Below are 112,052 nucleotides of genomic sequence, written 5' to 3'. Positions count from 1 at the left end.
CCCGTTATAGGTCGAGGTGCCGTTGTTGATGATGTCGATGACGAAGCTGCACACGCCATCGGCGGTGCAGGCTTCCGCGCGGGTACGCTTTTTCAGGATCAGGTCGGCCTTCTTCTCGACCGGCGGCCGGCAGTCGCGATCGCGATCGCCACGCCGGCAGATCGGGATCGAGGCGCAGCCACGGTCGTTGGCCTGGCTGCCGAACAGCGGCTTGCCGCTGGCGGCATAGTTATAGGTGGCACAGTTGCGCAAGCTGCTGCCTTGCCAGCCGCCAGCCGGCTTGAAGCCGAACTCCAGGTCGATGAAAGCCCCCGGATTGAGCGTGGTCACCGGATGGGTGCACGTCATCGGGGTGGCGCCGGGCACACAGGTCCAGGGCGGATTGGGTCCCGAATCGAGCGTCGAGCCCGCCGGCAGCGTCACCTCGTCGAGCACGATCTTGCCGTTGTAGGGCGCGTCGCCGACATTGGTGACCCGGATGCTGAAGTCGCAGCCGCCGCCCATCGTGCAGCGCGTGACATCGGCGCGTTTCTCGACCTTCAGGTCCGGTTCCCTGTCCTTGGGCGGACATCTCTGGTCGCGCGGGATGACGATGTCGTTGGTCTGCGTGCAGCAGAGCCCCCAACCCTCTTTCGGCCCGGCATAGGTCTCGATGCCGGTGACGACGAGGTGGATGACGTCGCCGGGCGAGGCGCCGACGATCTTCCAGTTCAGCACACCGCCGCCGGCCGGCACCTTCTGTGTGTCGGGGACGATGGTGATGCCTGGCGTGGCGGTCGAAAGCTGCACCCACCTGCCGCCCATCTCGGGGCCGACAGGCATATGGTAGATGAACGCGCCGCCGCCGGGCACGCAGTCGACCGTGCCGCGCTCCACCTTGAAGCATTCCTTGCCCGGAGGCGGCGGTGGTGGCGGATTGCACTTGGTCAGGTCGATCCGGATCGAGGTTTTTTCGCCGGTGAGAAAATTGCCGTCGTCCGGCTTGCCCGGATCCTGCGACGGGATGATGGTTCCCGTGCCGGTGCCGACGGTGACTTTGACCAGGCCCTGATTGTCGACCGTCGCCGGCGCGGGGAACGCCGCGTGGTCGATCCTGGCGGTGATACGGAAAGTGATGACGCGTTCGTCCGGTGCGCCCGAGCCGTCGAGGTCGGAAGCGGAAATCCGGAAATCCGAAACCGTTGCCGTGTCGTTGGGGCCGGCCGAATTGCTGATGACGGCGCCAGGCAGAGGTCCGCCGGACGCATCGGTGCCGTCACCGGAGACCTGCATGTTGACGATCTGCAAGCCATGCGGGAGCTGGTCCTTGAAGTCGAGCCGGACCGTCTGCAGCGAAGCCGCAAACCCCGGGCTGGCGAAGCCTTGCGGTGCGCCGCGCAGGCCGAAGCTCAAAGTGTAGAAGACATAGTCGCAGCTTCGCTGGCCGCCGGTCTTGGTGAAGAACGGCACGGCTCGTCCGGGCTCCGGATTGATGATGCGCGGATTGTTGAGCTTGAATTCCTTATCCGGGCTGGCGGCCTGGACGGTCTTGGCCGGAGCCGTGCCTTCGGCAAGTGCCGGCAGCGCCGGCAGCATGGCGACCGCGATACCGGCCGCCACCAGCCAGCGCGCAGCGCGCCTGGCAAAAGACAGGCGCCTCGTGTTCATGACGGTTGATTTGTCGGCGACGCCCAGCGGGGAGAGTGCGAGATTGTTCATCGTCCCCTCCTCAACGGTCGCAGCTGACGGCTGGCGTTCTGAGCGGCAAGGTCATCTTGCAGCAAGGGTAGTAGCCGCCCTTGTCCTTGTCGGACTTCCTGTAGAAGCAGAGTCCGACATCGACCGTGTCGCCCGGATCGTGGCCGGTGATGCCGATCGTGTATGGCTTGCCAGGCACATGCGACATGGGCGAGGTCACCCCGACGCCTGGCGTCCTGGATTGGGCTTTGATCGAATCGCCCCCGAGGCCGGCATGGTCATGGAGATAAAGGTCCGCCTCGAGCCCGCGCGGTGTGCAGAAATACCTGACATCGTCGACATCGAGACAAGGGGGCAGGTTGCCGGGCGGTTGGAAGTCCGGCGGATAGAACGGTGGCAGATAGCCGCCCGGGATTTCCTCATAATAGCCGGCGCGGCCCTCGCAGGGATGCCAGACGGCGACGTCGCCGACATGGCCTTCCACTTCCGGGTCCTCGAAATAGCCGTCGAAGTCGACGAACCGGGAGCCGAAAGGCGGCACATTGGCCGGCTTGACCAGCTCCCTGGGCGTGATCTGCACGCCATGCACGGCGAGCGGCCCGCCAGCGGCGAGCCGCTCGGCAAGAGCCGGATTGTCGCGCAATTTATCGCCGGTGTTGACCAGCGTCCGGGTGCAGGCCGACGTGTCGAGATCGCCCTCGGCGTCGTAGCCATATTGCAGGTCCAGCCCGCCGGCCGACTGCCTGAAACCTTGCGGGAAGCCGACGGCATATTCCTGCGGCGCTTCCACCCAGACCGATTCCGTTGCCGGATCGTCCGGGTTTTCGCTGAAGTAGCGGATGACCTCGCCCTTGCCGGAATCGGCGAGCTGGCTGTAGTCGTAGCGGTTCTCGACCGGGCCGCGCTGGGCCAGGTACATGAAGCCGCTATCGTCGAAGGCGATGTCGGTGACGGCGTAGTCCTTGTCGGCCTTGACCGTCAGCTCCCAACGGGGATCGCCGGCGAAGCGGCCGTCGCGGGCAATGCCCACCGACCAGATCTCGGCCTTCTCGCCGACGGAATAATAGAGCCGGCCGCCATGATAGGCGACGGCCCAGACACGGCGCTCGTCCTGGGTGTAGCCCCAGGTCTCGGGGTCTTCCGTGTCGAAGGCCGCGCCCTGTATGTCCATGACGGCGCCATCGTCGGTGACCGGAGCCAGGCCATGCGCCGGGCGCCCGGCGACGCCATGGTCGAACGTGTCGACCAGCGCGCCATTGGCGTCGATGCGATGGATCAGACCGGTATCGAGGTCGGAGGCGAAGACTTGGCGGTGGATGGGGTCGAAGGTGAGATTGCCGATGCCGGGCCCGCTGTTGGTGTCGATGTCGGCGAATTTGGCGACCTGGCCGGTGATGCCGTCGACCTTCCAGATGGTGCCCGGCCGGCCGCCGTTCTCGGTGCCGAACTGGCCCTCCATGAAGGCAGCGCCTGCCATGCCGCGGTGCTGCCGCTCCGGACGGCCGTCATCGTCGGCGTCAGGCGTGACGATGCGGATGCCGTGCAGCGAGGTGGCGCCGGCATAGAGATTGGGAACGCCTGACGGGGCGCCATCGCGCATGCCGTCATCATAAGTGAGGCCGAACACCTGGCCGATCTGGCCTGATGTCACCTCGAAAGGCGGCGGCGTGTAGACGAGCTGGCCGGAGGCCGGCCCGCCCAGGCTTGAAACGTCGAAAACGCGCAAGGTGGCGCGCGCCGTGTCGATGAAGGTCTCGTCAATCGGATCGACGCCGGGCGGCAGGCCCCCCTTTTCGGAATCTGAAGAGTCGAAATCGGGAATGACGGTGCCGGAAAATCCGGTGACCGCCATCGAGCCGGGATAGATGATCCGGGTTTCCTGCGCCCGCGCGGGGCCGCCAAGCCATAGGCCGGCGGTCAGCGCCAGGACAAGAAAGGCGCTGGCGGCCTTCGCCACGCCGCCCAAACGGCCGGCACGAGAGGGCGCGAACCGGCGGTGATCGCGAGACATGGAACTCCCCCCGAAGTCTAACGGAGAACCAACCGATCCTGCCGCGCAAACCAGCGCAAGGCGCGGCGTTCCAGCACGTTCGTCCCCGATCGAATTGTCTGCTTTCCTCATAATTACGATACGCCTGCTCCTGTGCAGGGTCAACGGAACCAGCGGAAAGCCAAGCGCATCGACCCTGTCGCGAAGACGATGGTCGCGCCGAGCTCCTGTTGGTCGGGGAGGCCATGGCGTCCCTGGGGTGCTGGTCATGGTGGCTCCCTTTCCCGTGGCCGCATCATGCGGCGCCTGAGCGTCAGTCGCACGCGGAGGCGGAAAGGTTCACTGTGGGGCCCGGCTATTCTTTCAGACGCCGCGAAGCGGGCGGACGCGATGCCTCGGGCGCAGGCGTAATCGGGCCGTTTCGCCATCCGCTGTCGAGGATGGTGGAAGCCTTGCGCAGAATGCTTGCGCCCGATGCCGCCTGTTCTTATATACGCGCCAAGCCGTCCAGCGCCGCAACAGCGGTTGCCGAACGGGATTTCTTGTGAACAGGGGCTTTCGTCGGAACGCCTTACGGGTCCTGAGAGCCTGCTTAGCGGAGAGACTAGAAAAATGGCAAAAGTAATCGGTATCGATCTCGGCACCACCAACTCCTGCATCGCCATCATGGACGGCAAGGAGCCGAAGGTGATCGAGAATGCGGAAGGCGCGCGCACGACGCCTTCCATCGTCGCCATCTCGGGCGACGGCGAACGTCTCGTCGGCCAGCCGGCCAAGCGCCAGGCGGTCACCAATCCTGAAAACACCATCTTCGCGGTCAAGCGCCTGATCGGCCGCCGCTATGACGATCCGGTGACGGAAAAGGACAAGAAGCTTGTCCCCTACAAGATCGTCAAGGGCGACAATGGCGATGCCTGGGTCGAGGCCGGCGGCAAGAAGCAGTCGCCCAGCCAGATCTCGGCCATGATCCTGCAGAAGATGAAGGAAACGGCGGAAGCCTATCTCGGCGAGAAGGTCGAGAAGGCGGTCATCACCGTTCCCGCCTATTTCAATGACGCCCAGCGCCAGGCGACCAAGGACGCCGGCAAGATCGCCGGCCTCGAAGTGCTGCGCATCATCAACGAGCCGACCGCGGCTGCCCTCGCCTACGGCCTCGACAAGAAGGACGGCAAGACCATCGCCGTCTATGACCTTGGCGGCGGCACGTTCGACATTTCGGTGCTCGAGATCGGTGACGGCGTGTTCGAGGTGAAGTCGACCAATGGCGACACCTTCCTCGGCGGCGAGGATTTCGACATGCGCCTCGTCGAGTATCTGGCGGCCGAGTTCAAGAAGGAACAGGGCATCGACCTGAAGAACGACAAGCTTGCCTTGCAGCGCCTCAAGGAGGCTGCCGAGAAGGCCAAGATCGAGCTGTCGTCGACGACGCAGACCGAGATCAACCTGCCGTTCATCACCGCCGACGCCACCGGGCCCAAGCACCTGACGCTGAAGCTGACGCGCGCCAAGTTCGAAAGCCTGGTCGAAGACCTCGTCCAGCGCACCATCGATCCGTGCAAGGCGGCGCTCAAGGATGCCGGCCTGAAGGCTGGCGAGATCGACGAAGTGGTGCTGGTCGGCGGCATGACCCGCATGCCCAAGATCCAGGAGATCGTGAAGCAGTTCTTCGGCAAGGAGCCGCACAAGGGCGTCAACCCCGATGAGGTCGTCGCACTCGGCGCCGCCATCCAGGCCGGCGTGCTGCAGGGCGATGTCAAGGACGTGCTGCTGCTCGACGTGACCCCGCTGTCGCTCGGCATCGAGACCCTGGGCGGCGTGTTCACCCGGCTTATCGAGCGCAACACGACGATCCCGACGAAGAAGAGCCAGGTGTTCTCGACGGCTGAGGATTCGCAGTCGGCCGTGACCATCCGGGTCTTCCAGGGCGAGCGCGAAATGGCCGCCGACAACAAGGCGCTCGGCCAGTTCGACCTGGTCGGCATTCCGCCGGCCCCGCGCGGCGTGCCGCAGATCGAGGTCACCTTCGACATCGACGCCAACGGCATCGTCAATGTTTCGGCCAAGGACAAGGGCACCGGCAAGGAGCACCAAATCCGCATCCAGGCCTCGGGTGGCCTTTCGGACGCCGACATCGAGAAGATGGTGAAGGATGCCGAAGCCAATGCCGACGCCGACAAGAAGCGGCGCGCGCTGGTCGAGGCCCGCAACCAGGCCGAGGCGCTGGTGCATTCCTCGGAGAAGTCGCTGAAGGAATATGGCGACAAGGTCTCGGAAGCCGACCGCACGGCGATATCGGACGCGATCGCGGCGCTGAAGACCGCTACCGAGGGTGACGACGCAGCGGAAATCGAAGCCAAGAGCCAAGCGCTCGCGGAGGCTTCGATGAAGCTCGGCCAGGCCATGTACGAGGCCTCGCAGAAGGAAGCGGCGGAAGCCGATGCCAAGGCGGACGCCGCCAAGGACTCGGATGTGGTCGATGCCGATTTCGAGGAAATCGACGAGGACGACGACAAGAAGAAGTCGGCCTGAACCGGCTGACGGCAAGATAAAGCGGAAAGCCCGGCGCAAAGCCGGGCTTTTTTGCAACCCTGGCAGAAAAAGTGCGGAAAAAATCGTCGAAAAGCACGAACAGCTCCGCACCGGCCCTAGCATCCGGGCTGCGCCGATCCTAAATCGTGGCAACGTGCCGGCAAACGACGCAACACTGCATGAAGACGTTGAGCATCCGGACAGCGGGAAAAAATGAAAGCTGATTTCTACGAAACGCTGGGCGTGCACAAGGGTGCCGACGACAAGGAACTGAAGAGCGCTTTCCGCAAGCTCGCCATGCAGTTCCACCCCGACCGCAATCCGGGCGACCATGCCTGCGAGCACAAGTTCAAGGAAATCAACGAAGCCTACGAGACGCTGAAGGATCCGCAGAAGCGCGCGGCCTATGACCGTTTCGGTCACGCGGCCTTCGAGCAGGGCGGCATGAACGGCGGCGCACACGGCTTCGGCGCCGGCGGCTTCGCCGACATTTTCGAGGACATTTTCGGCGACATGATGGGTGGCCGCCAGCGCCGCTCTTCCGGCGGCCGCGAGCGCGGCGCCGACCTGCGCTACAACATGGAAATCTCACTGGAAGAGGCGTTTGCCGGCAAGACCGCGCAGATCCGCGTGCCGGCCTCGATCTCCTGTTCGGAATGCTCGGGAACCGGCGCCAAGCCCGGAACCCAGCCGGTCACGTGCTCGATGTGCAACGGCCACGGCAAGGTGCGCGCCACGCAAGGCTTCTTCTCCATCGAGCGCACCTGCCCGCAATGCCAGGGCCGCGGCCAGACGATCAAGGATCCGTGCCCGAAATGCGCCGGCCAGGGCCGCGTCACCGAGGAGCGGTCGCTGTCGGTCAACATCCCAGCCGGCATCGAGGACGGCACCCGCATCCGGCTTGCCAATGAGGGCGAAGCCGGCTTGCGCGGCGGGCCGTCGGGCGACCTCTACATCTTCCTCGCGGTCAAGCCGCACGAATTCTTCCAGCGCGACGGCGCCGACCTCTACTGCAAGGTGCCGATCTCGATGACGACTGCCGCCCTTGGCGGCTCGTTCGAGGTGACGACGCTGGACGGAACGCAGACCAAGGTGAAGGTGCCGGAAGGCACCCAGAACGGACGCCAGTTCCGCCTCAAGGGCAAGGGCATGCCGGTGCTGCGCCAGCCCAATGTCGGCGACCTCTACATCCAGACGGCGGTCGAGACGCCGCAGAACCTGTCGCGCCGCCAACGCGAGCTGCTGGAGGAATTCGAACAGCTCTCCTCACAGGACAATTCCCCCCAGTCGAGCGGCTTTTTCGCCCGCATGAAGGACTTTTTCGAGTCGTTCGGCGAGCGTTGATCGACGGCCTGTGCGCGTGTGGCTTGCCTTGCCGGTGTCGGCGCTGCGCCTCACCTGCCGGGCGGCCGACACGCGCCGTGAAAACCGCAGTAGGCGCGCATTTTTAGACGCGACGAAAACTATCTTATCCACGACATTGGCATGACCCTGCCTTGCCTTGGGCGGCTTAGGTGTTAAGTAGCTCTCAGGGGAGCGCTGAGGAGAGCTTGCATGACACGTGGTCCGGGACTGCGGAAGGCGCTTGCCGAAAAGTTCGACGACGAGCTGAAGTTCTTCAAGGGCTGGATCGACAAGCCGAAGACGGTCGGCTCGATCGTGCCGACCAGCTCCATCACCGCCCGCAAGATGGCTTCGATCGTCGACCCGAAGTCCGGTCTGCCGGTGCTCGAGGTCGGGCCCGGCACCGGCGTCATCACCCGCGCCATCCTGGCCCAGGGCGTGAGGCCTGAAAACCTTTACGCGGTCGAATATTCCACCGACTTCGTGCGCCATCTGCGCCGGCTCTACCCCGGCGTCAACGTCATCGAGGGCGACGCCTTCAATCTCAACGCCACGCTTGGCGACAAGAGCGGGATGATGTTCGATTCGGTGGTCTCGGGCGTGCCGCTGCTCAACTTCCCGGTCGCCCAGCGCATCGCCTATATCGAAAGCCTGCTTGACCGCATTCCGGCCGGCCGGCCGATCGTGCAGCTGACCTACGGCCCGATGTCGCCGATCCCGCCCGGCCGCGGCGACTATACGGTCAAGCATTTCGACTTCATCATCCGCAACATCCCGCCAACGCAGCTGTGGATCTACCGGCGCGAGGCGCATTAGGGATTGCGAAGCCGACCGCGAATGTCTTCGAAAGTCGTCATCCTGCGGCTTGTCCCGAGGATCTGCCGCATAGCGGTATCAGATGCGGTGGGCATTGGGACGAAAATGTCTGACTTGGATGCGTTGGCAGATTCTCGGGGCAAGCCCGGGGATGACGCTTTGCCTGATCTGCATTGATTTGAGCGGGCTCTGGCTGTACCTGTCCGGGAACAAGGTTGGCCAATGGCAGTGATCCCAAAAATCCTCGTCTTTGCCGGCTCGGTCCGGGCCGGGGCCTTCAGTGGCAGGACCGCCGACGTGGCGCAGAAGGAACTTGCGGTGCAAGGCGCCGAGGTCACTCGCATCTCGCTTGGCGACTATCCCTTGCCGATCATGGATGAGGATCTGGAGAAGGAAAAAGGCGTCCCCGAAAACGCCCTGAAACTTGCCCGGATGATCATTGCCCATGACGGGCTGCTGATCGCCACGCCCGAATATAACGGCTCCATTCCGCCGCTGCTCAAGAACACGATCGACTGGGTGAGCCGGGTGCGCAAGGATGGCGGCCGTGCGGTGAGGCCGTTTGCCGGCAAGGTAGCCGGCCTCAGTTCGTCTTCCAGCAGACACTTCGCCGGGATACGCTGCATCAACCATCTGCGCGCCGTGCTGGTGCGTTGCCAGATGGAGGTGGTGACGCCGGAATGCTCGGTGCCGGAAGGCGGCAACGCCTTCGACGAGGACGGGCGTTTCAAGGACGAACGACTGCACCGAACCATGGAGCACCTATGCCGCACGCTGATCGAAACCTCGCGCATGCTGTCGACCCGGGTCGAGCCGTGATCGCCAACGCCATGCAGACCGACACAATGCGCGAAAGGCTGATCGTCGGCCTCGACGTGCCGAGCCTGAAAGAGGCCGAGAAGGCGGTACGCGAACTCGATGGCGTCGTCTCCTTCTACAAGATCGGCTATCAGCTCGCCTTCGCCGGCGGGCTCGATTTCGCCAGGGAGCTCGCCAGCGCGGGCAAGAAGATCTTTCTCGACATGAAGCTGCTCGACATCGACAACACTGTGGCCAAGGGGGTCGAGAACATCGTCAAGATGGGCATGACCATGCTGACGCTGCATGCCTACCCGAAGACCATGCGGGCGGCGGTCGAGGCGGCGAGAGGCAGCGAGCTTTGCCTGCTTGCCGTCACCGTGCTGACCTCGATGGACGAACAGGACGTGATCGACGCGGGCTACGAATACGACCCGCACACGCTGGTGCTGCGGCGCGCGGAACAGGCGCTGCATGCCGGCATGGGCGGCATCGTCTGCTCGGCCGCGGAAACAGAGGCGGTGCGCCGCATCGTCGGGCCCGACATGGCGGTGGTAACGCCAGGCATACGCCCCGCCGGCAGCGACCATGGCGACCAGAAGCGCGTGATGACGCCGGCGGATGCCATCCGCAGCGGCTCCAGCCATCTGGTCGTCGGGCGCCCGATCGTCGCCGCGGCGGACAGACGCGCGGCGGCTGAAGCCATCCTCGACGAAATGCGCTCGGCATAATTTGCAACGAACGGCTTCGGAGAAGAAGGATGCCCAAGGGATACTGGATCGCCCGCGTCGATGTGCGCGACGCGGAAGGCTACAAGGATTATGTCGCCGCCGCCAAGCCGGCCTTCGAGCGCTTCGGCGCGAAATTCCTGGCGCGCGGCGGCGAGCATGAGAAGGCAGAAGGGGCCGGCCGCGCGCGCAACGTCGTCATCGAGTTCGAGACGCTTGCCGCCGCGCATGACTGCTACCATTCACCTGAATACCAGCGCGCCGCCGCCATTCGCCAGAAGGTCGCCGACGGCGAGATCGTGCTGGTCGAGGGCGTCTGAGGCCTATCCCGGCCGGCATCAGTGCCGGTCGCGGCCTTTGCACGAGTCCTGAGGTTCACATCCCGCAGCCTGGCCCAGCAGGCGGCGCCCCGCCCGGTTGTCTTTGAGCGACAACCGGCACAGTCGTTCGACAACGGCCACGACATGGCTGACGCATAATCCCTTTAGCAATCGCGTCCGAACAGCCCTTACACGGGGGTAATTTTGATGCCGGCCGATCGCGGGTTGACATGCAGGTATTTACCTGCATATTATGGCTTCACATCAGAGTGAACCCGATGGACGCGGACAAGGTTTTCAAGGCGCTGGGCGACCCGACACGCAGAAGGCTGCTTGATCTTCTGTGCGAGAAGAACGGGCAGACGCTGGGCCAGCTTTGCGAACATCTCGATATGGCCAGGCAATCCGCCACCCAACACATCGACCTGCTGGAGGCGGCCAATCTGGTGAGCACGGTCAAACGCGGCCGCGAGAAGCTGCATTTCATCAATCCCGTGCCGCTGCACGAGGTCTACGAGCGCTGGGTGCGCAAATTCGAACGCCAGCGGCTCAGCCTGCTGCATGACCTGAAACAGGAACTCGAAGGAGAAGACAAATGACCGCAGAGACGACCAGCTTTGTCTACGTGACCTACATCCGCTCGACGCCGCAAAAAGTGTTCGAGGCCATAACCAGGCCCGACATCGCACGGCGTTACTGGGGCCATGAGAACGTCTCGGACTGGAAGGCGGGATCGAAATGGGAACATATCCGCGCCAATGACGAGCGCACCGTCGAACTGGTCGGCAAGGTCGTCGAGATCTCGCCGCCGACCCGTCTCGTGATGACCTGGGCAAACGCTTCGCAGGCCGACGATCCGTCGAAATACAGCCGGGTGACGTTCGCCATCGAGGAATACGACACGATGGTGCGGCTGACCGTCAGCCATAACGAACTCGAAGCCGGCAGCGGCATGGCGAAGGGCGTCAGCCAGGGATGGCCGGCGGTGCTGTCCAGCATGAAATCCTTCCTGGAAACCGGCAGCGGCATCGATATTTTCGCCAAGCCGAAATCGGCCTGACCAGCAAATCCGACTGCGGGAAAACGACAATGACCAAACGCTATAGCGGCGGATGCGCATGCGGTGCGATCCGCTATGAAACGAGCAGCGAACCCATCTTTCAAAACCACTGCCAATGCCACGAGTGCCAGAAGCGAAGCGGCACGGGCCACAGCTCCTATCTGACTTTCCCCCGGCGAGCCGATATGACGATCACGGGCGAAGCGAGCACCTGGCGGGTGGCGGGCGACAGCGGCAACGAAAAGATCCACGCCTTCTGCCCGACCTGTGGAACGCCGGTCTACCTGACGCAGGTCGCAAGGCCGGACCTGATAGCGGTTCACGCGACCAGCCTTGACGATCCCGGCCAGTTCAATCCGCAGGTGGTCACATATGCCATCCGCGGCCATGCCTGGGACAGGATAGATCCTTCCTTGCAGGCATTCGAGCGAATGCCTTTGGGATAGCGTACGGCAGGCAATCTTGCCGCGCTTTAACGGGTCATTCGGTTCGCCGCGGTTTCGGCCATGGCGTCGGCAAGCTCCAAGCCCCATTGAGACCGGCAATAGGCGCGGAAATCGAAGCAAGGCAGGCCGGGGCAGACCTCGAATTCTATGAGGTGAACGGTGTCGTCGGGCTCGATCCTGAAATCGATGGAAAACACGTCGCGCAGGCCGAGCCCGCTCATCAGCCGTTCGGCGATGGCGCGGACTTTTGCATCGGCGAGCGGCTGGCTTTCGGCGACCGGAAGCAGAAGCGGCTCGGCGTATTTGCCCGCCGCCTTCGCCGCCTCGCCGGTCTCGCCGTAAAGCGCCAGGCTGTCTTCCATGGTCTGGAAATCGCCGCCGGACTCGACGAAAGCGACGCCGAGCGCTTCGACGCCGGTGTCCGGCCTCAGGCCCAGGAAACTGGCGCGCGCATTGCGGCCGCCGACATAGGGCTGGACGACGACGTCGTCGCGATAGGCGGTGAAAACACGCCGGCTAAGCTCCAGCGCGTGGCCGAGATCGCCGCAGCGCGAATCCGGCCAGATGCCGATCTTGGCGCCGAGCCGGTTCGGCTTGACGAACCAGCCGGCGGCGGAAACCGGCGGCTCGACCAGCCATTGTCCGTTGCGCGCCAGGCCGGCCCGCGGCACAGGCAAGCCGAGCGCGCCGAGCACGGCGCCGGAGCGGAACTTGTCCTGGCAGAGCGCGAACAGCGAATCCTCGGCGCCGATCGCCTTCAGGCCGTTCAGCCTGGCAAGTGCAGGCGCCGCGCCGCCCCGGAAATAGGCGATGCCGTCGGTCAGCGTCCAGACCAGCGTGGCGGCCGGGTCGGCCTTGGCGAGCATATCGGCGGCATCGTCCAGCTCCACCGCCGCGAAGCCGAGATCGCGCCGATTGAAGGCAGAAGCGAGGGCGTCGAATTCATGCGCGAGATCGGTCGATTGCGCCAGGTAAGAAACGATTTCGGCGGCACGCTCCGGCGCGTGGCCATCGGCGAGGAGCCGCTCGAGGCAGGCCTTTTCCGGCTCGTGGACGAGGATCAGCCTGGGGCTGGACATGACATGATTCCCAATGGTGCAATTCCACACCATCGCATGGCGAAGACGCCAGGCTTTCGCGAAACCGACGCGGGCCGGACGCCTGCGTGACAGCCGGCCGAATGATCCCGTCAGACGCGATGCATCAGGGTACCGAAACTTCAAGTCAGGCCGAGTCGAAAAGGCCGGCATCACCTGAATATAGAGGTGCCCTAGGCGATCAGCACTCGCGGCTCGAACCGGCCATTGACCTCGATGTCGAGGAGGAAGGTCATGCCGGCCTGCGGGTCGAGCTGGCGCTGCTTGTCGTCCTTGCCGTGCCAGGCCGAGGTAACCGCCAGCCGGCTGGCGTTCTTGCCGACAAAGGCCGGGCAGGAAGGCTGCGTCACCGGCATGGCGATCGTGCGCACCAGCTTGCCGTCCGGGGCGTAGCCCTTAACCACCTTGCCGCCCCAGACGGCATTCCACAGGATGCCGTCGCGGTCGAGCACGGAGCCGTCGACGAAGCCCTTGGCCGACCGGTGATCAACGAACAGCTTCGGCTCGCCCTCCGGTAGGCCGGTCGCCGGATCGCAGGCAACACGCATCAACAGGCCGGTCGAGGTGTCGGTGTAATAAGCGAGCGCGCCGTCCGCGGAAAAACAGATCGAGTTCGACACGGTGATATCGGAGAACAGCTTGCGCAATTCGCCCTTGAAGAACCAGTAGATCGCGCCGGCGCCCTTCTCCTCGCCCTTGCCCATCGTGCCGGTCCAAAGGGCGCCGCAGGGATGGACGCGGGAATCGTTGGAACGGGTGACCGGATTGTCGGCCTCGACAGGTGTGTGCAGCGTCATCCTGCCGGTGGCGACGTCGCGGACAAAAAGCCCGGTTTCGGTGGCGATCAGCTGGCGCTTGTCGTCGATGATGGCGATAGCGCTGGCCATCCGGCCAAGCTCGTGCACCTGGGCCGCGCCGCCGGACAGGCGCTTTTCCAGGAGATGGCCCTTGACGATGTCGAACCAGTAGAGCGTGTCTGTGGCGGGGTCGTAGCTCGGCCCCTCGCCGAGCTGGCAGACATGGTCGGAAAAAACCGAAACGATCGCTTCGCTCATCCTGCGTCTCCGCCGAACACCGCGTCCCAGGCCGTCACCGCCGCCTGGGCCCGCGCGGCCACGTCTTCGACGCTCATGCCCGGCTTGAACAGGCTGGAGCCAAGCCCGAAAACCGTGACGCCGGCCGCCTTGTAGCCGGCAAAGTCCTTCTCCGAGACGCCGCCGACCGCGCCGACCAATGTCGAAGCCGGCAGCACCGCGCGGATGGCGGAAATACCGGATGCGCCGAGCACGCTTGCCGGGAAGAATTTCAGCGCCGAGGCGCCGAGCCGGATCGCCAGGAAGGCCTCCGTGGGCGTGAACACGCCGGGCATGGTGACCATGCCGTATTGCATGGCGCGTTCCATCACCTCGGCATCGATATTGGGACTGACCAGCAGCCGGCCGCCGGCTTCGTGCAGGCCATCGACATCGGCTGGCGTCAGCACCGTGCCGGCACCGACCAGCGCGGCCGGCGGCAGTGCCTTGAGGATGGCGGCGATGGACGCGAATGGATCGGGTGAATTGAGCGGCACCTCGATCGCCTCGATGCCGGCATCGAAGACCGCCTGGCCGATCGCCACCGCCTCGGCAGGCTTGAGGCCGCGCAGGATGGCGACCAGCCCGCGCTTGAGCTTCGGGAACGCAGCGGTCTGGTTCATCAGGCAACTCCGGTTCTGGCGATCATGCCGTTTTCGCGCGCCGCCTCGACCAGGCCGGCGCGCACCGCCTCATCCGCGTCGACGGTCCGCACGCCAAGCCCGGCAAGGCCGAGCGCCTGCCGATAAAGCGCCGCAAGCGCGCCGGAGGCAATCAGCACCACCGATGTGGCGCCCGCGGCCTGGCGGCGCCTCGCCGAGGCGATCTCGCCGCCGATCAGCAGGCCCGACAGGCAGGCCGCGGCATCGTCGGCCTTCATGTCCTGGAGCAGACCGGCGGCGCGGATCGAGAACAGTTTTGCGGTGACGTCGGCACCTTCGGTCAACGCCGCACCACACCAGCGGCGGAAGAAAGGGTTCTGCGGGTCGACCGGCTTGGGATGCTCGCCGAGCGAATGGCGCAGGATCGAATGCGCGGCCAGCACCGAGAACAGCTCGCCGGTCGGCCATGTGCCGAAGCCGGCAACGGCGCCGTCCTCGACCAGAACCCATTTCGAATGGGTGCCCGGCATGCAGACGATTTCACGCCCCTTTGCCGGCAAACCGGCGCCGGCAAGCTGTGTCTCCTCGCCGCGCATGACGTCTGGCGCATCGGCCAGGCGTTGGGCAAGGCCGGGCACGATACGAATGTCGCGGCTCTCCCCCGGGATGCGGGCCGCGCCGGCCAGGATGGCGCCGATCGGCGCCGGCACGGTGACATAGGGCGCTTCGAGCCAGCCCTGGCGCGAGCCTGCCATGCCGCAGATGATGACGGGCAGCGTTTCCGGCGCGCCCATGGCGGCGAGATGACCCTCGAGAACCCGGGAAAAGCCCTTCTCGCGCGCGGTGATCAGTCCGTCGTCGCCGCGACGCTCGGCAAGCACCTTGCCGCCGCCGTCGATCAGCCAGGCACGAAGCCGGGTCGTGCCCCAATCGAGCGCCGCGACCGCCGGCACATTGCCGACAAATCGGGGGCCGGCAAACCCGGGGCTCACAGGAAACCTCCGTCGACGATCAGCATTTGCGCGGTCAGCATGCGCGAGGCGTCCGAGGCCAGGAACAGCACGGTGCCGACCAAATCGTCCGGCCGCATGACGTCCTTGATGCACTGCTTGGCGACATGAGAGGCAAGCGCCTGCTCCGTCACCCAGCGTTCCTGCTGCCGTTCCGTGATGACCCAGCCGGGCGCGACGGCGTTGACGCGGATACGGTCGGGCCCGAGCTTGCCGGCCAAACCCTTGGTGAGGCCGAGTATGCCCGCCTTGGCGGCGGTGTAGGCCGGCATGTCGGGGTGGTTGATCAGGTAGGAGGTCGAGGTGAAATTGATGATCGAGCCGCCGCCGGCCCGCTTCATGCCCGGCGCCACCGCCTGCGCGGTGAAGAAATGCGGTCTGAGGTTGATCGCCTGGTTGTTGTCCCAAAACTCCACCGTCACGTCTTCGACGGCGTGGCGTTCGTCCCAGGCGGCATTGTTGACCAGCACGGTGACGTCGCCATGCGCTTCGGCCGCCTTCGCGGCAGACGCCCGGAGCGCTTCGATGTCGCGCAGATCGGACTTGAGGTAGAGCGGCCGGCGGCCGAGCTCTTTCTCGATGCGGTCGGCAAGCGCGGTGCTGGGCTTGTCGGCGATGTCGACGAAGGCGACCTTGGCGCCCTGGCGCATGAAACCCTCGGTCAATGCCGCGCCGATGCCGGAGCCGCCGCCGGTGATCAGCACCGAAGCGCTTTCGAGGTCGGCAAAACGTGCCGATGGCATCATGGTTTTCGTCTCCCGGGTTGACCGGCGCGCATCCTAGCCAGACCGGTCCGGCGGGCAAGGGCGAAAAGACGGATTTTCCGGCTTATGTCTGACAAAAAGCCTGGAGGTCGCGCGCAGGCACGGCACGGCCTCGATCGAACGGGCCAATCGCCCGTTCAGATCGCCTTGGCGCGCAGGGCGCCGCGGAAGGAATCGCGGAGATAGCCGAGCGTGGCGTCGGCATCGGCCGGCTTGCCGAACAGATAGCCCTGCCCACCGGCGCAGCCGAACTGGACGAGCCGGTCGGCCTGCGCCTCTTCCTCGATGCCTTCGGCGACGACATCCATGCCGAGCCCTTCGCACATTGCGAGAATGGCGCGGATGATGTGCTCCGACGGGCGGTCATCGAGAATGGAGGAGACGAAGGCGCGGTCGATCTTCAACTTGTCGAAATGGAATTCGCGCAGCCGCCCGAGCGAGGACTGGCCGGTGCCGAAATCGTCGAGCGAGACGCGGATGCCGACGCGGCGCAGGTCCTCGACGATCTGCGCGGCCGAGGCCGGATCGTTCATCAGGCCGGTCTCGGTAATCTCGATCTCCAGCCGGCGCGGATCGAAGCCCGTACGGTCGAGGATCGCCAATATGTGCAGGCCGGTGTTCTGGTCGACGAGCTGCGAGGGCGACAGGTTGAACGACAGGAACAGGTCCTTCGGCCAGCTTCTCGCCGCCTCGGTCGCCTTGCGCAGCACTAGCTGCGACAGCGGGCCGATGATGCCGCGCTCCTCGGCGATCGGAATGAAGACGGTCGGCGGCACCGAGCCGAGATCGCGGTCGGTCCAGCGCGCCAGCGTCTCGAAGCCGATGGTGCGGCGCGTGGTGAGGTCGACGATCGGCTGGAAATGCGGCTCCACCTCGCCGGCCGAGACCGCGCGGCGCAGCGCCTGCTCGATGCGGGTGACGCGCTTGGCCGCCTCTTCCATTTCGCGGGTATAGACGACGACCCGGCCGCGGCCGGATCGCTTGGCATGGTAAAGCGCCGTTTCGGCCTTGTTGATGAGGATCTCGGTGGTCTCGTCGCCGGAATAGAACAGCGAACAGCCGACGGAGGCCGACAGCCTCGCCGTGCGTTCGCCGACATCATACGGGGCCGACAGGATTTCGATCAGCATGCGCGACTTTTCGGCCGCCGCCTCCTCGCTGAACACCAGCGGGTAGAGGAAGGCGAATTCGTCGGCGCCGATGCGGCAGACGGTGGAATGACCGTCCATCGAGGCGCGCAGCCGCATCGCCACCTGGATCAGGATGTCGTCGCCGGCCTTGTGGCCGAACAGATCGTTGATCGGCTTGAAGCCATCAAGGTCGAGAATGCCGACGGTGAAGGGCGCGGGATCGTCGGCACGGTCGCTGATCAGGCGATCGACCTTGTCGAAGAAGCGGCGATGGTTGCCAAGCCCGGTCAACGGATCGGTGAATGCCAGATCCGTGCTCTCCCTGTTTGCCTGACCGGTGCCAAACGAAGTTTGCATCGGTGTCCCTGTTTCTCGAAGTCGGAATTTATTTCCGAGACTGGCAGCAAACCCTTTAGGAAACGTATCGGAAAAATCGATTTTTCGCCGCTGGAGTGCGTTGCCCTCCGCAAAGCCGTCCGGGCTCAACGGCGTCGTCGCTCACGCGGATTCTCAGCCGGCGGGGCGAACGCGATAGAGCTCCAGCGGCGCGCCCTGGGTCTCCGCCACCGGTTCCAGCCAATCCGGCACGCTGCCATGCATCAACCCGGCCAGAAAGCCGTCAGGCGCCTTGGTTGCGAGAAGCCTGGTTTCGGGATTGCCGCGGCAGAGCGCGACAATCCCGACGCGATGGTTTGCCACGACGGCTTTCGCGTCAGTGGCCGAGCCCAGCAAGGCATCGAATACGAGCAGGTTTCCGGCGACGTTGCGGTGGTAGGGCCCAGCGAGCGCGCGATGACCGGTAAAGGCCAGGATCGGCGAGCCGAGATTGGAGATGGCCAGCACCGTGGTGTGAGGCATGCGGGCGAGCGCGGCGAACGAGGCCTTGCTGTTGCAAGGTGCATCGATGCCGGCGTCGGTGACGGCCGCACCGGTCTGGAAGGCGCTCGATGCCGCCTCGGCAGCGCTGGACCAAACCGCATTGACCGAGATCAGCCAGGCTGCGGCCATACGGAGCACGGAGCCACCGGACGGACTGTTTTCGGCGCGCTGCCGCCATTTGGCGATCCAGGCGCAAAGCGGGATCACCGCGAAGGCGATGGAGAAGGTCGAGCCGCGGACCTCCCAGGCACTGACCAGGAAAGCCATCACCAGCAGCGCGCCGACGAGACTGTCTTGCCGCCGCCAGCCGCCCTTGCCGAGGCGCAGCGCCATCAGGACGATCGCCACCAGCGGCGTCGCGAAGCGCGCCACCGCTCTGGCCGGATCGGCCGCGACGAGCTGGAATATCGACTGCGCTTCGTCGATATGACCGAGCCACATCTGCTGGAGGCGCGGGTCGAGGCCGGCATAGGGGGCAGCCAGGCATTGCGGGAACAGAAACATCACGACAAGGACAAGCACGAACGCCAGCAGGCCGAGCGAGGCCAGGCGACGGCCGTACGTCGCATTGGCGGCGCCCCATGAGGCGATGACCGCAAGGCCGGCGCCGGCAAGCGCGGCAACCACGAACTGCACGGTCGAGAAGGTGTCGCACTGGGTCTGCCCCCATGCCGACGCCGGTATGGTGGTGATGAAAACAAGGGCCGAGACGGCGGTAACGCCCAAGCCAAAATCCCTGGCGATCAGCCTTTCGCCGCCACCGCTGACGAGGAACAGCAGGGCGACGATGGCGCCCAGGGTTCCAGCATAGGGGGCGCTTTCCATGCCGATCGCCAATGCCAGCGTGGCGCACGCGCCGGCAAACAGGGCGGCTGTCCGGTGGCGAGGGGCTTCAAGCAGCAAAGCCAAGCCGGCCAAGGTCAGCATCAGCTGGACATTGTGGTGATCGAGCGCGCCGGGCGAGAAGATTCCGAGATAATACAAGGCCGCTCCGCCGACCACCGCGGCGGGCAGGACCGCGTGCTCGCCAGCGAAAGCGCGCGCGGCGCGCATGATGGAGAACAGCGCGAGCCAGAATTGCAGGAGAGGCCAAAGCACCTGCACGACCTGCTCGCCCAAAGCGGCACTGCCCGTCAGGGCCGACAGGGCAAGCATGCCGAGCGCCAGCGGGGCGTCGAGCAGCCGCGACCAGTGCATGACGAAGCCACCCTCCAGCCCCATCCTGTACTGGTGCAGGTCGAACCAGCCCTGGCCGGCCAGGAGGTCGCGAACCTCCACCAGTTGCAGCAGGCTGTCATTGTCGCCGGCCGGGTTGGCCAGTTGCGGGAATCCGGCATAGAGATCGAGCGCCAGCAGCAGCAAGGCGGCAAGCAACGCAAACGCTATGTCGGACTTCCAGGTGGAAGCGCCGTTGCTGGCTGTGCTCATCCCATCGCCCCTGGCAGGAATGCCGGGCTTTTTCGGCCAATCGACACTCGTAAAGTCGGCCTTAAACCTAGCCTTAACGGCTTCAATAAATAGTAAAACCGCCTGAACGCGCCTGACTTTCGGCGCGAACCGCGCGTGGCGGCGAGGCACCCGGAGAGGAAAATGCCGCAAGAGCTTCGCTACGAACCCGCCATCGCCGTGCTGCTGCCTTGCTACAACGAGGAATTGACGATCGCCGAGGTGGTGCGGCGCTTCCGCGAGACGCTGCCTTTGGCGACGGTCTATGTCTACGACAACAATTCGCGCGACCTGACCGCGCTCAGGGCCCGCGCCGCCGGCGCCATCGTGGTGCGCGAACCGCGCCAGGGCAAGGGCAATGTGGTGCGGCGCATGTTCGCCGACATCGACGCCGACATTTACCTGATGGCCGACGGCGACGGCACCTATGCGCCGGAAGACGCGCCGCAATTGATCAACACGCTTCTGACCGAGCGCTCCGACATGGCGGTGGGCACCCGGCGCGGCGTCACCGACGATGCCGGCAGGACTGGCCATGCCTTCGGCAACCGCGTCTTCAACAGCCTCTATAAAGGGCTGTTCGGCAGCGATTTCACCGACATCTTCTCGGGCTACCGCGTCTTCACCCGGCGCTTCGTCAAGAGCTTCCCGGCCGTCTCCGGCGGCTTCGAGATCGAGACCGAAATGTCGGTGCATGCCTCGCAGCTCAAATTGCCCGTCAGCGAGATCGCGCTCGATTACGGCAAGCGGCCGGACGGCTCGTCGTCGAAGCTTTCGACGTTTCGCGACGGCGCCAGGATCCTTTGGATGTTCGCCATGCTGATGAAGGAAACGCAACCGCTGCGTTTCTTCGGCGCCTTCGCCCTGGTCTTCCTGGCGTCGAGCCTGTTCCTGATGGCGCCGGTGCTGGTCGAATTCGCCGAGACCGGGCTGGTGCCGCGCATGCCGACATGGGTGCTGTCGGTCGGCCTGCTCTTGCTCTCGATGCTGGCTGGTGTGACTGGGGTGATCCTCGATTCGGTGTCGCGCGGCCGCGCCGAACAGAAGCGCATCTTCTACCTGTCGATGCCTTCGGGCCGCATAGAGCGGCGCGAGCGCGCCAGCGAGCCGACTGCCGCGAAGGCCGGCCCAGGCAAGACGCCTCGCGCCGCATGAAGCGGTGAGCCGTCTTATCCGCTTCCTCTTTGCCGGCGGCATCGGCTTCGTCGCCGACGCGGCCGCCCTCTGGCTGCTGCTTGCCGTCACGCCGCTCGGCCCTTTCAGCGCCCGCATGCTGTCCATCGGCTTTGCACTCTGCGTCACCTGGCAGATAAACCGGCATCTGACCTTCTCGCCGTCGAGCCGCGGCTTGGTGCGGGAAGGTGCCCGCTATGGCAGCATCGGCATAGCCACCAGCATCGCCAACTATCTGGTCTACTGCGCCATCCTTGTCGTCCTGCCGACAACCCCGCCATTGGCCGCCCTTGCTTTCGCTTCGCTGGCCGCCATGGCGCTGTCCTTTCTCGGCTATTCCAGGCTGGTCTTCGACCGCTAGAGGCGTGGCCCGATTGGCAGAAGGCGCCGGGACCCCTATATCGCTCTCTCATCGACCGTGCTGGGGACCTGCCATGAAGCTGAAAATCGCCGTCCAGATGGACCACATCTCCACCGTGTCGATCGCCGGAGACACTTCTTTCGCGCTGTCGCTGGAGGCGCAGCGGCGCGGCCATCAGCTCTACCACTACACGCCCGACCGGCTGTCGCTGCGCGACGGCAAAGTGTTCGCCCGCACCGAGGAGATGCAGGTACGCGACGAGAAGGGCAGCCACTATTCGCTGGGGGAGAAGGTGCGAACCGACCTGTCGGAGATGGACGTGATCCTGCTGAGACAGGATCCGCCCTTCGACATGAACTACATCACCACCACGCACATACTGGAGCGCATCCACCCCAGGACGCTGGTGGTCAACGACCCGGCCTGGGTGCGCAACAGCCCGGAAAAGATCTTCGTCACCGAGTTTTCCGACCTGATGCCGGAAACGCTGATCACCAAGGATCCCCAGGAGGTCGCCGCCTTCCGCAAGGAATTCGGCGACATCATCGTCAAGCCGCTCTACGGCAATGGCGGCGCGGGTATCTTCCATCTGCTGGAGGCCGACCGCAACCTCGCCTCGCTGCTCGAAATGTTCGGCCAGTTGTTCCGTGAGCCCTACATCGTGCAGCGTTACCTGAAGGATGTGCGCAAGGGCGACAAGCGCATCATCCTGATCGACGGCGAGCCGGTCGGGGCGATCAACCGGGTGCCGGCCGAGCACGATTCCCGCTCCAACATGCATGTCGGCGGCCGCGCCGAGAAGACGGAGCTGACCGAGCGCGAGCGCGAGATCTGCGCCCGCATCGGGCCGGCACTGAGGGAACGCGGCTTCATCCTCGTCGGCATCGACGTCATCGGCGACTATATGACCGAGATCAACGTGACCTCGCCGACCGGCGTGCGCGAAGTCAAACGCTTCGGCGGCGCCGACATCGCCAGCCTGTTCTGGGACGCGGTGGAGGCCAAGCGGAAATAGCCGTTTTCACTTTGTATTAACCATGTTCCGTTTTTTGCAACCGGAGACAATCGCGCCGCAACTTAAGCGATTGCGTGTTCCTGTAATGTTCTTGATTTGGCCGAGGAACTGTGATTGTCTCCGGCCCAGGCCCTTCGCGGCCTGATTGCAAAAAGCTTGGGGCAAGCCCAGATCCGGGGGCAAGACATGGTGGCGCGGGTTCGCACGGTTGCTTTCCAGGGCATCGAGGCCGTGCCGGTCGACGTGCAGGTGATGATCGCGCCCGGCAAGGTCAACATGCACATCGTTGGCCTGGCCGACAAAGCGGTGGCCGAAAGCCGCGAACGGGTGCAGGCGGCACTGCATGCTTCCGGCCTGTCGATGCCGTCCAAGAAGGTCACTGTCAACCTAGCGCCCGCCGACCTGCCCAAGGAGGGCAGCCACTACGATTTGCCGATCGCGCTCGGCCTGATGGCGGCGCTTGGCGCCATTCCGGGCGACATGCTGGCCGGCTATGTCGTGCTTGGCGAACTATCGCTCGACGGCACTATCGCCGCCGTCGCCGGCGCCTTGCCGGCCGCGATTGGGGCCAATTCTGAAGGCAAGGGCCTGATCTGCCCCTTCGCCTGCGGCCCGGAAGCCGCCTGGGCCGGCAAGGACTTTGACATACTCGCGCCGCGCAGCCTGATTGCCATCGCCAATCATTTCCGCGGCACGCAGGTGCTGTCCCGGCCGGAGGCCGGCATCCATGCCGCGGCGCGCGACCTGCCCGATCTTGCCGATATCAAGGGCCAGGAAACCGCCAAACGAGCGCTGGAGGTGGCGGCGGCCGGTGGGCACAACCTGCTGATGGTCGGCCCGCCCGGATCGGGAAAATCGATGCTGGCGCAGCGGCTGCCGTCGATCCTACCGCCGCTGGCGCCGAAGGAATTGCTCGAAGTGTCGATGATCGCCTCCGTCGCCGGCGAGCTCGGCGAAGGCAAGCTGACCGACCGGCGGCCGTTCCGCGCGCCGCACCATTCGGCCTCGATGGCGGCGATGGTCGGCGGCGGCATCCGGGCGCGGCCGGGCGAAGTGTCGCTTGCGCACCACGGCGTGCTGTTCCTCGACGAATTTCCCGAATTCACGCCGCAGACGCTCGACGCGTTGCGCCAGCCATTGGAGACCGGCGACTGCATGATCGCGCGGGCCAATCACCGCGTCACCTATCCGGCGCGCATCCAGCTTGTGGCGGCGATGAACCCGTGCCGATGCGGCATGGCCGGCGAACCGGGCTATCGCTGCTTGCGCGGCGATCGCTGCCGCACCGACTACCAGGCCCGCATCTCGGGCCCGCTGCTCGACCGCATCGATCTCAGAATCGAGGTGCCGGCGGTCTCGGCCAGCGACCTGATCCGGCCCGACCGGGCGGAGAAGAGCGCGGACGTGGCGCTGCGCGTGGCGCGTGCCCGCGCCCTCCAGCGCGAGCGCTTCGAACGGCTCGGCGTCACCAGCGCCGCCACGAATGCGCATTGCGCGCCCGCGGTCATCGAGGAGATCGCCATGCCCGACGCATCGGGCCTGTCGCTGCTCAAGGAGGCCAGCGAAAAGCTCGGCTTCTCGGCGCGGGCCTATCACCGCGTGCTGAAGGTGGCGAGAACACTGGCCGATCTCGACGCCAGCGAGACCGTCGGCCGCATTCATCTCGCCGAAGCGATCTCCTACCGGATGAGTTCGGAGCGGGTGGCACAGGCGGCGTAGTTCGCGCTGCTTCGAGAGGAGGGAAACGGAACGCCTGCCGGCTTCAACTCTCCGGTTCAGGCCGCTCCCTTCGCCTTCAGTTCCAGCCTCCGCGCGTGCAGCACCGGCTCGGTATAGCCGTTGGGCTGGATGCGGCCCTTGAAGACGAGGTCGCAGGCGGCCTGGAAGGCGACGGAGCCGTCGAAATCGGCGGCCATCGGCTGGTAAAGCGGGTCGCCTTGGTTCTGCTGGTCGACGATATCAGCCATGCGCCTCATCGTTTCCATCACCTGGTCGGCCGTGCAGACGCCATGGTGCAGCCAGTTGGCGATGTGCTGCGAGGAGATGCGCAGCGTGGCGCGGTCCTCCATCAGGCCGACATCGTTGATATCTGGCACTTTCGAGCAGCCGACGCCCTGGTCGATCCAGCGCACGACATAGCCCAGAATGCCTTGCGCATTGTTGTCGAGTTCCGCCTGGATGTCGGCCGGAGACCAGTTGGGCCGCACCGCGACCGGCACCGACAGGATGTCGTCGAGCTTGGCCTTCGGCCGGCTCTTCAGCGCCGCCTGGACGGCGTGGACATCGACCTTGTGATAGTGGGTGGCGTGCAGCGTCGCCGCAGTCGGCGAAGGCACCCAGGCGGTGTTGGCGCCGGCCCTGGGGTGGGCGATCTTCTCGGTGAGCATCGCCGCCATCAAATCGGGCATCGCCCACATGCCCTTGCCGATCTGGGCATGGCCGGCAAGCCCGCATTTCAGCCCGGTGTCGACATTCCAGGCCTCGTAGGCGGAAATCCAGGCGGCCTGCTTCATGTCGCCCTTGCGGATCATCGGGCCGGCTTCCATCGAGGTGTGGATCTCGTCGCCGGTGCGGTCGAGGAAGCCGGTGTTGATGAACACGACGCGCTCTTTGGCGGCGCGGATCGCCTCCTTGAGGTTGACGGTGGTGCGCCGCTCCTCGTCCATGATGCCCATCTTGATGGTATTCTGGTCCATACCGAGCAGGGCCTCGACGCGATCGAAGATCTCGACGGCGAAGGCGACTTCCTCGGGTCCATGCATCTTGGGTTTCACGACATACATCGAGCCGGCGCGGGAATTGGCGCGGCGGCCGTTCGGCCCGATATCGTGCAGCGCGATCAGCGCGGTCAGCGCGGTGTCCATGATGCCTTCCGGCACCTCGTTGCCGTCTCGGTCCGTTATCGCCGGATTGGTCATGAGGTGGCCGACATTCCTGACCAGCATCAGCGAGCGGCCGGGCAGCGTCACCGTGCCACCATTGGGCGAGGTATAGGACCGATCGGGGTTGAGCTTGCGGACAAAGGTCCGGCCGCCCTTGGTGATCTCTTCGGCCAGGTCGCCTTTCATCAGGCCGAGCCAGTTGCGGTAGACGACGACCTTGTCCTGCGCATCCACCGCCGCGACCGAATCCTCGCAGTCCTGGATGGTGGTCAGCGCCGATTCCAGGATGATGTCGGCGATGCCGGCCGGATCGGTACGGCCGATCTGGTTATCGCGGTCGATCAGGATCTCGATATGCAGGCCGTTGCTGACCAGCAGCACGGCTTGCGGGTTGGCGGCATCGCCGCGATAGGCGACGAACTGCCTGACATCGGCAAGCGTGGTCGAGCCGGCGCCGGCGCTGAGCCGCAGCGCGCCATTGGCCAGCGAAAGGCCGTTGACGCCGGCCCATTTGCCCGATGTGAGCGGCACCGACTGGTCGAGAAAGTCCTTGGCCCAGGCGACGACTTTCGCACCGCGCGCGGGGTTGAAGCCCTTGCCCTTCCCGGCGCCGTCCGTCTCGGGAATCGCGTCGGTGCCGTAAAGCGCATCATAGAGCGAGCCCCAGCGGGCATTGGCGGCGTTGAGCGCATAGCGCGCATTCATCACCGGCACCACAAGCTGCGGCCCGGCGACGACGGCGATCTCGGGATCGACCTTTTCGGTCGTCACCGAGAAGGACGGGCCTTCGGGGACGAGATAGCCGATCTCCTTCAGGAAGGTTTTGTAGGCTTCCATGTCGACCGGCGCGCCATTGGCGCGATACCAGTCATCGAGCTTTTCCTGGATAGCGTCGCGCTTTGCCAGCAGTGCCCGGTTCTTCGGCGCGAGGTCGTGGACGATGGCCGAAAAGCCGTTCCAGAATTTGTCCGGATCGATGCCGGTGCCCGGAGCGGCCTCGTTGACAACGAAGTCATGAAGTTCGCGGGCGATCCGCAATCCGGCGATTTCGACGCGATCGGTCATCAGGCTGCTCCAGATGAAAGGCTTTCGCGGGCCTTTGGCATGTTGGGAGTGCAGGGTCAATTCAGCTTAGGGTGAAGGCAAGGCAGGTAGGCGCGGTTTTTAGGCTTGGTGCCGGCGGCGACGCTGCCAATCTCCCCCCAAGTGGGGGAGATGCCCGGCAGGGCAGAGGGGGGCGCGAAGGAATGCCGACCTCGGCAAGTTTCGGTATTTCGTGCAGTCGGTCGACGTCGAGTATGAGCGGGCGCTGCTCCGAGACGCTGGCGGGACAGCGCCCCCCTCTGGCCTGCCGGCCATCTCCCCCACAAGGGGGGAGATTACACCCTCCATCACACCGCGATCCGTGGCCTGCCCGAAGCCACCGCCACCACATGTGCCTCGATGAACATACGCTGGGCTTCGACGGTGGAGACGCGGAATTCGGTTGCGACGTCGATCTCGGCGCTGTCAGTGCCGGCATCCCTGGCGCGCTGCGCAGCGATGCTGCGCACATCGGCCTCGGCGGCCGCGATCGCCGCCGCCTCGTCGAGGAAATCGCGCACGGTTTCGCCCGAGGCAAGACGGAACAGACCTTCCTTGGGTTGGCTGACGCGCGCCTCCGCCGATACCCGGACCTGGCCGACAACGGCGCCGAGCGCGTTGGCGACATCGGTGTCATCAGGCACCACGCAGTCATTGCCGACCAATGGCGGCAGTCCGGCATAGTGCAGCGGCGCGGAGGCACCGAGGCCGATCACCGGCCGGTCGAGCGCGACGCTCAGGCGCGCAATGCCGGGATGCGCGTCGACGGCGCGCTGCACCAGCGCATGCGCGACGGTGGACGCACCGTCGAGCCCGTCCTCGGCGAAGGCGGTTTGGAGGATATATTCGGCCGACCAGCGCGTCAGCGCCGCCAGCACGCGCTCCGAAATCGCCTCGGGAGAGGCCGCGATCGCCTGGCCGCGGCCGTCGCGCTTGCGGGCAAACAGCTCTGCGCCGAGGCGAGCGGCGGCAGCATCCCAGTTCGCCTGCTTGCCAAGCACATGCGCCGCATCCGACGGCGTGAAACCTGAAATGTGCACCAGCCCGCGCGACACCAGGCGGTTCAGGGTAGCGTTCTGGGCATTCGAGGTCAAAAGCCTGTCGAGGGGCAAGGGCATTGCGCCGATCGCTTCATAGAGCCTTGCTTCCGGAGCGGTCAGCCCGGCGGCAAGACGGTCGGGCACGCCGGTGCGCACCGCGAAACGGCCGTCCATGCGGCCGGTGTTCGGCGCGCGCAGCTGGCGCTCGAGTTCCGCCAGAACGGCCTCGCGATGCACCATGCCGGCCAGCGCCAGCGGCACCAGCCGGCGCGGTCCGAGCAGGAGCCTGGGGTTGAGAGCGCCGTCTTCCAACGCCACTTCGGAATCGCCGCCGAGGCCGAAGGTGCGCATGGCGACGGCCTCGACCATGGTGCGAAAGCCGCCGACGGTGGCGCCTTCCGGATCGAGCCGCGGCCGTCCCTTGTCGAGCACGGCAACATCGGTGGTGGTGCCGCCGATGTCGGAAACCACCGCGTTTTCCAATCCGGTCATGTGGTGCGCGCCGACCAGGCTGGCGGCCGGGCCGGAGAGAATGGTCTCGATCGGCCGCTGGCGGGCGAACGCCGCCGACACCAGCGCACCGTCGCCGCGCACCACCATCAGGGGCGCCGCGATGCCGCGCGCCTCGAGAAAGCCTTCGGTCGCCGCCACCAGCCGGTCGATCATCGAGATCAGCCGGGCGTTGAGCAGCGTCGTCAGCGCCCGGCGCGGACCGCCTAGCTTGGCCGACAATTCATGGCTAGCGGTGACCGGCAGGCCGGTTTTCTCCCGGATCAGCTCGCGGGCGGCGATCTCGTGCGCCGGGTTGCGGGTGGCGAAATAGGCGCAGACGGCAAAGCCCGAGACCGAGCCGCCGAGTTCGGGCAGCGCCGCCTCGAGGCCGGACAGATCGAGCTTGGCGGTATTGCCGTGCACATCGTGGCCGCCGGGGCAGAACACGACCGGATCGGTGCCCAATGCCGCCTTCAGCCCATCGCGGGCAAGGTCCGCCTCGGAAAAGCCGATCATGATCAGCGCGACGCGGCCGCCCTGGCCCTCGACCAGCGCGTTGGTGGCAAGCGTCGTCGACATGGAGACAAGCTTGATGGCGGCCGGATCGGTGACCGCTTTTTCCAGAACCGCGTCGACGGCGCCGGAAATGCCAACGGCGAGATCGTGCCTGGTGGTCAGAGCCTTGGCCTTGGCCAGCACCTTTCCCTTGTTCGGCCCGCTCTGCGGGCCTTCGGTTTCAGACCACAGCACGGCATCGGTGTAGGTGCCGCCGGTGTCGATGCCGAGGAAAAGAGGTTTTGGCTTGGTCTTGGTCATGTCTGATGATGGCCCGAGCAGATAGGAAAATGCTTCTCGCCCTTAACCTATAGCGGCCGGACGATAAAGCTGAGAGCGCTGGGCCACGGGAGGGGTTCGATCTCCCCCACGAGGGGGGAGATTGGCAGCTTCAATGGCAGGGGCAACCTACCCCACGAACCCAACCTTTTTATGCGACCCATCGCAATACGGCTTGTTCGCCGAATGGCCGCAGCGGCATAGGAAGGCGCGTTGCGTGCGGTCGACCGTGTGGCCGGTGCCGGTGACGATTTCGACATTGCCTTCGAGCTTGAGCGGCCCGTCTTTCGTCGGCGTAACCTTGAGTGGCCCGTCGCGCGCGTCCAGCGCCGGCGTGTCCTTCAGCGCCGGCTCGCCGGTGGCGGCAAACCCTGATTTGTTGTGGCTGCCGTCGCAGAACGGCTTGTTCTGCGACGCGCCGCAGCGGCAGAGCGTGGCGCGGTGTAACGTCTCGCCGTCGAGCATAATCTCGGCGTGGACGGCCAGCGGGCCGTTTTCCCTGATGCGCACGGTGTTGACCACCGGCGGCCTTTCCTGCGGCCCGCCATCCTTCCTGACATAGGTAATGGCGCCTGACGGGCAGCTTTCGGCAATGGCGACGATCTTCTCGACGCTGGCCGCGTCGGGATGGATCCACTCTCCCGGCGCGTTCGGCACGAAGACATGCGGATCGCCCAGCACGCAATTGCGCGAATGGATGCAGCGCCGGCCGGCAAAGCCGACGTCTATCTTCTCGCCCTCGACCGGACCTGCCATCGCCTTGCTCCTGTTGCCTGACGCACGCCGCCTGGATGCGGCGTGCTTTGGGTGCTGTTCTTGCAGGCTATGCCCCAGGCAGGAAAAGCGTCAAGCTGGCAAGCCGGTCAGGGAACCAGTTCGATCTCCTCGGTCTCGCCGCCGCTGCAGGTATAGCAGCAATCGTCGCATTTTTCCTTGTCGCCGGGGCCGACGCCCCAATAGGTGCCTTCGTCGCCGTCGACCCAGGCGCCGTAGCAGATCGATTCGCCCTCGTCGCAGGAGACCGGCAATTGCCTGGTCTCGCCGTCATCGAGGTAGAAATCCTTGCCGTTGCCCGGCCACACATAGTCGCGGTCCTGGCTGTAGAGCTCGAGGCGCATGGCATTGGGATGGCTGTTCTTGATGGCGAAGGTGACGTCGCCGGCATGGGCCGATGGCACCAGCAGCATGGCAAGAGACAGCGCGGCCAGCGAGCGGCGCGCATAGGCGTAGAACATGATATCCCCCAAAAATAAACGGCCCACCCGGCCGCCTTGCGGGCATTGCACGGGGCGAGCGATCGCTAAAGGGGGCGACCGCGACAATCCCGGACTAATTTTGGGGAGATTGGCGCTACTCCACCAGGTCGACGGTCTCGGTCGAATGGTGCACGCAGATGAAACAGCAATCGTCGCAGGGCCGGTCGTTGTCCGGGCCGACGCCGGCCGAGATGGCGTCATTGCCGTTGACCCACGCGCCGTAGCAGATGCGTTCGCCCTCATTGCACGAAATCGGCACCGATTTGCGTGAGCCGGGATCGATCAGGAACACCTTGTCGTCGCCCGGCCAGACCGTTTCGCGGTCGCGGCTGAACAGTTCGACCGCAACGGCCTGCCCGCGCTGGTTCTTGACGAAGAAAGCCATGTCGGCAGCCCCAGCCGAGGTGGTGAAAACCAATGCCGCGAGTGTGGCCGCGCGAAAGAGCGTCACGATTGGACCTTTCGAATCATGCCAGCAGACTCGCATGGCCGCCGCGAACTAGGAAGCCGCCTCCGCCGCGATCTGGCGTCCCAGCCGCAGCGTTTCCCGCACCAGCAGATGAAGATCGTCGCGCCGGGTCCGGTGGTTGGTGATCGCCACGCGCAGGCAATGCTGGCCTTGCACCGTCGTGTCCGACAGTGCCGCAATGCCTTGTTCCTGCAAACGCAGCATGATCTCCGTGTTGAACCGCTTAAGCTCCTCGCCGGACGCCCCGGCAAGCCGATGCCGGAAGCAGACGATGTTGATCGTGGTCGGCGCCATCAGCACCAGCGACGGCTCGTCCTCGATCAGTCCGGCGAGATAGGCCGCTTGCGCGATGTTCTGATCGATCAGGCGGCCGAATTTGTCGACGCCATGCTCCTTCAGCGCCATCCATACTTTGAGCGCGCGAAAGCCGCGCGACGTCTGCAAGCCGTAGTCGTGCAGCCATTCGCCGGAGGCGAGACCACGCGGCGTCGATTCCAGATATTCGGGGGTCACGGCGAAGGTACGGCGATGCGCGAGGGCGTCCCTGACCAGGGCGCAGCCGGCCTCGAACGGCGCGTGCAGCCATTTGTGCGGATCGAGCGCGATCGAATCGGCCCATTCGATGCCGGCGACGCGATGGGCGTTCTGCGGAGCGATGGCGACCAGGGCGCCGATGCAGCCATCGACATGGAACCAGAGCTCTTCCTCATGCGCCAGCTTGGCAAGCGCCCGCAGGTCGTCGATCGCTCCGGTGTTGACGGTGCCGGCATTGCCGATGACGCAGGCCGGTTTGAAGCCCGCCTGACGATCCTCGGCAATTGCCGCCCGCAAGGCGGCGATGTCGATGCGCAGCCCGGAATCGGTCGGTATTCGCCGCAAGGCCCGGTTGCCGAGGCCGAGCGCCTCCATGGCCTTGCGGTGACAGGAATGGAGTTGGTCCGAGCCATAATAGCGCAGGGGCTTCTCGATGGCGGCAACGCCGTGCTCGCGCACGTCGATGCCGGCCTTGACGTTGCGCGCCACCGTCAGCCCGATCATGTTTGCCATCGAACCGCCGCTGACCAGCGTGCCGCTGGCCGAGACGGGAAACCCCAGCATTTGCTTGCACCAGTTGACGACCTGACAGTCCATCAGCCCGGCGGCATGGTTGCCGCCGCCGAGGTTGGAACCCTGGATCGCCGCCAGGAAATCGCCGAGCGCGCCGGTGAAGTTGCTCGAGCCCATGTACCAGGCCCAGAAGCGAGGATGGATGTTGCCCATCGGGTATGACATCACGGTGCGGGAGACCTCGCCATAGACGGCGGCCAGCCGCGCCGGCGTTCGCGGCAGGGGTGCGGCGAAGACCTCCCTCACGTCAGCCGGCACCTCCCGCCAGACCGGGCGGTCGCGCACGGCGCGCAGATAGTCGACGGCATCGTCGATGACCCGGTGCGACAGGGCCTGCACATCGGCCCAGTCCAGGGGGTCAAGCGTCTCCTCGGCCACAGTGCCAAGGGTTTCCTGCGCGACGTCCATGACAGCCTCCCGTCAAGTCGCCGGGAACTGGCAGCCGGGCGTCGAGCGCGACAGCGCCGTCTCGTCGGCGTCCATCTCGGCATCGATGCCATCGAACAGCGGCGTCGTCATGTAGCGTTCTCCGGTGTCGGGCAGCATGCACAGGATCACCGATCCGGCCGGCGCCTCCTCGGCGACCTGCCGCGCGACGGCGAAGGTGGCGCCGCCGGAAATGCCGGTGAAGATGCCTTCCTTCTGCGCCAGCGCCTTGGCCCATTTGATGCCTTCGGGCCCGGCGATCGGCATCACCTCGTCATAGAGGCCGGCATCGACCGCTTCCTGCAGCACGTTGGGGATGAAATCAGGCGTCCAGCCCTGGATCGGATGCGGCTCGAAGGCCGGGTGGCTGGCGGCGGGCGCCCCGTCGGCACCGCGCTGCTGCGCCTTGCGGCTGCCGATGAGCTGGGCGTTGGCCGGCTCGGACAGGATGATACGGACATCCGGCCGCTCACGGCGCAGCACGCGCGCCACGCCGACGACGGTGCCGCCAGTGCCGTAGCCGGTGACGAAGCAATCGAGCCGCGAGCCGGCGAAATCATTGATGATCTCGCGCGCCGTCGTCGTCTCGTGGATGGCGGCGTTGGCCCTGGTTTCGAACTGTCGCGCCAGGAACCAGCCATTGGCCTCGGCCAGCTCCACGGCCTTCTTGTACATGCCGAACCCCTTTTCGGCGCGCGGCGTCAGCACCACCTTGGCACCCAGCATGCGCATCAGCTTGCGGCGCTCGACGGAAAAACTGTCGGCCATGGTGACGACCAGCGGATAGGCTTTCTGCGCGCAGACCATGGCGAGCCCGATGCCGGTGTTGCCGCTGGTGGCCTCGACGATGGTCTGGCCCGGCTTCAACGCGCCGCTGCGCTCGCCCTCCTCGATGATGTTGAGCGCCAGCCGGTCCTTCACCGAGGCAGCCGGGTTGAAGAACTCGGCCTTGACGTAGATCGTCGCGTGGGCCGGGCCAAGATTGTTGATGCGGATGACCGGCGTGTCGCCGACCGTGTCCAAAATGCTGTCGAACAGGCGGCCGCGGCCGGCCGTGGTTCTGATTCTTGCTTGCTGCAACATATCTGTCTCCTCGTCTGTGTTGGTACCTTACGGTCACGGGCCGGTTACAAACCGGCGGCTTGGGCGGCGAGGTTTCGAGACCTTGCCGCGCTAGGGTCGCTCGACGTGCCGGCAATGCGGCTGCCCGCATCCCGGCGCGCAACTCGCAACCGGGTGCGTTCATGCCGTGTTCGGTGATAAACGAGGGCCGACCGGCCAACGTGGGAGGAAGCGTGGGAGCAAGCGTGGAAATGCACGTGGAATCCGCTCGACCGAGCCTGGATCGCGGCAAGCCCGCTCTTGCCGTGCGCCTGCTCGGGCCGTTTGCGGTCGTGCGCGATGGCGTGCGGGCCGAATTGCCGGCATCGCGCAAGCTGCGCGCGCTGCTTGCCTATCTGGCGCTGGCGCCGCATCCGGTGGGACGCGCTCGGCTGTGCGAGCTCTTGTGGGATGTTCCGAACGATCCCAGGGGCGAGTTGCGTTGGTGCCTCAGCAAGCTTCGCGCCGTCCTCGACGAGCCGGGGCACCGTCGAGTCGAGACACAGGACGACACGGTCGAATTGCGCCTCGATGGCTGTTTCGTCGACGCGCTGGAGGTTAGCGCCGCCGCCGCGCAAGGGATCGCCTCGCTCGACGCCGAGCGCCTGCGATCGCTGTCGGAGCTGTTCGCCGGCGACTTTCTCGACGGTCTGGAGCTAGACCGCAGCCCGTTTTTCGAGAGCTGGCTGATCGCGCAGCGCCGCCGCTTCCAGTCGTGTCACGCCGCCCTGCTGGAGCACCTTGTCGCGGCGGCTCCGCCCGGTTCGGAGGCGGCAGCAGCCGGTCTTGACCGGTGGGTGGAGCTGGCGCCGTTCGACGGCCGCGCGCATCTGGCGCTGCTCACGCATCTGGCCGGGCGCGGCGCCATCGGCGCGGCCGAGCAGCACCTGACGGCGACGGCGCAATTGTTCCAATCGGAAGGGTTGGACTTCGGACCGGTGCGCGCGGCCTGGCAGGCGCTGCGCGACAAGCCAGCGGAAGATCGGCCAGCGGAAGATCGGCCGTCGATAGATCGGCCGGCGGTAGATCGGCTTGCGGCGCAGCCCGCCGGCATCGCGGCATCGCCGCCGTCGCCCGCTCCGGCGGGCGTGGAGCCCAGCCACGCCTCGCTGGCGGTGATGCCGTTCGTCGAGACTGCCGGCCCTTGCGGCACGCGCGGCGGGATCGCCGACGGCCTGACCCATGACATCATCACGCGTCTGGCCAAGCTCAGGGATTTCTTCGTCATCGCGCGCGGCTCGGTCTTCGCGCTCGCCGAGAAAAACATCGCGCCGCAGGAAGCGGGGCGGCAGCTGAATGTGGACTATGTCGCCACCGGCACGGTGGGCACCGTGGCCGGCCGCGTCATCATCGCCGTCGAGCTCATCGAGGTTCGCACGGCCAGGATCGTCTGGGCCGAGAGCTTCGAGCGCCGGGCCGACGACCTCTTCGGCGTGCTCGACGATATCGGCAACGCGATCGTCTCGTCTATCTCGGCCGAGATCGAGACGGTCGAGCGCAACCGCGCCATGCTGAAGGCGCCCAACTCGCTCAACGCCTGGGAGGCCTATCACCGCGGCCTCTGGCACATGTATCGCTTCACCCAGCCGGAAAACGAGTTGGCGCAGCATTTCTTCGGCGTGGCGACGGCGCTCGACCCGACCTTCGCCCGCGCCCATGCCGGCCTGTCCTTCACCCATTGGCAAAGCGCTTTCCAGCGCTGGGGCGACCGCGACCACGAAAGCGCGCTAGCCTACGAGACAGCGGGGCACAGTCTCCTGGTTGACGAACAGAACCCTGCCGCGCACTGGGCGATGGGCCGGGCGCTGTGGCTGCGCGGCGAACAGGACGGATCGCTCTTTGAATTGGAACGGGCAGTGGAGCTCAGCCCCAATTTCGCGCTCGGCCACTATGCGCTGTCCTTCGTCCACTCGCAGTCAGGCGATCCGCAGTCGGCGATCGGCTCCTCCGACCATTCGCGCCATCTCAGCCCTTTCGACCCGCTGCTGTTCGGCATGCTGGGCGCGCGCGCCATGTCGCATGTGCGGCTCGGCCAGTTCGAGGAAGCCGCGGAATGGGCGCTGAAGGCGGCGGCGCGGCCCAATGCCCACGCCATCATCCTGGCGATAGCAGCACACTGCCTGGCGCTGGCCGGGCGGCTCGACGAGGCACGCAATTTCGCCGCCGCCCTCCGCAAGGCGCTGCCGGACTACCGCGCCGACGATTTCATCGGCACGTTCCGTTTCGAGGCGGACGCGGAGGCATTGTTCCGGCAAGGCGCAAAGCGGATCGGATTGAACTGAACCCGCGCAATTCCCGCCGATTAACGATTTCGGAAGGGGTTGTTTAACCGTTCGTCGCTATGTCAGCGCCCGGGAGGGGCATGACAGAGAGTGTATGATGAGCGACAGCCCTGACAAGCGCAATGAATGGCGCGCCATTCTTTACGTGCAAGCCCGCGTGGCGGTCCTGTTCGTCCCGGTCGTCGCCAGCCTGCTGATCATCGCCGCACTTGCCGGCAACGACCGCAAATCCGTTCCCGCCGTCGACCGGACGGTGACAGGCTCCGTGCGATAAGGGCTCGGTCATCGACAGCGCACGTTTCCCGGCAGGCGTGCGCATGATGTCGGGCAAATCCCTGCGGCTTTCTGTTGGCGGGAATGACGATGCGATCGGTCGCACAGGCAACAAAAAAGCCCGGACGAGCCGGGCTTTTTCTGCGAGTCTCTGAACCGTCGAACGGTTCAGAGACGGGAATTTGGTGCCCAGAAGAGGACTCGAACCTCCACTCCTTGCGGAACACGGACCTGAACCGTGCGCGTCTACCAATTCCGCCATCTGGGCTGGTGCGGGCTCAATAAGCGGGCGAGCGGTGTGTGTCAACGCGGTTTTTTTTTCGAGGGCTGCCGCGCGCCGGCTCAGTTTCGGGCGTTGGCGCCGCCCCTCACCTGCCTGCCGGCATCCTCTCCCCGTATAGTGACGGGGAGAGGGGCGCTTTCATCAACGGTTTCGCCAATCACCAGCGTTGCGGCCAGCCCTTTCTCCCCGTCACTATACGGGGAGAAATGTCCGGCAGGACAATGAGGGGCGGCGCCGACTTTGACAATTTGGTGACCAGGACGCTTGCCGGTCAGCCCTCCAACACTTCCTTCGACGCCACGGTGGAATCGGCGTTGAGCGTGTAGATGACCGGCACGCCGGTGCCGAGCTCCAGCTTGACGATCTCCTCGCCCGACTTGCCGTCCAGCGCCATGATCAGCGCACGCAGCGAATTTCCGTGGGCGGCGACCAGGACCGTGCCGCCGCGCAACACATGCGGCTGGAGGTCGTGCAGGTAATAAGGCCAGACGCGGGCGCCGGTGTCCTTCAGGCTTTCGCCACCGGGGGGCGGCACGTCGTAGGAGCGGCGCCAGACATGCACCTGCTCCTCGCCCCATTTCTTGCGCGCGTCGTCCTTGTTGAGGCCGGAGAGGTCGCCATAGTCGCGCTCGTTCAGCGCCTGGTCGCGGACGGTTTTCAGGTCGCTCTGGCCGACGGCGTCAAGAATGTGCTGGCAGGTTTTTTGCGCCCGGACCAGCGCCGAGGTGAAGGCGATGTCGAACTTCAGGCCGCGTACCTTGAGCTTCTGCCCGGCTGCCTTGGCCTCGGCGTGGCCCTGTTCGGTCAGGTCGACGTCGCGCCAGCCGGTGAACAGGTTCTTCAAATTCCATTCGCTCTGGCCATGGCGCACGAGCACGAGGGTTCTCGACATTTTTGCTCCTCTGGGATCTGAGCAATTCCAGCAGAAGTGGGAAGCGGTTTTCTGTCCGGAATTGCATGGGGATGAAAACGGTCCAGGATCGTTTCAGGCAAGCCCGAGCACGTCCCGCATCGAGTAAAGGCCGGGCTTCCTGCCATGCGCCCACAGGGCTGCCTTGACGGCGCCGCGGGCGAAGATGGTGCGGTCCTCGGCATGATGGGCGAGCGTGATGCGTTCGCCGGTGCCGGCCAGGATGACGCTGTGGTCGCCGACCACCGAGCCGCCGCGCAGGGTTGCGAAGCCGATCGAGCCCGGCTTGCGCACGCCGGTGTGGCCGTCGCGGACGCGCACATCGTTGCCGGCAAGCGCAATACCGCGCCCCGCGGCGGCGGCTTCGCCCAGCAGCAGAGCGGTGCCGGACGGCGCGTCGACCTTGTGCCTGTGATGCATTTCGAGGACCTCGATGTCGAAATCCCCGGCGTCGAGGGCGCGCGCGGCCTGTTCGACCAGCACCGCCAGGAGATTGACGCCGAGGCTCATATTGCCCGACTTGACGATCGTCGCATGGCGCGCCGCGGCGGCGATCCTGGCATCGTCGTCGGCCGAGCAGCCGGTCGTGCCGATGACATGGACGATGCGCGCCTGCGCGGCATAGCCGGCGAATTCGACGGTCGCAGCCGGGGCGGTGAAATCGAGCACGCCGTCCGCCCCGGCAAAGGCCGGCAGCGGATCGTCCGATATCGGCACATTGATGATGCCGATGCCGGCAAGCTCGCCTGCATCCTTGCCGAGATAGGGCGATCCCTGCCGCTCGATCGCGCCGGCGACGCGTGCGCCCGGCATTGTGTGGATGGCGCGGATCAGCGTCTGGCCCATGCGGCCGGCGGCGCCCACCACTACCAGGCCCATATCGCCCGCGGGTCTGTCGGCTGTCGGCGTTTCACTCATCTCGCGCTCCCGGCGATGCCCTGCGTCTCGATAGGTTGCGTCGGCCCTGGCGCCGGAGTTTGGATCGGCGCGCCGTCATCGACAAGCCCCAGGCCCTTCCTGCCCTGCACCCGGTGGAAGCGGGAATAGACGCTGTGCGGGTCGGCCATCAGCGAGGCATGGGTGCCCTGTTCGACCAGATGACCCTGTTCCAGCACGATGATGTGGTCGGCATTGACCACCGTCGACAGCCGGTGGGCGATGACGATGGTGGTGCGCCCCTCCATGACGTGGGTCAGCGCTTCCTGGACCTTGGCTTCCGCCTCATTGTCGAGCGCCGAGGTCGCCTCGTCGAGCAGCAGGATCGGCGCCTGGCGGACGATGGCGCGGGCGATCGATACACGCTGGCGCTGGCCGCCCGACAGCGACGCGCCGTTTTCGCCGACGGGCGTGTCGTAGCCCAGCGGCTGCTGGCGGATGAAGCCATCGGCCTGGGCCAGTCGCGCGGCCTGCTCGATCTCGGCGTCTGTGGCGGAGAGCCGGCCATAGCGGATGTTGTCGCGTATGGTGCCTTCGAACAGGTAGGGCTGCTGCGAAACATAGGCGATGGAGCTGCGCAGCGACTGCTTGGTGATCTTCGAAATGTCCTGGCCGTCGATCTCGATCGTGCCCGCCTCGACGTCGTAGAAGCGCTGCAGCAGCGCCACCAGCGTCGTCTTGCCGGCGCCTGAGGCGCCGACGATGGCGGTCATCTTGCCGGCGGCGGCGACGAAGCTGAGGTCCTGCAGGACCGGTGCCTCCTCGACATAGCGGAAGCTCACATTGTTGAAGCGCACTTCGCCCGTGGTGAAATTCGCCTCGGCGGCTTCCGGCGCGTCGCCCTGCTGCGGTTCGAGATCGAGGATTTCGTAGATCATGCGCGCATTGACCAACGCGCGCTCCATGCCGACCTGCATGCGCGCCAGCCGCCTTGCCGGGTCGTAGGCCAGCATCAGCGCGGTGATGAAGGAGAAGACGGCGCCCGGCGGCTGCCCGAGGACGAGCGCACGATAGCCGGAATAGGCGATGACGCCGGTGACGGCGAGACCGGCCAGCATGTCGGAAATCGGCGACAGCCGTTCCGAAACCCGGGCGATCTTGTTGCCGCGGTGCTCGGCGCTGTTGGCGAGCTGGCCGATGCGCCGCGACAGCTCGTCCTCCATGGTGAAGGCCTTGACGATGGCGATGCCTTGCGTGGCTTCCTGCATGGCGCCGATCAGCCGCGAGTTGATCTGCACCGATTCGCGGGTGATGCGGCGCACCCGGCGCATCAGATAGACAACGGTGTAGATGAGCGGCGGCCCGATCACCAGCGAGCTGAGCGACAGGACCGGATCCTGGTAGATCATGACGCCGAGCAGCCCGAACAGCGTCACCCCGTCGCGCGCGATCGACGTCAGCGTCATCGACAGCAGGTCGCGAATGCCGTTGACGTTCTCGTTGACCTGCGCCGCCAGCCGGCCCGATCTCGTGTCGTTGAAGAACCCGACGCCGAGCTTCATCAGGTGATCGAAGATGCGGCGCTGGTAGCGCGCAACCAGATTGTTGCCGACGGTCGCCAGCGTCACCGCCTGGCCGTAGCCGGCGAAACCGCGCACGAGAAAGGCGCCCATGACGCCGGCGCAAATCCACACGATCAGATCGCCGCGCCGCTCATAGAAGATCTGGTTGACGACAGGGCTCATGATCCAGGCGGTGAAAGCGGTCGTGGCGGACACCGCTAGCAGGCAGGCGCCGGCAAAGATGTAGGACCACAAATAGTCGCGGCCGTTCTCGGCGATGATGCGGCGCAGCACCGCCCAGACCTCGCCAGGGGTGGCTTTCTGCTTATGTGGAGCCTGGAGTGTCAAATCGGGAGCGCTTCGTGGTTTCCGCTTGGTGGGACGGGCTGCACACGGCATCCCTTCTGGCGCCCCTCTTAGCGCCAAGCGGCCGGCTTGCCTATGCCTGCGGCTGATTAACTTCGTCGCGGGACCGGACGGACGCCTGGTCCGTCATGCGACCCAGCCTAGGCCTGCCAGCGGCGGCCCGCGGTCTGCACACCGAACAGCGAAGGGTTCCTGGCGTAGGCGGCGAGGCCCAGAAGGGCCGCCAGCGGATGGGTGATGACATAGACGGGCATGGTGCGCATCAGTTCGCTGTGCGGGGCCTTGTCCTCGAAGGCGGCGCGGAAATTGCCCTGTTTCAGCGCCGGCACGATCTTCTGCGCGATGCCGCCGGTGAGAAAGACGCCGCCACGGCTCATGAACACCAAGGCGAGATCGCCGGCGGTGCGCCCAAGGCAGGTGACGAAGATCTCCAGCGCTTCCTGCGCAACCGGATCGGTCCTGGCAAGTGCCGCTGCGGTGATCTCGGCCGGCGTGGTGAAGGGCGACGGCTTGCCGTCCGCCTTGGCTACCGCCCGGTAGACGTTGACCAGACCGCGTCCGCACAGGATCTGCTCGCCCGAAATGCGGCCCTCGATCTTCTCGATGTGCGGGAAAACCTCGAAATCCCTGCTAGAACGCGGGCCGATGTCCATATGGCCGCCCTCGCCGGGCACCGGGATCCAGTGGCGCAGCGCGTGCACCAGCCCGGCGACGCCGAGCCCGGTTCCGGGACCGAGCACCACGCGGCCTGCATTGGGCTCCGGCGCGCCGCCGCCGATCTTTTCCATGTGCTCTTCGCCGAGCGCCACGACGGCCAGCGCCTGCGCCTCGAAATCGTTGAGCACGACGATGTCGCTGAGGCCGAGGCTGGCGAACATCTGCCGGGGCTTGACGATCCACGGGCAATTGGTGAGCTCGATCTCGTCGCCGTCGACCGGGCCGGCCACCGCCAGCACCGCCGAATTGGGGCGGACCGAGGAGCGGTCGAGCACCGCCGCTTGGATCGCCTCGTCGATTGTGTTGTAGCTGGCGGTCTGGACGATCGCCGGCTCGCCGGCTTCCGAATTGGCGTCGAGCACGACCGAGAAGCGCGCATTGGTGCCGCCGATGTCGCCGATCAGGATCGGGAACCGCAGCGCCGTGTCGTCGTCGCCTGTGTTTGGCATGCTTTCTCGTCCGTCCCCGGCGCCCGACGGCCCATTGCCGTTCTCCCGTTGACTAGCGCATGAGTTTGAAAAGGGAAACGGTTTTCGAAACCGATGGTGCGCACGACCGATTTATGAAGCCGAACGGCCGCGACTAGGCTGCCGCCTTGTGCTCCTCGCGGGCAGCGGACCAGACTTCGCGGGCCGCATCGGCGTTCATGGCGGCAATTCCCAGGCCGACAATCAGGTCGGGCCACGCAGAATGCCAGATCACCGCGGTGAGAAGGCCCGCGGCGATTATGGCGACGTTGGCAAAGGCGTCGTTCCGCGCGGAGAGGAACGCGGCCTTTGTCAGGCTGCCGCCGTGATGGCGGAAGCGCGCCAGCATGAACGCGCAAGACAGGTTCACGGCCAAAGCCCCGGCGCCCGCAAGCGACAGCGGCAGCGGCGACGGCGCGACCGGCAGGTTGAACTTGACCCAAGCCGTCCAGAGCGTTGCCAAGGCAGGCACCAGAAGAATCGCCGCCAGAGCCATGCCGACCCTTGCGCGGCTGCGTGCGCCCCAGCCAAGGGCAACGAGAATAAGTAAATTGAGCGAGGCATCTTCCAGGAAATCGACGCTGTCCGCGAACAGCGACACGGAGCCGATCGCAGATGCCACGGCGAACTCGACGATGAAGTAGCCCAGGTTCAGAAGGGCCACCCACCGGACGACGCGGCGAAGGCCTATATCCTGCGTTTGCAATGCCAGCCCTCCTGCTCGCGGGGTGACGAATGAACGGCGGCGAAGCGCCGGGGCGTCAACTGACGCGGTCAGTTTCCCGGCCGTGGCCGCGGCACCGGTACGCCGATCTCGGGCGTCGCGGTGAAGGCGTTCACCATGCCCGGCAGGCCGGCCGTGCCGCTGGCCGCGGTGGCGGGCAGCGACGGCGCCTCGGGTTCGGGCGCGGCGACCGCGACCGGTACGGCGCCGCCGTGATAGGTGGCGGCCTCGACCGAAGCCGGCCCGGGCGCGTCGAGCACGGCGCGGCATTCTCTCGGCAGGTTCGCCATGGTCATCAGGTCGCGCGCCTTGGGCGCATCCGGGTTCTTGTTGGGCCGCCACGGTTCCTGCGTGAACCACCAGGCCAGCGGCTTGCCGCAGCCGTCGTCGGCCGGGGTCGCTTCCTGCGCCTTGCAGTTGGGCGAGCCCGGCTGGCAGCCGATGCGCATGTGGAAATGATAGTCGTGGCCCCAGAACGGCCTGATCTTGCGCAGCCAGGAGCGGTCGCCCCTGACGGTGTCGCAGAGCTTCTTCTTGATGCCGGGATTGACCAGGATGCGCTCGACCTCGGGATAGCTCGCCGCGCGCTTCAAAAGCCGCGTATGCGCCGACGTCCACAGCGCGTCCTTCACCAGATGCGTCTTTTCGTCGACCATCAAGGTCGCGCTCATCGTCTCGCGCCGCGCCATCGACAACGGCCGGCTGGGCATCGGCGTCAGCCAGATGTCGGCATCGAGCCCGATCTGGTGCGAGGCATGGCCGGTCAGCATCGGGCCGCCGCGCGGCTGCGCGATGTCGCCGATCAAAAGGCCCGGCCAGCCGTCGGCGACGGCATCGCGCGACAGTTTCTCGACCAGCGCGATCATCGCCGGATGGCCCCAGCGGCGATTGCGCGACGGCCGCATCACCTGCCAGGTCGGGCCGTCCATGGGGATGGCGACGCCGCCGGCAAAGCAGCCCTTGGAGTAGAAGCCGAAGGATTGCGGGGCGGTCGCCGCCGGCAGTTTCTCGGCGCCGAAGAGGTCCTTGGCGCGTTCCTCGGCCATTGCCGGCGGCGCGGCGAGACTTGTGAGGGCGAGCAGGCCAAAAGCCGCCAGCTGTGAACGCTTGCCGAGCCGCATCGCTGTCTCCATGAACCCCCGCCGCAAACCCAAGCCCGAATCATAGCACGCAATGGACGTTGCTTCGATCGCCGGAGCGGTTCCGTTTCTCACAAACCGGTCAACCGCCCTGTTTTCTTTTCCGACGCATTCCGGCCCGAAACCGTGTCACGGAATGCGTCAGCGTTTCATCGGGCTGCGCGGCGCGCCGTCGCGCCAGTCGCCGCTTGCCCACATATGGTCGAAGGCGGCGCGGTAATCCGGGAAGCGGAACCGGTAGCCCGTCGCCTTGAGCGCCGCGTTGGCGACGCGCTTGTTCTCGCCATAGAAGGACCGCGCCATGGGCGAAAGTTGGGCGGCCTCGAAGGGAATTTCGGGCGGCGGCGTGATGCCCATCAGCGCGGCGGCATAGGCCACCACGTCCTGCGGCGGCGCCGGCTCATCGTCGGTGACGTTGAAGATGCCGCCCGTATCATCCCCGATGAGATGCCACAGCGCGCCGGCTATATCGTCGCAATGGATGCGGTTGAACACCTGGCCGGGCTTGACCAGCCGCCGCGCGGTGCCGTTTTCCAGATTGACCAAGGCGTTACGGCCGGGGCCGTAGATGCCGGAGAGCCGCAACACCGCCACCGGCCGGCCGATCTCGCGGCCAAGCCGCAGCCAATCCTGCTCGGCCGCCACCCGCATCGCCGAGCGTTTCGACACCGGCCGGCATTGCGCCGTCTCGTCGACCCAGGCGCCGCCATGGTCGCCATAAACGCCGACGGTGGAGAGATAGCCGATCCATTCGAGCGCAGGCATCCGGACGATCGCCTCGCGGGCGGCATTCAGCACGGGATCGCCGGCCTCCTCGGGCGCGGTCGAGATCACCAGATGGGTTGTTGTCGCCAGCGCGTCGCCGAGTTCGCCGGTCAGCGCGCCATCGAACAGCAGCGGCGCGATGCCGGCCTGGCGGAGCGCCTCGAATTTTTCCACGGAGCGCGTCGTGCCGCCGACCGTCGTGGCGGACTCCCTGTTGGCGCGCGCAAAAGCCTTGCCCGAATAGCCGGCGCCGAAGATGAATATCCGCTTTTCGCTCATGCAGGCGCCCTGGCTGGAACCGGCCGCGCCCATTCCTCACGCACGGCCGCGTCGCTCTCGGTTTCCAGGCCGGTCGCGGCGCGTTCGGCATATTCGGCCTCGGGCACCAGCCGCGCCAGCGCCCATATTGCCGCGCCCCGCACCAGCGGCGAGGCGTCGGCGAGCAAGGCGCGCACGGCGCCGGCAAGCGCGGCATCGCGAGAATTGCCGGCAGCGATCAGCACGTTGCGGACAAAGCGGTCGCGGCCGATGCGCTTGACCGGCGAACCGGAAAAGAAAGCGCGAAAGGCCGTGTCGTTCAGCCGCAGGAGATCGGCCAGCGCCGGCTCGCGTAGGTCCTCGCGCGCAGCAAGCTTGGCCTCGGACGCCACCTTGGCGAACTTGTTCCACGGGCAGGCGGCGAGGCAATCGTCGCAGCCATAGATGCGGTTGCCGATCGCCTCGCGGAATTCATGCGGGATCGGCTCCTTGTTCTCGATGGTGAGATAGGAGATGCAGCGCCGCGCATCGAGCCGGTAGGGCGCCGGGAAGGCATCGGTCGGGCAGGCGTCGAGGCAGGCGCGGCAGGAGCCGCAATGGTCCTCCTCCGGCAGGTCTGGAACCAGTTCGGCCGTCGTGAAGATGGTGCCGAGGAACAGCCAGGAACCATGCTGCCGGCTGACCAGATTGGTGTGCTTGCCTTGCCAGCCGAGCCCGGCGGCCTCGGCCAGCGGCTTTTCCATGACGGGCGCCGTATCGACGAAGACTTTGACGTCGCCTCCCGCCCGCGCCACGATCTTGCCGGCGATTTCCTTCAGCCGGCCCTTGATCACCTCGTGATAGTCGCGGTTTTGCGCGTAGACCGAGATCGCGCCCCGGTCGCGCCTGGCCAACAGGTCGCGGGGATCGTGGTCCGGCCCGTAATTCATCGCCAGCACGACGATCGAACGCACCTGCGGCCACAGGCTTGACGGCTCGCTGCGGCGTTGCAGCGTCTCGGCGATCCAGCCCATGGAGCCATGGAACCCGTCCGCGACGAAGGCGGCGAGCCGGGCCGGCGCCAGCGGGATCGCATCGGGGGTAGTGACGGCGACCGCCTCGAAACCGGCGCGCCGCGCCTGCGCGTCGATCAGCGCGCGCAGTTTTGCGGCGTCAGAAGTCGAGGTCCGCATAATGCGACACCGGCGACAGGCCGCGCACGCGGTCGGTCAAGAGCGGCCGGAACGAAGGCCGCGACTTCACCCGCGTGTACCATTCGCGCGCGGCGGTGTGCTCGCGCCAGTCGATCTCGCCGAGATAGTCGAGCACCGAAAGGGTAGCGGCGGCGGCGAGGTCGGCATAGGTGACCCTCGATCCGGCCAGCCAGTGGCGGGTGCCGGCCAGCCAGTTGGTGTATTTCATGTGCTGGCGGATGTTGGCCCGCGCCGCGCGGATGGCGGCCGAATCGGGCGAGCCGCCACCCGCGGTTTCCGGCATGACCGGCTTCAGCACGCGCTCGCGCACCAGATGCCGGGTGACTTCGCTCTCGGCCTTGTGGAGATACCAGTCGGTCAGCCGGCGGATCTCGGCGCGCTGCATCGGGTCCTCGGCGAACAGGCGCTTGTCGCGCTTCAGGACGCCGCGCGTCTCGTCGAGATATTCCGAGATGACCGTGGCGCCGACGATCGGCACGTCGCCCTCGGCCAAAAGGATCGGCAGCGTGCCGGCCGGGTTCAGCGCCAAGAACTCCTTGCGCCGCGTCCACGGCTTCTCCTCGATCAGCGCCAGTTCCTCGCCATACTCGCCGAAAGCGAGGCGCACGAACCGGCAGGAGGCGAACATGGGATGATGGAAAAGCGTCAGCATGGTTCCGCGATGATAAAGCGTACTGGTGGTTTGGATTGAAGTTCCTGTCCCCTCAACGGCATCCGCGTTCAGGAACTTCAAATTCAAACCACACCAGAACTTGAAGTTGGCAGTGTGGCTCAGAATCCGGAATTCGCGCATCGCGCTCCTCCCGGCTGTGGCGAATTCCGGATTGCCACACTGGCGAATCGCCCGGCGCACCGGTAAGTCTTGGCCGCCCGATAAGCGGGCCGTCAGGGTGTTGCGACCTATAGGGGGAGTTCGGCGCCATGACAAGCAAGCCCTGTCAGCCCATCCCGCGAATGCCGAGGTAGCCAATGGAAAGCCAGACAATCGTCGAAGCCCTGCTGCTCGGTCTGCTGGAGGGATTGACCGAGTTCATTCCGGTGTCCTCGACCGGCCATATCCTGCTCGCCGGCCACTTTCTCGGCTTCCACTCGACCGGCAAGGCCTTCGAGATCCTGATCCAGCTCGGCGCCATCCTGGCCATTCTGAGCGTCTATTTCCGGCGCTTGTGGCAGATGCTGCTCGACCTGCCGCATGACCGGCTGACGCGGCATTTCGTCATCGGCATCCTCATCGCCTTCCTGCCGGCGGCCATCATCGGCGCGCTGGCGCATGATTTCATCAAGACCATCCTGTTCGAATCGCCGCGGCTGATCTGCATCATGCTGATCATCGGCGGCGTGGTGCTGCTCGTCGTCGACCGCATGAAGCTGAAGCCGATGTACCGCGACGTCGAACGCTTCCCGACGCGGCTCTATTTGCAGATCGGGCTGTTCCAGTGCCTGTCGCTGATCCCCGGCACTTCACGCTCGGGCTCGACCATCGTCGGCGCCCTGCTGCTTGGCGTCGACAAGCGGGCGGCGGCGGAATTTTCCTTCTTCCTCGCCATCCCCACCATGGTCGGCGCCTTCGCCTTCGACCTGTTCAAGAACCGCAACGTGCTGACGTCGGCCGACCTGCCGATCATCGCCGTCGGCTTCGTCGCCGCCTTCGTCACCGCGCTGCTGGTGGTGCGCCTGCTGCTCGATTACGTCTCGCGCAAGGGCTATGCGCTGTTCGGCTGGTGGCGGCTGGTGGTCGGCATCGTCGGGCTCGCCGCGCTGATGATCTGGGGGTGACCTCGTCATCCACGGGCGAAGCAAGGAGCGCAGCGACGCCGCGCAGACCCGTGGATGACGAAGGTGAAGGCCTTCGCGCGCCCCTTCATGCGAACCTCCTGCGGAGCAGCGCACAAGTCTTGCGGATTCCAGAACACTCCGCGGCGTAAGCTCGCCCTATCATCCCTCAGGCAATGGCGTCCGGCGAGCCGCATCCGCCCCCGCGCACGCGGTCGGCCGGGCGCCCAACAAGAGGGAACGACGATGAAATTCATGCTGACCGGCAGGAAATTGCACCCGAAAGCCAAACCCGTCGCCGAGGATTTCAGGAGCGGCGCCATCAACCGGCGCGAATATTTTGCGCTCATGGCCGGGCTCGGCGTCAGCGCCGCCGGCGCTTTTGCCCTGGGCGGGCTGGCGCCCACGCCCGCCCGCGCGGCGGAGCCCAGGAAGGGCGGCGTGCTGCGCGTCGCCATGAACGTCAAGGGTTTCAAGGATCCGCGCACCTTCGACGGCGTCGAAATGTCCAATGTCGCGCGCCATTGCAACGAATATCTGGTGCGCTGGAACACCGATTTCTCGTTCGAGCCCTGGCTGCTCGAAAAATGGGAGATGAGCGACGACGCCAAGACGCTCACGCTGCATGTGCGCAAGGGTATCACCTGGTCGAACGGCGATGCCTTCAGCGCCGACGATGTCGTCCACAACCTCAACCGCTGGTGCGAGGCCGGCGTTGCCGGCAATTCGGTCGCCGCGCGCATGGGCGCGCTGGTCAATGCCGACACCAAGAAGGTGGTCGATGGCGGCATCGAGAAGGTCGACGACTTCACCATCAAGCTCAACCTGCCCAAGCCGGACATTTCGCTGATCGCCGGCATGGCCGACTATCCCGCTTTGATCATGCACCGCTCCTATGATGGCGACGGCGATCCGCTGAAGGCACTTTCGATCACCACCGGCCCTTGCGAGCTGGTGAAGTGGGATGCCGAGACGGGAGCGGAGGTGAAGCGCAAGGACAAGCCCTGGTGGAAGGGCGAATTCTGGCTCGACGGCATCCAGTGGATCGACTACGGCTCCGACCCCAACGCCATGCTGTCGGCGTTCGAATCCGGCGAGATCGACACCGACCACGAGACCGCCTCCGATGCCGTCTCGCAGACCGAGCAGATGGGCCTGAAGAATTCCGAGATCGCCACCGGCTCCACCATCGTCGCCCGCTTCAACGTCGCCAACGCGCCCTATGACGACATCAAGATGCGCCGCGCCGCCCAGCTCGCCGTCGACAACTCGGCCGTGCTGGCGCTCGGCCTCGGCGGCCGCGGCAAGCCCGCCGACAACCACCATGTCGGCCCCATGCATCCCGAATATGCCGATATCGGCCCGGCCAAGCGCGACGTGGACGCCTCGAAGAAGCTGCTGGCCGAGTCCGGCAAGGCCGACCATGAATACGACCTCATCTCGGTCGACGTCGAATGGCAGAAGAGCACCGGCGACGCCATAGCGGCGCAGATGCGCGAGGCCGGCCTCAAGATCAAGCGCACCGTGCTGCCCGCCGCCACCTTCTGGAACGACTGGAGCAAATATCCCTTCTCCTGCACCGAGTGGCTCGGACGCCCGCTCGGCGTCCAGGTGCTGGCGCTGGCCTATAAATCGGGCGCCGCCTGGAACGAAAGCGCCTACGCCAACAAGGAGTTCGACGAACTGCTCGATAAGGCGCTTGCCACCCCCGACGCCGCCCAGCGCAAGGAGATCATGGCCGGCATCGAAAAGAATTTGCGCGACTCCGGCATCATCATCCAGCCCTACTGGCGCTCGGTCTACCGCACCTACCGCAAGGGGGTGGAAGGGTGCGAGCAGCACCAGGCGCTGGAGCAGCATTTCGAGAAGGTGTGGATTGAGGGGTGAGGCCAGCGCCGACCTCATTTCCTCGCCCTCACGAAAGTGGGGGAGAGGTGGCCCGGCGAAGCCGGGACGGAGAGGGGGACGCCCTCCGCGAGCCAAAGCCGGCGCAGGAGAAGGCGCGACCATGGTGAGCTGTCCTGAACCCCTGAAACAACCTCCCAGCGCCGCGCTGGCCCCTCTCCGTCCCGGCTTCGCCGGGCCACCCTGCTGGGGCGAGCCACGGGTCTCGCCCCGCCCTTCGGACCCCCACTGCGTGGGGCGAGGAACCAGCGCCATCCTGCCGCCCCATCAGCATCTCCAGTGCTAGCCGCTCGACAGTCAGGTAAGGCGGCGCCAACGCTGGTCTTTCCTTCTCCCCTTGTGGGGTCCGAAGGGCGGGGCGAGACCCGTGGCTCGCCCCAGGGCGGTGGCCTCGCGAAGCGAGGTCGGATGAGGGGTGCTCCAGCTTGGCGCGGGGGGTCGACAACCACCGAATCAAAGCAGATTCACCACCGCCTCACTCCGCTGGAACACCCCTCAACCGTCTCGGCGCTGCGCGCCGATCCACCTTCTCCCACAAGGGGAGAAGGCAAGCCGCCCGCAACGCCGGCGCTTTTTCTGCAACGCTGGCGATTGGCGAAAGCGGCGAAGACAGCATCCTTCGCCCCGTTTACGGGGACAAGATGGCGGCAGCCAGATGAGGGGCGGCGCCAACGCCTGAAATTGAAGCGCGCCGCAAGGGCGGTGAGCCGCACCCAGAGCGCAAAACTGCTGGGCTCGCTGACCACGAGCGCTGCCGCTCAAAGCGTGGTGCCGCCGACATAGGAGGGCACGCTGGCCTCCAGCCCCGGAGCATTGCCGGCCAGCAGCAGGGTCTCGCCGGCAAGGAAGGTGGTAATCCGGCCGCGACGCAATCGTTCCTCAGCCGCTGACATTTCATTGTCAGCATGCGGTCGCCATCGCGAGTGCCGTGCCGTCGATAGGTCCAGAATGTCGCGGAGTGTAGCGCCGGTCACGAACGTGCCGGCCAAGCCGAGGGTGCCGCCGATGGGCGAGCCCGATTGCGGCGACAGTGTCTGAGGTAGTGCGCAAGTGATGCCCCTCGAGCTGGGGAAAGCCAAGGTGAGGAGGCATTGGAAGAAAAAAACAACCTTTTGAAAGATGTTGCTATCTCATCGGACACCTACAACTTTGACATCTATGTTATTTAGTGGTTGCTAAGGCGGTACCTTCGAATCAACACGAGTTGAATTATGGAAGAAAAGTTCAATTTCGGCGGACTTAAGAAGCCGGCAAGCGGCGAAAAGCCAACTCGACCTAAGGATATTTTTGGCCGCCGCCCCTCGGGCACGTCCGGCATCAAGGAATTGTGGCAAGGGCAAGCGTATGCTTTGGACGAATGGTTCAAAGTTAAAGAGAAATCATCCCTAATTTCAATGTACACCGGAGCCGGAAAGACTTTGGTTGGCGTTCTTATCGCACAGAGTTATGTCAATCAGGGCTATTCTAATGTAGTATACGCATGTCCAACAATCGATCTTATACATCAAACGATAAAAGAAGCTCGCAGCATCGGTTCAAATCCGACCACATATTTCGATAGACAATTTTCAGATAACAACTTCGAGCAAGGTAAGTCGTTTTGCGTTACCACCTACCAAGCTTTGCTACCCGCTCGCACCAAGTTCAAGGGAACAAAGACCCCAAGCGCCATCATATTTGACGACGCCCACGTGGGTGAACGGCTCGTCCGGGACGCTTTCACTATAACGGCTCAGCGGAGCAAACATGCTGAGCTATTTGCTGCACTAGCCTCCGAAATCCGTCTAATATTTGATGAGGATGGGACCCTCTACAACTACCAACATGCAATGGCGGATGATAGCACCGGAGCCGGAATTCAGCTTGTTCCGCCAATAGGTGTACTGCGGCACGCTGATCGCATCCAGCAGATACTGAAAGAAAATATCCGAGACTCAGACACTTCGAATGTCTTGAGTTCTGACTATCTACGAGGTCGTCTCTCTCTCTGCGCTATAACGATTTCCAAGAACGTGATCGAGATCACTCCTCCATTTCTGCCGGCCTTGTTTATGCCAATACTCGAGGATAACTCAGTACCTAAGATATTTTTGTCCGCCACTATACACTCCAAAGCTGATATAATTAGAGCGTTCGGAAGATCTTCGATAATAATCGAGCCTACGGTTGACGCTGGTCGCGGAGAGCGGGTTCTTCTTTTTGGGAGTGCGATACCCGAATTTGCGAGAAGTCCGGCAAACATAGAAGCTTTGACCCGACGGCACAAAGTGCTTGTTGCCGTGCCAAACAGCAAGAAGGCTTTAGGTTGGCAAACTGTTGTGGCCCAAGCATCCAGTGATTCGGACTTCACTGCCCGGCTCAACGCGTTCAGACGCTCACGAGATGGAGCATTTATCCTTGTTGGTCGTTACGACGGCATTGACCTTCCAGACGACCAATGTCGGATCATGTTGGTCGATGGCTTGCCAGTGGGCGCTACTCAGTTGGAACGGTTTTCATTCGATGTTTTGAAGCTAGATCGAGCTTTTATGTCGACCGTTGCCAATAGGATCACTCAGCTTTTTGGCCGTATCAATCGAGGGAAGACAGATTTTGGTGTCTACATAATTCCCGACAAAGACGTGGAAAATTGGCTTAGGAACGTTCGGAACATCACAAACTTTCCACGGATTCTCCAAGAGCAGATTAAGCTGTCGGAATTTTTCAACGAAGACATTAAAGGCGCCCCAATGGAGCGCATACTGGCGATTATAGATCAGATAATCGAAAGAGATCCAGAATGGATCGACTACTACGACTCGCATATCAATAATCAGCTGCTTGATGACCAAAAGATCGGAGAGCGGGAAGTTGAGAACAAAATTGATGATTTATATGCGAAGAAGGAGACTCGATTTATCCTGAAGATGTGGCAGGGGGACATTGCTGGCGCCCTCGCCGAATTTGAAGGAAATCAAGACAGCCTTTCCCAAATCAATCCCCGCCTTCATGGATGGTATTCGGTATGGATTGGGATCGCTCATCAAAAAATTGGCGACGAAGAAGCCAGTTACGATTGGTTCGACGAGGCCAGGCGCAAACTGGGCGCGCGTGTAAGCTTACCTCGGAGACCTCGGCTTTTGGAGCTAAATCCTGAAAAGGAAAAGACATTCTTCGAAGAGGGGCTTCGCCGACTGCTTGTTCTTGAACGGCCCAAATTTACAAGGGAGGTCGGACGAATAACGGAGCTTGTCGCACCCGCCTTTGTTCAGAGTGATCACAAGCTAGCTGAAGAGGGCATCCGGCAGTTGGGGAGTACTCTTGGATTCGATGCGAGACGACCGTGTACAGACCACGGGACCGGCCCAGATGGGATCTGGATCGATCATTACTCTAAGACGATCATTGGCTTTGAGCTGAAAAATGAAAAGCTCGCTAGCTCCGAGATTTCCAAGAGCGATATCGGGCAGTGCCACGATCACATAGAGTGGATCACCTCCCATTTTGGTGAGTATGAGCTCATCGGATTTGTTATCTATACGGGCGCAACGAAGATATCAGAGAAAGCAAACCCCTCCCCTATTATGCATGTTGTAAGTTTCGGCAAAGCAAAGCGGCTTTGGAGTGACCTTACGACCCTGCTTGGAGATTTAAGCCGCTTAACGTTGGTGGAGAGCTTCGCAATGGCGAATAAGCTCGGCGAAAGTCCTGAGTGGAGAACTCAGGGCGTTCTGACGCGTCTATCTTCTTAAGGGAATTTCATTCGACCAGTTACTACAAAGAACGCCAACCGCCATTCTCAATCCCCCATCTTCAGCGCCTGGATAAACGCCTCCTGCGGGATATCCACCTTGCCGAACTGCCGCATCCGCTTCTTGCCCTCTTTCTGCTTGTCCAAGAGCTTGCGCTTGCGGCTCACGTCGCCGCCGTAGCACTTCGCGGTGACGTCCTTGCGCAGCGCCGAGATGGTTTCGCGGGCGATGACCTTGCCGCCGATCGCGGCCTGGATCGGGATCTTGAACAGATGGTGCGGGATCAGTTCCTTCAGCTTCTCGCACATCTGGCGGCCGCGCTTTTCCGCCGCGGTGCGGTGGACCAGCATGGAGAGCGCGTCGACCGGCTCCTCATTGACCAGGATCGACATCTTCACCAGGTCGCCCTCGCGATAGTCGGTGAGGTGATAGTCGAACGAGGCGTAGCCCTTGGAGATCGACTTCAGGCGATCATAGAAATCGAAGACCACCTCGTTGAGCGGCAGGTCGTAGGTCAGCATGGCGCGCTTGCCGACATAGGAGAGGTCGGCCTGGATGCCGCGCCGGTCCTGGCAGAGTTTCAGGATGCCGCCGAGATAGTCGTCGGGGGTCAGGATGGTGGCGCGGATCCACGGTTCCTCGATGGCCGAGATCTTCACCACGTCGGGCATGTCGGCCGGGTTGTGCAACTCCTTCACCGAGCCGTCATTGAGGAGCAGCCGGTAGACGACCGACGGCGCGGTGGCGATCAGGTCGAGGTTGAACTCGCGCTCCAGCCGCTCCTGGATGATTTCGAGATGCAGCAAGCCAAGGAAGCCGCAGCGATAGCCGAAGCCAAGCGCGGCGCTGGTTTCCATTTCATAGGAGAAGGAGGCGTCGTTGAGGCGCAATTTGCCGACCGCGGCGCGCAGGTCCTCGAAATCCGCGGCGTCGACCGGGAACAGGCCGCAGAACACCACCGGCTGCGCCGGCTTGAAGCCGGGCAAGGCGTGCGCGGTCTGGCGCTTGTCCTCGGTGATGGTGTCGCCGACGCGGGTGTCGGCCACTTCCTTGATCGAGCCGGTGAAGAAGCCGAACTCGCCGGGGCCGAGCTCCTCGACATTGATGCGGGCGGGCGTGAACACGCCGGTGCGCTCGACCAGGTATTTGGCGCCGGTGCCCATCATGCGGATGGTCTGGCCCTTCTTCAGCACGCCGTCGATGACGCGCACCAAAACGATGACGCCGAGATAGGCGTCGTACCAGCTGTCGACCAGCATCGCCTTCAAGGGCGCGGTCGCGTCGCCCTCGCGCGGCGGCGGCAATTGGTGGACGATGGCCTCCAGCACATCGGGAATGCCGAGACCGGTCTTGGCCGAGATCAGCACGGCGTTGGAGGCGTCGATGCCGATCACCTCCTCGACCTGCTCGCGGATGCGCTCGGGCTCGGCGGCCGGCAGGTCGACCTTGTTCAGCACCACGACGATCTCGTGGTTGTTGTCGATGGCCTGGTAGACATTGGCGAGCGTCTGCGCCTCGACGCCTTGCGAGGCGTCGACCACCAGCAGCGAGCCCTCGCAGGCGGCGAGCGAGCGCGACACTTCATAGGCGAAGTCGACATGGCCGGGCGTGTCGATGAGGTTGAGGATATAGTCCTCGCCATTGTTGGCGCGGTACTTCAATCGCACCGTCTGCGCCTTGATGGTGATGCCGCGCTCGCGCTCGATGTCCATCGAGTCCAGCACCTGCTCCTTCATGTCGCGCAGCTCCAGCCCGCCGGTGAGCTGGATCAGGCGGTCGGCAAGGGTGGATTTGCCATGGTCGATATGGGCGACGATGGAGAAATTCCTGATATGGTCGAGGGGCGTGCTCATGCCGCGCGCTTTAGCAGGGGCGGCAAGCGGCGGCAAGGCTTGCGGCGCAAGGGCCCCCTTGGCGATCACAAAGCGGTGAACCGGGTGCGAAAGCCCGAAACAGCGGGCGGGGGCGGCCGGATGCTTAAACTTTGAACGATCCTCTTAGACCCCGGTTTGCCGGCGCATGTTAGTTCCCCCGCAGGTAACCGTCTTTTGGGGTAAGAAAAAATGCCGGGGCTTGCAGGAAGGTTCGCCCGCTCTCGCGGCGGCTCGATGATGCCGCTGTTCTTCATCAGCCTGGTGCCGCTGGTCACCGTCGTCGGCTTCTCGGTCGATTATACGTCGGCGGTCCAGACCCGCTCCAACATGCAGCAGGCGCTCGACGCGGCGACGCTGGCCATTACCACGCTGCCGAAGACGACGACGCTGGCGACCCGCCAACAGATGCTCCGTGACACCTTTGCCGCCAATGGCGGGCAAGGCACCGCCACGCTGGTGAGCTTCACCATCGCGGCCAACGGCGCCGCCACGGCGCAGGCCTCGGCGAGCTTCGCCATGCCGACCGACTTCATGCAGATCGCCAGGATCAACACCGTGCCGGTCGGCGTCACCTCGGCGGTCAAGAAGGCGGCGGCCCTGGTGCAGACCACCTTCAAGATCGAGAAGGCGTCGGGCTGGTGGGACAAGACGATGTATCTCTACGGCACGCGATTCGGCTCGACCACGAAGCAGAAGCTGATGCAGATCAGCTATGTCTACAACAAGGGCGGCGATCCCAAGGGCTATGGCACCACCACCGTCTCCACCGTCAGCGGCACCACGCTTACCCAGGTGCAGCAGCAGGTGTGCAACACGACGACGGTCGCCAATTTCAACAACACGCCCTCCGGCGCCATCACCAGCACCGACGGCAACGGCGTCATGCGGCAGACCGTCTGCACCACCACGCCGGCCAACAGCACCGGCGCGGTCATCGACGTCAGCCAGATGGACCAGCTCTATCTCGAGATGGACGTGCCTTCCGCCGCGACGGCCAGACCGGCCCAGCCGACCACGCTCAGGTCGAACGACCCGAACACCTCGAACCGGCTCTATATCGGCACCAGCCCGACCGACATGCCCGAAATCGCCACGGGCCAGACCGTCGATATCTTCACCGCCGTGCCGTGCGGCCAGACAGGCTACCAGGCCTGGGAAGACGGCGGCTCCGCCGTGCCGGCGCCCGTCGTCAACGCCGACTTCTTCTACACCGTGATGGGCAAATGCGACTTCAACCAGCGCCCCTCGCAAACGGTGCTGACGCAGTAGAGGCGAAGCTGCCGATCTCCCCCACGAGGGGGGAGATCGGCTGTCGCGACGGCCTTTGCCAATCTCCGGCCTCTTGGAGTCCGACCAACCTTCATCACAAACCGGTGAGCGCTGTAACGAAGCGATAATTGGCGGCGAAGTGGGGACATGAGCGGCGCATCGCGGCGCCGTCGCCCACGGAGCAATTCCATGTCGCAAGCCAAACGCAGCAGGTTCCTCGCAGTGTCCAGCCTGGGCGCGCTTGCGCTCGCGGCGTCGCTCGGCGCGGCCGCGGCGCAGCCGCTTACCGTGGTCGAGCTGTTCACCAGCCAGGGCTGTTCGTCCTGCCCGCCGGCCAATGCCAACCTGATCAAGGTCAAGGACCAGCCCGGCGTGCTGGCGCTGTCCTTCAATGTCACCTACTGGGACTATCTCGGCTGGAAGGACATTTTCGGCCGGCAGGAGTTCACGCAGCGCCAGGTGAGCTACGAGCCGCCGCTCGGCCGTGACGGGCCGTTCACGCCGCAGGTGGTGGTCAACGGCCATGCCGACGCGGTCGGCGCCGCGCCCGGCGAGATCGAGCGGCTGATTGCGGCGAGCGGCCGCATCAAGGGCCCGTCGCTGTCGCTCGATGGCGGCAAGGCCAGCATCGGCGCGGGGAGCGTGCCGGGCGGCAAGGCCGACATCTGGCTGGTGCGCTATGCCAGGGGCGTCGTCGAGGTGCCCGTGGCGCGCGGCGAGAATACCGGCCGCACCTTGCCGCACGGCAATGTCGTGCATGCGCTGAAGAAGCTCGGAAGCTGGACCGGAGAGGCGACGACGCTCGACGTGCCGGCGGCCGCCGACGGCCTCAGCACCGCAGTGCTGGTGCAGTCGCCCGGCGGCGGGCCGATCCTGGCCGCCGCCGCCGATTAGCTTACCTCCGGGAACTTCCCGTTTGCGGGGAGAGACCATCAGAAATTGCGCAACGCCGCGCCTGCGGCGCCGCAACAGCCGGCCGCCGCGAGGGCGCGCCACCCAACCAAGGAGACCATCATGACCGTTCTTTCCCGCCTGACGCTGCCGGCGCTTGCGCTCGCTTTGTGCTCGACGGCATTGCTGGCCGGCGGCATCGCCCGGGCCGACGAGGCCACCAACGCCATGAAACCCGCCGCCGACGCGATGAAACCGGCAACCGATGCGATGAAGCCGGCCGACCCGATGGCCACCAATGCCATGAAGCCCGCCGCCGATGCGATGAAACCGGCGGACGCCGTGAAGCCGGCGACTGACGCGATGAAGCCGGCGACGGATGCGATGAAGCCTGCCAACTAGGTCAAGCCGCGGCGGAGAGTTACGCACCCGCTGGGGCCGCACGAGAATGTGAGCCTCCGCCGCAACTCGCGCATCGCGCCGGCTCCGCTAATTCAATAGACTGGACCCTATGCAAGCCATGAGGAGTGCAACCATGACCGACATCAAGAACCGTTCGAGCGGCTTCGTCCGCGGCGCGCTCGCAGCTTTCGCGCTCGCCGTCGCGGGCGCCGCCTTCTGGCTCACCCCAGCGGTTTCGGCGGAGGATGCCGTGGTGATCCCGCCGCCGGCGCTGGATGAAAAGGCAGCGGGCGGCAGCGAGACGGCAGTCTTCGCCGGCGGCTGCTTCTGGGGCGTGCAGGGCGTGTTCCAGCACGTCAAGGGCGTCACCAAGGCGGTCTCGGGCTATACCGGCGGCGCCAAGGACGACGCCGTCTACGAGACCGTGGGCACCGGCCGCACCGGCCATGCCGAATCCGTCGAGATCACCTACGATCCCTCCAAAGTCACCTATGGCCAGCTGCTGCAGGTGTATTTCTCGGTCGCCCACAATCCGACCCAGCTCAACTACCAGGGTCCGGACCAGGGCACGCAGTACCGCTCGACGATCTTCGCCGAAAACGACACGCAGAAGAAGATCGCGCAGAGCTACATCGCCCAGCTCGACCAGGCCAAGCTGTTCGGCAAATCCATCGTCACCACGATCGAAACCGGCAAGACCTTCTATCCGGCCGAGGAGTACCACCAGGATTTCCTGACGCTCAACCCGACCTATCCCTACATCGTCTACAACGACCTGCCAAAGGTGGCGAATTTGAAGACGCTGTTCCCGAAGCTTTACAGCGACAAGCCGGTGCTGGTGCTGTCGGCCAGCAATTGAGTCTTCGCAGGGTGAGAAGAACGACAGGTCGGCGGGACGGCGCCCCCCTCTGCCCTGCCGGGCATCTCCCCCACGAGGGGGAGATCGGCGGCCTCGCCGTCCCGCCCCGCTGTCAACGTTAGAAATTGGCGAAAGCCGTCGCGACATCCAATCTCCCCCCTCGTGGGGGAGATGGCCGGCAGGCCAGAGGGGGCGCGAGGGATCGCGGCCTCTCCTGCGAAGAAGGCTACACCCTCTTCCGCCACGGCAGGCTCCAGCGCGCCTTCTCCAGCGAGGCCTTGGCTTCGACCGTGGCCGGGGCAGCCTGGGCTTCGCGGTATTGCACCGAGCCCCGCGGCGGATAGGGCAGGCTGTCGTTGAGCTCCAGCCTGTCGAGCTGGCTGAAATCGGGGAAAGGCAGTTTTTCCTCCTCGCGCCAGGCGCTGACCCGCTTTTCCGCGGCGATGCGCTTTTCCTGGTCGAGCGGCAGGTCGGCGGCGCTGTATTCCAACTGCGCCGGGAAGGCGAACTGGGCGCCGGCCTCGTCCATCACCGCGATCATCGACAGCAATATGTCCTCGCGGATAGCGAGAAACTCCGAGCCATCCGCGGTCGTGATGTAGGTGAAGACCTCGATGTCGAGTGAATAGGGGCCGAAGCCGACGAAGCGCACGCGGCACGGGTCGTCGATGACGCGCGGATGAGCGATCAGGAGCTTGCGCAGCGCCGCCAGCGTGTAGCGCAGCTGGTCGGGCGTCGTCTCGTAGCGCAATTGCAGCGTGGTGGCGAAGCGGGTGCGGTCGCGATGGGCGTAGTTCTCGATCTGCATGCCGGCGAAGTCGGAATTGGGCACCGAGATCACCGTGCGGTCGACCGAGCGGATGCGGGTCGAGCGCATGCCGATATGCTCGATGGTGCCGGACTGGTTGCCGAACTTGCAGAAGTCACCGACGCTGACCGGCCGGTCGGCATAGAGCGTCAGGCCGGAAAGAAAATTCTGCAGCGTCGGCTGCGCCGCCAGCGCCACCGCCAGGCCGCCAATGCCGAGGCCGGCCAGCACGCCCTGATAGGGGATCGCCAGCACCTCAGCCAGGAGCAGGAAGGCGACCACCAGGGCGGCGATGCGCGCCACGCCGGTCAACAGCGAGATCAGCGTCTCGTGGTAGCCGGGCACGTTGAAGGTGGCGCGGTAGCGCTCGGCGATCTTGCCGATCAGGTGCCAGACGACGGGAACCGCGCCGATCAGGATCAGGCTCCAGGCCGCCGCCTTGGCGGATGCCGCGATCACCTGCGGCAAGCCGAGCGGCCGCAGCGCAAACAGCAGGAACAGGCCGAGGAAGATCGAGCGCACCGCCCATTCGACGACGCGGAAGAAGCCGGCCCGCCCCGAACTCCTGCCGCGGCGGGCGAAGAACACGATGACGGCGTTGGCAAGGAAGCCGAAGGCGATGCCGGCAAGCACGGCAATGCCGAGCCCCAGCCATTGCCAGCGTTCGATCGGCCCGGCGCGGGTCAAAAGGGCAGGGCTGATCTCACGGGCAAGGCCCCTCGTGGCGAAGAAGGGATCGTTGCTGGCGAAGGCGGTGAATTCCGGCGCCACCGGCGCATCCTCGATATCGGCATAGAGCGTGCGGATGTTGGCCAGCGTTTCCGGCGTGAATTTCCACAGCTTGCCGCCTTTCTCAGTCCCCACCGGAGCGACGACGATGTTGCCGGCCGGGTGCTCGAAATACACATAGGGCGTGTTGCTTTGGGGATCGTCGGGAATTTCCTGCCAGTAGACGTAGCCGATGCGGTCGATGACTTTCTTGAGATAGCTCTCGAGCAGAACCGCCTCGTCGGACCGCACCGCCGGATTGTAACCGCGCATGTCGAGCGCCGTTTGCGTCGAACCGCCATTCTGGTCGGCGATGCCGCCGAGCAGCATCTTGAACGTGTCGCGCGGCGAGGCGAGCTTGGCCGGATCGTCGACCATGTCGGGGGCTTCGCCACGCGCCGCTTGGAACTCGGCGAGCTTGGCCTGCAGCACGGCGAGCTGCGGCCCGACGATGAACCATTCGCCGGCCTTGCGGCGGAAGGTGACGTCGAAGAAAACCTTGCTGCCATATTGCTGCAGCCTGGCTGTCACCTCGTCGCCGGGGATCGCATCATGCGGCAGGTTCCACAGGCGCAAGGTGGCGTTGTCGATCACCGAAAACAGGAGCTTGGTGTAATCGGGCATGTTGAGGCCGCCGCGATCGGCCTCCGTGACGTCGACGAGGCCGGCCGCCAGCGCGGCAAGGCCCATGCCGCCGCCGGTGGCGCGCGGCACATTGTCGGCGCCGCTCTCGTTCATGGTCTGCAAGAATGAGCGCATCGTCGTCATGGGGCTGGTCTGGTCGACCTTGAGGGTCTCGGCGGCGTCGACGCGCACGCCCGTCCACCATTCGGCGGTGGCGGATTCGAAACGGCCCATGAAGCTCGCGCCGTCCGGCGCCATGACGAAGCTGAACTCGCCCTGGCGACTGCCCTCGAACCAGCGGCCGAACAGCTTTTCGCCTTGGGCCTTGGCTTCGATGCGGCCGTCATACAGGGGATAGACGCCCTTCACCTCGGCGCCGTCCTGCTCGAAGGTGATCTGGGCGCCGCCGCCGCGCCATTTGGTGTCCCAGACACCGGCCCAGTTGGCCGTCTGCTGGGCATGAGCGGGCTGAATGACAGGCAGCAGGCCGGCCAGCACGAGCGCGGCGATCAGCGTGACCAGGCGGATCAGGACCAGAGCAACCCCAGGAAAGCGGCGTAGCGATTTTCTTGGGAAAGATGCGTAGCGCTGCCGCGCCTGCGGATCGTGTTCTATCGAGGCAACCGGGACACCGCGCATTGCATTGCCCTTCTTCTCGGACCGCTGCCATCAGGCCGCAGCATGTCGCGGAAGGTTATTGCGCGTGAAGATGAATATTGTCTTTCCGGCCGGCGACAGGCGGCAGGCGGAGGCGATGATTTCGCGCCGTCGCCTGGCCCTTCAATCGTAGGTCAGGTCCCTCGCCTTGCCGCCGAACACGCGGTAGGCATAGAAGGAATAGAAGATGATGATCGGCAGCACGACCACGGTGCCGGCCAGGATGATGGCCAGGCTTTCGGGTGCGGAAGCCGCCTGCCAGATGGTCAGCCTGTCGGGCACCACGAACGGATAGAACGACCAGGCGAGCCCGGCAAAGCCCAGCGCGAAGATGGCGGCCAAGGTCAGGAACGGCGTCAGCGAATGGCGGTCGTCGGGCCTGGGCAGATGAGAGGTCTGCCGCCACAGCCACAGGAACAGCAGCGCCGACAGGATCGGCAGCGGCGACAGATAGAGCATTTCGGGCAGGACGAACCATTTGGCGAAGATGCGCGGGCTGGCGAAGGGCGTGGCCAGCGACACGGCAGCCATGCCGAGCGCGGTCAGCACCAATGTGGTGCGCAGCCAGCGCACCGCCTTTTTCTGCAAGTCGCCTTCGGCCTTGTAGATGACCCAGGCCGCCCCCATCGCGGCGTAGGCCGCCGCCAGGCAGAACGCCACCAGCACGCCGAACGCCATGCCCCCCAGGCCGAAGTCGAGGCCAAGCACATAGACGCCCAGCATATAGCCTTGCGCCAGCGAGGCGATGAGCGAGCCGAGGAAGAAGATGCGGTTCCAGCGGTGCTTGCGCTCGGTCGCCACCTTGGCGCGGAAGTCGAAGGCGACGCCGCGCAGGATGAGGCCGACCAGGAGCACGAACACCGGGATATAGAGCGCGCTGAGGATGACGCCATGCGCCATCGGAAAGGCGACCAGCAGAAGGCCGACGGCCAGCACCAGCCAGGTCTCGTTGGCATCCCAGAACGGGCCGATGGCGGCGATCATGGTGTCCTGCTCGGCGTCCTCGGCCGCCGCGAACAGGATGCCGATGCCGAGATCGAAGCCGTCGAGAATGACGTAGATCAGGATGGCGAGGCCCATCAGGCCGGCGAAGATGAGGGGGAGCAGGATCGGCCAGTCATAGGTCATTTCTCTCTCTCTCCTACTCGCCAGCCGCGGGCTGCGACATCGGCTTGTTGAGCACGCCCGGCAGCGGCGAGGTGTCGCCGTCCTTGGCCGCCTTCAGCGCCAGGTGGACCAGAACGCCGAGATAGGCGATCAGCAACAGCACGTAGAGAGCGAGATAGACGGCCAGCGTCAGCGCCACATGGCTGCCGGCCACCGGGCCGACGGCGTCGGCGGTCCTCAGCACGCCCGTCACCAGCCAGGGCTGGCGGCCGATCTCCGTCGTATACCAGCCGGCGAGCGTCGCCACCCAACCGGAGATGGTCATCGGCACCATGAGCAGCGCCAGCGGCCTCGGCAAGCCATGACGGCGCTTGAGGAAGAAGGCGGCCGACCAGGAGACGGCGAGCATCAACAGGCCCGTGCCGACCATGACGCGAAAACCCCAGAACACCGGGAAGACGGGCGGATGGTTGCCGGGATAGTCGTTGAGCCCCGGCACCACACCGCCGGCGCTGTGCCGCAGGATCCAGCTCGCCCCGTCGGGAATGGTCACCTCGAACCTGTTTTCCCTGGCCGCTTCATCCGGAATGGCAAACAGCACCAGCGGCACGTTGGGGCCGGTGTTCCAGTTGGCCTCCATGGCGGCGATCTTCTGCGGCTGGTGCTCGAGCGTGTTCAGGCCGTGCTGGTCGCCGGCAAGGATCTGGATGGGGATGAGGATGGCGGCGGTGAAGACGCCGGTGCGCAGCGCCTTCCACATCGATTCCGAGCGGTCGCCCTTGAGGTAACGCAGCGCCGACAGGCCGGCGATGAGAAACGATACCGTAAGCCCGGAGGCGAGCAGCATATGGACGAGACGGTAGGGCATGGAGGGGTTGAAGAGGATCGCCCACCAGTCGACGGCGTGGGCGACGCCGTCGCGCATCTCGAAGCCGACCGGCGTCTGCATCCACGAGTTCAGCGCGATGATCCAGAAGGCAGACACGGTGGTGCCGCCGGCCACCAGCACGGTCGCCAGCGTGTGGATGCGGTTGGAAACGCGGCGGAAGCCAAACAGCATAATGCCGAGGAAGGCTGCCTCGAGGAAAAAGGCGGTGAGGATTTCGTAGGCCAGCAGCGGCCCGGCGATGTTGCCGACCGTTTCCATGTAGCCCGGCCAGTTGGTGCCGAACTGAAAGCTCATGGTGACGCCGGAAACCACGCCCATGGCGAAGGACAGCGCGAACACCTTCACCCAGGTGAAATAGGCTCGCATCCAGGCCGAATCATTGGTCGCGTTGTAGCGCAGCTTGAAGAAAAGCAGCACCCAGCCGAGTGCGATGGTGATGGCTGGAAACAGAATATGAAACGAAATATTCGCACCGAACTGGATGCGCGAAAGGATGAGCGGGTCCATGGCGGGCTCCGGCTGCTTCTAATAAGCGGAGAATAGGCTTGTAGGGCCGGCCGGTCAAAGCGGCGTCCCGCCGCGAGGCGGAACGCCGCAGCGCCATGCGGCGGCAATGTCGAGAACTGTCAGCAACGGCATTGACTTGCGGTTGCATGCGGCGACATTCGTCCTATATCTGGGGTCCTCTTTCAAGCAGCCGTTTTCAGCCATGCAGCCTGTCATCTCCATTTCCGGGGTCACCAAGACCTACGCCACCGGCTTCAAGGCGCTGAAGGAAATCAATCTCGATATCGAGCGCGGCGAGATTTTCGCGCTGCTTGGCCCCAACGGCGCCGGCAAGACGACGCTGATCTCGATCGTCTGCGGCATCGTCAACCGTTCGTCGGGCAGCGTCACGGTGGACGGCCACGACATCACCAAGGACTATCGCGCCGCGCGCGGCCTGATCGGGCTAGTGCCGCAGGAGCTGACCATCGATGCCTTCGAGAGCGTCTGGGCGACGGTCAACTACAGCCGCGGCCTGTTCGGCAAGCCGGCAAACCATGCCTTTGTCGAGAAGGTGCTGCGCGACCTGTCGCTGTGGGACAAGAAGGACGCCAAGGCGATCACGCTTTCGGGCGGCATGAAGCGGCGGCTGATGATCGCCAAGGCGCTGTCGCATGAACCGCGCGTGCTGTTCCTCGACGAGCCGACGGCCGGCGTCGACGTCGAACTGCGCCAGGACATGTGGGCGATGGTGCGGCGGCTGCGCGAGGACGGCGTCACCATCATCCTCACCACCCACTATATCGAGGAAGCCGAGGCGATGGCCGACCGCGTCGGCGTCATCAACCGCGGCGAGATCATCCTGGTCGAGGGCAAGGCCGAACTGATGCGCAAGCTCGGCCGCAAGCGCCTGGTGATGGAACTGCGCAGCCCGCTCGGCGCCATTCCGGACGCCTTCTCGCACTACGCCCTGGAATTGTCGCCGGATGGCGGGCAGATCACCTACACCTATGACAACCAGAGCGACCGGCCGGGCGTGGCGTCGCTGATCCGCGATCTCGAGGCCGCCGACATCCAGTTCCGCGACCTGGACACGCAGAACAGTTCGCTGGAGGAGATCTTCGTCAATCTTCTAAGGCAAGAGCCATGAACCTGCGCGCGGTATGGGCGATCTACCGGGTGGAGATGGCGCGCGCGCTGCGCACCGTTTTGCAGAGCATCGTCTCGCCCGTGCTGTCGACGTCGCTGTATTTCGTCGTCTTCGGCTCGGCCATCGGTTCGCGCATCACCGAGATCGACGGCATCAGCTACGGCGCCTTCATCGTGCCCGGGCTGATCATGCTGTCGCTTTTGACGCAGTCGATCTCCAACGCCTCCTTCGCCATCTACTTCCCGAAATTCGTCGGCTCGATCTACGAGCTGTTGTCGGCTCCGGTCTCCTATCTCGAGATCGTCCTCGCCTATGTCGGGGGCGCCGCCACAAAGTCGATCATCCTCGGCCTGATCATCCTGGCGACGGCCTCGCTGTTCGTGCCGCTCTCGATCCAGCATCCGTTCTGGATGCTGGCCTTCCTGGTGCTGACGGCGGTGACCTTCAGCCTGTTCGGCTTCATCATCGGAATCTGGGCCAGGAGCTTCGAGCAGTTGCAACTGGTGCCGCTGCTGATCATCACGCCGCTGACCTTCCTCGGTGGCAGCTTCTATTCCATCAACATGCTGCCGGGCGCCTGGCGCACGGTGACGCTGTTCAATCCGGTCGTCTATCTGATCAGCGGCTTCCGCTGGAGCTTTTTCGGAAAATCGGACGTTTCGGTCGGCATCAGCCTCGGCATGACCGTGGTTTTTCTGCTGATCTGCGTGGCGACCGTCGCCTGGATATTCAGGACCGGCTACCGGCTGAGGAATTGAGGGGCGAAGCCACGCTGAGCCGCGGTCAGAGCTAGATCGCCTTCACCAGCCGCAGCAGGCCCAGCATCTCGACATAGGTTCCCTTACGGAAGGCGACGTAGACCGGCTCCTCGATGCCGTGGAAACGACGCTTGAACGCCGCCTGCCCCTGCAGGTTGAAGCGGCGGCGGTTGACCCAGGGCGAATCATAGGCGCGCTGGAAGGCGTTGCGCCAGAAATCGCTTTCGGCGAATCCGCTGGGGCCGACGTCGACCAGCGGCGAGAGCCCGAGCGTGACGACCGAAATGCCTTCCTCGCGAAAGCGGTCGACGGCGAATTTGGTCAGGCCGACCTCGGCATGCGGCGAGGCGTCGATGTGCTTGCGCTTGAAGGCGGTGGTGTAGCCGATGACCTTGCCGCCGCGAAACAGCGGATCGAAGTCGAGCAGGGCGACCAGTTCGCCATCAGGGCCGTGCAGCACGAAGCGGCGCATGTCGACGCCCACATGATCGGCGAAGTGCCGGTTGAGGAAGCCCATTTCCCAGCGCTTGACGATGCGGTCGCCGCGCCAGTTCGCCGAAAGCCGGGAGATCTCGTCGAGAAAGATGGTCCGCTTGTCCTCGGCGAACGAAAAGCCCTTCTTCAACAGCCAGCGCTCGGAGTAGCGCACGGTTTCGTTGCGCTTGCCGGAAAAATCGTGTGCGGGCAGCGGCAGACGGGTGTCGATGCCCAGCCGGTTGACCTTGTAGCCGAGCCCGGCCAGCACCCGCGCCGACTGTTCGCCGATCTGCACGAACCAGGGGCTGCCGGCGGTCTCGACGAAGCGCCTGATATAGTCGGCCCGATGGGCCGGATCGGCGACCGGGTCGCCGAGCGCGAAATGATGCTTCATCTTGGTGCCGAAGGCGATGTAACCGTCGGCGTCGCCGAAATAGGAGAGCCTGCCTTGCACGGCGGAGGAGTAGGCGAGTGAGAAGTCGCCGTGGCGGCGCACCAGCGCCAGCCGTTCGGCATGGGTGAACGCCTGGCGCTCGACCTTTGGCGAGGCACGCTCGAGGATTTTGTCGAGATAGATCCGCAAGGAGGGCATGGGTCGAGATTCCGCGTGCATCTGCGGCGCGCACCCGGGTACGCTATACGCCGTGGCGCCTTGATTTTGCACAGGAAGCCGAAAAAAGCGTTTCGAGGACTTCGGATTCCTGTACCGGTAACAGAGATCCGCCAGCCCCCGGATCTCGAATCAATCACATTGCCGCGACCTGATTATCGCCGATCTCGCGTATATGCCATATAGGACGCAACCGCGGTGCGGCGCATGGCCTCGAAATCCGGGGCCGATCTGCTGTATGGATCATGCGCGGGAGGGCGTTCTGCCGGTGTCGGCGGAAGCGCCACAAGGGTGGAATGGGGTTCGTGAGCGAATGGCAGATACGACAATCAGACCGGCAGCGCACCAGACGGTAACTATCGAACCGGCGATCGTCATCGGCGCCGGCGCCGCCGGTCTCGCGGCAGCGCAGGCGCTGGTCAAGGCCGGCGTGGCGACGGCGATCCTGGAAAAGGAGAGCCGGTTGGCCGAGCCATGGCATCGGCGTCACCAGCAGCTGCGCCTCAATACTCACCGCGACCTTTCGGCACTTCCCGGCCTTGCCTATCCGAAGGGCACGCTCGCCTTCCCCCACAGAACCGCCGTCATCCGCTATCTGAACGATTTCAGCGAGGCGAACCGGCTGCCGGTGGAGCTCGGCGTCGCCGTCGAGGCGGTCCTGTTCAGGGGCGACCACTGGGCGATAGAGACCAGCGCCGGGAAGCGCCTGGCGCGCCACGTCGTGATCGCCACCGGCCGCGACAGACAGCCGTTCATCCCCGACTGGAAAGGAATGCGGGATTTCGCCGGCCGCATCATCCATTCGGCGGATTTCGGCGACGCGAAGGACTATGCCGGCAAGAAGGTGCTGGTCGTCGGCGCCGGCAATTCGGGTATAGACGCGCTCAACCACCTGGCCCAGGCAAGCACCGCCTCGCTGTGGCTGTCGGCCCGCAATGGTCCGTCGGTCCTGCCCAAGCGCATCGGCAAGATTGCCGTGCACCGGCTGTCGCCGCTGATGGCGCGGTTGCCTTTGCGGGTCGCCGATGCGGTGATCGCCTTGACGCAACGGCTGGTTTTCGGCGACCTGACGAAATTCGGCGTGCCGCCGGCACCGGTGGGCGGCGCCAGCCGCCTGACCACCGACTACACCGCGATCGCCGCCGACGAGGGCGCGATCGACGCCATCCGCGCGGGCAGGATCACCGTCGTGCCGGGGGTGCGAGAATTCACCCGCGACGGCGTCATCCTGGCCAATGGCAGCCTGATCGATCCCGACATCGTCATTGCCGCGACGGGCTACCGCACCGGGCTTGAGCAGATGGTCGGCAATCTCGGCGTGCTCGACGGCAAGGGCGTTCCGGTCTTCAACGGCGGCGATGCGGATCCGAAACTGCCTGGCCTCTGGTTCACCGGCATGCGGCCGAGCATCCGCGGCTGCTTCGCCAATGCCGCCATCCAGGCCAAGGCGATCGCCGAGCGGATTGCCCGGCGGATCGCCAATTCGGGCCGCTGAACCGGGCTGGAGGTTCGTTTTACGCGTCGGACGGAACCCCACTTTCCTGGAATTGCCCTCTAAATCGCGATCTTGCCGCCGCCTTGCCTGGTAATGGCGACGACCGCCGGCCGCACCGGCATGTCCGGCTTGAAATCGGGCCAGCGCGTCGACGGATCCTCATAATAGGACGGGCGGCCGAACGCCTCCCAGTCCTCGCCGCCGTCGCCCGGATGCTGGACGGCGACGAAGGCGGTCTGATCGTCGGGCGCAAACAGCGGCCCGCACATTTCAGCGCCGATCGGCACGCGGAAGAACAGTTTTGACGTCGCGCGCGCCGGCCCTTCGGTGTCGACCGCCCACAGGCCGTCGGTGCGGCCGGTGGCCTTCGGGCCCTGGCCGTCGGTGGCGACCCACAGGCGCCCGGCCGAATCGACCGCGCAATTGTCGGGCATGCCGAACCAGCCATTGGCCGTGGTGGCGGTGGAGAAGGTGGCGCCGACATCGGCAACCGCCGGATCGCCGCATTTCAGGAGCACCTCCCATTTGCCCCTGGTGCCGGCGAAATCGCCGCCATCCTCCGATATCTCGATGATATGGCCGAAGGCGTTGTCGGCGCGCGGGTTGGCGGCGTCGACCTGGTCGGCTTTGCGCTTGGAATTGTTGGTCAGCATGACATAGACCTTGCCGTTGACACGATTGGGCTGGATGTCCTCGGGACGGTCCATCTTGGTGGCGCCGAGCAGGTCGGCGGCACGCCGCGTCTCGATCAACACGTCGGCCTGGCCGGCGAAGCCGTTCTCGGCCGTCAGCGGGCCCTGGCCGAAGACGATCGGCAGCCAGTCCACCGTACCGTCCGCGGCGAATTTGGCGACATGCAGCGTGCCGTCGTCGAGCAGGTTCATGTTGGCGGCGCGGTCGTCCGGATCGAAACGGCCCGCGGTGACGAATTTGTAGACGTACTCGAAGCGCTCGTCGTCGCCGAGATAGAAGACGACGCGGCCATCCTTGGCGACGATCGATTCGGCGCCTTCATGCTTGAAGCGGCCCATTGCGGTGCGCTTCCTCGGCGTGGATGTCGGATCGTTGACGTCGACCTCGACGATCCAGCCGAAACGGTTGGGCTCGTTCGGCTCCTTGGCGAGGTCGAAACGATCGTAATGCGCGCCCCATTCATAGGCGCCTTCCGGAATGCCGAGGCGCTTGTAATTGGCGGCTTCCTTATGGCCTTCCGGCAGTTCACCGGAGAAATAGCCGTGGATGTTCTCCTCGGCCATGACATAGGTGCCCCAAGGCGTGACGCCGCCGGCGCAGTTGTTGAATGTGCCGATGACCTTGGTGCCGGATGGGTCGGCATTGGTCTTGACGCGGTCATGACCGGCGACCGGGCCCGACAGCGCCATTTCGGTGTTGGAGGTGATGCGGCGGTTCAACTTGCCGTCGCGCACCACCTGCCACTTGCCGCCTTCCTTGCGGATCTCGACGATGGTGCCGCCATGTGCCGCCATCTCGACATCGACCTGCTCCTTCGAGAGCGGCGCGAGTTCGGCCGCCTTCTTGCCGTCCTTCTCGACGATCCTGACGATGCCCGGGAACATCAGATGCGGATTGGTGTATTCGTGGTTGACGACCAGCAGGCCGTGCTCGGCGGAGCCACCGATCCCGATATAGCCGACATAGTCATTGTTGTAGCCGAATTGTCTTGCCTGGGCCTCAGCCGACTGCCTGGCCGGGTCGAACTCCGGCGAATCGGCAAACAGCGGATCGCCCCAGCGCAACAGCACGTCGGCATCGTAGCCCGGCGCGACATGGTGCTTGTCGTCGATACCGGCTTCGAGTTCCTCGAACGAGAAGGCGGAGCCCTCGGCGGCACGCGCATCGTCGGCGGCCACGAGCGCCAGCGGGCTGACGGTGGCGGCGATGGCCGAGACGGCCAGCGAGCCCTTGAGGAAGGCGCGGCGGGAGAACCGCTCGGCAATGATTTCGCCCATGGTGCGGTTTTCGGTGGGGTTGGTCGCCGGACCGTCGTTTTCCTCAAGCAGGCTGGTGCGGAATCGGGCGTCGGGCGAGCGATGGTCGGTCATGGTCTGCCTCTGGCTGGATGGCTGGAGCGTGTCACGCGTTTCGACCCCTTATAGACGATCGGTCACACTTTCGTGACATTCGTGCACCCGCCAGCTTGACCGCGAACCTCGCGCCACATCCGGTTTGAAACTCGGACCAAGGTCCTAAACCGATCGGGGCGAAGGTCCGGATTGCCGCGGCATCGGTCGTGGGCCACTTACACGAACACGCCATGTCGCCGATGGTCGCGTACCTGCACGAGATGGCCTCTGAATTTTGCCGGTCCGATCAAGTGAGGGACTGATGCGCAGCTCGATCATGGCTCATTGTTGCTGGCTGGCCCTGAGAGCAGTGCCGGCACTGGCGCTGACCATAGCCCCCTATCACCTCGATTTTCACGGTTCCGCCGCAGGCATTGTCGCGTCCAGCGCCCAAGCCAAGCCTGGCGGGAACAGCGGCAATGGCGGTAACGGCAATGGCGGCAATGGCGGCAATGGCGGCAATGGAAATAACGGCGGCGGCAACAATGGCAATGCCGGAGGCAACAATGGCAACGCTGGCGGCAACGGGAACAATGGCGGCGGCAACAGTGGCAAGGGGAAGGGTGCCAACAGCTCCGGCAAGCATGTGAACGCAACAACCGGCGATCGTGTCGAAATAGACGACAACAAGATCGTGGTGCAGCACCCTAACGGCTTCGGGGAAGAGATCGAGAAGGGTCGCTTCAAAATGACCGACGCTCTGGGCCGCACGATCGTCGAGCGCCCTGCGACGGCGGCGGATATAAGCCGCCTCAAGGGGTTGTAGAGCGGGCAATAGGCATCGCCCGCTTTACGTGTCACCTCCGCCGCCCCCCGGCGGAGGTGACCTTGTCGCTCCGGCCCCGTATAGGGGCCGTCTTTTTTGCCCTGGAGCGTTCCGCTGCTGCACCGCGCTTCAGGTTTTCATTTATGCGTGTCGTTATCCCAAACCGGGGATCCCTTGCGGCCGACCAGGATTAGCTGCCGGCCCGATCCCGCGCTTCGCGCATCAGCAGCGCCGCCTCGGTGCGATTGCGGACGTTGAGCTTGGACAGCACACCGGTCATGTGATGCTTGACCGTTTTTTCCTGCAGTGCCAGCCGCAGCGCCACTTCCTTGTTGCTCAGCCCTTCCGCCACCAGCTGCAGGATCTCGGCCTCGCGTCCGGTGAGCTGACGCAGGCGATCCGTCCTGCCGTTGGCCGGCTGCAGCGATTGCAGGTCCGAAAGCAGGCGAGCCGACAGGGTCGGCGACACATAGGTCTCGCCGGCCGCGACACCATGGAGGATTTCGGCCAGCATGCGCGAGCCGACCCCCTTCAGCACATAGCCGCGCACACCGGCATTCAGCGCCCGCGCCACGTCGGCATTGGCCTCCGAGACCGTCAGCATGACGATCTTCTGTCCGGGATTGGCACCCAGTATGCCGGCCACCGACGCAAGGCCGTCACCCGGCATGCTGATGTCGAGCAGCAGTATGTCGGGCTGCAAAGTCGAGGCGATGCGTTCGGCATCCTGCGCCGTGGCGCCCTGGGCCACCATTTCGAAGCCGCCGATCTCCGACAGGCTGCGGGTAACGCCTTCGCGAAACAGAGGGTGGTCGTCGACAATGGCGACACGGATGGTACCGATCATGGTTGATCCTCGACGGCTAGCGTAATCATCAATCGTGTTCCCTGCGGCCCGGTCGTGGTCTCGAACTGGCCACCAATGCTTTCGATACGCTCCCTGATGCCGGCGAGCCCCAGGCCTTCGGCCCGCCTCGGGTCGAATCCGGGCCCGCCATCCGACACTTCAACGAAGAACTTGCCGCCTGTCATCCCGGCCTTCACCTCCTGATCCTTGCCCTGCCCATGACGATAGGCGTTGTTCAGCCCCTCCTGGACGAAGCGATAGATGCTGATCTTCTCCGAAGCGCCCAGTTCGGGCAACTGCCTGGATAGGGTCAGCGCCACGGAACTGCGGGTCCTGCGTTGATGCTCGTCGACGGCAAGACGCAGAATGTCGCCGGTCGCGGCCGTTTCTATCTGCGGCAGGACGAGGCCGTTGCAGATGCCGCGGATTTCACGCATCGCGTCGTCCAGCGCCATGCGGATCATGGCGATCTCGGCGTTGCGGCTGTCGCTGGAGGCACCCTCGCCGGAAATGGCGGGGCTATCCACACGCAGCGCCGCCAGCGCGACGAGCTGAGCCGGCCCGTCATGAAGGTCGGCGCCGATGCGACGCAAGTATCGTTCATTGAGCGCCGTGGCACGGCGCGACGCCTGCTGGACGCGCAGGCGCAGCGCCCGGTTTTGCGAAACCAGCGCCTGCAGCTCGGAGACCTGGCCCTGCAGAACGCCGCGCTGCTTGTCGATGGTGCGGCTGCCACGTATGACGATCCCCGACAACAGCAGCAGCGCCGCCAGCGTGGCGCCGGCCACGATCAGCCAGCTCGACAGCAAGGCGGAAGCCAGAGCTGCCTGGAAATCGTCGGCGATCTCGTAGAATTCGGTGACGGCGACCACCTCGCCCGACCAGGGTTCGCGGACTGGATTGTAGATTTCCAGCAGCGGCACGCCCGCGGCCCTCTCCTCCTTGTCGTCCTCGTCGCCTAGCTCGTTGAACTCGGCGACGACATTCCCGGCGAAGGCGGCACGCAGGTTGGCGCTCGGGCCGAACTGCCGGCCGATCAAGGCCGTGTCCTTCGAATACAGCACTGTGCCGTCCCGACGCCACAGCTTGAAGGAAAACAGCCGTTTGCCGAGCGCGCCTTGGCCGAGGGTCTCGTCAAGCGCCCGTTTGACGGCGTCATCGAGCTGATGGTTCGTGCGCAGATCGGGGAGCAGCGGAGCGATCACGCTGTCGACATAAAGGGCAGTCGTGGCCGCTGAATTGTGGAGCACGCTTTCGCGGATTTGCGCGGTGACCCAGAAGCCGACCACCAGCATCACCGCAAGCAGCCCGAAGCCGCCGGCAATGATGAACTGCAGCGCCAGCGTAAGCCCGTTCCAGCGCCGCGACAAGGTTTCGAGAAATCGCACGCCACGCTCCTCGCCCCCACCCGCAGGGGCAGGGTAGTGGCCGCGACTTTGGCGCTTCGGTCCTGCCGACACAAGAGCCTGGTCCCACGGCAGCTGCTTGACGTCCCGACGCGCTTGCGAAACAAGGCACGGACGACCGGCATCAATATCGAGGGCAGGGTGAGTTTTTCGGGGTTACTTCAGCTCGGTCTTTCGACCGTGATCTTTCTGCTGGCGGCGGCGGCCGCCAAGCAATGGGGGATGGCGCCCAGCCTGGGCAAGATCGTGCTGACGCTTGCGCTCTATTCGCTGGGCAACCTGATCATGCTGCGGCTGATTCGCGAGTTCGGCATGTCGGTGTCGTTCAGCCTGTCGGCGGTCATCCAGCTGGTATCGGTCAATCTGGTGGCGCTGATATTCTTCGGCGAGCGCATCAATACGCTGCAGGCGGCCGGCATCGTGCTGGCGATTGCCGCCGTGGCGCTGATCACGCTCGGGCCCTATGTGCAAGGGCGATGACCGGCAAACCATGGTTGCGAAACGAGGTCCGATGAGAACTGCGGCAAAGGCTCTGCTGAGCCGGGTCGAATTCCCGGTGCTGCTGGCCGGCCTTGTCGTCGCCGCCGGCCTGTGGGGCTTCGTGGAGTTGATGGAGGTGGCACGGGCCACCACGCCGCACGCCTTCGACGCTGAAATCATGCTTGCCTTCCGCCAGGCCGGCCAACCCGGTATCCCGATCGGCCCGCCATGGATGGAAGGGGCGATGCGCGACATCACCAGCCTCGGCAGCACCAGCGTGCTGGTGCTGATCACGGCGGCGACGATCATCTATCTGCTGTTGATCCGCAGGCCCGGGACCGCGCTTCTCATCTTCGTCGCCGTGGCGGGCGGCCAGATGCTGTCGAGCCTGCTGAAGCTCGGCGTCGACCGGCCGCGGCCCGAGCTCGTCTCGCATCTGGTCAACGAGACCTCGCTTTCCTTCCCGAGCGGCCACGCGATGCTTTCGGCGGTGACCTATCTCACATTGGGCTCGCTTGCGGCGCGCTTCCTGCAGGGCCGGACGACGAAGATCTATGTTCTGGCGCTCGCCGTGCTGACGACGGTGCTGGTCGGCATCAGCCGCATCTATCTCGGCGTCCACTGGCCGTCGGACGTGCTGGCCGGCTGGTGCGCGGGCTTTGCCTGGGCCATGCTGTGCTGGTTGGCGGCAAGGGTCCTGCAACGGCGCAGGGTGGTGCGTGACGACGTCTGACGACGCTCGACCGGGAAGCGGTCAGATCAGCCGGTTGATCAAGTGTCCGCAGCCCGTTAGCAGAAGGACCACCGATACCAGGCATGCCGATGTCGTCAATGTCTTGAAAATGGTCAACCACGTTATCCCCTGCCCCAGATGGAACACCATAGCTCTCAATGCTCGGGAAGTATCCGAAAAATGCTCGATAGCGATGATGATCAAGGCTCAAGCGTACATCCTGATGCTTGAAACATCATAATGATCGTATTATACATCATATCCGCAGACTCAGACGGGGATCCCGGCCGATGATCACTGCCGCGCAGATGCGCGCCGCGAGGGCGCTGGCCGGCATCGATCAGAAGACGCTCGCCGAGCGCGCCGGCGTTTCGCTTCCCACCATCCAGCGCATGGAAGCGAGCGACGGCGTGGTCAGGGGTGTGGTCGATACGCTGATGAAGGTCATCCAGGCCCTCGACGAGGCCGGGGTGGAGCTGATCGGCGAGAATCAACCCAGTGAGCGCGGCGGCCGGGGCGTGCGCCTCAAGCCTGCCGTGCCGCCCAATCCGAAAGCTGAGCCGGCATAAGTCGCGACGGCGACCGCCGACAGTCCTGCCGACGATCCCGCCGCCTTTCAGGTGCGGAAGGAAGTCCATGGACGAGATCGGGCAGACGCTCAACGAAACCGCGCGCAAACCGACCCATGGGCCGGCAAAGCCGACTTTTTCCGAACTGTTCACACCGAAACTGGTGACGGTCTGGCGCGAAGGCTACAGGCTCGAACATCTCAGGGCCGATGCCATTGCCGGGCTAACCGTCGCCATCGTCGCCTTGCCGCTGTCGATGGCAATCGCCATCGCATCAGGGGTGACGCCGGAGCGCGGGCTCTACACATCGATCATCGGCGGCTTCATCATCTCGGCGTTCGGCGGCAGCCGTTTCCAGATCGGCGGCCCCGCGGGCGCCTTCATCGTGCTGGTGGCGGCGACGGTCGCGCGGGTCGGCGTGGACGGGCTGTTGCTGGCGACGATGATGGCCGGCATCTTCCTCATCGCCATCGGCTATCTGCGGCTCGGCACCTACATAAAGTTCATTCCCTATCCGGTGACGGTCGGCTTTACCGCCGGTATCGCCGTCATCATCTTCTCGGGCCAGATCGTCGAACTGTTCGGGCTGAAGCTCGCCGGCAAGGAGCCAGGCCCGCTGGTGCCGAAGCTGACGGCGATCGGCGAGGCGGCCGGCACGATCAATCTCGCGGCGACCTTCGTGGCGGTGCTGACAATCGCAACCATCGCTTTCCTGAAGCGCTGGCGGCCGAAATGGCCGGCGATGTTGATCGCCATCGGTCTGGCGTCGCTCGCGGTGGCGCTGTTTGCGCTGCCGGCCGAGACGATCGGCACGCGCTTTGGCGGGATCCCGCGCAGCCTGCAATGGCCGGCGCTTCCCCCCGTCAGCCTCGACAGGATGATCGACGTGCTGCCGGACGCCATCGCCTTCGCGTTGCTGGGCGCCATCGAATCCTTGCTGTCGGCCGTCGTCGCCGACGGCATGACCGGCCGCCGGCACCGTTCCAACTGCGAACTGGTGGCGCAAGGCTTCGCCAACATCGCCTCGGCCCTGTTCGGCGGCATCTGCACCACCGGCACCATTGCCCGTACCGCCACCAATGTGCGGGCCGGCGCGCACGGGCCGGTTTCGGGCATGATCCACTCCATGATCCTGCTCGTCCTGATGCTGGCGGCAGCGCCGCTCGCCAGCTACATCCCGCTCTCCGCCCTCGCCGGCGTGCTGGCGGTGGTGTGCTGGAACATGTTCGAGAAGCAGGCTTTCGCCACGCTGCTGCGCGCCTCGCGCGGCGATGCGCTGGTGCTGATGGCCACCTTCCTGATCGTGGTCTTCCGCGACTTGACCGAAGGCATCGTTGTCGGATTCGCGCTGGGCTCGATCCTGTTCATCGACCGCATGGCGAAATCCATCGCCGTCGAGGCCGACCAGACGCTGGTGCCTGAGGACGTCGCCGACCGCGAGAGCGTCTATGATTCCAGGGACGCGACCGACGCCGACACCGTCGTCTACCGCATCTCCGGCGCATTCTTCTTCGGCGCCGCTTCGACCGTCGGCGCGGTGCTCGACCGCATCGCCGACCAGCGCAAGAACTTCATCCTCGACTGCTCGGCGGTGCCGTTCTTCGATTCGACCGCGGCCAATGTCATCGAGGGTGCGGCGCACAAGGCCAGGCGCGCCGGCGTGCGCTTTGTCATATCTGGCGCTTCGCCGCAGACAAGACGCACGCTGATCAACCACGGCCTCAAGCGCCCGCTGGTGACCTACGCCGCCTCGATCCGGGCAGCGCAGGCGCAGTTGAAGGGAAAAAGGGCAGCGCAGTAGCTTGCATTCTTCTTCCTTTCAACGCGCCGGGAAGCACCTCTCATGGGTTGAGCGATCGTGAACCGCTGACAAACGGACTTCCCCGGACGTAAAATCGCAGCAGGCGGTCGACATCCTTCGAAATGCCGATCCGAACGCTCTGCCCGATTTCGCCGGGGTCGCGGCCATCGCTTGCAAGCCATAGAGGGCCTTCCCGGCAAAGATCGAGCCCGTCGAGCGAACGGTCGATCCGCAACGCCATGGCGAGCCTTCCCGGTCCTCGCGCCAGGTCACGCAGGCGCTCGATGCCGCGATTGAGCTGCATGATCGGAATGCCGTCGAGCGGCTCCAGTGCCCTGATCAGGACGCCGGTTCCGATGCCGGGCATCTCGCTCGAGACATTCAGCATGTATGAGATGCCGTAGGCGAGATAGACATAGGCATGCCCGCGCTCGAGGAACAGCGAGCGATTGCGCGGGGTCATTCCCCTGAAGCCGTGCCCGGCAGCATCGCCGGCGACATACGCCTCGGTCTCGACGATGCGGCCGCTGGCAATGCCTTCGGGCAATTCCCGGACCACGATCTTGCCGATGAGATAGCGCGCGAGAGCGGCCGTATCGTGCGGCAGTTCCGAACGAGCGAGCGGGCGGCGGACGACCATCCTCATGGCGGCTGGTTTTAGATCCGCCCGGCCCATGTGGCAAAGGCTCTCGTGCGGCCGGCTCCGAAAATCTTCTCAATCCAGCTTCAGCGCCGCGACTTCGCCCTCGTTCATCAGCGGGATATAGAGGATCGACTTGCCGTCGGTACCGATGCCGGTGCGCGAATGAAGGGCCAGCCCCTCCCGGCGAGCCATACACGGCCAATGCCAGCATGACCGGCGATGAATGCCGTTGCGTCACCTCGCCGCCAATTCCTCCGCGGGCGGAGCGCCGGCAAGATCGTCGCGCGCCTTGCGGGCCAGCTTCTTCGTCGAGCGCCTGGGACTGTCGCCGAACAGTTCGGCCGCCTCGGCAAGGCAGGACTTCCTCAGGCTCTTTTCGGAATGCTTCAGGAGTTTGCGAAGGAGTTTCGTATCCCCGGGCGGCCCAAGCGGCTCGCCGCCGGCCTCCAGCATCGCGCGCATGACGAAGACGTCGTGCAGTTCGCCGAGTTGCTCTGCGAGCTTGTCGACCGCCTTGCGACGAGCCTTGATTGGCGTCGGCCACAGGCGGCCGAGCAGCGACAGATGCATGCTGTGGGTCTTGGCCGCCTTGCGCAGGTCGTGGAAATCCTCGGCCCCGCCGCTCGAGGCCGCCTTGTCCAGTGCTTTGCGCGCGCGCCGCAATGTGGCGCGGGCGCCCTCCGCCAGAATGTCGGCGGCCTGCTCCGGCTGGTCCGGCAAGGACAGCCTGTCGACGCGTTCGAGGCCCTCCTGGCAGGCGGCGATGGCAGCTTTTATGGCCGCATCGAGACCGGCGCCGGCATGAAGCGCGTGCTGGCGCATCACCAGGCGATCGCGGGCGGGGCCAAGGCCGTCACCGGCGCTTTGCCCCGGAAAGGCGCCGGCCAGGCGGTCGATCGTCTCGATCAAGGCGGTCGCCTCGCGCGGTCCGGCGAGCAATGCCGAGACCTGCCTGTAGCACTCGTTCTCCGTGCGGCAGAATGTTTCGTTTCCGGAACGAACGAGGTGTAACAAGGCGCGTACGCTCTTCAGTCGTTTGCGGGATTTGTGCAGTCCCTGTTCCGGCCTGTCATGCGCCGTGTCGAGATGAGCAAGCGCCTTGCCGATTTCCTCGGCCAGGATACGCCTGACCTCGCCGGTCAGCGGCAGGCGCGGATCGATGCGAAAGCTCATGCGGCGATCTCCGGAATCCCCCCGAGGGCGAGCGACGCGTTGTAGAATTTCTGTTCGCCAGTCACTTCGCGGCCGAGCCAGTCTGGCAGCATTTCATCCGGAACATCGTCCGGCGTTTCGAGTTCGGCCATCACAAGCCCCGCCAGCGCGCCGCCGAAGACATCGACTTCGTAGAGATAGCCGCCATGCCTAACATGATGACGTGTCTTCTCGATGACACGCCCGATGGCGAAGCCGAGCATCTCCACGGCGTCGGCCAGCGGAATGGGATATTCGAATTCGTCGCGCTCGCGCGCCGTGCTGCCGAATTTGAGCGTCAACCTGGCCGAGGCGCCGTTGCTGATGCGCACGCGCACCGTGCGTCCTGGCGCGGCGGCGAGATAGAACTGGAGGATGCGGATGTCCGCCTCGACCAGATCCCGCCATGCCGTGCCGGAGACCAGGAACTTGCGCTCGACTTCCTTGCCCATGGCCGCGCACTAAAGCCCGCGCGGGCCGGCATGGCAAGCCATGTCCGAACTCGGATTTGACTTTAATCAATCGATTGATTAAAGTATGCCACATGATCAAGCCGCCCGAAGCCCGAACTCCTCGCCGTGAGCCGCCCGCTGCGGAGATGACGCGTGAAGCGCTGGTCCGCGCGGCGCTCAAGCTGTTCGGACGACAAGGCTTCGACGGCACCTCCACGCGCGAGATCGCGGCGGAGGCCAAGGCCAATATCGGTTCCATCGCCTATCACTTCGGCAGCAAGGAGGGGCTGCGCCTCGCCGCCGCCGACCATATCGTGGACACCATACAATCGGTCGCCGGCCAGGCACTCGGCGAGACGCGGGCGCCGGCAATCGCGAACCCCGAGACGGCGCGGGCACAGCTGTTCGCGGCGCTGGAGCGGATGGTGGCATTCGTCGTGGCCCAGCCGCAAGCCGGTGAGATCGTGCAGTTCGTGCTGCGCGAGCTCTCGCATCCGACCGCGGCGCTCGACCGCATCTATGACGGCGTGTTCGAGCCGACGCATCGGCGCCTGTGCCTGCTCTGGGAACAGGCGACCGGCGAGGCGGCCGAGAGCGAGGCGACCCGGCTCACCGTGTTCACGCTGATCGGACAGGTCATCTATTTCCGCATCGGCCGCGAGGCGGTCATGCGCCGCATGGGCTGGCGCGAGATCGGCGCCGCCGAGGCCGCCAAGGTGGCGGCCGTCACATCGGACAACCTCAGCGCCATACTGGCCGCCCGGAAGGGATCGAGACGATGAGCTTTCTTTGTTCGCTGCCGCTTGCCGCTCAACTCTTCGGCGCCTGCGCACCGGCTTCTCCGCTGGCCGTCGGCTATGTCGAAGGCGACTATGTGCTGCTGGCGCCGATCGAGGTGGCGCAGGTCGAGACCGTCGCGGTCAAGCGCGGCGATCGCGTCACATCGGGCACCACGATCGTGACGCTGGAAAACGCCGACGCGAAAATCGCGGTCGCACAGGCCACGGCAAGTCTCGCCCAGGCGCGGGCGCAGCTTGCCGATCTGCAGGTAGGCAAGCGGCCGGAAGAAATCGCCGCCCTCAAGGCCCAGGTCGACATGGCCAAGGCGCAGGCTGACGATGCCAGACGCAAATACGACCGCGCTGCCGACCTCTTCAAGCGCGGCACCGGCACGCAGGCCGACTACGACACCGCCTCGGCCACGCTGGAGACGGCCAACGCGCAGGTCGGACAGGCGCAGGCCAATCTCGCCGCGGGCGGCCTGCCGGCGCGTCCCGAGACGATCAAGGCCGCCGAAAGTCAGGTCAAGCAGGCACAGGCCGCGCTCGACCAAGCGGCGTGGCGGCTATCCAAGCGCACCCTGGCGGCCCCTTCTCCGGGCCGCGTCAGCGACGTCATTCGCAATCCGGGCGACACGGCAGGTCCGACCGCGCCCGTCATCTCCGTGCTGCCCGACGGCGCGGTGAAGCTCAGCGTCTATATACCGGAAGCCGCCTTCTCCTCGGTCAAGGTCGGCACTTTGCTCCGCGTCCATTGCGACGGCTGCGGCCCGGATGTGAAGGCGCGCGTCAGCTATGTCTCGCCCGATCCGGAATTCACCCCGCCGGTGATCTATTCGCTGGAGAACCGGCAGAAGCTGGTCTACCTCGTCGAGGCGCGGCCGGAGGGCAGCGCCGGCGCCTTGCAGCCGGGCCAGATCGTCGACGTCGAGCTGGCGGTTTCAGGGAAATGAACGTCATCGACGTGCACGGACTGGTCAAGCGCTTCGGCGACAAGACCGTCGTCGACAATGTCACGATGACGGTGGCGGAAGGCGAGATCGTCGGCTTCCTCGGCCCCAACGGCTCGGGCAAGACCACCACCATCCGCATCATGTGCGGCCTGCTGACCCCGGACGAGGGCGAAGGCACGGTGCTGGGTTTCGACATCCTCACCGACAGCCTGCGCATCAAGCGCGAGGTCGGCTACATGACGCAGAAATTCTCGTTCTACGAGGATCTGACGATCGGCGAGAACCTCGAATTCGTGGCGCGGCTCTACCGGTTGAAGCCGGTCGAGGAGCATGTCGCCAGGACCTTGGAGGAACTCGGTCTGACGACACGCCGCAACCAGCTCGCCGGGACGCTGTCGGGCGGCTGGAAGCAGCGGCTGGCGCTAGCCGCTTGCATCATGCACAAGCCCAAGCTGCTTCTGCTCGACGAGCCGACGGCCGGCGTCGACCCCAAGGCGCGGCGCGAGTTCTGGGACGAGATCCACCGGCTGGCGAGCGGCGGGCTGACCGTGCTGGTCTCCACCCACTACATGGACGAGGCCGAGCGCTGCCATCGCATCAGCTATATCTCCTACGGCAAGATGCTGGCGACGGGCACCGTCGCCGAGGTGGTCAGGAATGCCGGCCTGACCACTTTCGTCCTGCAGGGCCCGCGCCTCGACCAGGTGGCGCAAGCGCTCGAAGGCCGGCCGGGCGTCGACCAGGTGGCGCCGTTCGGCGCGACGCTGCATGTCGTGGGAGCCGACAGGAAGAAGCTGGAGACGGCGCTGGCCGATGTCGAGAAGGAACACAAGGGCGTGACGGTTGCGCCGGGCGAAACCAGCCTCGAGGACGTCTTCATTCAGTTCATGTCCGGCTCGAAGGACAACATGGCATGAACGCGGTCTTCTCCTTAGCCCGGCTCGGCGCGCTGCTGATCAAGGAGTTCATCCAGATGCGCCGCGACCGCATCACCTTCGCCATGATGCTGGGCGTGCCGCTGATCCAGCTGGTGCTGTTCGGCTACGCCATCAACAACGACCCGAAGAGCCTGCCGGCGGCACTCGTGGCGACGAGCAGCGATCCCTATACGCGCGCCATGGTCTCGGCGCTGCAGACCACCGGCTACTACCGTTTCGACCATGTGGCGCAAAGTGCCGAGGAGGCCGAATTCCTGATGGCGCGCGGCGACGTCGCCTTCGTCGTCACCATTCCGGCCGATTTCGCGCGGCGGGTGGAGCGCGGCGACAATCCGCAGATCCTGATCGAGGCCGACGCCACCGACCCGGCGGTTGCCAGCGGCGCCATCTCGACGCTCAGCACCGTCGCCGGCCAGGCGCTGCTCAGAGCGCAAGGCATGCAGGAGGCCGCCGCCGAGGCCGCCCGGGGCCAGCTCGATGTGGTCGTGCACCGGCGCTACAATCCGGAGGGCATCTCGCAATACAACATCGTCCCCGGCCTGCTCGGCGTCATCCTGCAGATGACGATGGTGATGATGACCTCGATCGCGCTGACGCGCGAGACAGAGCGCGGCACGATGGAGAACCTGCTCGCCATGCCGTCGAGCCCGCTCGAGATCATGCTGGGCAAGGTGCTGCCCTATCTGGCGGTCGGCGCGGTTCAGGTCGTGGTGGTGCTGGCGGCGTCGAAGCTTCTGTTCGCCATCCCCTTTACGGGGTCGATGACGCTGCTCTTGTCGGCGGTGCTGGTGTTCGTGCTGTCCCTGGTGCTGCTCGGCTACACGATCTCGACCGTCGCGCGCACGCAGATGCAGGCCTTGCAGCTCACCTTCTTCTTCTTCCTGCCGTCGATCATGCTTTCGGGTTTCATGTTTCCCTATCGCGGCATGCCGGGCTGGGCACAGATCTTTGGCGAGATCTTTCCACTCACGCATTTCCTGCGCATTACCCGTGCCGTCATGCTGAAGGGCGCGCAGCTGCCGGCGGTGGCCGTGGAGATCGGCTGGCTGGTGGTGTTCGTGGCGCTGTTTGCCGGCGTCGCCCTTGTCCGCTTCCGCCGCACGCTGGACTGAAAACAGCCGCTGGGGCGGTCCAGGGTTCCATCGAACCTGGACCCTCCCGTTGGAACCATGCTTCTGCCCCGGCGTTGTCGATCAGCCTCGCCGCTGCCACTTGCGGGCCAAGACGGCCCCCTCCGTGCAAGCGAAGCCTTTGGCATCTCGAGTCCGGCCGGATCATCTGGCGGGAGGCGGAATGCCATCAAAACAACGAGATAGAGCCGAGACTTGCAACTGTATTGCGCTCTATCGACCAGCAATGGAGGCAATGATGAGACTGTATCTTTCCGCCACCGCGGCCGGGCTTCTGCTTGCGGCCGGAATCGGTGCCGCCGCCGCTCAGGACGTGATCATCGAGCCGCAGCAGGAGACCGTCATCCGCGAATATGTGCACAAGAAGCCGATCGCCTCGGTCGACCTGCTGGGCGTCCAACTGGCCATCGGCTCGACCTTGCCGGACACTGTGGAGCTGCATGCGATCGATGTTCCTGATGTGCAGTACCGCTATGTCGTCGTCAACGGTCAGACCGTCCTCGTCGATCCCGGAACCCGTCGCATCGTGAAAGTCATCGACTGACGGCACCGTCATCAGCTGACGGGCACTGGGCAATTCCAGGAAAAGTGCGCAGCGGTTTCCATCCGGAATTGCGAAACAACAAAGGCTGCCCGCCCTGCCACGCGGGGCGGGCGTCAGGCGGCAGCAGCCATGATCTTGGCATAGGCGTCGAAATCGACATTGCCGCCAGAGAGCACCACGGCCACGCATTTGCCTGCCAAGTCGATCCTGCCCGACGAGAGCGCCGCCAGCCCGACGCAGCCGCCGGGCTCCACGACCAGCTTGAGATGGGCCATGGCGTCGCGCATGGCCTGCTTCGTCGCCTCCTCCGAGACGGCAATGCCGCCGGCCAGCGTCCTGCGATTGATCTCGAAGGTGAGCGCGCCCGGCTCGGCGACGAGAAGCGCGTCGCAGATTGAGGTGTGGCCGGGCTCGTTCGCTACCCTGGCGCCCTTGGCCAGCGACCGGCTGGTGTCGTCGAAAAATTCCGGCTCTGCCGCCCAGACGGCGGTGGCGGGCGAACCGTCCTTGACCGCGATCGAAATCCCGCTGCTCAGCCCGCCGCCGCCACAGGGAACGATGACGGCGTCGAGGCTCACGCCAAGCGCCTTGGCCTGACGCAGCAATTCGAGGCCGATCGTGCCCTGGCCCGCGATGATGGCGGGATCGTCATAGGGCGGCACCAGGACCATGCCCTTCTCCACGTAAGGCCGAACCACGGCCACGCGGTCTTCGCGGACGCGATCGAAGGCGACCACTTCGGCGCCCATCTTGCGGACATTGCCGATCTTCATGGCCGGTGCGTCCGACGGCATGGCGATGACCGCCCTGACGCCGAACATGGCGGCGGAAGCGGCAACGCCTTGCGCATGATTGCCCGAGGAAAAAGCGACCACGCCGCGGCCGCGCTCCTCGGCCGAGAGCGAGGACAGCTTGTTGTAGGCGCCGCGGAACTTGAACGAGCCGGTACGCTGCAGCGTTTCCGGCTTGAACAGGATGCGGCCGCCGAAGCGGCTGTTGAGCTCGGGCGATTCGATCAGCGGCGTCTCGACGATAAGGCCGGAGAGCCGGGCGGCGGCGGCGTGGATATCGGCGATGCCGGGAGGCGTGGTCATGGCGGGTCCTGTAAGATGTGGTCCGGCCATGGTGCACGCAAAGGGCCGCGCGAGGCCAACAAAAAAATGTAACCGTCACAAGGTTTGGGATCACGACGGCCGGCAGTGCTGGCAGTCACCTGCCTGCCGGTCCGTCCAGTTCAACCCTCACCCCAACAACGTCCGCTGCCGCTTGTTGCCGCCGGCCTTGCGCCAGGCATTGAAGCGATGGGTGGCGGCGGCAAAGGAAATCTTCATCTGCTGGGAGACCGAATAGCGCGACTTGCCTTCGTCGAACATGCGGTAGCAGCACTCGACGCCTTCCTCGGTCAGCTTGCCGTCGAGGGTCTTGTTGTGCGGGTTGGCGGGATCGAACTTCTCGATCTGCTGCTCGACCAGACCTTTCAGGCGCTGCAGATCGGCCTCGATGCTGGCTATGAGGTCGAGGACGGGTTTCGGGTCGAAGTGATGGGCGTGCGGCTTTGCAGTCATCGGCGGCTTCCTCGGTTGTTGGCTTGGAGTTCCGTCATATAAGTGAACATTTGCCGATAATGAAGGGCCGGCGCCGAATGGCTGCTTCAACAAATCTTGACTGCCGCCCAGGCGCACGATTGACCGATGCGGCAGCAAACCTTAGTTTAGAACAATTCTAAACTAGGGTGATTTCCTCATGCTTTCCCGTGTTTTCGGCTTCGGCCGCCGCTCCTTCGATTCGCTCTCCGAACAGGAGATCCTGGCGCTTGCCATCTCGTCGGAAGAAGACGACGGTCGCATCTACCGCGCCTATGCGGATGGGCTGGCGGAGGATTTTCCGCAATCGGCCAAGATGTTCGAGGACATGGCCGAGGAGGAGGACGGTCATCGCGACGCGCTGATCGAGCTTTTCCGCAGGCGTTTTGGCGAGCGCATTCCGCTGATCCGGCGCGAGCATGTGAAGGGCTATTACGAGCGCAAGCCCGACTGGCTGGTCAAGCCGCTCGGCATCGAGCAGGTACGCCGCCAGGCCGAGGCGATGGAGCGGCAGGCCTACCTGTTCTATGTCGAGGCGGCCAGGCGCACCACCGATGCCTCGACCAGAAAGCTGCTCGACGAACTGGCGGCGGCGGAACAGAGCCATGAGAGCATGGCGCAGCGGCTGGAGCAGCAGCACGTGCCGGGCACCGTGAAGGTCGAGGAGGCGACGGCCGAGCAGCGCCAGTTCATCCTCACCTATGTGCAGCCGGGACTGGCCGGACTGATGGACGGTTCGGTATCGACGCTGGCGCCGATCTTCGCCGCCGCTTTTGCCACGCACGACACCTGGCAGACGCTTCTCGTCGGCCTCGCCGCCTCGATCGGCGCCGGCATCTCGATGGGCTTCACCGAGGTCGCCTCCGACGACGGCAAGCTGTCGGGCCGCGGTTCGCCGGTCAAGCGCGGCCTGACCGTGGGCATCATGACGACGCTCGGCGGCCTCGGCCATGCACTGCCCTACCTCATCCCGCATTTCTGGACGGCGACAGCGGTTGCCGCCGTGGTGGTGTTCTTCGAACTCTGGGCCATCGCCTTCGTCCAGAACCGCTACATGCAGACACCCTTCCTGCGCGCGGCCTTCCAGGTGGTGCTCGGCGGCGCGCTGGTGTTCGCGGCGGGCGTGCTGATCGGGAACGCATAGGGTTCTTCCTTCTCCCCCTTTTGGGAGAAGGAAGGACCTGCCGATTACCCGTTCACCGCCCGGCTATCCACCGGCGCCTGTTGCCTTTCACTCAAGCCATAATCGCGCACGACGTGCGCGATGCGCAGGCGGTAGCCGGCAAAGATGCCGCCGCGCCCGGCCTGCTGGGCCTGCCGGTGTTCTTGCGTGTTGCGCCAGGCCTTCACCGCTTCCTCGTCGCGCCAGAACGATAGTGACAGGATGCGGTCCGGATTGGCGAGGCTCTGGAAGCGCTCGACCGAGATGAAGCCATCGATGCTTTCAAGCAGCGGCCGCAACTGCGCGGCGATGTCCAGATAGGCATCGCGCCTGCCCGCAGCCGGCTCGACCTCGAAGATGACGGCGATCACGGCAGCACCAGCTTCGCGTGCGGGCCGGACGCCAGTTTCAGGAACATGCGGTCCTCCTTGAGGATGAATTTTTCACGGCGGGCGAATTCGTAGTTTGCCTTGCCGGCCGGGTCGGCGGCAAGCCGGGCCCTATAGGCTTCATAGGCAGCCAGGCTTTCTATGTTGTAGGCGGCATAGGCGGTCGTGGCCGAGCCTTCATGCGGCGCGTAGTAGCCGATCAGGTCGGCGCCGCAGCGCGGAATGGCCTGGCCCCAGTTGCGGGCATATTCCTCGAACGCGGCCTTGCCGAACGGATCGATCTCGTAGCGGATGAAGCAGGTGATGGTCATTTCGGTCTCCCTGAATTTGACGCACAGATAATTCGATCTCTGTCGAAACGTCGCCTACGCCGGTGTGCTAAGCAGTTTCCTGTCAGGAGCATCGTCAGCGCTCCTTGAGCTCAGCGAAGGATAGTGATTATCTGGCGAGAATGCTTCGATAGGGATGAAACTATGCGCGAAGGACCCGACATTGCCCGCATCGCCAGCCTGATCGGCGACCCGGCCCGCGCCAACATGCTCAACGCACTGATGGGCGGCACGGCGCTGACGGCAAGCGAACTGGCGCTTGAGGCCGGCGTCTCGATGCCGACCGCCTCCTCGCATCTGTCGAAACTGATGGAAGGCGGGCTGCTGACCGTGGCAAGCCAGGGCCGGCATCGCTATTACGGGCTCGCCGGGCCGCAGGTGGCTGAAATGATCGAAGCCATCGCCGGCGTCGCCGAAACCATCGGCCCCAGGCGCGTGCGGCCGGGCCCGCGCGACGGGGCGATGCGCGTGGCGCGCGTCTGCTACGATCATCTTGCCGGCGAGCAGGCGGTGGCGATGCTCGACCGCCTCATCGACCGGAGACTGCTGCTGCGAGACCACGGCGAAATCCGCTTGGCGCCTTCGGCCGCCTCGCATTTCGCGGCGCTAGGGATCGATGTGGAGGCGAAGGCCCGGCGGCCGGTGTGCCGCGCCTGCCTCGACTGGAGCGTACGGCGCTCGCATCTCGCCGGCACGCTGGGCGCCGCCATCCTCGACAAGATCCTCACCGAGAAATGGGCGCGCCGGGAGAAGGACAGCCGCGCCGTGATTTTTTCGCCGCCCGGCAAACAGGCGTTCGAGAAGGTGTTTTTGGCTTGAGCTATCGGCGCTGTTGCCAGCATCGATTCGTCGGCGGGACAGGCGCGAAGGATCGCCGCGCTGCAAATGCGGGCAGGATTACCCCCGCTTCAACACCTTCCCCTTCTTGAAGAAATCCTTCCACGGATCGGCTTCCGCGAGTTGCTTCAGCGTCGTCTTGTCGCCGATGGGGAATGCGTTCGGCGGCAGGCCGGCCTCGATCTCGGCCCAGGTCACCGGCATCGACACCGTGGCACCCTTCTTGGCCCGCGACGAGTAGGGCGCCACCGTGGTCGCGCCGCTGCCATTGCGCAGATAGTCGACGAATATCTTGCCGGTGCGCGCCTTCTTGGACAGCGTCGCTGTGTAGCGGTCGGGCGCGCCCTGTTCCAGCGCGCGCGCGAAATCATGGGCGAAGCCTTTCACCTCCTCCCAGTTGGCCGACGGCTTCAGCGGCACGACGACATGAAAGCCCTTGCCACCCGACGTCTTGACGAAATTGGGCAGCGACAGCTCGTCAAGCTTGCCCCTTATGTCGAGTGCCGCCGCCCGCACCGCCTTCACGTCGACGCCTTCATCGGGGTCGAGATCGAAGACGATCTGGTCAGGTCGTTCGAGCTCGTCGATGGTGCAACCCCAGATGTGGATCTCGACCACGCCGAGCTGGACAAGTGCCGCGACGCCGTCGAAGTCACGGATAAACAGGATTTCCTCGCCATCCGTGGGATCCCTCGTTTTCTCGATCTTGTCATGCATGCCTGGCGAGGCATGCTTCTGGAAGAAGCGCTGGCCGCCGACCCCGTCGGGGGCCCTGACCAGGCTGAGCGGGCGGTTGACCACGAATTGTTTCATGCGCGGCCACACCAGCGCGTAATGATCGAGCAGCCCCTGCTTGGATATCTTTTCGTCGGGCCACAGCAGCTTTTCTGGGTGGGACAGCTTCACCGTGGTGGTTGCCGCCCTTGCCGGCGTTGCGCCGCTTGACGCCGGCTTGGCCCGGGCCGTGCTTTTGCCTGTCGGTGCCTTCGGCTTTTCCTGCACGACTTCCTCCGCCGGCTTGTCCTCGCGCAGCCCCTGGAACGAGGCGTGGCGTACTATACGGTCGGAGGTCCAACTGCGGAACTCCACTTCGCCGACAAGCTCCGGCTTCACCCAGACCAGGCCCTTGCCCCTCGGCACGGCCTTGTCGAAGGGCGACGACTTCGTTTGCAGCGCATCGAGCTTCTTCTTCAGGGCATTGGCGCCGCCGGTCGAGAAGCCGGTGCCGACGCGGCCGGCATAGTGCAGCTTGCCGGCCTCGAAATAGCCAAGCAGCAGCGAACGCAGCCCGCGCCCGGTCTTGTCGGACGGCAGGTAGCCGGCGATGACGAACTCCTGTCGCAGCGTGCATTTCGACTTCACCCAGGACGGCCCGCGCCCGCTGCGGTAGACCGCGTCGGCGCGCTTGGAGACGACGCCCTCCAGTCCCATGCGGCAGGCATGCTCGAGCATGACCTTGCCGGGCTCGGCGAAATGGTCGCTGAATTGGACCGCCGAATCCTCCGGCTGGCCGGCCAGCAATTCCTGCAAGGCCTGCTTGCGCTCGACCAGCGGCTCGCGGCGCAGGTCCCGCCCATTCAGCCGCATCAGGTCGAAGACGTAGTAGATGAAGCGATCCGTGCGCTTCGCCGACAGGTCGGCCTGCAAAAGCGCGAAGGAAGAGACGCCGCTGTCGGCCAGCACGACGATCTCGCCGTCGATGATGGCGTCGCTGCATTTCAATCCGGCGAGCTCGGCGACGATCGCGTCGCCGAATTTCTTCGTCCAGTCGAGGCCGGTGCGGGTGAGCAGCCGCACGTCCGTGCCGGCGATCTGCGTCTGCATGCGATAGCCGTCGAACTTCACCTCATGCAGCCAGTCCTCGCCCGACGGCGCTTCCCGCTCGAGCGTGGCCAGTTGCGGCTCGATGAAGTCGAGGCGCTTTGCGTGTCCGGCCTTGGCTTGGGCGGCGGCCGGTTTGTTGGAGTGCCAGACCTTCGCCTTCTCCCCTTTCGCGGCCTTGCCCGCCCCGACCTCCTCGATCGTCAGGCCCGACTTCACCGATTTCGGCGCTTCCTCCAGAATATCCTCGCCTGGCCGGGCCGCGCCATCGTCCGACTTGATCAGCAGCCAGTTGTCGCGCTTCTCTCCGGGGCGCGGTCTCAGCCGCACCAGGTGCCAGCGGCCGTGCAGCTTGTGGCCGTTGAGCTCGAAGTTGATATGGCCCTTCTTCATCGCCTTGGCCGGATCGCCCTCGGGCACCCATGTGCCCTCGTCCCAGACGATGACCGAGCCGGCGCCATATTCGCCCTTGGGAATGGTGCCCTCGAACGGCGCATAGTCGATCGGATGGTCCTCGACATGCACGGCGAGCCGTTTCTCGTGCGGATCGAGGCTGGGCCCGCGCGTCACCGCCCAACTCCACAGCACACCGGCATGTTCGAGGCGCAGGTCGTAATGCAGCCTGGTCGCGGCGTGCTTGTGGATGACGAAGATGCCGCCGGCCTCGCTCTTCTTGCCGCGGGCGACCTTGCCGGAGGGTTCGGCGGTTTTCCTGAAATCGCGCTTGGCATGATATTGTTCGAGGCTGGCCATCGCTACGTGTCCTCACGCCGATTTGCGCTTGGGCGCGGCTTCTTTAGGCTTGCCGCGTTTGGCCGCCGGCTTGGCTTTCGCCGAGGCCTTGCCGCGACGTTCGCCCGATCCGCCATCCGACGAAAGGCTCTTCTTCAGCGCATCGAAAAGATTGACGACATTGGACGGCTTGGGCGCCGCCTTGGCCTTCGGCGCCTTGCGGCCCGCCTTCTTGGCGCGGATCAATTCGAGCAGCGCATCCTCGTATTTGTCCTCGAATTTCGAGGGATCGAACTTCGCTTTCTTCTTGTCGATGATGAGCTCGGCCAGATCGGTCATCTCCTGATCCGTCTTTACCGATTCGATGTCGCCGAAGACGGTGTCCGGCTGGCGCACCGTGTTGTCGTAGCGCAACGTCGTCAGCACCATGCCCTTGCCGAGCGGTTCGATGAGCACGGGACGTTCGCGCCGATAGAGCACGATGCGCGCCAGGCCCGCCATCTTCTTGCCGGCCATCGCGTCGCGGATGACGGCGAAAGCGTCCTGCGAGACCTTGTCGGCCGGCGCGACGTAATAGGGCGTATCGAGATAGATCTGCTCGATGGAGGATTTGTCGACGAAGCCGTCGAGGCTCATCGTGTGCGAGGACTCGATCTGGATGGCCTCGATCTCGTCCTCTTCGATGTGGATGAACTTGCCATCGTCGTCCTCGTAGCCCTTTATCTCGTCGCCATCCTCAAGCGGCTTGCCGGTTTCGGCGTCGACATAGATCCGCTTCACCGTGTTGCCGGTCTCGCGGTTGAGGATGCGAAAAGAGACCTTCTCGGCATGGGTGACGACATTGGTCAGTTCGATGGCGCAGGTGACCAGCGAAAGCTTCAGATAGCCTCTCCAGGCGGGACGCGGCGCCATGATGATTTCCTGTAGAGAAAGACCTGGCTGGAACGGACGACGACCCCAACGGTTCCAATCCGGTCGAGCCAAGGCCGGCGCGATTGCCACCGGCCCCGGCTCTTTCAGCCCCTATTCGGCGGCCTGCAGGTTGATCTTGCTTTCCGCTATTTCGGTCAGCTTGCGATCCGTCGCCTGCTCTTCCTTGAGGTTCTTGGCCAGCACGTTGGCGCAGTCGCTGCGGCCAAGCTGCTTGGCCCAGGCGATCAAGGTGCCATAGCGGGTCATCTCATAGTGCTCGACCGCTTGCGCCGAGGCGATCAGCGCCGCGTCCAGCACCTCCTTGTCGTCGACGTCGCCGCTGACGTCGTCGGCTTCCTCGAGGATGCCGTCTATGGCCGGGCAGTTGACTTCCTTGGCCTTGACGCCGTGCAGTTCGAACACCTGCTCGACGCGCTCGACATGGCCCCTGGTCTGCTCGAGATGTTTCTCGAAGCCGGCCTTCAGCTGCGGATCCGTCGCCTTGTCGATCATCTTCGGCAATGCCTTCTCGATCTGCTTTTCGGCATAATAGATGTCGCGCAGCGTGTGCACGAAGAGGTCGTCCAGGGTTTTGATGTCCTTCGAAAAGAAGCCCATGATTGCGGCCCTTCCTTTGCTCTTGCGGTTGCGGGTTAGCGTGGGGCCGCAGGTCGGCGGCCCCATGGGCCGGCCATGCCGGCTCGAAGAATCAACGTCTCGTCCCAGGCCGGGTTCCGGACTTGCGGCGGCGAGCAAGGAAAATTCTCCCGCCAGGGCGAAAGCTGAAACGCAACCGCACCCAGGCGACATCCAAACGAAACATATGTGATGCAAAAGTCACACACGCCGAAATGGCGACAAAGGCGTGGAAAGACCCCGAATCAGCCGCATTCCGGCCATGAAGCGACGGGTTTTCGACCAGAAATTAACATCGCGTTCACCGACTATTCACGCCTCGACGCTATGATTTCCGCAATTCGGAAGGGACACCCGAAAGTCGGGACAGGGACAGGTAAAATGAACTTCCTCACGCACCTCATCGGCTATGCCGCAGCCATCCGCGAATTCGTCGCGCCGACCTATCGGCCCGAGCGCTACTACATGCGCGGGCCGGGCCCGGCCTGCGCTCGTCGCGGCACCTCGCTGGGCGCGCACTGACCATGACTTTCGAGAGCCGACACAACAGCCGCATCTGCAGGCCTGACGTCGAGTCGCGCGCCACCACCTATCGCGCCGAGCGCCCGACCTTCGCCGATCGGCGGCGTGCGACATCGCCGCGGCTTTGAGACCGCCTTCGCCGGCTTAATGTCTCAGGACACGAGCCGCCGAGGCCCGCGTAAGCGACCTTCTCCAGTCCAGTCGGGTCCAGTCCAAGCCGTCCTTCTGAATACCCTTCGATGCAACCCAGCCGCTGACCGTCTTCGACGGCGTCGGCTCCAGCCGGGATGATCGTGCGCTACCGCGGCCGGCTCGTGCCGTCCGGAGCACACGGCTCCAGCACAATCGTGCCGCCGGCCACCTTGCCGAGTTCTCGGCAACCCTGATCTGTGCACAGTGTCCAACCATCACCGGTCGCGCCGGAGGCGGCGAGCATAAGGCTTCGCTGCGGCCCGGCCTTCGGCGCATAGGCCCACCAGCCGTCTCGCAGCACCGCGCCCTCGGGTGGTTCCATGCCGGCGCCCGAGCCCTTTATGCGCGCCTCGGTGACTTGCAGGCCGGAAGGCATCACCTTCCAGTGCTCCTCCCAGCGCGTGCGCTCCACCGAGTGCGTCCAGGACAGGGTGAAGGCGGCGGCCGCGAGCGTCGCCGTCTTGCCGGCGGCAAGGATACACAGGCTCATGCTTGGGCCGCCGCCCGCCGCGCGCGCCAGAAGTGCCAGCCGATCCAGGCAAACGACAATGCCCAGCCCGTCTCGTCGGTGAGCGGGATCGCCGCGACCAGCAGCACGCCGGCACAGAAGGCGACGAGCCGTTCCCACCACGCCATGCGCCTGGCAAGGAAGCCGACGGCGGCGGCGCCCCACAGCACGATGCCCATGCACGCCTTGACGACGATGTAGGCGACCTCGACGGGGTAGCCGAACTGGGCGGCGATCGGGCCTGGATCCTGCAGCATGAGCGCCGGCGTGTAGACCGCCATGAACGGCACGACGAAACCGGCAATGGCAAGCTTGGTCGCCTGGATGCCGATCTTGAGGCCGCTTTCCCTGGCCATCGGGGCGGCCGCGAAGGCGGCCAGCGCCACCGGCGGCGTAAGATCGGCCATGATGCCGAAGTAGAAGACGAACATATGGCTGACCACCAGCGGCACGCCGAGCGACAGCAGCGCCGGGCCGGCCAGCGAGGAGGTGATAATGTAGTTGGGAATGGTCGGGATGCCCATGCCGAGCACCAGGCAGGTGAGCATGGTCAGCACCAGAGACAGGAACAGATTGTCCTGGCCGATGGAGATGATCCAGCCGATGAAGGTGGAGGCGATGCCGGTGAGCGTCAGCGTGCCGATGACGATGCCGACGATGGCGCAGGCGATGCCGACCGGCAGCGCGTTCTTGGCCCCTTCGGCGAGTGAATCCACGCAGATCCGCAGCGTTTCGCGCCCGCCCTTGAAGGCGAAGCAGGCGACGACGAGCGCGGCGATGACGAGGCCGAGTATGTTGACGCCGAAGCGCATGAACGAGGCGGCGGCGAGCCCGAGCGCCAGCCAGAAGACGACGCGGAAGGCGAGCGGTCCGATCAGGGCCGCCAGCGGCGTGCCGAGGATGAGCACGATGGTCAGCGCCAGGCCCATCGTGCCGGCGAAGATCGGTGTGTAGCCGGCAAACAGGAGATAGATGAGGGCCGCCAGCGGCAGCACCAGCGGCCAGTGCTGGCGCACGGCATCCCAGGGATTGGGCAGTTCGGCCTTGGCCATGCCGTGCAGGCCGGCCTTGCCGGCTTCCAGATGCACCTGCCAGAAACAGGCGCCGAAATAGAGCAGCGCCGGGATGATCGCCGCCTTGACCACTTCGGCATAGGGGATGTTCAGCGTCTCGGCCATGATGAAGGCGACCGCGCCCATCACCGGCGGCATGATCTGGCCGCCCATCGAGGAGGTCGCCTCGACGGCGCCGGCGAAGGCCGAGCGGAAGCCGAAGCGCTTCATCAGCGGGATGGTGAACTGGCCGCTGGCCACGACATTGGCAACGCCGGAGCCGGAGATGGTGCCCATCAGCGCCGAGGACAAAACGCAGACCTGCGCCGGGCCGCCGCGCCACGAGCCGACCAGGCCGAGCGCGAAATCGTTGAACAGCGCGATCATGCCGGCGCGTTCGAGGAAGGCGGCGAAGACGACGAAGATGAAGATATAGGCGGCCGAGACATAGACCGGCGTGCCGTATATGCCTTCGGTGCCGTAGGCGAAAGTGTCGACGAGCTGGGCGAAATCGTAGCCGCGATGGATGAAGGGCGGCGGCAGATGGTTGCCGACGAAACAATAGGCGAGAAAGATGAAAGCGATGATCGCCAGCGGCAGTCCCATCAGCCGCCGGGCCGCCTCGAAGACCAGCACCACCAGCACCGCGCCGACGACAAGATCCGGCGTGGTGAGGAAACCGGAGCGGCGGATGAGGTCGGTGTAGAACACCCAATTGTAGAGACCGGTGCCGAAGCCGAGCACGCTGAACGCCCAGAACACGGCCTTGGCCGGCAGGCTTCGGGCGCGCAGGTTGGCGATCAGGCCAAAGCCGAGCAGCAGCAGGAAGCCGACATGCATGGCCCGCACCACCTGGCTCGGGATGCTGCCATAGGCGGCGACGTAGATCTGGAACACGGAAAAGGCAACGGCGATGAGGAAGGCAGCCTTGCCGGCGATGCCGTCGCCAAAGCCCGGCGGCAAGCCTTCGACCTGCTCTTCGGCGACGGGGAGATGGAAGGTGGAGGATTTGCCGTCGGCTGTCGTTCCATGCGTTGTTTCGCTCATCCGATGCACTCCAAAATGAGCGAATTACAGTGCGAAGACATCTCAGAAAGTCCTCGCCCTATTTCAACAACCCCTTCTCCTTGTAGTACCGCTCAGCGCCCGGATGCAGCGGCACCGGCATGCCGTCGAGCGCCTTGGCAGGATCGATCGCCTTGGCGGCGGCGTGGGCGGCGGCTAGTTGGTCGAGATGCTCGAACATCAGCTTGGTCATCTGATAGGCCGTCTCGTCGGAAACATCGGCGCGGGTGACGAGGAAATTGCCGACGGCCGCGGTCGCGACGTCCTCGGCCTGGCCCTCATAGGTGCCCTTCGGGATGATGACCGACAGATAGGGGGCGCCGATCTTGGCGACATCCTCGGCCGGCACGGCGACGACATTGATCGGCACCGAGGTGGCGAGGTCGCGGATTGAGGCGACCCCAAGGCCGGCCGACTGCAGCGTGGCATCGAGCTGGCGGTTCTTGATCAGCTCGACCGATTCGGCGAAGGGCAGGTATTCGACCCGGCCGAGATCCTCGTATTTCAGCCCGGCGGCGGCAAAGATGGCACGCGCGTTGAGCTCGGTACCGGAGGCCGGCGCGCCGACCGACAGGCTCTTGCCCTTGAGGTCGGCCAGCGTCTTGATGCCGGATTCCTGGCTGGCGACGATCTGGATGTAGTTGGGATAGATGGCGGCGATGCCGCGCAATTTGTCGAGCTTGCCGGGGAAGCCGGCCTCGGCATTGCCTTCGGCGGCCATCTTGACGGAATCGCCGAGCGCGAAGGCGATCTCGCCCTTGCCCTGCTGCAGCAGATTGAGGTTCTCGACCGAAGCCTTGGTGGCCTGCACCTGGGTACGGGCGCCTGCGATGCCCTTGCTGTAGATTTCCGACAGCGCCACGCCGAGCGGGTAGTAGACGCCCGACGTGCCCCCGGTCAGCACGTTGATGAATTCCTGTGCCCTGGCCGAGGCAATGCCGAGCCCAAGCGAAAGCGCCATTGCGCCGGCTGCAACGAACTTCGTTCTGAAATGGAACATCCGGTTTCCTCCCTGAAATATTGGCTGCCGCACCACCTCCTCGATGCGAACCGGCCGAGTTTAGACGGCGGGCCGCAAATGCCAACCCGCAATTGCATTCATTAGACGAACGGTTGAATGGATGCGGAAACAGCTCCCGGCTTGCGCGGGACGCGACCGTGGCCGAAAGATTTTTTCCGGCACCTGTCGAAATCGGCCCTTGCCGCGCGACATATGTCCGGCTCGCAAGGACGCGGCCTACGAAACCACGGGAGAAGACCCATGCGATACATGCTTTTGATCAACAACGACGAAGCCGCACTGGCGAACACGCCGATCGAAAAGGCTCAACAGATGAGCGCGGCCTATGGCGCCTATACCGAAGCGTTGAAGAAATCCGGCGCGTGGCTGGCCGGAGAAAGGCTGCGCCCGACTCAGGCAACCACCTCGGTGCGGATCACCGACGGCAAGACCAACGTGATCGATGGCCCCTATGCCGACACCAAGGAGCAGCTTGCCGGCTTCTACATGATCGAAGCGGCCGACATCGATACCGCCATCGAATGGGCGGCGCGCTGCCCGGCGGCCAGCACAGGCACGGTCGAGTTGCGGCCGATTTGGGAAATGGCCGAATACATGCCCAAGAAATGACGATGTGATGGACAGCAGCTCGCAGATTGCCCGGGCAGCCGCCGAGGCCGCCGCCCGGCAAAGCTACGGCAAGCTGGTCGCCTGGCTCGCGGCGCCCACGCGCGACGTGGCCGCCGCGGAGGACGCGCTGGCCGACGCCTTTGCCGCGGCGCTCGAACGCTGGCCGCGAACCGGCGTGCCCGAAAAGCCGGAGGCCTGGCTGCTTGCCGTGGCAAGGCGGCGGCGTGTCGACGCGGTGCGGCGGCGGCTCACCAGCGAAGCCGGCCGCGACCATCTCAAGCTGATTGCCGAGGAGGCGGAGGCGTGCATGACCGACCAGGACCTGCCCGACGAGCGGCTGCGGCTGATGTTCGCCTGCGCGCATCCGGCGATCGAACCTGGCGTGCGCGCGCCATTGATCCTGCAGGCCGTGCTTGGCTTCGACGCCGCGACGATCGCCTCCGCCTTCCTGGTCCCGCCGGCGACAATGGGCCAGCGCCTGGTGCGGGCCAAGGCCCGCATTCGTGAAGCCGGCATTCCGTTCCGCGTACCGGAGCGGGCCGAACTCGGCGAGCGTCTGGATACCGTGCTGGAGGCCATATACGCGACCTTCGCCGAGGGCTGGTCCGACCCGGCGGGCACAGAGACGCGGCGCCGGAACCTGGCCACAGAAGGGATCTGGCTCGGCAGGCTGGTGGCCTCGTTGCTGCCGGACGAACCGGAGGCGCTGGGCCTGCTTGCGCTGATGCTGTTCGCCGAGGCGCGCCGCACCGCGCGCCGCGATGGGTCCGGAGATTATGTGCCGCTCGCCGAGCAAGATCATGTGCTGTGGGATCATGCCTTGATCGATGAGGCGGAAACCCTGCTCGGCCGCGCCGCCTCCATGGGCGCCATCGGCCGCTACCAGCTCGAAGCGGCCGTGCAGTCCGTTCACGCGGCGCGGCGGCTGAGCGGCGAGACCGACTGGGTGGCGATCCGCGAACTCTACGACGCCTTGCTTTCGATCGCACGATCGCCCGTGGTGGCGATCAACCGCGCGGTGGCGATCGCCGAAGCCGAGGGCGCCGTGGCGGGGCTGGCGGCGCTGTACGTGCTTGGCGACGACAAGCGACTCAATGATTACCAGCCCTATTGGGCCGCCCGCGCCGGCCTTCTGGCCAGGCTCGGCCAGGTGCCGCAGGCGGTCGAGGCCTATGACCGCGCGATCGGCCTCGAAAGCGATCCGGCGGTACGCCGTTTCCTGCAGGTAAAACGCGCGACGCTCAGGCATTGAAATGCCCGACGGCGGTGCTTTGCCGGCGACCCGTTCAGCCCGGCCACATTTCGTGCGAGGCGTTGAGCGTCTTCATCAGCGGGTGCTCGCGAAGCCTGGCCCACAGGCGTTCGATGTCGGGCCAGGCAGTGCGTGCCTTGCCGCTGTCGGGATGCCAGGCCACCAGCATGGCCAGATAGATATCGGCCACCGACATCGTCTCGCCTGCCAGCCAGTCGCGGCCGCGCAAGGCGGCGTCGATGACGGCAAAGCCGCGGTCCATCTCGGCCACGGCCGCCTGCTTGACGGCCTTGGCGCCGTCGGCGTCGGCCGTGTAGCGCGGCGCGTAGTAGAAACGCAGCACCGCCGGATAGAGGGCGGACGACATGAACGCCATCCAGCGCAGGAAGTCGGCGCGGGCCGGTTCATCGGCCGCCGGCGCCAGCCCGGCCCGCGGATGGCGTTCGGCGAGCAGGATGCAGATGGCCGCCGATTCGGTCAGCGAGCGGCCGTCCGGCAAGGTCAGCACCGGCACCTGGTTCAGCGGGCTGATGTGGAGGAAAGCGGGATCGGGCCGATCGGATTTCGGTACGTCGATCTGCTCGAACGGCGCCTTGGCCAGCGCCAGGGCCGCCTCGACAACGAAGCCGCCGCTGCCGGGACGGGTGTAGAGCTTGTACATGAGGTCCTCCGCCGGCCCTGCGGGGGCCGGGGGCGATATGAACCGGAAGCAGGGCGCTGCTCAAGCCCGTGGCAGCCGCCACCGCGGGTTTTTTCAGCGGGCCAGGCTAAGCGCCTTTTGTGTTAAGCGCCCGGCAGGGCAGAAGAGAGCGTGTCGGAACTCGACAGGCGACGCGCCGTATCGCTTCGCCCAACGAAGACCCTACGCCCCCAAGCCCTCGAACAGGATGGTCGACAAGTAGCGTTCGGCGAAGGACGGGATGATCACCACCAGGTTCTTGCCCTTGTTCTCCGGCCGCGAGCCGACGACGATCGCCGCCTGCAAAGCGGCGCCCGAGGAGATGCCGACCGGCACGCCTTCCAGCCGGGCGACGAGGCGGGCATTGGCGACCGAATCCTCGTTCGAGACCGTGACGATTTCGTCATAGATGGTGGTGTCGAGGATTTTTGGCGCGAAGCCGGCGCCGATGCCCTGGATCTTGTGCGGGCCAGGCTGGCCGCCCGACAGCACCGGCGAGGTTTCCGGTTCGACCGCGACGACATGCAGCGAAGGCTTGCGCTTCTTCAGCACCTGGCCGACGCCGGTGATGGTGCCGCCGGTGCCGATGCCGGAGACGATGATGTCGACCTCGCCATGGGTGTCGTTCCAGATCTCCTCGGCAGTCGTCGTGCGATGGATCTCGGGATTGGCCGGGTTCTCGAACTGCTGCGGGATGATGGCGTTGGGGATGGTGGCCGCCAGTTCGTCGGCCTTGGCGATGGCGCCCTTCATGCCTTTCGGCCCTTCGGTCAGCACCAGTTCGGCGCCGAGCAGCGCCAGCATCTTGCGGCGCTCGACCGACATGGTCTCGGGCATGGTGAGGATCAGCTTGTAGCCCTTGGCGGCGGCGGCGAAGGCAAGCGCTATGCCGGTATTGCCCGAAGTCGGCTCGATCAGCGTCGTCTTGCCGGGAGCGATCTTGCCCGATGCCTCGAGCGCCTCGATCATCGCCACGCCGATACGGTCCTTGACCGAGGCGATCGGGTTGAAGAATTCGAGCTTGGCAAGGAGATGGGCAACGATGCCCTTCTCCTTGGCGAATTTGTCGAGCCGCACCAGTGGCGTGTCGCCGATCGTATCGGTGATGGAATTGTAGATGCGGCCACGGCCGGGAACACGGGCGGAGGCGGCGGACTTGTTCATTGGTTTGGCTCCCAGAATGTCAGGCGGATGAACTGATCTCAGACGGATGGCCCGCCAAGATAGGCCTTCCACGGACGCAAGATAGACCGTCGCCCGAAAATATCCGAGTGGGGCGCGTGTCTAAAACGCCTCGGCCTCGGAAAAGCGTTCCCGCAAAAGCCGGTCCAGCGGAATGCTTTGGCAAAAATGGCCCTATTGGCGGGCAGCGATCGCCGCCGCCGCGCCGACCATGAAACCGGCCGCGGTGCGGTTCAGCGCCTTCAGGGCGCGCGGCGAGCGCAGGAACCAGCGTGCCTTGGCCGCCAGCGCCAGATAAGGCACCAGCACCACGAACAGGACGAGGACGGTGAGTGCGGCGAGGATGCCGTAATCGGCCAGCGTGATGGTCTTGAGGTCGACGATGGTCGGCGTGATGGCGAGATAGAAGATCATCGTCTTCGGATTGCCGAGCGTCACCGTCAGGCCGGCGAGGAAGCTCGACGCCAGCCCGCCGTTGCCTTTCCTGGCCTCGACCGTCTCGGGCGTGATGCCGGCGGTCCAGAAGCGCCAGCCGAGGAAGGCGAGATAGGCGACGCCGGCCCATTTGACGGCGAGGAACACCAGGCCGAAGGTCTGCGCGACAAAGGCAAGCCCAAGCACCACGGCGGTGAGATAAAGGAGGTCGCCGAGCATCAGGCCGAAGGACATGGCCAGCGACGAGCGGAAGCCGGAACCGAGCGCGCGCGCCACAAGCGCGGTGACGCCGGGGCCGGGAATGGCCGCGGCCAAGCCGAGGGCGGCGCTGTAGGCGAGGAAGCCGGTGAGGGTCATGGATCGAGCCTTGCGTCCGCGAAACTGCTGGGACGGCGCCTTGTCGCACAGAGTTTCGCGGGCGGGAATTGCCTGGAGCCGGATTTGGTTGCACCAGGCATGCCCCGTGCCCGGGACCTCCCAAGCGGATCAGGACCGCCCGTCGCCGTAGGTCACGCGCCAGATGGTGCCGTTGCCGTCCTCGGTGACGATCAGCGCGCCGTCGCTCGCCACCGCCACGCCGACGGGCCGGCCCCAGACCTCGCCGCCGGAGGTGAGGAAGCCGGTCATGAAGTCCTCATATTCGCCGGTCGGCTTGCCGTCCTTGAACTTGAGCCGCACCACCTTGTAGCCGGTCCTGTTGCCGCGGTTCCACGAACCGTGCAGGGCGACGAAGGCGTCGCCCCTGTATTCGGCCGGAAAACCGGATCCCGCGCGGACATTCCTGCCGTCGTAGAAGGCGATGTTGAGCGGCGCCGAATGCGCCTGCATCAGAATGTCGGGGACGGTGACCTTGCCGGCAAGGTCGGGACGCGCGCCCTTGTGGCGCGGATCCTCATTGTCGCCGATATAGTACCAGGGCCAGCCGTAGAAGGCGCCTTCCTTCACTTCGGTCGCATATTCGAACGGCACGTTGTCGCCGAGCGCGTCGCGCTCGTTGACCACGCACCACAGCGCGCCCGCCGCCGGCTGCATGGCCATGCCCGAACAATTGCGCAAGCCGGTGGCAACGATGCGGCCATTCCTACCGTCCGGGTCGAAAGCCCTGACGTCGGCGCGGCCTTCCTCCGCGCCCCAGGTGGCGCCGAGCGGCTTCGACCTGGCCCAGGCGTCGAGCCCGCCCCGCGGTTTTTTTGCCATGTCCTGGGCGGCGTTCGAACCGGAGCCGACCGAGAGATACAGCGTCTTGCCGTCCGGCGAGAACGCGACGTCGCGGGTCCAGTGATGAGTGGCCGGAATATCGCGGACGACGGTTTCCGGCTCGCCGGAGGCCTTCAGGTCGCCATCGCGGTAGGGAAAGCGCACGATGCTGTCGCTGTTGGCGACATAGATCCACTGCGGGCTGTCCCCTGGCGGATAGAAGGCGATGCCGTAGGGCCGGTTGAGATTGCGGGCGAAGATGCCGTCCCTGACAGGTTTCGCGCTGCCCTCGCCGAGACGGTAGACGCGGATCTGGTTGGCCTCGCTGTCGGCGACGAACAGGTCGCCATTGGGCGCGACACGCACGACGCGCGGATTATCGATGCCCGACGCGATCAGTTCCGCCGAAAAACCCGCCGGCAGCCGCGGCTCGGCGCCTCGAGGCCTTTGCACCGGACCGGCGCTGTTCGAAGCGGATCTGGTGACATAGGGCCGGGGCTGGTCTTGCGGCCTGATCAGCCGGCGCACGCCCGGCTCGTCGGCACGCCAGTCACCGAATGCGGCCGCGCCCTTCAGCACCGGCTCTGCCTGCTGGGCCAATGCCGTCGCGGCGAAGAGCAAGGCAGCAGGGAGCGCCACCGCGCCGGCAAGTCGGATCATCCCAGTCTCCAGCTTCTCGCTTCTTCATGCATGTCGTTGTCCCAAGACCGAGGTCACATGCACCAAGGGAACGGGCGGGCTCGGCAGTCGTTCCGGACGACACGGGGAGTTGAAGGAATTCGGGTCAGGTATCCGCGTCGAGATCGGCGTCGAGGTTCTTTTCCAGTTCGACGAGGTCGGCCGGCAGCGGCATGCCCATGGCGCGGATTTCGCGCAGCTTCTCGCGCAATTGCTCCTGCACTTCGCGCACATCCTCAGGCTGGTTGACCATCTCCTCCAGCAGCAGGCTGATCTGGGCCTTGAACGATTCCAGCGCCATCTTTTCTCTCCTCGGCCGGCTGGATCGATCCCAGCTCTCAGCGCAGCATGCGCGATATCAGCTGCGCCGTATAGTCGACCATCGGGACAATGCGGGCATAGTTGAGCCGGGTCGGGCCGATGACTCCGAGCGCGCCGACGACGCGGGCGTCCTTGTCGCGGTAAGGCGCCACGACCAGCGACGAGCCGGAGAGCGAGAAAAGCTTGTTTTCCGAGCCGATGAAGATGCGCACGCCCGGTCCCGCCTCGGCGAGGTCGAGCAGCTGGATCAGCCCGTCCTGCGTCTCCATGTCCTCGAACAGGTGGCGCAGGAGTTCGATGTCGGCCTGGGCGGTGACGTTTTCGAGCAGATTGGCGCGGCCGCGCACGATCAGGCGCGCCGGCAGGCCGCTTTCCGCGCCGGCCCACACCGCCAGCCCTTTCTCCACCAGGTCCTGCGACAGCGTGTCGAGCGCTGCCCTTGTCTCTTCCTTGATACGCTCGACCTCCGCCCGCGCCTCGGCCAGCGTACGGCCGCGAATATGGGCGTTGAGGAAATTCGAGGCCTCGTGCAATTGCGAGACGGTGATGCCGGCCGGCAGATCGATGACCCGGTTCTCGACGTCGCCGTTCTGCGACACCATCACGGTCAGCGCCTTGGTCGGTTCGAGCTGGATGAACTCGATGTGCTTAAGGGCCACCTCGTTCTTGGCGGCCAGCACCAGGCCGGCGCCGCGCGACATGCCCGACAGCATCTGGCTGGCCTCGGTCAGCATGTGTTCCAGGGTAGCGCCCGAGCCGGAGGCTCGCACCTGCGCCTCGATGCTGCGCCGCTCCTCGTCGGAGAGGTCGCCCAGTTCCATAAAGGCGTCGACGAAGAAGCGCAGGCCGGCCTGCGTCGGCAGACGGCCGGCCGAGATGTGCGGCGCGTAGATCAGGCCGAGATGTTCGAGGTCGCTCATCACGTTGCGGATGGTGGCGGGCGACAGCGAGGACGGCAGGATGCGCGACAGGCTGCGCGATCCCACGGGCTCGCCGTCCCTCAGATAGGAATCGACGATGCGCCGGAAGATGTCGCGCGAACGCATGTCGAGCGCCTGAAGTGCGGGCGCCTGAAGTGCCGGCGTGTGAAGAGCGAGCGACTGCGAAGCGGGATCGACTGCCTTGGTCATTGCGGCCATAACCTCCGGTTCAAGGATATAGACTTCGCGGCGCTGCGCGCAACCCGGTGTCGTGTTGCGCGATCACCCCGGTGTCGCCGCGTTTGCGGCCGCCGGTCCATTTTCCTTTACGCCGTGCCCCGCATGCGTCTAAAAGCCGGCCAAGATTCAAAAAAGCTGACAAGAAAGCAGGCCGAATGCGCCCCTCCAAACGCCAGTTCGACGAAATGCGCGCCATCTCCTTCGAGCGCGGCATCTCCAAACATGCCGAAGGCTCGTGCCTGGTGAAGTTCGGCGACACGCATGTCTTGTGCACGGCAAGCCTGGAAGAAAAGGTGCCGGGCTGGATGCGCAATTCCGGGAAGGGCTGGGTGACGGCCGAATACGGCATGCTGCCGCGCTCGACAGGCGAGCGCATGCGCCGCGAGGCCTCCGCCGGCAAGCAGGGCGGGCGCACGCTGGAGATCCAGCGGCTGATCGGCCGCTCGCTGCGCGCCGTGGTCGACCTGCAGGCGCTGGGCGAGCAGCAGATCACCGTCGACTGCGACGTCATCCAGGCCGATGGCGGCACCCGCACCGCCTCCATCACCGGCGGCTGGGTGGCGCTCTACGATTGCCTGCGCTGGATGGAAGCGCGGCAGATGGTGAGCGTCGCCAAGGTGCTGAAGGACCATGTCGCGGCGATTTCCTGCGGCATCCATGACGGCCAGCCGGTCATCGACCTCGACTATCTCGAGGATTCCTCGGCCGGCACCGACGCCAATTTCGTCATGACCGGCAAGGGCGGCATCGTCGAGATCCAGGGCACGGCCGAGGGCGAGCCCTTTTCGGAAGGGCAGTTCGCCGAGCTGATGGGCCTGGCCAAGAAAGGCATCCAGAGGCTGGTGAGTTTGCAGCAGATGGCGGTGGCGTAGTTTATTCATGCGGAGCCTGGGCACCCCCCTCTGCCCTGCCAGGCATCTCCCCCGCAAGGGGGGAGATCGGCTGTTGTCTCGAGCTTCGCCAGTAATCAGCATAGAATACCATGAGCGGGCGCTCACGCTGCCAATCTCCCCCCTTGCGGGGGAGATGGCCGGCAGGCCAGAGGGGGGTGCCTCGTGATCCCCTCTGCCATTCTTGAATCCGCTCTTTACGTCACCGACCTCGCCGCTGCCGAAGCCTTCTACACCGACATCCTCGGCCTCACTCCTCTCGGCAAGGTCGAGGGCCGCCATCTGTTCTTCCGTTGCGGAGCCGGCGTGCTGCTGGTCTTCAACGCCGAGGCGACCAGGATCCCGCCTGCGCCCGACGCGAGGCTGAAAGTGCCGCCACACGGCACATCGGGCGAAGGCCATCTCTGCTTTGCGGCGACCGCCGATGAAATCAGCCGCTGGAAATCCCATCTGAAGGCGAAGAACATCGCTGTCGAAAGCGAATTCGAATGGCCGCAAGGCGGCCGCTCGCTTTATATCCGCGATCCCTCCGGCAATTCGATCGAATTCGCCGAGCCGAGAATCTGGGGACTTTGATGCATTCTCTCGACGGAAAAAAGATCGTCGTCGCCAGCCACAATGAAGGCAAGCTGCGCGAATTCGCCGATCTGATGGCGCCATTCGGATTCGAGGCGAAATCGGCGAAGGACTATGGCTTGCCCGAACCCGAGGAGACCGGCACAACCTTCGAGGAGAACGCCTATATCAAGGCCTTCGCCGCGGCCAAGGCGACGGGCCTGCCGGCGCTGTCGGACGATTCGGGCCTGTGCGTCGACGCGCTTGACGGCGCGCCCGGCGTCTACACCGCCAACTGGGCCGAAACGCCTGATGGCAGCAGGGATTTCGGCATCGCCATGCAGCGCACCGAAGTGGCGCTGCAGGAAGTCGGCGCCGCCTCGGCCGAGCAGCGCAAGGGTCGCTTCGTCGCCGTCATCTGCCTCGCCTTTCCCGACGGCGAGGCCGAATATTACCGCGGCGAGGCCGAAGGCACGCTGGTCTGGCCGCCGCGCGGCGAGCTCGGATTCGGCTACGACCCGGTGTTCCTGCCCGACGGCTTCGAAAAGACCTTCGGCGAGATGACCGCCGAGGAAAAACACGGCTGGAAACCCGGCCAGGCCACGGCGCTGTCGCACCGCGCCCGCGCCTTCCAGAAATTCGCCCAAGCCCGATTGGGTCTGGCCCGGTTAGGCTCGGCATGATCAGGCCCGGCGCCACCATGCCGCTCGACCGCAGCCCCGGTTTCGGCGTCTATGTGCATTGGCCGTTCTGCGCGGCCAAATGCCCCTATTGCGACTTCAACAGCCATGTCCGCCACCAGCCGGTCGACCAGGAGCGCTTTGCCGCCGCCTTCGAGGCGGAACTGGCGACGATGCGCCAGCGCACCGGCCCACGCGAGGTGACCAGCATCTTTCTCGGCGGCGGCACGCCGTCGTTGATGAAGCCGGAAACGGTGGCCAGGGTCCTGGACGCCGTGGCGAAGAACTGGACGGTGCCCGACGGCATCGAGGTGACGCTGGAGGCCAATCCCTCCTCGGTCGAAGCCGAACGCTTTCGCGGCTATCGCGCTGCGGGCGTCAACCGGGTCTCGCTCGGCGTGCAGGCGCTGAACGACAAGGATTTGCGCTTCCTTGGCCGGCTGCACAATGTGGACGAGGCGCTGCACGCGATCGGGCTCGCGCGGGAGATATTCCCAAGGCTCTCCTTCGACCTGATCTACGCACGGCCAGGCCAGACGCCGGAGGCCTGGGCATCGGAGCTCGAACAGGCGATCGGCCACGCCGCCGACCATCTGTCGCTCTATCAGCTGACCATCGAGGAAGGCACGCCGTTCCACGCGCTGCACGCGGCGAAGAAATTCATCATCCCCGACAACGACCACGCCGCCGACCTCTATGCGCTGACGCAAGAGGTGACATCGGCCCATGGTTTGCCGGCATATGAGATCTCAAACCACGCCCGGCCGGGTGCCGAAAGCCGGCACAATCTGACCTACTGGCGCTATGGCGAATATGTCGGCGTCGGCCCCGGCGCGCATGGCCGCTTCGTCGAGAACGGCCACCGCGTCGTGACCATCGCGGAGAGGATGCCGGAAACCTGGGCCAATCTGGTCGAGGCCAAGGGCCATGGCGTCACCGGAGGCGAGACCCTGACGCGCTCCGAAGAGGCTGACGAGTTCCTGCTGATGGGACTGAGGCTGGCGGAAGGCATCGACCTGTCGCGCTACGAAGCGTTTTCCGGGCGCGGCCTGTCGAGCGCACGGCTGTCGGTGCTGCAAGGCGAAGGGCTGGTGGCGCCGATCGGCAACGCCCGCCTGCGCGCCACGCCCGCCGGCATGATCGTGCTCGACGCCGTGGTGGCCGATCTGGCACGGTAGGCTGGGATGCTGCTCCCAATCTCGAAGCCAAGATTACGCTTCTGGAGGCGGCTGTTTCGCGGTATCTGAGTTGAGACCCGACCGGTGAGGCTATCCGAATGAACCTGCCGCTCTCCTGGCAATTCTGGGCGCTGTTGTCGGCGACTTTCGCGGCGCTGACGGCGATCTTCGCCAAGGTCGGCATCGAGACCATCAATTCCGATTTCGCCACCCTCATCCGGACAGCCATCATCCTGGTCGTGCTTGCGGCGATCCTCGCCGCCAGCGGCCAATTCCAATCGTGGGCCTCGATCTCCGGGAAGACCTGGCTTTTCCTTAGCCTGTCGGGACTGGCGACCGGAGCCTCGTGGCTCTGCTATTTCCGCGCGCTGAAAATCGGCAATGCGGCGCAGGTGGCGCCCATCGACAAGCTAAGCGTCGTGCTTGTGGCGGTGTTTGGCGCGGTCTTTCTCGGCGAGCGGCTCACCGGTGCGAACTGGCTTGGCGTCGCCCTTATCGCGGCGGGCGCGGTGCTGGTCGCTTATCGAGGGTAGTGCTGCGCCGTGGCGGGCGTTCTTGGTTTCGAGACGGGTGATGAAAATATCGAAGCGATTGGGCATCGTCCGGTCAGTGCTCCGTCGTGCTGTCGGGTTCGTTGTCGGGTAGCTTGATCTCTGGTGGCGGGCGGCGCGCGGGCCCCTGCTTGCCGTCCGTGGTGGCGGGCGGCTTCCCGTCTCCTTGCGCGGCAAAGCGCTTGCGGCCTGCATAGTAGGGCTCGAAAGCGTCCTGTATGGTCAGTCTGTCCATCCTGTCCTCCCGGGGGAATCAGGGGCTAAATCTGCGAAAGACGGTTTCGTTCCCTACTGTGGCGAAGGAATGGCGCTCGCCTTGCATTACAGCGGCTTTTGCAACCCGGCGCGGGCCGTGCCAAACAGGGCGGATGATTTCGGAACGTCCTTCGCGGCTCCATCTGGACGCGGGCGCGCCGCTGACGGAGAAGGCACCGGTGACTGGCGAGACGGGAAAGCGCAGCTATGTGATCGGGCAGACCGAGATCGCGGCCCGGCCGCTCGAACCGGCACTCTATCTGGTGGCGACGCCGATCGGCAATCTCGCCGACATCACGCTGCGCGCGCTTGAGACGCTGGCCGCCGCCGACATGGTCGCCTGCGAGGACACGCGCGTGTCGCGCGTGCTGCTCGACCGCTACGGCATCCGCCGCCGCACCACGGCCTATCACGAGCACAATGCCGGCGAGGCCGGGCCAAAATTGATAGCGGCGCTCCAGTCGGGGCAGAGCGTGGCGCTGATCTCGGATGCCGGCACGCCGCTGGTTTCCGATCCCGGCTACCGGCTGGTCGGCGAGGCGCTCGACCAAGGCATTCGCGTCGTGCCCATCCCCGGTCCGTCCGCGCCGCTTGCCGCGCTCACCGCATCCGGCTTGCCTTCGGATGCCTTCCTGTTCTCCGGCTTCCTGCCGGTCAAGGCGGGGCAGCGGCTGGCGCGGCTGGACGCGCTTAAAGCGGTGCCGGCGACGCTGATCTTCTTCGAATCGCCGCGCCGGCTGGCCGAGTCTCTCGGCGCGATGGCCGAAGCGCTTGGCGGCGAGCGCAAGGCAGCGATCGGCAGGGAATTGACCAAGACCTTCGAGGAGATGCGCACCGGCACGCTGCGGGCGCTGGCCGACCACTATGCGGCGGCCGATACGCCGAAGGGCGAGATCGTGGTGTGCGTCGGTCCGGCCGAGGCCAGGGCGGACGAGCCGGCCGATATCGACCGGATGCTGTTGTCGCTCGCCGCCGAAATGCCGGCTTCGAAGGCGGCGGCGGAAGCGGCGAAGATGACCGGCGGCCAGAAGCAGGCGCTTTACCGGCGGCTGCTGGAACTCAGGGATGCCTCTGGAGAGGACCGTGGCTAGGCTCCCGAGCGTCAGCCGTCAAAAGGCCTACCGGCGCGGCCATCGCGGCGAATGGCTGGCGGCGGCGGCGCTGGTGCTGAAAGGCTACCGGATCCTGGCGCGCCGCCATCGCACCCGTTTCGGCGAGATCGACCTGATCGCGCGGCGCGGCGACCTGGTGCTGTTCGTCGAGGTCAAGGCGCGCCGCACGCTGATGGAAGCGATGGAGGCGATCGCCCATGAATCGGAGCGCCGCATCGAAGGCGCCGCCGACATCTGGCTGTCGCGCCAGCCGGATTACGGCAGGCTGTCGATGCGGTTCGACATGATCGCCGTGCTGCCATGGCGCTGGCCGGTGCATGTCCCGAACGCGTTTTACGGGCGCAATTGAGGGCTGCGTCGCTCGGGTTCAGTGTTCGACGGGCCATTCGCCCGCGCCAAGTGCCGCGATCGCCGCGATTATGCGCCGGAACGCCTCGGCGGCAGCCGGCACGGTGGTGCGGGCGCGCAGGAAACTGTGCACGAGGCGCTTCTCCTCGTGCCAGCTCGCTTTGCCGCCGGCGGCCAGGATGCGGTCGCGATAGGCCTCGCCGTCCGACGACAGCGGGTCGCATTCGGCGGTAACGACAATGGTGGGCGGCAGGCCGGAGAAGTCGGCGGCGCGCAGCGGCGAGAAGGTCGGATCGTCCGGCGCCTGTCTCTTGGCCGAGCGGACGTGGCGGTAGAAAGCGACGTCGCCGGTCGACAGAAGCGGCGCCTCGGCATGCTCGATGTAGGAGCGGGCAGTCTCGTCGCCGCCGAGGCCGGGATAGATCAGCACCTGGCCGGTCGGCCTCTTCGCGCGAGCGCGCGTCGCGTGACTGACCGCCGCCGCCAGATTGCCGCCGGCGCTCTCGCCGGACAGCAGCAGTGGCCCGTTCGCTCTAGCCGCCGCCCATTCGAAGGCGGCCAGAGCGTCGTCGAAGGCGGCGGGGTGGAGATGTTCGGGCGCCAGCCGATAGTCGACCGAGAGCACGGCAAAGCCGGTGCCGGCGCAGATCTCGGCGCAGATGTCGTCATGGCTGTCGAGCCCGCCCAGGATGAAGCCGCCGCCATGGTAATAAAGCACCGTGGCCCGCGCGGCCGTGCCTGCCATCCCGTAGTGCCGCACCGCGATGTTCCGGCCGGGGGCGGCGATGAGGCCGTCGCTCGCCGTCACCCCCGGCGGATAGGGCTGGCGAAGCGCCCGGCACATCCTGTCATAGATCGCACGCTGCTTGGCGATCGGCAGGTCGATCGTCTCGGGCGGATACCAGGCGTTGATGCCGTCTATATAGGCCCACAGCGCAGGGTCGAGCCGCGTCGCGTATTTGCTGCGACCGGTCATTTCAGTGCTGCCCACGGTTTCGGAAGGCATTGCCTCAAAGCTCGCTGTAAAGCCTGGCCGCGTTTTCAAAGCTGAAGCGCAGCGGCACCGAGCCCTCGACCTGCCAGACGGCGACGCTCTCGCCAGCCAGCAGCAGGCAGGCGCCGTCGGTGTCGGTGACGGCGCCGCCATAGAGCCGGTTGGCGAGGTTGAGGATTGCGGTCTGGTGCATGGCGGCACTGCCGCTGCCGCAGGCGTCCTTGACCAGCAGCACGCGAAAGCCGCGCGCCACGGCGTCCTTCACGGTGGCATCGATGCAGGCCTCGGTCCACACGCCAGATATGACCAGCCATTCGACGCCGGAAGCCTTGAGCCGATCGGCGGCCGGTCCCGCGCGGAAGGCGCTGGCCTCGGCCTTGATCAGCAGCGCCTCGCCATCAGCAGGCGCCACCTCACGGCAGATCTCGGTCAGCGGATCGCTCTTGTCGGAGAAGGCCGACTTGCCGTCGGTTCCAACAGGGTGAAAGGGCCGCTCCTGCTTGTCGAGATCGACAATGTAGGCCCAGTGATAGAGCGGCACATTGTTCTGCCGCGCCGCCGCCTGCAGCCGCTGGACGTTGGCGAGAATCTTGTCAAAACCCTCGACCAGGTAGCGCGGGTCCTGCCGGTGCTCTTCCTGCAGGTCGATGAAGACAGCGGCCACGGTGCCGCGCTTGACGGAGATAGGGCTTTTCATGCGGATGCGCCTGGCCCCCAAGATACTTCCAAACGCTGGAGGGACAGAGGGGGGCGCCAAGGAATGAGGCGCTCGTTCTTCAGCTGCGATGCGTCGCCGAGGCGGGCAGTGGATGTCAAACCTGCTTCTCCAGAAACTCATCCTCATAGGGGAAGCGCGACAGGAGCTCGGTGCCGGTCTCGGTGATCAGGATTTCATCCTCCAGCTTGACGCCCTCGCGGCCGCCCTTCTCGCCAATATAGCTTTCCACGCTCACCACCATGCCTGGCACGATATGGCCGTCGCGGCCATAGGTCTCGTAGTCCATGGCGTGCGCGATGAAGGGCGTCTCGCCATGCATGCCGACGCCGTGCATGACCGAGGTGTAGCGCTGGTCGACGAAGCGGTCGGGGATCTTCCACGCCTTTTCGGCGATCTCGCGGAAAGCCATGCCCGGCTTCACGATCGAGATATTGTGCTGAACCTGGTCGTGCGCCATGCGGTAGAGCGATTTCTGATAGGGGGTCGGCTTGCCGGGCCCGCAGCGGAAGGTGCGCGAGAAATCCGAATAATAGCCATAGCAGCCGATCGTGTCGGTATCGAGCGCCAACAATTCGCCCGGCCGGATTTTTCGCCCGCTCGCCTCGTTGAACCAGGGATTGGTGCGCTGGCCCGACGTCAAGAGCCGCGTCTCGATGAACTCGCCGCCCTGGCGGATGACCTCGCCATACATGATGGCGAACAGCTCGTTCTCGGAAACGCCGGGCTTGATCGCCTCGCGCACCGCATAGACGGCGGCTTCCGCGCCGGCCATCGACACCTGCAGGCATTTCACTTCCTCCGGCGTCTTGACCGCGCGCACCGCCAGGATCTCGCCCTGGCAATCCCGGACCTCGCAGCCGCGCTTCTCCAGCGCCAGCGCCTGCAAGTGGCTGCAGCGGTCGAGCCCGAGCTTCATCGAGCCGCTGCCATGCTGCTTCAGGAGGTCGGTGATCTCGTCGGCGAAGGGACCGGCGGTCTCGTCGTCGCGGCCCGAGACCGACGACCAGACGAGCTTGGAAGGACGCGCCTCGTCGATCGTGTCGAGCACTATCGAGACATGGTAGCTCTGCGGATATTCGAACAGCACGATCGGCCCTTCGGTCGGAATGAAGAAATAACGGGTCGAGTTGCGCAGAAAATAGCCGAACATGTTGCGCGAGCCGGTGGCGTAGCGCTGGTTGTACGGGTCGAACAGCACCACGCCGCCATAGCCGGCCTCGCGCATCCAGCCGCGCAGCTTGGCCAGCCGGCCTTTTCGAAGGGCGTCGGCATCGATGAAGGACGGCTCGGTGTCGGACAGCCACATGCCGCCCGCCGAATCGGCCGCCGCGGGGTGGCGCATGCGGTCCTTGAAGTCGACGTCTTCAGTGCTGTCGGGGTCGAATACGACGATGCTCATGGGGGCTGACCTTGGGTGGTTTGCAAGATCAGACCATGGCGCAGGAGGGGCAGGGGAATTGTGCGGAAAACCGCGTGGGTTGTGCGGGATGCCGCCGGGTAATGAGAGATGCAGGTGCCAGTCGCCCCCCGCTGTCCCGCCAACGTCTCTCAGTGCCAGCAGGACCTCTAATGCCGTCGCGCCAGCTTCGGCGGATGGCCGTGCTCCTCGCGAAAGGCACGCGCGAAGCTAGACATCGAGGCAAAGCCGCAGGCGAGCGCCACGTCGCGCACGGCGAGCGTCGAGTGCGCCAGGAGATCGGCGGCGCGTTTCAGCCTGAGCCGCCGATAGTAGCCATTGGGCGAGATGGCGAGTTCGGAGCGGAAGGAGCGTTCGAGCTTGTCGGACGACACGCCGAGCCGCGCAGTGAGCTCCGCCATGCCGAGCCGCTCCTCGACCGCGTCCTCCATGATGGCGATGGCCGACAGCACCAGCTCGTTCCGGACG

105 protein-coding genes and 1 tRNA gene (2 of these 106 only partly in view) are annotated in these 112,052 nt (G+C 65.1%); 47 read left to right on the top strand and 59 right to left on the bottom strand.

What is annotated here, in order from left to right; all coding sequences use genetic code 11:
- Both FJ490_RS10230 and FJ490_RS10225 read right to left on the bottom strand, forming a co-directional pair.
- Positions 1-1,698, bottom strand: partial view of a hypothetical protein gene (locus tag FJ490_RS10230; protein ID WP_140728770.1) — the start only. It extends 2,064 nt beyond the left edge of the window; only the first 1,698 of its 3,762 coding nucleotides appear in the window; the start codon lies at positions 1,696-1,698; the stop codon falls past the left edge of the window.
- 10 nt (positions 1,699-1,708) lie between these two features.
- The gene (locus FJ490_RS10225; protein WP_140582730.1) at positions 1,709-3,937 is read right to left on the bottom strand and encodes a hypothetical protein; all 2,229 of its coding nucleotides are present in this window, start codon (positions 3,935-3,937) and stop codon (positions 1,709-1,711) included.
- Between the two features lie 342 nt (positions 3,938-4,279).
- Between FJ490_RS10225 and dnaK the strand changes: the two genes are divergently transcribed.
- From dnaK to FJ490_RS10180, 9 genes are all read left to right on the top strand, one after another.
- The gene (gene dnaK / locus FJ490_RS10220) at positions 4,280-6,196 is read left to right on the top strand and encodes a molecular chaperone DnaK (RefSeq protein WP_140514198.1); all 1,917 of its coding nucleotides are present in this window, start codon (positions 4,280-4,282) and stop codon (positions 6,194-6,196) included.
- A gap of 213 nt (positions 6,197-6,409) precedes the next feature.
- The gene (gene dnaJ / locus FJ490_RS10215; protein WP_140491627.1) at positions 6,410-7,540 is read left to right on the top strand and encodes a molecular chaperone DnaJ; all 1,131 of its coding nucleotides are present in this window, start codon (positions 6,410-6,412) and stop codon (positions 7,538-7,540) included.
- Positions 7,541-7,750: 210 nt separating this feature from the next.
- Positions 7,751-8,356: a phospholipid N-methyltransferase PmtA gene (gene pmtA, locus FJ490_RS10210; protein ID WP_140625262.1), complete on the top strand. Its 606-nt coding sequence runs from the start codon at positions 7,751-7,753 to the stop codon at positions 8,354-8,356.
- A gap of 222 nt (positions 8,357-8,578) precedes the next feature.
- Entirely contained in the window at positions 8,579-9,175 is a 597-nt protein-coding gene (locus tag FJ490_RS10205; protein ID WP_140728769.1) for an NADPH-dependent FMN reductase, read from the top strand.
- On the top strand, positions 9,172-9,885 hold the full coding sequence (gene pyrF / locus FJ490_RS10200) for an orotidine-5'-phosphate decarboxylase (RefSeq protein WP_181165186.1): 714 nt from the start codon (positions 9,172-9,174) through the stop codon (positions 9,883-9,885). The genes FJ490_RS10205 and pyrF overlap by 4 nt, the downstream gene beginning before the upstream one ends.
- Before the next feature lie 29 nt (positions 9,886-9,914).
- Complete coding sequence (locus FJ490_RS10195; protein WP_140491638.1) at positions 9,915-10,202, top strand: DUF1330 domain-containing protein; 288 nt, start codon at positions 9,915-9,917, stop codon at positions 10,200-10,202.
- 278 nt (positions 10,203-10,480) lie between these two features.
- A complete protein-coding gene (locus tag FJ490_RS10190) occupies positions 10,481-10,801 on the top strand; it encodes a helix-turn-helix domain-containing protein (RefSeq protein ID WP_140491640.1) in 321 nt (106 codons plus the stop codon).
- A complete protein-coding gene (locus FJ490_RS10185) occupies positions 10,798-11,262 on the top strand; it encodes an SRPBCC family protein (RefSeq protein WP_140514194.1) in 465 nt (154 codons plus the stop codon). The genes FJ490_RS10190 and FJ490_RS10185 overlap by 4 nt, the downstream gene beginning before the upstream one ends.
- 29 nt (positions 11,263-11,291) lie before the next feature.
- Positions 11,292-11,708, top strand: coding sequence for a GFA family protein (locus FJ490_RS10180; protein WP_140728768.1), 417 nt, complete (start codon positions 11,292-11,294; stop codon positions 11,706-11,708).
- A 26-nt stretch (positions 11,709-11,734) separates the two neighbouring features.
- Here FJ490_RS10180 and FJ490_RS10175 read toward each other — a convergent pair whose 3' ends face one another.
- From FJ490_RS10175 to FJ490_RS10145, 7 genes are all read right to left on the bottom strand, one after another.
- Positions 11,735-12,787: a D-alanine:D-lactate ligase-like protein gene (locus tag FJ490_RS10175; protein ID WP_140554677.1), complete on the bottom strand. Its 1,053-nt coding sequence runs from the start codon at positions 12,785-12,787 to the stop codon at positions 11,735-11,737.
- A gap of 191 nt (positions 12,788-12,978) precedes the next feature.
- Positions 12,979-13,860, bottom strand: coding sequence for an SMP-30/gluconolactonase/LRE family protein (locus tag FJ490_RS10170; protein WP_140728767.1), 882 nt, complete (start codon positions 13,858-13,860; stop codon positions 12,979-12,981).
- On the bottom strand, positions 13,857-14,501 hold the full coding sequence (locus tag FJ490_RS10165; RefSeq protein ID WP_140491649.1) for a 2-dehydro-3-deoxy-6-phosphogalactonate aldolase: 645 nt from the start codon (positions 14,499-14,501) through the stop codon (positions 13,857-13,859). Before FJ490_RS10165 ends, FJ490_RS10170 begins: the two co-directional genes overlap by 4 nt.
- A complete protein-coding gene (locus FJ490_RS10160) occupies positions 14,501-15,472 on the bottom strand; it encodes a 2-dehydro-3-deoxygalactonokinase (RefSeq protein ID WP_140728766.1) in 972 nt (323 codons plus the stop codon). The genes FJ490_RS10165 and FJ490_RS10160 overlap by 1 nt, the downstream gene beginning before the upstream one ends.
- Positions 15,469-16,236 (bottom strand): SDR family oxidoreductase, encoded by a 768-nt coding sequence (locus FJ490_RS10155; RefSeq protein WP_140662524.1) that lies wholly within the window; start codon positions 16,234-16,236, stop codon positions 15,469-15,471. Before FJ490_RS10155 ends, FJ490_RS10160 begins: the two co-directional genes overlap by 4 nt.
- Before the next feature lie 155 nt (positions 16,237-16,391).
- Positions 16,392-17,741 (bottom strand): EAL domain-containing protein, encoded by a 1,350-nt coding sequence (locus FJ490_RS10150; protein ID WP_140491655.1) that lies wholly within the window; start codon positions 17,739-17,741, stop codon positions 16,392-16,394.
- Between the two features lie 153 nt (positions 17,742-17,894).
- Positions 17,895-19,691: a GtrA family protein gene (locus FJ490_RS10145; RefSeq protein ID WP_140728765.1), complete on the bottom strand. Its 1,797-nt coding sequence runs from the start codon at positions 19,689-19,691 to the stop codon at positions 17,895-17,897.
- A 162-nt stretch (positions 19,692-19,853) separates the two neighbouring features.
- Here FJ490_RS10145 and FJ490_RS10140 point away from each other — a divergent pair, with 162 nt between their 5' ends.
- From FJ490_RS10140 to FJ490_RS10125, 4 genes are all read left to right on the top strand, one after another.
- On the top strand, positions 19,854-20,864 hold the full coding sequence (locus FJ490_RS10140; RefSeq protein ID WP_140514184.1) for a glycosyltransferase: 1,011 nt from the start codon (positions 19,854-19,856) through the stop codon (positions 20,862-20,864).
- Positions 20,865-20,868: 4 nt separating this feature from the next.
- A complete protein-coding gene (locus FJ490_RS10135; protein ID WP_140514183.1) occupies positions 20,869-21,243 on the top strand; it encodes a GtrA family protein in 375 nt (124 codons plus the stop codon).
- Positions 21,244-21,316: 73 nt separating this feature from the next.
- Positions 21,317-22,258: a glutathione synthase gene (gene gshB / locus FJ490_RS10130; protein WP_140728764.1), complete on the top strand. Its 942-nt coding sequence runs from the start codon at positions 21,317-21,319 to the stop codon at positions 22,256-22,258.
- Positions 22,259-22,444: 186 nt separating this feature from the next.
- The gene (locus FJ490_RS10125; RefSeq protein ID WP_140728763.1) at positions 22,445-23,977 is read left to right on the top strand and encodes a YifB family Mg chelatase-like AAA ATPase; all 1,533 of its coding nucleotides are present in this window, start codon (positions 22,445-22,447) and stop codon (positions 23,975-23,977) included.
- A gap of 56 nt (positions 23,978-24,033) precedes the next feature.
- Here the strand turns inward: FJ490_RS10125 and FJ490_RS10120 are convergent, their stop codons facing one another.
- From FJ490_RS10120 to FJ490_RS10085, 7 genes are all read right to left on the bottom strand, one after another.
- Positions 24,034-26,205 carry a malate synthase G gene (locus FJ490_RS10120; protein ID WP_140728762.1) on the bottom strand — a complete coding sequence of 724 codons (2,172 nt, stop codon included), beginning with the start codon at positions 26,203-26,205 and terminating at the stop codon, positions 24,034-24,036.
- Between the two features lie 326 nt (positions 26,206-26,531).
- Positions 26,532-28,571 (bottom strand): hydantoinase/oxoprolinase family protein, encoded by a 2,040-nt coding sequence (locus FJ490_RS10110; protein WP_140728761.1) that lies wholly within the window; start codon positions 28,569-28,571, stop codon positions 26,532-26,534.
- A gap of 147 nt (positions 28,572-28,718) precedes the next feature.
- Positions 28,719-29,345 (bottom strand): CDGSH iron-sulfur domain-containing protein, encoded by a 627-nt coding sequence (locus FJ490_RS10105; protein ID WP_140491673.1) that lies wholly within the window; start codon positions 29,343-29,345, stop codon positions 28,719-28,721.
- A gap of 107 nt (positions 29,346-29,452) precedes the next feature.
- Positions 29,453-29,824: a hypothetical protein gene (locus FJ490_RS10100; protein WP_140491675.1), complete on the bottom strand. Its 372-nt coding sequence runs from the start codon at positions 29,822-29,824 to the stop codon at positions 29,453-29,455.
- A 115-nt stretch (positions 29,825-29,939) separates the two neighbouring features.
- Positions 29,940-30,296 carry a hypothetical protein gene (locus FJ490_RS10095; protein WP_140524348.1) on the bottom strand — a complete coding sequence of 119 codons (357 nt, stop codon included), beginning with the start codon at positions 30,294-30,296 and terminating at the stop codon, positions 29,940-29,942.
- A 48-nt stretch (positions 30,297-30,344) separates the two neighbouring features.
- A complete protein-coding gene (locus tag FJ490_RS10090; RefSeq protein ID WP_140728760.1) occupies positions 30,345-31,829 on the bottom strand; it encodes an aspartate aminotransferase family protein in 1,485 nt (494 codons plus the stop codon).
- 12 nt (positions 31,830-31,841) lie between these two features.
- Positions 31,842-32,930, bottom strand: coding sequence for a pyridoxal-phosphate dependent enzyme (locus FJ490_RS10085; RefSeq protein WP_140728759.1), 1,089 nt, complete (start codon positions 32,928-32,930; stop codon positions 31,842-31,844).
- 230 nt (positions 32,931-33,160) lie between these two features.
- On the opposite strand from FJ490_RS10085, the gene FJ490_RS10080 reads away from it, so the two are divergent.
- Entirely contained in the window at positions 33,161-35,230 is a 2,070-nt protein-coding gene (locus tag FJ490_RS10080) for a transcriptional regulator (protein ID WP_140728758.1), read from the top strand.
- Between the two features lie 97 nt (positions 35,231-35,327).
- Positions 35,328-35,504 carry a hypothetical protein gene (locus tag FJ490_RS10075; protein WP_181165187.1) on the top strand — a complete coding sequence of 59 codons (177 nt, stop codon included), beginning with the start codon at positions 35,328-35,330 and terminating at the stop codon, positions 35,502-35,504.
- Positions 35,505-35,686: 182 nt separating this feature from the next.
- Here FJ490_RS10075 and FJ490_RS10070 read toward each other — a convergent pair.
- The 10 genes from FJ490_RS10070 to FJ490_RS10020 form a co-directional block, all read right to left on the bottom strand.
- Positions 35,687-35,771 (bottom strand) — tRNA-Leu (locus FJ490_RS10070).
- A 286-nt stretch (positions 35,772-36,057) separates the two neighbouring features.
- On the bottom strand, positions 36,058-36,678 hold the full coding sequence (locus tag FJ490_RS10060) for a 2,3-bisphosphoglycerate-dependent phosphoglycerate mutase (protein WP_140728757.1): 621 nt from the start codon (positions 36,676-36,678) through the stop codon (positions 36,058-36,060).
- 93 nt (positions 36,679-36,771) lie between these two features.
- A complete protein-coding gene (dapB, locus tag FJ490_RS10055; protein ID WP_140491697.1) occupies positions 36,772-37,614 on the bottom strand; it encodes a 4-hydroxy-tetrahydrodipicolinate reductase in 843 nt (280 codons plus the stop codon).
- A complete protein-coding gene (locus FJ490_RS10050; RefSeq protein WP_140728756.1) occupies positions 37,611-39,533 on the bottom strand; it encodes an ABC transporter ATP-binding protein in 1,923 nt (640 codons plus the stop codon). The genes dapB and FJ490_RS10050 overlap by 4 nt, the downstream gene beginning before the upstream one ends.
- 107 nt (positions 39,534-39,640) lie before the next feature.
- On the bottom strand, positions 39,641-40,666 hold the full coding sequence (locus FJ490_RS10045) for a glucokinase (protein WP_140524358.1): 1,026 nt from the start codon (positions 40,664-40,666) through the stop codon (positions 39,641-39,643).
- 133 nt (positions 40,667-40,799) lie between these two features.
- Entirely contained in the window at positions 40,800-41,390 is a 591-nt protein-coding gene (locus FJ490_RS10040) for a cation transporter (RefSeq protein ID WP_140524360.1), read from the bottom strand.
- Between the two features lie 68 nt (positions 41,391-41,458).
- Positions 41,459-42,541: a penicillin-insensitive murein endopeptidase gene (gene mepA / locus FJ490_RS10035; protein WP_140524361.1), complete on the bottom strand. Its 1,083-nt coding sequence runs from the start codon at positions 42,539-42,541 to the stop codon at positions 41,459-41,461.
- Positions 42,542-42,688: 147 nt separating this feature from the next.
- Positions 42,689-43,591, bottom strand: coding sequence for an SDR family oxidoreductase (locus tag FJ490_RS10030; RefSeq protein ID WP_140728755.1), 903 nt, complete (start codon positions 43,589-43,591; stop codon positions 42,689-42,691).
- Complete coding sequence (gene queG, locus FJ490_RS10025) at positions 43,588-44,742, bottom strand: tRNA epoxyqueuosine(34) reductase QueG (RefSeq protein ID WP_140728754.1); 1,155 nt, start codon at positions 44,740-44,742, stop codon at positions 43,588-43,590. The genes FJ490_RS10030 and queG overlap by 4 nt, the downstream gene beginning before the upstream one ends.
- Positions 44,723-45,415, bottom strand: coding sequence for a glutathione S-transferase family protein (locus FJ490_RS10020; protein ID WP_140491712.1), 693 nt, complete (start codon positions 45,413-45,415; stop codon positions 44,723-44,725). Before FJ490_RS10020 ends, queG begins: the two co-directional genes overlap by 20 nt.
- Before the next feature lie 317 nt (positions 45,416-45,732).
- On the opposite strand from FJ490_RS10020, the gene FJ490_RS10015 reads away from it, so the two are divergent.
- A complete protein-coding gene (locus FJ490_RS10015; RefSeq protein ID WP_140649544.1) occupies positions 45,733-46,539 on the top strand; it encodes an undecaprenyl-diphosphate phosphatase in 807 nt (268 codons plus the stop codon).
- A 243-nt stretch (positions 46,540-46,782) separates the two neighbouring features.
- A complete protein-coding gene (locus tag FJ490_RS10010; RefSeq protein WP_140728753.1) occupies positions 46,783-48,423 on the top strand; it encodes an ABC transporter substrate-binding protein in 1,641 nt (546 codons plus the stop codon).
- A gap of 776 nt (positions 48,424-49,199) precedes the next feature.
- On the opposite strand, the gene FJ490_RS33510 is transcribed toward FJ490_RS10010, so the two are convergent.
- Positions 49,200-49,334: a hypothetical protein gene (locus FJ490_RS33510; protein WP_281405699.1), complete on the bottom strand. Its 135-nt coding sequence runs from the start codon at positions 49,332-49,334 to the stop codon at positions 49,200-49,202.
- A 318-nt stretch (positions 49,335-49,652) separates the two neighbouring features.
- Between FJ490_RS33510 and FJ490_RS10000 the strand changes: the two genes are divergently transcribed.
- Positions 49,653-52,172, top strand: a complete 2,520-nt coding sequence (locus tag FJ490_RS10000) for a DEAD/DEAH box helicase family protein (protein WP_140728752.1) — start codon at positions 49,653-49,655, stop codon at positions 52,170-52,172.
- Between the two features lie 47 nt (positions 52,173-52,219).
- Here the strand turns inward: FJ490_RS10000 and lepA are convergent, their stop codons facing one another.
- Positions 52,220-54,025 (bottom strand): translation elongation factor 4, encoded by a 1,806-nt coding sequence (gene lepA, locus FJ490_RS09995; protein ID WP_140514160.1) that lies wholly within the window; start codon positions 54,023-54,025, stop codon positions 52,220-52,222.
- 210 nt (positions 54,026-54,235) lie between these two features.
- On the opposite strand from lepA, the gene FJ490_RS09990 reads away from it, so the two are divergent.
- The 4 genes from FJ490_RS09990 (at position 54,236) to msrA (ending at position 57,467) form a co-directional block, all read left to right on the top strand.
- Positions 54,236-55,315, top strand: coding sequence for a TadE/TadG family type IV pilus assembly protein (locus FJ490_RS09990; RefSeq protein ID WP_140728751.1), 1,080 nt, complete (start codon positions 54,236-54,238; stop codon positions 55,313-55,315).
- A 189-nt stretch (positions 55,316-55,504) separates the two neighbouring features.
- Positions 55,505-56,209 carry a DUF1223 domain-containing protein gene (locus FJ490_RS09985; protein WP_140673787.1) on the top strand — a complete coding sequence of 235 codons (705 nt, stop codon included), beginning with the start codon at positions 55,505-55,507 and terminating at the stop codon, positions 56,207-56,209.
- Positions 56,210-56,329: 120 nt separating this feature from the next.
- Entirely contained in the window at positions 56,330-56,608 is a 279-nt protein-coding gene (locus FJ490_RS09980) for a hypothetical protein (RefSeq protein ID WP_140728750.1), read from the top strand.
- A 133-nt stretch (positions 56,609-56,741) separates the two neighbouring features.
- Positions 56,742-57,467 carry a peptide-methionine (S)-S-oxide reductase MsrA gene (gene msrA, locus FJ490_RS09975; protein WP_140728749.1) on the top strand — a complete coding sequence of 242 codons (726 nt, stop codon included), beginning with the start codon at positions 56,742-56,744 and terminating at the stop codon, positions 57,465-57,467.
- A 226-nt stretch (positions 57,468-57,693) separates the two neighbouring features.
- Here the strand turns inward: msrA and FJ490_RS09965 are convergent, their stop codons facing one another.
- The 3 genes from FJ490_RS09965 to FJ490_RS09955 form a co-directional block, all read right to left on the bottom strand.
- Complete coding sequence (locus FJ490_RS09965; protein ID WP_140728747.1) at positions 57,694-60,306, bottom strand: mechanosensitive ion channel family protein; 2,613 nt, start codon at positions 60,304-60,306, stop codon at positions 57,694-57,696.
- A gap of 141 nt (positions 60,307-60,447) precedes the next feature.
- Positions 60,448-61,452: a cytochrome d ubiquinol oxidase subunit II gene (locus FJ490_RS09960; protein WP_140672356.1), complete on the bottom strand. Its 1,005-nt coding sequence runs from the start codon at positions 61,450-61,452 to the stop codon at positions 60,448-60,450.
- 13 nt (positions 61,453-61,465) lie between these two features.
- Positions 61,466-62,827 (bottom strand): cytochrome ubiquinol oxidase subunit I, encoded by a 1,362-nt coding sequence (locus FJ490_RS09955; protein WP_140672357.1) that lies wholly within the window; start codon positions 62,825-62,827, stop codon positions 61,466-61,468.
- A gap of 202 nt (positions 62,828-63,029) precedes the next feature.
- Here FJ490_RS09955 and FJ490_RS09950 point away from each other — a divergent pair, with 202 nt between their 5' ends.
- Positions 63,030-63,956 (top strand): ABC transporter ATP-binding protein, encoded by a 927-nt coding sequence (locus tag FJ490_RS09950; protein WP_140563799.1) that lies wholly within the window; start codon positions 63,030-63,032, stop codon positions 63,954-63,956.
- Positions 63,953-64,714, top strand: coding sequence for an ABC transporter permease (locus FJ490_RS09945; RefSeq protein WP_140491741.1), 762 nt, complete (start codon positions 63,953-63,955; stop codon positions 64,712-64,714). Before FJ490_RS09950 ends, FJ490_RS09945 begins: the two co-directional genes overlap by 4 nt.
- A gap of 31 nt (positions 64,715-64,745) precedes the next feature.
- Here FJ490_RS09945 and FJ490_RS09940 read toward each other — a convergent pair whose 3' ends face one another.
- A complete protein-coding gene (locus FJ490_RS09940; RefSeq protein WP_140524389.1) occupies positions 64,746-65,783 on the bottom strand; it encodes a phosphatidylglycerol lysyltransferase domain-containing protein in 1,038 nt (345 codons plus the stop codon).
- A 331-nt stretch (positions 65,784-66,114) separates the two neighbouring features.
- Between FJ490_RS09940 and FJ490_RS09935 the strand changes: the two genes are divergently transcribed.
- The gene (locus tag FJ490_RS09935; protein WP_140728746.1) at positions 66,115-67,296 is read left to right on the top strand and encodes an NAD(P)/FAD-dependent oxidoreductase; all 1,182 of its coding nucleotides are present in this window, start codon (positions 66,115-66,117) and stop codon (positions 67,294-67,296) included.
- Between the two features lie 59 nt (positions 67,297-67,355).
- On the opposite strand, the gene FJ490_RS09930 is transcribed toward FJ490_RS09935, so the two are convergent.
- Positions 67,356-69,359, bottom strand: a complete 2,004-nt coding sequence (locus FJ490_RS09930) for a PhoX family phosphatase (RefSeq protein ID WP_140728745.1) — start codon at positions 69,357-69,359, stop codon at positions 67,356-67,358.
- A 283-nt stretch (positions 69,360-69,642) separates the two neighbouring features.
- Between FJ490_RS09930 and FJ490_RS09925 the strand changes: the two genes are divergently transcribed.
- Positions 69,643-70,146 (top strand): hypothetical protein, encoded by a 504-nt coding sequence (locus FJ490_RS09925; RefSeq protein WP_140728744.1) that lies wholly within the window; start codon positions 69,643-69,645, stop codon positions 70,144-70,146.
- Positions 70,147-70,336: 190 nt separating this feature from the next.
- Here the strand turns inward: FJ490_RS09925 and FJ490_RS09920 are convergent, their stop codons facing one another.
- Both FJ490_RS09920 and FJ490_RS09915 read right to left on the bottom strand, forming a co-directional pair.
- Positions 70,337-70,993, bottom strand: a complete 657-nt coding sequence (locus tag FJ490_RS09920; RefSeq protein WP_140491751.1) for a response regulator transcription factor — start codon at positions 70,991-70,993, stop codon at positions 70,337-70,339.
- Entirely contained in the window at positions 70,990-72,381 is a 1,392-nt protein-coding gene (locus FJ490_RS09915; protein WP_140649535.1) for a sensor histidine kinase, read from the bottom strand. Before FJ490_RS09915 ends, FJ490_RS09920 begins: the two co-directional genes overlap by 4 nt.
- 159 nt (positions 72,382-72,540) lie before the next feature.
- Here FJ490_RS09915 and FJ490_RS09910 point away from each other — a divergent pair, with 159 nt between their 5' ends.
- The 4 genes from FJ490_RS09910 to FJ490_RS09895 all read left to right on the top strand — a co-directional run bounded on the left by FJ490_RS09910 (position 72,541) and on the right by FJ490_RS09895 (position 75,982).
- On the top strand, positions 72,541-72,879 hold the full coding sequence (locus FJ490_RS09910) for a hypothetical protein (protein WP_140493450.1): 339 nt from the start codon (positions 72,541-72,543) through the stop codon (positions 72,877-72,879).
- A 31-nt stretch (positions 72,880-72,910) separates the two neighbouring features.
- The gene (locus tag FJ490_RS09905; RefSeq protein ID WP_140563805.1) at positions 72,911-73,612 is read left to right on the top strand and encodes a phosphatase PAP2 family protein; all 702 of its coding nucleotides are present in this window, start codon (positions 72,911-72,913) and stop codon (positions 73,610-73,612) included.
- A 290-nt stretch (positions 73,613-73,902) separates the two neighbouring features.
- Positions 73,903-74,181, top strand: a complete 279-nt coding sequence (locus FJ490_RS09900) for a helix-turn-helix transcriptional regulator (RefSeq protein WP_140491757.1) — start codon at positions 73,903-73,905, stop codon at positions 74,179-74,181.
- Between the two features lie 67 nt (positions 74,182-74,248).
- Positions 74,249-75,982 (top strand): SulP family inorganic anion transporter, encoded by a 1,734-nt coding sequence (locus FJ490_RS09895; protein ID WP_140728743.1) that lies wholly within the window; start codon positions 74,249-74,251, stop codon positions 75,980-75,982.
- A gap of 40 nt (positions 75,983-76,022) precedes the next feature.
- Here the strand turns inward: FJ490_RS09895 and FJ490_RS09890 are convergent, their stop codons facing one another.
- The 3 genes from FJ490_RS09890 to FJ490_RS09880 form a co-directional block, all read right to left on the bottom strand.
- Positions 76,023-76,622: a DNA-3-methyladenine glycosylase gene (locus FJ490_RS09890; protein ID WP_140728803.1), complete on the bottom strand. Its 600-nt coding sequence runs from the start codon at positions 76,620-76,622 to the stop codon at positions 76,023-76,025.
- A gap of 237 nt (positions 76,623-76,859) precedes the next feature.
- Positions 76,860-77,798: a CHAD domain-containing protein gene (locus FJ490_RS09885; RefSeq protein ID WP_140491761.1), complete on the bottom strand. Its 939-nt coding sequence runs from the start codon at positions 77,796-77,798 to the stop codon at positions 76,860-76,862.
- Positions 77,795-78,268, bottom strand: coding sequence for a CYTH domain-containing protein (locus FJ490_RS09880; RefSeq protein ID WP_140491763.1), 474 nt, complete (start codon positions 78,266-78,268; stop codon positions 77,795-77,797). The genes FJ490_RS09885 and FJ490_RS09880 overlap by 4 nt, the downstream gene beginning before the upstream one ends.
- A gap of 92 nt (positions 78,269-78,360) precedes the next feature.
- Between FJ490_RS09880 and FJ490_RS09875 the strand changes: the two genes are divergently transcribed.
- The 5 genes from FJ490_RS09875 (at position 78,361) to FJ490_RS09855 (ending at position 82,612) form a co-directional block, all read left to right on the top strand.
- Positions 78,361-79,050 carry a CerR family C-terminal domain-containing protein gene (locus tag FJ490_RS09875; RefSeq protein ID WP_140491765.1) on the top strand — a complete coding sequence of 230 codons (690 nt, stop codon included), beginning with the start codon at positions 78,361-78,363 and terminating at the stop codon, positions 79,048-79,050.
- Positions 79,047-80,000: an HlyD family efflux transporter periplasmic adaptor subunit gene (locus tag FJ490_RS09870; protein WP_140728742.1), complete on the top strand. Its 954-nt coding sequence runs from the start codon at positions 79,047-79,049 to the stop codon at positions 79,998-80,000. The genes FJ490_RS09875 and FJ490_RS09870 overlap by 4 nt, the downstream gene beginning before the upstream one ends.
- Complete coding sequence (locus FJ490_RS09865; protein ID WP_140625297.1) at positions 79,997-80,917, top strand: ABC transporter ATP-binding protein; 921 nt, start codon at positions 79,997-79,999, stop codon at positions 80,915-80,917. Before FJ490_RS09870 ends, FJ490_RS09865 begins: the two co-directional genes overlap by 4 nt.
- Complete coding sequence (locus tag FJ490_RS09860; protein ID WP_140649526.1) at positions 80,914-82,050, top strand: ABC transporter permease; 1,137 nt, start codon at positions 80,914-80,916, stop codon at positions 82,048-82,050. Before FJ490_RS09865 ends, FJ490_RS09860 begins: the two co-directional genes overlap by 4 nt.
- A 256-nt stretch (positions 82,051-82,306) precedes the next feature.
- Positions 82,307-82,612: a DUF1236 domain-containing protein gene (locus tag FJ490_RS09855; RefSeq protein ID WP_140491773.1), complete on the top strand. Its 306-nt coding sequence runs from the start codon at positions 82,307-82,309 to the stop codon at positions 82,610-82,612.
- A gap of 113 nt (positions 82,613-82,725) precedes the next feature.
- Here the strand turns inward: FJ490_RS09855 and FJ490_RS09850 are convergent, their stop codons facing one another.
- Complete coding sequence (locus FJ490_RS09850) at positions 82,726-83,706, bottom strand: threonine/serine dehydratase (protein WP_140649524.1); 981 nt, start codon at positions 83,704-83,706, stop codon at positions 82,726-82,728.
- A gap of 147 nt (positions 83,707-83,853) precedes the next feature.
- On the bottom strand, positions 83,854-84,177 hold the full coding sequence (locus FJ490_RS09845) for a hypothetical protein (RefSeq protein ID WP_140491777.1): 324 nt from the start codon (positions 84,175-84,177) through the stop codon (positions 83,854-83,856).
- Positions 84,178-84,355: 178 nt separating this feature from the next.
- Here FJ490_RS09845 and mbfA point away from each other — a divergent pair, with 178 nt between their 5' ends.
- Positions 84,356-85,339 (top strand): iron exporter MbfA, encoded by a 984-nt coding sequence (gene mbfA, locus FJ490_RS09840; protein ID WP_140491779.1) that lies wholly within the window; start codon positions 84,356-84,358, stop codon positions 85,337-85,339.
- A 44-nt stretch (positions 85,340-85,383) separates the two neighbouring features.
- Here the strand turns inward: mbfA and FJ490_RS09835 are convergent, their stop codons facing one another.
- A complete protein-coding gene (locus tag FJ490_RS09835) occupies positions 85,384-85,728 on the bottom strand; it encodes an antibiotic biosynthesis monooxygenase (RefSeq protein WP_140554710.1) in 345 nt (114 codons plus the stop codon).
- Positions 85,725-86,057 carry an NIPSNAP family protein gene (locus FJ490_RS09830; protein ID WP_140491782.1) on the bottom strand — a complete coding sequence of 111 codons (333 nt, stop codon included), beginning with the start codon at positions 86,055-86,057 and terminating at the stop codon, positions 85,725-85,727. Before FJ490_RS09830 ends, FJ490_RS09835 begins: the two co-directional genes overlap by 4 nt.
- 162 nt (positions 86,058-86,219) lie before the next feature.
- Here FJ490_RS09830 and FJ490_RS09825 point away from each other — a divergent pair, with 162 nt between their 5' ends.
- Positions 86,220-86,894, top strand: a complete 675-nt coding sequence (locus FJ490_RS09825; RefSeq protein WP_140554711.1) for a winged helix-turn-helix domain-containing protein — start codon at positions 86,220-86,222, stop codon at positions 86,892-86,894.
- 78 nt (positions 86,895-86,972) lie between these two features.
- On the opposite strand, the gene ligD is transcribed toward FJ490_RS09825, so the two are convergent.
- The 3 genes from ligD to FJ490_RS09810 form a co-directional block, all read right to left on the bottom strand.
- Positions 86,973-89,486 (bottom strand): DNA ligase D, encoded by a 2,514-nt coding sequence (ligD, locus tag FJ490_RS09820; RefSeq protein WP_140728741.1) that lies wholly within the window; start codon positions 89,484-89,486, stop codon positions 86,973-86,975.
- 12 nt (positions 89,487-89,498) lie between these two features.
- Complete coding sequence (locus FJ490_RS09815) at positions 89,499-90,377, bottom strand: Ku protein (RefSeq protein ID WP_140649511.1); 879 nt, start codon at positions 90,375-90,377, stop codon at positions 89,499-89,501.
- A gap of 111 nt (positions 90,378-90,488) precedes the next feature.
- A complete protein-coding gene (locus FJ490_RS09810; protein ID WP_140491790.1) occupies positions 90,489-90,995 on the bottom strand; it encodes a ferritin-like domain-containing protein in 507 nt (168 codons plus the stop codon).
- A 399-nt stretch (positions 90,996-91,394) separates the two neighbouring features.
- Here FJ490_RS09810 and FJ490_RS09805 point away from each other — a divergent pair, with 399 nt between their 5' ends.
- The gene (locus tag FJ490_RS09805) at positions 91,395-91,535 is read left to right on the top strand and encodes a hypothetical protein (RefSeq protein ID WP_013892047.1); all 141 of its coding nucleotides are present in this window, start codon (positions 91,395-91,397) and stop codon (positions 91,533-91,535) included.
- Positions 91,536-91,833: 298 nt separating this feature from the next.
- Here the strand turns inward: FJ490_RS09805 and FJ490_RS09800 are convergent, their stop codons facing one another.
- The 3 genes from FJ490_RS09800 to FJ490_RS09790 are packed head-to-tail and all read right to left on the bottom strand — an operon-like array spanning position 91,834 to position 95,352.
- Positions 91,834-92,217, bottom strand: coding sequence for a DUF1850 domain-containing protein (locus FJ490_RS09800; protein ID WP_140554713.1), 384 nt, complete (start codon positions 92,215-92,217; stop codon positions 91,834-91,836).
- Positions 92,214-94,334 (bottom strand): TRAP transporter permease, encoded by a 2,121-nt coding sequence (locus FJ490_RS09795; protein ID WP_140728740.1) that lies wholly within the window; start codon positions 94,332-94,334, stop codon positions 92,214-92,216. The genes FJ490_RS09800 and FJ490_RS09795 overlap by 4 nt, the downstream gene beginning before the upstream one ends.
- Positions 94,335-94,392: 58 nt before the next feature.
- On the bottom strand, positions 94,393-95,352 hold the full coding sequence (locus FJ490_RS09790; protein WP_140728739.1) for a TAXI family TRAP transporter solute-binding subunit: 960 nt from the start codon (positions 95,350-95,352) through the stop codon (positions 94,393-94,395).
- A 261-nt stretch (positions 95,353-95,613) separates the two neighbouring features.
- Between FJ490_RS09790 and FJ490_RS09785 the strand changes: the two genes are divergently transcribed.
- Together FJ490_RS09785 and FJ490_RS09780 are read left to right on the top strand one after the other, a co-directional pair.
- A complete protein-coding gene (locus FJ490_RS09785; protein WP_140491798.1) occupies positions 95,614-95,982 on the top strand; it encodes a YciI family protein in 369 nt (122 codons plus the stop codon).
- Positions 95,983-95,989: 7 nt separating this feature from the next.
- Positions 95,990-97,234, top strand: a complete 1,245-nt coding sequence (locus FJ490_RS09780; protein ID WP_140728738.1) for an RNA polymerase sigma factor — start codon at positions 95,990-95,992, stop codon at positions 97,232-97,234.
- Between the two features lie 34 nt (positions 97,235-97,268).
- Here FJ490_RS09780 and FJ490_RS09775 read toward each other — a convergent pair whose 3' ends face one another.
- From FJ490_RS09775 to hrcA, 6 genes are all read right to left on the bottom strand, one after another.
- Complete coding sequence (locus FJ490_RS09775; protein ID WP_140728737.1) at positions 97,269-97,895, bottom strand: glutathione S-transferase family protein; 627 nt, start codon at positions 97,893-97,895, stop codon at positions 97,269-97,271.
- A 201-nt stretch (positions 97,896-98,096) separates the two neighbouring features.
- A complete protein-coding gene (cysK, locus tag FJ490_RS09770; protein WP_140491804.1) occupies positions 98,097-99,077 on the bottom strand; it encodes a cysteine synthase A in 981 nt (326 codons plus the stop codon).
- Positions 99,078-99,269: 192 nt separating this feature from the next.
- A complete protein-coding gene (locus tag FJ490_RS09765) occupies positions 99,270-99,887 on the bottom strand; it encodes a LysE family translocator (RefSeq protein ID WP_140563833.1) in 618 nt (205 codons plus the stop codon).
- Positions 99,888-100,016: 129 nt separating this feature from the next.
- Positions 100,017-101,387, bottom strand: coding sequence for a sorbosone dehydrogenase family protein (locus tag FJ490_RS09760; protein ID WP_140563835.1), 1,371 nt, complete (start codon positions 101,385-101,387; stop codon positions 100,017-100,019).
- Positions 101,388-101,511: 124 nt separating this feature from the next.
- Positions 101,512-101,706, bottom strand: coding sequence for a hypothetical protein (locus tag FJ490_RS09755; protein WP_140524420.1), 195 nt, complete (start codon positions 101,704-101,706; stop codon positions 101,512-101,514).
- 37 nt (positions 101,707-101,743) lie between these two features.
- Positions 101,744-102,856: a heat-inducible transcriptional repressor HrcA gene (hrcA, locus tag FJ490_RS09750; RefSeq protein ID WP_140524421.1), complete on the bottom strand. Its 1,113-nt coding sequence runs from the start codon at positions 102,854-102,856 to the stop codon at positions 101,744-101,746.
- 185 nt (positions 102,857-103,041) lie between these two features.
- Here hrcA and rph point away from each other — a divergent pair, with 185 nt between their 5' ends.
- The 5 genes from rph to FJ490_RS09720 all read left to right on the top strand — a co-directional run bounded on the left by rph (position 103,042) and on the right by FJ490_RS09720 (position 106,722).
- Positions 103,042-103,758 (top strand): ribonuclease PH, encoded by a 717-nt coding sequence (rph, locus tag FJ490_RS09745; RefSeq protein WP_140728736.1) that lies wholly within the window; start codon positions 103,042-103,044, stop codon positions 103,756-103,758.
- Between the two features lie 183 nt (positions 103,759-103,941).
- The gene (locus FJ490_RS09735; protein ID WP_140554721.1) at positions 103,942-104,352 is read left to right on the top strand and encodes a VOC family protein; all 411 of its coding nucleotides are present in this window, start codon (positions 103,942-103,944) and stop codon (positions 104,350-104,352) included.
- Positions 104,352-105,014, top strand: coding sequence for an RdgB/HAM1 family non-canonical purine NTP pyrophosphatase (rdgB, locus tag FJ490_RS09730; protein WP_140554722.1), 663 nt, complete (start codon positions 104,352-104,354; stop codon positions 105,012-105,014). The genes FJ490_RS09735 and rdgB overlap by 1 nt, the downstream gene beginning before the upstream one ends.
- Positions 105,011-106,189 (top strand): radical SAM family heme chaperone HemW, encoded by a 1,179-nt coding sequence (gene hemW, locus FJ490_RS09725; RefSeq protein ID WP_140491825.1) that lies wholly within the window; start codon positions 105,011-105,013, stop codon positions 106,187-106,189. Before rdgB ends, hemW begins: the two co-directional genes overlap by 4 nt.
- Positions 106,190-106,287: 98 nt before the next feature.
- A complete protein-coding gene (locus FJ490_RS09720) occupies positions 106,288-106,722 on the top strand; it encodes an EamA family transporter (RefSeq protein WP_140491827.1) in 435 nt (144 codons plus the stop codon).
- 73 nt (positions 106,723-106,795) lie between these two features.
- Here FJ490_RS09720 and FJ490_RS09715 read toward each other — a convergent pair whose 3' ends face one another.
- Positions 106,796-106,975 carry a hypothetical protein gene (locus FJ490_RS09715; protein WP_140491829.1) on the bottom strand — a complete coding sequence of 60 codons (180 nt, stop codon included), beginning with the start codon at positions 106,973-106,975 and terminating at the stop codon, positions 106,796-106,798.
- Positions 106,976-107,174: 199 nt separating this feature from the next.
- On the opposite strand from FJ490_RS09715, the gene rsmI reads away from it, so the two are divergent.
- Entirely contained in the window at positions 107,175-108,086 is a 912-nt protein-coding gene (gene rsmI, locus FJ490_RS09710) for a 16S rRNA (cytidine(1402)-2'-O)-methyltransferase (RefSeq protein WP_140563839.1), read from the top strand.
- Positions 108,079-108,456, top strand: coding sequence for a YraN family protein (locus tag FJ490_RS09705; RefSeq protein ID WP_181165189.1), 378 nt, complete (start codon positions 108,079-108,081; stop codon positions 108,454-108,456). The genes rsmI and FJ490_RS09705 overlap by 8 nt, the downstream gene beginning before the upstream one ends.
- Before the next feature lie 18 nt (positions 108,457-108,474).
- Here the strand turns inward: FJ490_RS09705 and FJ490_RS09700 are convergent, their stop codons facing one another.
- The 4 genes from FJ490_RS09700 to FJ490_RS09685 all read right to left on the bottom strand — a co-directional run.
- A complete protein-coding gene (locus FJ490_RS09700) occupies positions 108,475-109,431 on the bottom strand; it encodes an alpha/beta hydrolase (RefSeq protein ID WP_140685332.1) in 957 nt (318 codons plus the stop codon).
- A 34-nt stretch (positions 109,432-109,465) separates the two neighbouring features.
- A complete protein-coding gene (locus FJ490_RS09695; RefSeq protein WP_140491835.1) occupies positions 109,466-110,146 on the bottom strand; it encodes an isochorismatase family protein in 681 nt (226 codons plus the stop codon).
- Positions 110,147-110,261: 115 nt separating this feature from the next.
- A complete protein-coding gene (locus FJ490_RS09690) occupies positions 110,262-111,566 on the bottom strand; it encodes a Xaa-Pro peptidase family protein (RefSeq protein WP_140491837.1) in 1,305 nt (434 codons plus the stop codon).
- 167 nt (positions 111,567-111,733) lie between these two features.
- A protein-coding gene (locus FJ490_RS09685; RefSeq protein WP_140685333.1) for a GlxA family transcriptional regulator crosses the window boundary here: on the bottom strand, positions 111,734-112,052 show its end. Its footprint extends 647 nt past the window's final position; the window shows 319 of its 966 coding nt (coding positions 648-966); its start codon lies off the right edge, out of view; it ends in the stop codon at positions 111,734-111,736.

The organism is Mesorhizobium sp. B2-5-11, from assembly GCF_006440835.1.
Taxonomy (GTDB): Bacteria; Pseudomonadota; Alphaproteobacteria; order Rhizobiales; family Rhizobiaceae; genus Mesorhizobium.
The sequence above is the reverse complement of the archived record's forward strand: the minus strand, read 5'-3'. Positions and strand labels throughout refer to the sequence as shown.

Excerpts from the sequence above, each read along its gene's own strand:
- FJ490_RS10205 (WP_140728769.1), top strand. The coding sequence starts at position 8,579 with ATGGCAGTGATCCCAAAAATCCTCGTCTTTGCCGGCTCGGTCCGGGCC.
- FJ490_RS10145 (WP_140728765.1), bottom strand. The coding sequence starts at position 19,691 with ATGAGCACAGCCAGCAACGGCGCTTCCACCTGGAAGTCCGACATAGCG.
- FJ490_RS09785 (WP_140491798.1), top strand. The coding sequence starts at position 95,614 with ATGCGATACATGCTTTTGATCAACAACGACGAAGCCGCACTGGCGAAC.
- FJ490_RS09810 (WP_140491790.1), bottom strand. The coding sequence starts at position 90,995 with ATGGGCTTCTTTTCGAAGGACATCAAAACCCTGGACGACCTCTTCGTG.
- FJ490_RS10000 (WP_140728752.1), top strand. The coding sequence starts at position 49,653 with ATGGAAGAAAAGTTCAATTTCGGCGGACTTAAGAAGCCGGCAAGCGGC.
- FJ490_RS09805 (WP_013892047.1), top strand. The coding sequence starts at position 91,395 with ATGAACTTCCTCACGCACCTCATCGGCTATGCCGCAGCCATCCGCGAA.
- FJ490_RS09850 (WP_140649524.1), bottom strand. The coding sequence starts at position 83,706 with ATGACCACGCCTCCCGGCATCGCCGATATCCACGCCGCCGCCGCCCGG.
- FJ490_RS10085 (WP_140728759.1), bottom strand. The coding sequence starts at position 32,930 with ATGTTGCAGCAAGCAAGAATCAGAACCACGGCCGGCCGCGGCCGCCTG.
- FJ490_RS10105 (WP_140491673.1), bottom strand. The coding sequence starts at position 29,345 with ATGGCAGGTCCGGTCGAGGGCGAGAAGATAGACGTCGGCTTTGCCGGC.
- FJ490_RS09845 (WP_140491777.1), bottom strand. The coding sequence starts at position 84,177 with ATGACTGCAAAGCCGCACGCCCATCACTTCGACCCGAAACCCGTCCTC.
- FJ490_RS09870 (WP_140728742.1), top strand. The coding sequence starts at position 79,047 with ATGAGCTTTCTTTGTTCGCTGCCGCTTGCCGCTCAACTCTTCGGCGCC.
- FJ490_RS09935 (WP_140728746.1), top strand. The coding sequence starts at position 66,115 with ATGGCAGATACGACAATCAGACCGGCAGCGCACCAGACGGTAACTATC.
- FJ490_RS09880 (WP_140491763.1), bottom strand. The coding sequence starts at position 78,268 with ATGGGCAAGGAAGTCGAGCGCAAGTTCCTGGTCTCCGGCACGGCATGG.
- FJ490_RS10225 (WP_140582730.1), bottom strand. The coding sequence starts at position 3,937 with ATGACCAGCACCCCAGGGACGCCATGGCCTCCCCGACCAACAGGAGCT.
- FJ490_RS10155 (WP_140662524.1), bottom strand. The coding sequence starts at position 16,236 with ATGATGCCATCGGCACGTTTTGCCGACCTCGAAAGCGCTTCGGTGCTG.
- FJ490_RS09895 (WP_140728743.1), top strand. The coding sequence starts at position 74,249 with ATGGACGAGATCGGGCAGACGCTCAACGAAACCGCGCGCAAACCGACC.
- cysK (WP_140491804.1), bottom strand. The coding sequence starts at position 99,077 with ATGAACAAGTCCGCCGCCTCCGCCCGTGTTCCCGGCCGTGGCCGCATC.
- pmtA (WP_140625262.1), top strand. The coding sequence starts at position 7,751 with ATGACACGTGGTCCGGGACTGCGGAAGGCGCTTGCCGAAAAGTTCGAC.
- FJ490_RS33510 (WP_281405699.1), bottom strand. The coding sequence starts at position 49,334 with ATGTCAGCGGCTGAGGAACGATTGCGTCGCGGCCGGATTACCACCTTC.
- FJ490_RS09830 (WP_140491782.1), bottom strand. The coding sequence starts at position 86,057 with ATGACCATCACCTGCTTCATCCGCTACGAGATCGATCCGTTCGGCAAG.
- FJ490_RS09965 (WP_140728747.1), bottom strand. The coding sequence starts at position 60,306 with ATGCGCGGTGTCCCGGTTGCCTCGATAGAACACGATCCGCAGGCGCGG.
- FJ490_RS10175 (WP_140554677.1), bottom strand. The coding sequence starts at position 12,787 with ATGTCCAGCCCCAGGCTGATCCTCGTCCACGAGCCGGAAAAGGCCTGC.
- FJ490_RS10185 (WP_140514194.1), top strand. The coding sequence starts at position 10,798 with ATGACCGCAGAGACGACCAGCTTTGTCTACGTGACCTACATCCGCTCG.
- mepA (WP_140524361.1), bottom strand. The coding sequence starts at position 42,541 with ATGGAGACAGCGATGCGGCTCGGCAAGCGTTCACAGCTGGCGGCTTTT.
- FJ490_RS09720 (WP_140491827.1), top strand. The coding sequence starts at position 106,288 with ATGAACCTGCCGCTCTCCTGGCAATTCTGGGCGCTGTTGTCGGCGACT.
- FJ490_RS10080 (WP_140728758.1), top strand. The coding sequence starts at position 33,161 with ATGCACGTGGAATCCGCTCGACCGAGCCTGGATCGCGGCAAGCCCGCT.
- FJ490_RS09790 (WP_140728739.1), bottom strand. The coding sequence starts at position 95,352 with ATGTTCCATTTCAGAACGAAGTTCGTTGCAGCCGGCGCAATGGCGCTT.
- rph (WP_140728736.1), top strand. The coding sequence starts at position 103,042 with ATGCGCCCCTCCAAACGCCAGTTCGACGAAATGCGCGCCATCTCCTTC.
- FJ490_RS10165 (WP_140491649.1), bottom strand. The coding sequence starts at position 14,501 with ATGAACCAGACCGCTGCGTTCCCGAAGCTCAAGCGCGGGCTGGTCGCC.
- FJ490_RS10180 (WP_140728768.1), top strand. The coding sequence starts at position 11,292 with ATGACCAAACGCTATAGCGGCGGATGCGCATGCGGTGCGATCCGCTAT.
- FJ490_RS09765 (WP_140563833.1), bottom strand. The coding sequence starts at position 99,887 with ATGACCCTCACCGGCTTCCTCGCCTACAGCGCCGCCCTCGGCTTGGCC.
- FJ490_RS09760 (WP_140563835.1), bottom strand. The coding sequence starts at position 101,387 with ATGATCCGACTTGCCGGCGCGGTGGCGCTCCCTGCTGCCTTGCTCTTC.
- FJ490_RS09855 (WP_140491773.1), top strand. The coding sequence starts at position 82,307 with ATGAGACTGTATCTTTCCGCCACCGCGGCCGGGCTTCTGCTTGCGGCC.
- FJ490_RS09865 (WP_140625297.1), top strand. The coding sequence starts at position 79,997 with ATGAACGTCATCGACGTGCACGGACTGGTCAAGCGCTTCGGCGACAAG.
- FJ490_RS10075 (WP_181165187.1), top strand. The coding sequence starts at position 35,328 with ATGAGCGACAGCCCTGACAAGCGCAATGAATGGCGCGCCATTCTTTAC.
- dnaK (WP_140514198.1), top strand. The coding sequence starts at position 4,280 with ATGGCAAAAGTAATCGGTATCGATCTCGGCACCACCAACTCCTGCATC.
- FJ490_RS09860 (WP_140649526.1), top strand. The coding sequence starts at position 80,914 with ATGAACGCGGTCTTCTCCTTAGCCCGGCTCGGCGCGCTGCTGATCAAG.
- FJ490_RS10010 (WP_140728753.1), top strand. The coding sequence starts at position 46,783 with ATGAAATTCATGCTGACCGGCAGGAAATTGCACCCGAAAGCCAAACCC.
- lepA (WP_140514160.1), bottom strand. The coding sequence starts at position 54,025 with ATGAGCACGCCCCTCGACCATATCAGGAATTTCTCCATCGTCGCCCAT.
- FJ490_RS10125 (WP_140728763.1), top strand. The coding sequence starts at position 22,445 with ATGGTGGCGCGGGTTCGCACGGTTGCTTTCCAGGGCATCGAGGCCGTG.
- msrA (WP_140728749.1), top strand. The coding sequence starts at position 56,742 with ATGACCGACATCAAGAACCGTTCGAGCGGCTTCGTCCGCGGCGCGCTC.
- FJ490_RS10060 (WP_140728757.1), bottom strand. The coding sequence starts at position 36,678 with ATGTCGAGAACCCTCGTGCTCGTGCGCCATGGCCAGAGCGAATGGAAT.
- FJ490_RS10050 (WP_140728756.1), bottom strand. The coding sequence starts at position 39,533 with ATGCCGTGTGCAGCCCGTCCCACCAAGCGGAAACCACGAAGCGCTCCC.
- FJ490_RS10170 (WP_140728767.1), bottom strand. The coding sequence starts at position 13,860 with ATGAGCGAAGCGATCGTTTCGGTTTTTTCCGACCATGTCTGCCAGCTC.
- FJ490_RS09940 (WP_140524389.1), bottom strand. The coding sequence starts at position 65,783 with ATGCCCTCCTTGCGGATCTATCTCGACAAAATCCTCGAGCGTGCCTCG.
- FJ490_RS09700 (WP_140685332.1), bottom strand. The coding sequence starts at position 109,431 with ATGACCGGTCGCAGCAAATACGCGACGCGGCTCGACCCTGCGCTGTGG.
- hemW (WP_140491825.1), top strand. The coding sequence starts at position 105,011 with ATGATCAGGCCCGGCGCCACCATGCCGCTCGACCGCAGCCCCGGTTTC.
- FJ490_RS09985 (WP_140673787.1), top strand. The coding sequence starts at position 55,505 with ATGTCGCAAGCCAAACGCAGCAGGTTCCTCGCAGTGTCCAGCCTGGGC.
- FJ490_RS09900 (WP_140491757.1), top strand. The coding sequence starts at position 73,903 with ATGATCACTGCCGCGCAGATGCGCGCCGCGAGGGCGCTGGCCGGCATC.
- FJ490_RS09945 (WP_140491741.1), top strand. The coding sequence starts at position 63,953 with ATGAACCTGCGCGCGGTATGGGCGATCTACCGGGTGGAGATGGCGCGC.
- FJ490_RS09695 (WP_140491835.1), bottom strand. The coding sequence starts at position 110,146 with ATGAAAAGCCCTATCTCCGTCAAGCGCGGCACCGTGGCCGCTGTCTTC.
- FJ490_RS09715 (WP_140491829.1), bottom strand. The coding sequence starts at position 106,975 with ATGGACAGACTGACCATACAGGACGCTTTCGAGCCCTACTATGCAGGC.
- FJ490_RS09800 (WP_140554713.1), bottom strand. The coding sequence starts at position 92,217 with ATGAGCCTGTGTATCCTTGCCGCCGGCAAGACGGCGACGCTCGCGGCC.
- queG (WP_140728754.1), bottom strand. The coding sequence starts at position 44,742 with ATGCGGACCTCGACTTCTGACGCCGCAAAACTGCGCGCGCTGATCGAC.
- FJ490_RS09905 (WP_140563805.1), top strand. The coding sequence starts at position 72,911 with ATGAGAACTGCGGCAAAGGCTCTGCTGAGCCGGGTCGAATTCCCGGTG.
- FJ490_RS09980 (WP_140728750.1), top strand. The coding sequence starts at position 56,330 with ATGACCGTTCTTTCCCGCCTGACGCTGCCGGCGCTTGCGCTCGCTTTG.
- FJ490_RS09990 (WP_140728751.1), top strand. The coding sequence starts at position 54,236 with ATGCCGGGGCTTGCAGGAAGGTTCGCCCGCTCTCGCGGCGGCTCGATG.
- FJ490_RS10140 (WP_140514184.1), top strand. The coding sequence starts at position 19,854 with ATGCCGCAAGAGCTTCGCTACGAACCCGCCATCGCCGTGCTGCTGCCT.
- FJ490_RS10190 (WP_140491640.1), top strand. The coding sequence starts at position 10,481 with ATGGACGCGGACAAGGTTTTCAAGGCGCTGGGCGACCCGACACGCAGA.
- FJ490_RS10100 (WP_140491675.1), bottom strand. The coding sequence starts at position 29,824 with ATGTTCTACGCCTATGCGCGCCGCTCGCTGGCCGCGCTGTCTCTTGCC.
- FJ490_RS10020 (WP_140491712.1), bottom strand. The coding sequence starts at position 45,415 with ATGCTGACGCTTTTCCATCATCCCATGTTCGCCTCCTGCCGGTTCGTG.
- FJ490_RS09955 (WP_140672357.1), bottom strand. The coding sequence starts at position 62,827 with ATGGACCCGCTCATCCTTTCGCGCATCCAGTTCGGTGCGAATATTTCG.
- hrcA (WP_140524421.1), bottom strand. The coding sequence starts at position 102,856 with ATGACCAAGGCAGTCGATCCCGCTTCGCAGTCGCTCGCTCTTCACACG.
- FJ490_RS10045 (WP_140524358.1), bottom strand. The coding sequence starts at position 40,666 with ATGCCAAACACAGGCGACGACGACACGGCGCTGCGGTTCCCGATCCTG.
- FJ490_RS09925 (WP_140728744.1), top strand. The coding sequence starts at position 69,643 with ATGCGCAGCTCGATCATGGCTCATTGTTGCTGGCTGGCCCTGAGAGCA.
- FJ490_RS09780 (WP_140728738.1), top strand. The coding sequence starts at position 95,990 with ATGGACAGCAGCTCGCAGATTGCCCGGGCAGCCGCCGAGGCCGCCGCC.
- FJ490_RS09950 (WP_140563799.1), top strand. The coding sequence starts at position 63,030 with ATGCAGCCTGTCATCTCCATTTCCGGGGTCACCAAGACCTACGCCACC.
- FJ490_RS09960 (WP_140672356.1), bottom strand. The coding sequence starts at position 61,452 with ATGACCTATGACTGGCCGATCCTGCTCCCCCTCATCTTCGCCGGCCTG.
- FJ490_RS10150 (WP_140491655.1), bottom strand. The coding sequence starts at position 17,741 with ATGCAAACTTCGTTTGGCACCGGTCAGGCAAACAGGGAGAGCACGGAT.
- FJ490_RS09875 (WP_140491765.1), top strand. The coding sequence starts at position 78,361 with ATGATCAAGCCGCCCGAAGCCCGAACTCCTCGCCGTGAGCCGCCCGCT.
- FJ490_RS10110 (WP_140728761.1), bottom strand. The coding sequence starts at position 28,571 with ATGACCAAGACCAAGCCAAAACCTCTTTTCCTCGGCATCGACACCGGC.
- FJ490_RS09775 (WP_140728737.1), bottom strand. The coding sequence starts at position 97,895 with ATGTACAAGCTCTACACCCGTCCCGGCAGCGGCGGCTTCGTTGTCGAG.
- FJ490_RS09920 (WP_140491751.1), bottom strand. The coding sequence starts at position 70,993 with ATGATCGGTACCATCCGTGTCGCCATTGTCGACGACCACCCTCTGTTT.
- FJ490_RS09825 (WP_140554711.1), top strand. The coding sequence starts at position 86,220 with ATGCGCGAAGGACCCGACATTGCCCGCATCGCCAGCCTGATCGGCGAC.
- FJ490_RS10195 (WP_140491638.1), top strand. The coding sequence starts at position 9,915 with ATGCCCAAGGGATACTGGATCGCCCGCGTCGATGTGCGCGACGCGGAA.
- FJ490_RS10090 (WP_140728760.1), bottom strand. The coding sequence starts at position 31,829 with ATGGACGTCGCGCAGGAAACCCTTGGCACTGTGGCCGAGGAGACGCTT.
- rdgB (WP_140554722.1), top strand. The coding sequence starts at position 104,352 with ATGCATTCTCTCGACGGAAAAAAGATCGTCGTCGCCAGCCACAATGAA.
- FJ490_RS09815 (WP_140649511.1), bottom strand. The coding sequence starts at position 90,377 with ATGGCGCCGCGTCCCGCCTGGAGAGGCTATCTGAAGCTTTCGCTGGTC.
- FJ490_RS09885 (WP_140491761.1), bottom strand. The coding sequence starts at position 77,798 with ATGAGCTTTCGCATCGATCCGCGCCTGCCGCTGACCGGCGAGGTCAGG.
- FJ490_RS09890 (WP_140728803.1), bottom strand. The coding sequence starts at position 76,622 with ATGGTCGTCCGCCGCCCGCTCGCTCGTTCGGAACTGCCGCACGATACG.
- FJ490_RS10120 (WP_140728762.1), bottom strand. The coding sequence starts at position 26,205 with ATGACCGATCGCGTCGAAATCGCCGGATTGCGGATCGCCCGCGAACTT.
- FJ490_RS09930 (WP_140728745.1), bottom strand. The coding sequence starts at position 69,359 with ATGACCGACCATCGCTCGCCCGACGCCCGATTCCGCACCAGCCTGCTT.
- dapB (WP_140491697.1), bottom strand. The coding sequence starts at position 37,614 with ATGAGTGAAACGCCGACAGCCGACAGACCCGCGGGCGATATGGGCCTG.
- FJ490_RS09795 (WP_140728740.1), bottom strand. The coding sequence starts at position 94,334 with ATGAGCGAAACAACGCATGGAACGACAGCCGACGGCAAATCCTCCACC.
- dnaJ (WP_140491627.1), top strand. The coding sequence starts at position 6,410 with ATGAAAGCTGATTTCTACGAAACGCTGGGCGTGCACAAGGGTGCCGAC.
- FJ490_RS10030 (WP_140728755.1), bottom strand. The coding sequence starts at position 43,591 with ATGAGCGAAAAGCGGATATTCATCTTCGGCGCCGGCTATTCGGGCAAG.
- FJ490_RS09690 (WP_140491837.1), bottom strand. The coding sequence starts at position 111,566 with ATGAGCATCGTCGTATTCGACCCCGACAGCACTGAAGACGTCGACTTC.
- FJ490_RS10015 (WP_140649544.1), top strand. The coding sequence starts at position 45,733 with ATGGAAAGCCAGACAATCGTCGAAGCCCTGCTGCTCGGTCTGCTGGAG.
- gshB (WP_140728764.1), top strand. The coding sequence starts at position 21,317 with ATGAAGCTGAAAATCGCCGTCCAGATGGACCACATCTCCACCGTGTCG.
- FJ490_RS09755 (WP_140524420.1), bottom strand. The coding sequence starts at position 101,706 with ATGGCGCTGGAATCGTTCAAGGCCCAGATCAGCCTGCTGCTGGAGGAG.
- ligD (WP_140728741.1), bottom strand. The coding sequence starts at position 89,486 with ATGGCCAGCCTCGAACAATATCATGCCAAGCGCGATTTCAGGAAAACC.
- mbfA (WP_140491779.1), top strand. The coding sequence starts at position 84,356 with ATGCTTTCCCGTGTTTTCGGCTTCGGCCGCCGCTCCTTCGATTCGCTC.